The organism is Streptomyces sp. NPDC020731 (assembly GCF_044334705.1).
In the GTDB taxonomy this organism is placed as follows: domain Bacteria; phylum Actinomycetota; class Actinomycetes; order Streptomycetales; family Streptomycetaceae; genus Streptomyces.
On the sequence record NZ_JBIRTN010000013.1, the window covers coordinates 128,978 to 239,072 of the forward strand.

A 110,095-nucleotide genomic window follows, 5' to 3' on the forward strand; every position below is an offset into this window, starting at 1 on the left:
GCCCCCCCCCCCCCCGCGCCCCCCCCCGGCGCGGCGGCCGCCCCGCCTCCCCCCCCCCCCCGCCCCGCGCGCCCCCGCGCGCCCCCCCCCCCCCCCCCCCCCCCCCCCCCCCCCCGGGGGGGTGTCCTCAGGGACGCAGGGCCCGCAGCAGCAGGTCCGCCAGGTGGTCGGCGACCTCCTGCGGGCCGAGCGGGCCGTCGGGGCGGTACCAGGTCGACAGGTGGTGCACGGAGCCGAAGTGGTAGTCGACCACCAGGTCGGCCGGGGTCGCCGTGGAGAAGACGCCCTCCCGCTGGCCCTCCTCGATCAGCGCGCGGAAGCGTTCGTGGTAGCGGCGGCGCTCGGCGCGCACCTGCTTGTTCTTCTCCGGGCCGAGGTGGTGCATGGAGCGGAAGAAGATCGACGCGTCGTCGAGGTTCTCGATCGTGGTGACGACGACGTCCGCCGCCGCGCCGCGCAGCCGCTTCTCGATCGGCTCGTCGGCGTCCGCGAAGTGGTCCAGGCGTTCCTGCTGGAGGCGCAGCACCCGCGCGTACACCTCGTGCAGCAGGTCGTCCTTGGAGCCGAAGTAGTGGTAGAGCGCCCCCTTGGTGACGCCGGCCGCCTCGACGATCTCCTGCACCGAGGTGCGGTCGTAGCCCCGCTCGGCGAAGAGCCGGGTGGCGGCGGCCAGGAGCCGCTGCGGTACAGGGGCCCCGTCACCGTCCGTCGTCCTGGGCACTGCCGCCACCCGCCTTTCCGTGTCGCTGCTAGTTGTCGTGGGTCAGGGAACGCAGTTCCCGCCGGAGGATCTTCCCACTGGCCGTCTTCGGCAGGTCCGGCAGGATCTCCACCTGGCGCGGATACTTGTAGGCGGCCAGTCTCTCCCTGCAGTACGCGGCGAGCGCGGCCGGGTCCGCGCCGGCGCCGGGGCGCAGACTGATGAAGGCCTTGACGGTCTCCCCGCGGTACCCGTCGGGCACGCCCACGACGGCCGCCTCGCGCACCGCCGGGTGGGTGTAGAGCACGTCCTCGACCTCGCGCGGCCACACCTTGAAACCGGACGCGTTGATCATGTCCTTCTTGCGGTCGACGACGTACAGCCAGCCCTCGGGGTCCATGAAGCCGATGTCGCCGGTGCGCAGTTCACCGTCCGGGAAGGTCTCGGCGGTGGCGTCGGGCCGCTGCCAGTACCCGGGCACGACCTGCGGTCCGCGCACGACGATCTCGCCCTGCTCGCCGAAGGGCACCTCCTCGCCCCGTTCGTCGACGATCCGTACGAGGGTGTCGGGGCCCGGCACGCCGACGGCCAGCGTCCCGGAGGCCTCGTCGACCGGCGCCTCCAGGTGCGGCGGGACGGAGGCGCAGGGGGCGGTGCACTCGGTCAGCCCGTAGCCGTTGCGGATGTACGGCCCGAAGCCGGCCCGGAACCTCTCCACCAGGGCGGGCGGCAGCGGGGCGCCGCCGGAGGAGATCACCCGGAAGGAGGAGAAGTGGTCGCGGCTCGCGTCGGGGTGGGCGGCCAGCGCCATGAAGGCGGTGGACGGGCCGACGGTGTAGTGCGGCCGGTGCTCGGCGAAGGCGTCCAGGACCACGCCCGGCTCGAAGCGGTACGCCAGGACGAGGGTGCCCGCGCTGTCGAGGCAGGCGCCGAGCTGGCAGACCATGCCGGTGATGTGGAACAGGGGCGCCAGCGCGAAGTAGACGGGCGCCTCGGGCAGGCCGAGCCCCGTACGCTGCCGCTCGGCGTTGTACATGATGTTGCCGTGCGTGTTGGTGGCTCCCTTGGGGGTGCCGCTGGTGCCCGAGGTGTAGCTGATCAGCGCGGTGTCGCCGGGGGCGGGGTCGCGGTGCTCGGGGGCCGGCCGGTCCTGGCGGGCGACGGTGGTGAGGTCGTCGGTGTCCGGGGCCCCCGGGAGCCGCTCGAAGGTGAGCACGCGCGTGTCACCGCGGGTCTGGAAGTCCAGCTCGCAGCCGGTGAGCACGATCCGCACGGGCGAGCCGGCGGCCGTGTCGCGCAGGTACGACTCCCAGGCCCGGTCGGAGCAGATCAGCGCGGCCACGTCGGCGTCCCGCAGGACGTGGGTCACCTCGCCGGACTTGTACATCGGGTTGACGGGCACGACGACCGCGCCCGCCTTCCAGGCGCCGAGCAGGGCGAGGACGAAGAGCGGGGAGTTCTGCAGCAGGATCGCCACCCGCTCGCCGCGCTCCAGGCCGCGCGCGGCGAGGTGGCCTGCGACGGAGTCGCTGAGCTCGTCGGCCTCGCGATAGGTCAGGCGGCCGTCGAAGTAGGCGAGGAAGGTGCGGTCGGGGGTCTCGGACACCGCGCGGCGCAGGGCGTGGACCAGGGAGCCGGCGGGCTCCATGGGGGCGCGCTGGGCGTCGGTGAGGAGGGCCAGCCAGGGCTTGGCGGCGTAGCGGGAGGCGGTCACCGGGTCGCCTCCCACTGCTGCTGGAGGCGGTTCATGCCGGAGAGCCAGCGGTCCGGCTCGGCGGCGCGCGCCCGGTAGTACTCGGCGACCTCGGGGTGCGGAAGGATCAGGAAGCGGTCCTCCTCGATGCCCCGGAAGAGGGCGTCGGCCACGTCCTCCGGTTCGATCGCGGTCGGCTTGAGCACCAGGTCGCCCGCGCTGCCGCTGGCGTCGAGCATGTCGGTGCGCACGCCCTGCGGGCAGATCGCGTGGACCTTCACCCCGCGGTGGCGGTACGTCAGTGACAGCCATTCGGCGAAGGCGTAGGCGCCGTGCTTGGTGACGCTGTAGGGGGCGGTGCCGATCATGGTGAGCAGTCCGGCGGCGGAGACGGTGGAGACGAAGCGTCCGCTGCCGCGCTCCAGCCAGTCCGGGAGCAGTGCGTGCGCCGCGCGGACGTGCGCCATGACGTTGACGTCCCAGGAGAGCGCCCAGCCCTGCTCGTCGAGCGGTTCGCCGGGCTCCCCGCCGTCACGGCCGACGCCCGCGTTGGCGCAGTACACGTCGACCGTGCCGCCGAGCGCCTCACGGGCCTCGGCGACGACCGAGGAGGCGTCGCCCACAACGGCCAGGCCCCCGATCTCCTCGGCGACGGCCTTCGCGCGGTCGGCGTCCAGGTCGTTGACGACGACCCGCGCCCCCCGGTCGGCGAAGCGGCGGGCGAGCGCCGCCCCGATGCCGCCCCCGGCTCCCGTGACAACCACCTTCGCACCCTGCTCGGCTTGCACCATCGGTCTCCTTCGACGCGGCTCCCAGCGGTTCCGGCGTCAGACTAACCGGTCGGTATGCCCGGTGGAAGGGATGTTCCCCGCGGGGTCGGTCCGGTTCGTTCCCCGGGGCGGTCATGCGCGCTAGCGTGCGTGCGCATGACACCCGCCGCGATCACGGAGGTCACCGCATGAAGCTGTCCAGACGGAGCCTGCTCGCCACCACCACGGCCGCGGTCGCGGCCTCCGCCGCGCCGGCCGCCGCCGCTTCCGGTCCGGCGCACGGGGATGGCCGGAGGCTGCGCACCGGGTTCGAACGGCTCGCCGCGGACGGCTACGGACTGCTCGACGGCCGGCGCGTGGGCGTGGTCACCAACCCGACGGGCATCACCCGGGAGGCGCGGCACATCGTCGACGTCATGCACGCCGACGACCGGGTGGACCTGACCGCCGTCTTCGGACCCGAGCACGGCTTCCGGGGCACCGCCCAGGCGGGCGGCTCGGAGGGCCGTTACGACGACCCGGCGACCGGCCTGCCGGTCTACGACACGTATCTGAAGAGCGGTCAGGCACTCGCCGACGTCTTCACGGCGTCCGGTGTGGACACGGTCGTCTTCGACATCCAGGACGTCGGTGCGCGCTTCTACACGTACATCTGGACGCTGTTCGACTGCATGGAGGCGGCCGCACTCGCGGGCAGGCGGTTCGTCGTCCTCGACCGGCCGAACCCTGTCACCGGACGGGCCGCGCTGGGCCCGGTGCTGCACAAGGAGTTCGCGACGTTCGTCGGCCGGCAGCCCGTCTCGCAGGCGCACGGGATGACGGTGGCGGAGCTGGCGCTGCTGTTCAACGGGGAGTTCCTGACGGTGCCGGTGCCGCTGGAGACCGTACGGATGTCGGGCTGGAGGCGGTCGGACTTCTACGACGCCTCCGGGCTGCCGTGGGTGCCGCCGAGCCCGAACATGCCGACTCCGGAGACGGCGCTGGTGTACCCGGGGACGTGCCTGTTCGAGGGGACGAACCTGTCGGAGGGGCGCGGGACCACCCGGCCGTTCGAGCTGCTGGGGGCGGAGGGGGTCGACGGGCGCTGGGCGGACGGGGCGAACGCGCTGGGGCTGGGGGGCGTGCGCTTGCGGGAGGCGTACTTCGCGCCGGTGTTCTCCAAGTTCCAGGGGAAGACCGTCGGGGGCGTCCAGCTGCATGTGCACGACCGGGAGGCGTTCGATCCGGTGCGGACGGGGATCGGACTGCTGATCACCGCCAAGCGGTCGTGGAGCGGTTTCGCCTGGCGCCCGGACAACTGGATCGACAAGCTCACGGGCTCCGCGCGCGTGCGCACCATGATCGACGCGGGCGCGGGCACGGACGAGGTGGTGGCCGGCTGGCAGGAGGAGCTGGCGGAGTTCCGAAGGACGCGGCGGGAGTACCTGCTCTACCGCTGAGCGGGTGGTGCGGGACGGCGGCGGGCAGCGGCTCGCCGCCGTTTTGCGTCGGGCGTGCATATCGGCGGGGTCTTCAGGAACCCGTGGAAGCCGCCGGGAGTTCTCAGGCTGACGAGGAAGGGCTTCTCCCCGCGGGGAGGACACGGGGCGGGTTACCGCCGGTATCCCCGTGAACGACCACAACTGAAGCAGGGGTCGCGGGAGTTGGTCCGTGAGCCCCCGCGGCCGGCTGATGGGGCCATCGAAAAAGGATGGAGCCGATTCGCGTGTCGATACGTCTATTCGGCGACGTCCTTTCGACGACGCCGAAGTGACCGGATTACAGGTGCAGGTGTGACGGAGGTGCAGGACGATGGCCGGTTTCCGGAGTCTGGCGAGACAGGTCCGAGATCCGCGGTGCGATCTGGCACTGCGGCGCTATTCGCTGCGCAAGTGCCTGGAGCGATTCGCTCCTTACGGGCACAGGGCGACCTGGGACCATCTGTGCTCGCGGGCCGGGTTCGATCCCGAGGACCGCTCCGTCGACCCGGCGCGGCTCGTGGCCGCACTGGAGGAGCTGGAGGAGGCCCGGGCGGTCTGGCTGGCCTATGAGGTGGAGTTCGCCGAGCGCCGCAGGAAGGAGAAGCACGACGGGCTGCGCAGGCCGGGCAGTGTGGACGACTGGCACCGGCTGACCTGGGGCGGTTTCGGTGTGGCCTGGTGCGACGATCCGCGGGTGCATCCGCGCGAGCCGCTGGCCGAGGTGCTGCGGCGGCTGATAGCCGCGCTGGAGCGCGAGCCGGGTACGGCCTGCCCCGTGTGCCGGGGGGAACGGCTCATGTGGCGCTTCGACCTGGACCACGAGCCGTCGACGGGCCCGGTCTGCACGGACTGCGGAATCCTGGTACCGCGCCCCGTGCTCACCCCCGAAGCCCTGGCGGACGCCCGCAGGGTGAGGCTGCTGGTGTCGGCCTGAGAGACAGGGAGCAACGGGGGCGCGGGGGTGCGCCGGGGATGCCGCACCCCCGTCGGCTCCGTGGACGGTAGCAGGTGCTAAATCGCTCGTTCCAGGGCTTTGTTCCACGGACAGTGGGGGCGATGAAACACACCTGAGAGCCCTGGAGCTGTCCTGATGTCGACGCTGCGCGTCACCGCCGAAGTCCTGACCGTCCACGAACACCCGGGCGCCGACGCCCTCGAACTGGCCCAGGTGGGCCTGTACCGGGCCGTCGTCGCCAAGGGCGCGTACCGCACGGGTGATGCCGCGGTCTACATTCCCGAGCAGTCCGTGCTGCCGGCCGCGCTGATCGAGGAGCTGGGTCTGACCGGCCGCCTGGCGGGCGGTAACCGCGACCGGGTCAAGGCGATCCGGCTGCGCGGCGAACTGTCGCAGGGCATCGTGTGCCGGCCGGAGGCGCTCGCGGACGTCGACCTCGTACGGGCCGCCGCGGACGGCACCGACTTCACGGAGCTGCTCGGCATCACCAAGTGGGTGCCACCCGTCCCGCCGACGATGAGCGGCGAGGTGGAGTCCGCGGCCGGGCTGCTGCCCTGGGTCGACATCGAGAACATCCAGCGCTACCCGGAGATCTTCGCTCCCGGCGAGCCCGTGGTGCTCACGGAGAAGCTGCACGGCACGGCCTGTCTGCTGACGTACTCCGCCGAGGAGGACCGGGTGTACGTCTCGTCCAAGGGGTTCGGCGCGAAGTCGCTGGCGCTGAAGGAGGACCCGCGCAACCTGTACTGGCGGGCGGTGCGCGGTCACGGTGTCGCCGAGGCCGCGGCGGACCTCGCCGCACGGCTGGGGGCCCGGCGGGTCGGTGTCTTCGGCGAGGTGTACGGCGCGGGGGTGCAGGACCTGGCATACGGCGCGGACGGGCGGCGCGACACTCTCGGGTACGCCGTGTTCGACGTGTCGGCGGAGATCGACGGCCGGGTGCGCTGGCTGGACGCGGCGGAACTGCTGGGCGGACGGCTGCCGCTGGTGCCCCGGCTGTTCACGGGCCCGTACGACGGTGAGCGGGTGCTGGAGATCGCCAGTGGCCGCGAGACGGTCTCCGGGCGGGAGCTGCACCTGCGCGAGGGCGTGGTGATCCGCCCGGCCGTCGAACGCCACAGCCCGGTGACCGGTGGCCGCGCCATAGCGAAGGCCGTGAGCCCGGCGTATCTGACCCGCAAGGGCGGCACGGAGTACGAGTGAGCGGGCGGGGCGGCAGCCCCGGCGGCCGCCGCCCGCTTCGCCCCTGCCGGACCGCGCGCACCGGCCCCCGACCCTGCGCTCCCACGCCACCGCGGACACCCGTCCCGCACAGCCGTGCCTCCCCCGGCGCCCCGGGAGGTACCCCCAGGGCGGCACGGGTGGACGCTGGGGTCCCCCTCCGGGGGAGGCACCCGGCGAACGCCGGCCGGCGGACCCCGCCGCCCACCCCGGGCGCCGTGGCGTGCGAACCCGCAAGGGGTCAGCCGCCGCCCTTGGGCGCGTCGCCGCGGCGCGCGCCGCTGTTCTCCGCCAGCAGCCGGGACCCCGTCAGGCGTTCACCGAAGACGTCGTCCGGGTTGGACAGGACGCAGCTGTCCAGCGAGAGGCAGCCGCAGCCGATGCAGTCCGTGAGGTGATCGCGCAGACGGTCGAGCTGCCGAATACGTTCATCCAGCTCCGAGCGCCACGCCTCGGAAAGCCGCGCCCAGTCGTCCCGCGTCGGCGTGCGCTCCTCGGGCAGCTCGGCGAGCGCCTCGCGGATCGTGGCGAGCGGGATGCCGACGCGCTGGGCGGCGCGGACGAAGGCGACCCGGCGCAGGGTGTCACGGCTGTAGCGGCGCTGGTTGCCCGCGGTGCGGCGACTGCTGATCAGGCCCTTGGCCTCGTAGAAGTGCAGGGCCGAGACGGCGGCGCCGCTGCGGGCGGAGAGCTGGCCGACCGTGAGCTCGTGGATCTTCTCGGGTATCCGGTGCACCCCCGAACCCTACCCACCCGTCCGGCGGCCGGCTGTCGTTGACAGGGACCGCCCGGCACACCATGCTAAGCAGTTGCTTAGGCATGCGCACACCGGTGCGCTGCGACTACGTGACGCGAGAGGCCGGGACATGGCAGAGCCGAGGATCTTCACCTCCGTCGACGACCTGAAGGCGGCGGTGGGCGAGCAGCTGGGGTACACCGACTGGCTGGAGGTCGACCAGAAGCGGATCGACCTGTTCGCCGAGGCCACCGGGGACCACCAGTGGATCCACGTCGACCCGGAGAAGGCCGCGGCGGGGCCGTTCGGGACGACCATCGCGCACGGCTACCTGACGCTGTCGCTGCTGCCGCTGTTCGGCCCGCAGCTGATCTCCGTCGAGGGCGTGAGGATGGGCGTCAACTACGGCACCAACAAGGTGCGCTTCCCCGCCCCGGTCCCGGTCGGCTCGCGGGTGCGCGCCACCGCGACGATCACTGCCGTCGACGAGGTGCCGGGCGGCGTCCAGGTGGCCACGGCGTTCACCGTGGAGCGCGAGGGCGGCGACAAGCCGGTGTGCGTCGCCGAGTCGGTGGCCCGGTACTACCTCTGAGCGGGGCCGGCTTCCCCGGCCCCGACCATCCTGAGCACGAGGTCGGCGTAGAGCGCGCCGACCTCCTCGGGGGTGCGGGGGCCGTCGACGTTGAACCAGCGGGCCACGTCGATGCACAGGGAGAGCACGGCGAGCGTGGTGCCCTGTACGTCGATGACGTCGAACTCGCCGGAGCGCACACCCTCCTCGATGATCCCGCGCACCTCGGCGTCGACCTGCCGGCGCAGTCCGAGGATCTCGGCGCGGGCCTCGGGGCCGAGCGAGTCGAGCTCGTACTGCACGACCCTGGCGGTGGTGCGGCCCCCCGCGTGCCAGCGGACGAAGGAGCTGACCGCTTCGGCGAGCCGCCGGGTCGGGCTGCCCTCGGCGCGGGCCGCCGTGCGCAGGATCTCGACGGCCTTCTCGTGGCCGATCCTGCTGATGCGGTGGAGCAGCTCTTCCTTGGTCTTGTAGTGGATGTAGAGCGCGGCCGGGCTCATCCCGGCACGGCCCGCGATGTCGCGGGTCGTCGTGGCGTGGTAGCCGCGCTCCGCGAACGCCTCCACGGCGGCGAGCAGCAACCGCCGGGCCGCGTCGGGCGTGACCTCACCCCACGGTTGCGCCTCGGCGCCGGCCGTCTCCTCCGCCGTACTCATCGCTCACCTCGTTCGCTGGCAGGGGTAACACCATACCGGCAAGAGTGAGCGCTCGCTTAGCGTGCCCGTCGTCACAGCTTCTGCAGCGGGTCGTGCTCGGCGAGCAGCTTCTCCAGGCGGGCCTGGTCGACCCGGTTGACGATCTGCCCGGCCTCCTGGCGGTCGCGGATGACCTTGGCCAGGGTGAAGGCGGAGGTGACGAGGTACAGGACGGCGATGCCCAGGAAGGCGCGGACCCAGGAGTCGGTGTCGAGGTTGAAGATGCCGACCGCGGTGGCGCCCATGGCCACTCCGAAGGACGCGACGGCCTGACCGTAGAAGGCGGCCGTACTCTGCTGCTTGACCGGTGTGTCGCTCATGGGGACAAGGATCGGCGGATGCGGCCGCGGCCACATCCGCTCAGGTACTCAGAGCGTACTCAGAACGCCGAAACCCCGGTGAGCGCACGGCCGATGACCAGTTTCTGGATCTGGCTGGTGCCCTCGTAGAGGGTCATCACGCGCGCGTCGCGCAGGAGTTTGCCGGCCGGGTACTCGTCGATGTAGCCGTAGCCGCCGAAGACCTGCAGGGCGTTGTTGGCGGCGCGGACGGCCGCCTCCGAGGCGAACAGTTTGGCCTTGGAGGACTCGACGGCGAAGGGCCGGCCCCGGTCGATCAGGTCGGCGACCCGCCAGGTGAGCAGCCGGGCCGCGTCGACGTCCACGGCGATGTCGCTGATCAGCTCCTGGACGAGCTGGTGACGGGCGATACTCTTCCCGAACTGCTCGCGCTCCCCCGCGTAGCGCACGGCCGCGTCCAGAGCGGCCTGGGCTATGCCGACGCAGCCGGCCGCGACCGACATCCGGCCCTTGGCGAGGGCGGACATGGCGACGGAGAAGCCCTTGCCCTCCTCACCCAGCATCGCGGAGGCGGGCACGCGCACGTCCTCGAGGACCAGCTCGGCGGTGGCCTGGCCGCGCAGGCCCAGCTTGCCGTGGATGGCGCGGCGGGTCAGTCCGGGCGTGTCGGTGGGGACGAGGAAGGCGGAGACGCCCTTGTGGCCGGGGGCGTCGGTGGAGCGGGCGAACAGCAGGACGACGTCGGCCCAGGTGCCGTTGGTGATGAACATCTTGGTGCCGTTGACGACGTAGTGGTCGCCCTCACGGACCGCCCGCGCGGTGAGGTTGCCGGCGTCGGAGCCGGTGCCCGGCTCGGTGAGGCCGAAGCAGCCGACGCACTCCCCGGAGGTGAGGCCCGGCAGCCAGGCGCGCTTCTGCTCCTCGCTCCCCCAGGCGGCGATCGTCTTGGCGACCAGGCCGAGGGAGACGGAGACGATGCCGCGCACGGACGAGTCGCCGCGGCCCAGTTCCTCGGTGACCAGGCAGTACGCGAGATGGTCGCCGCCGCTGCCGCCGTACTCCTCGTCGATCGTCAGCCCCAGGAAGCCGACCCCGCCGAGCTTCTTCACGATGCCGCGGTCGACCTCCTCGGCGCGGTCCCAGGCGGTGGCGTGGGGCACGACCTCGCGCTCCACGAAGTCCCGGGCGAGCCGGCGGACGGCCTCCTGCTCCTCGCTGAGCTCCAGGTTCATACCGAGTCACCCCATGTGAGATCCACTTGCCGCGCACATCCCAAGAACGTGCACATTTAAATTAGCACTGCTAGTTTCCTGTCGCGGTCCTACTATGTGCGCCATGGCCCGACCGCGCAAGCCCCTCCTCAGCACCGACCGGATCGTCGGTACGGCCCGTGCGCTGGTGGACGCGGAGGGCCTCGCGGCCGTCTCCACCCGCCGACTCGCCGCGGAACTGGGGGTGAGCGGGCCCTCGCTCTACAACCACTTCCGCACCAAGGACGAGATCCTGGAGGCGGTGGCCGACTCGGTGAGCGCGCTGGTCGACCTGTCGATGTTCGAGGACGGCCGGAGCTGGCGGACCGCGCTGCACGACTGGGCGGTCTCCTACCGGGCCGCGCTGCGCGACCACCCGAACATCGTCCCGGTCCTGGCCCGCGGTCCGGGCCGCCGTCCGGCGGCGCTGCGACTGGCCGACGCGGTCTACGGCGCGATGGTCGAGGCCGGCTGGCCGCCCGCGCAGGCCACCTCCATCGGCGCGCTGATGCGCTACTTCATCATGGGCTCCGCGCTCGGCTCCTTCGCGGGCGGCTTCGTGGACGACGCCGGCGCCTACGACCCCGCCGACTACCCGCACCTCGGGCAGGCCCATCTGCTCGCCGAGCGGCAGGAGAGGATCGACGAACGGGCCTTCGGGACAGGGCTGACGGCGCTGCTGGACGGGCTGGCGCTGCAGTACGAGCAGGTGCGGGCCGGCGCCTGAACGCTCCGCTGGGGTGCGGTGATGTGCCGTCGATCGTCCGCGGCACTGTCGTGGCTGGTCGCGCAGTTCCCCGCGCCCCTTCAGGGCGCCGTAGTGGTCGGTCGCGCCCACGCGGCGGTAGCCGCACGTCGGCACGGTCCCGCACCCCTCCGGGGCGCGGACACTTCGGTGAGGGCCGAAGTGTCCGTGCCGCATGCTGGAGGCATGACCACCAAGGATCCCCGGGCGGCCGGTCTCGCGCGGTTCGCGTCGCTGGTCGCGGACGAGACGCGGGCCGCGTGTCTGCTGGCACTGCTGGACGGGCGGGCCTGGACGGCCGGCGAGCTGGCCCGGCACGCCGGTGTCGCCGCGTCCACGCTGAGCGAGCACCTGGGCAAACTGGTCGCGGGCGGGCTGCTGGCCGAGGAACGGCAGGGGCGGCACCGGTACGTACGGCTGGCCGACGCACGGGGCGCGCAGCTGGTGGAGGACCTGGCCGCGCAGGTGGCCTCGGATGCCGCCGAACGCCCGCGCACGCTGCGGCAGGCGGGCGCCGGGTCGGCCATGGCCCGTGGGCGGACCTGCTACGACCATCTCGCCGGACGGCTCGGCACAGCCGTCACGGACGCCCTCACCGCGCGGGGACTGCTGCTCCAGGACACCGGGTTCGCGCTCACGGACGCGGGCGTGCGCTGGTTCTCCGCGGCGGGCATCGGCCTGGACCGCCGGGGCCGCCGTCCGCTGGCCCGCGCCTGCCTGGACTGGACGGAGCGCCGGCCCCACCTCGCCGGAGTGGCGGGCGCGGCCCTGTGCCGGCACGCCCTGGGGACGGGGTGGTGCGTGCGCATCGGCTCCGGGCGGGCGGTGAAGGTGACGGAAGCGGGCGAACGCGCGCTGTCCGAGCTGCTGGGGATCGACGCGCGGACTCTCCGGTGACGGCCGGGCCCCGTCCGGAATCCGCGAGCGTCCCGCCCCTTGATCCTCCTAGCCTCAGGAGCATGATGCCCTCCCCCGTCTCTCACCCCGTCCGTCGCACGGAGGTGCTCGCGGCCTGCGCGGCCGGTGTCACCGTCGTGCTGTGGGCATCCGCCTTCGTGTCCATCCGCAGTGCGGGGGCCGCGTACTCGCCGGGGGCGCTCGCGCTCGGGCGGCTGCTGGCCGGCGCGCTGACACTGGGGGTGATCTGTCTGCTGCGCCGGGAGGGGCTGCCGCCCCGGCCGGCCTGGCGCGGGATCCTGATATCGGGGGTGCTCTGGTTCGGGTTCTACATGGTGGCCCTGAACTGGGGCGAGCAGCAGGTCGACGCCGGCACGGCGGCGCTGGTGGTGAACATCGGGCCGATCCTCATCGCGCTGCTCGGGGCCCGGCTGCTCGGGGACTCGATGCCGCCGAGGCTGCTGGCGGGGATGGCCGTGGCGTTCGCCGGTGCGGTGACCGTGGGACTGTCGATGTCCGGCGGGGGCGGGTCCTCGGTGCTCGGGGTGATGCTGTGCCTGCTGGCGGCCGTGGCCTACGCGGGCGGGGTGGTCGCGCAGAAGCCGGCGCTGGGCACGGCGAGCCCGCTGCAGGTGACGACGTACGGGTGCCTGGTCGGGGCGGTGGCCTGTCTGCCGTTCGCCGGGCGGCTCGTGGAGGAGGCCGCCGACGCGCCCGTCCCCGCCACGCTCAACATGGTCTACCTGGGCGTCTTCCCGACCGCCCTGGCCTTCACCACCTGGGCCTACGCACTGGCCCGTACGACCGCGAGCCGGATGGGCGCGACGACGTACGCGGTGCCCGCGCTGGTCGTGCTGATGTCCTGGCTGGCGCTCGGCGAGGTCCCGGGCCCGCTCACGCTGGTGGGCGGTGTCCTGTGTCTCGCCGGCGTGGCGGTGTCCCGGTCCCGGCCGGGGACGGCGGCGCGGGGGGCCGCGCCCCCGGTCGCCCGGGAGGAGACCGCCCGCGAGCCCGGCCGGGGGGCGGCCGTTTCCGGGCCCCGGCAAGATCCGGACAACGCCCCCTAGAACACCACCAGCGCCCGTCCGCCCTTGCCCGCCAGCATGTTGTCGAAGGCGGCCGGGATGTCGTCCAGGGCGATGCGTCCGGTGACCAGGGCGCCCAGGTCGAGACGGCCGGCCCGGATGTGCTCGGCGAGGACCGGGAGGTCCCGGGCCGGGTCGGAGTTGCCGTAGACGCAGCCGGAGAGGGTCCGGCCCCAGTGGAAGATCTCCAGGGCGTTGAAGGTGACCTGCTGGTCCTTGCCGCCGATGCCGACGACCGTGGTGCGTCCGCCGCGCCGGGTGGATTCCCAGGCCGTGCGGATGGTGGTCGCTCGGCCGACGCACTCCACGGCCACGTCCACGCCCTCCTTGCCGGTGAGGGCGCGGATCCGCCGGGCGGTGGTGTCGGAGGCGACGAGGTAGTCGGTGGCGCCCGCGGACCGGGCGAGCTCCTCCTTCTCCGGGGAGACGTCGACCGCGACGATCGTGGACGCGCCCGCGATCCGGGCCGACTGGAGCGCCGCGAGGCCCACTCCCCCGACGCCGAACACCGCGACCGTCTCCCCCGGCCGGACCCGCGCGGAGTGGTGGACGGCGCCGTAGCCGGTGAGCACCGCGCAGCCCAGGAGCGCGGCGTCGGTGAGCGGGACGCCGTCCGGGGCGGGCAGCACGCAGGACGCGGGCACCACCGTCTCCTCGGCGAACGCGGCGACGTTCAGCCCGGGGTACAGGTCGGTGCCGTCGTCGGCGCGACGGGCGTGCACCTCGGCGGCGCCGGCCAGGGCGCCCGCGCACAACCAGACCTCGCCGCGCGCGCAGGCGGGGCAGGTACCGCAGGAGGGCGCCCAGTTGAGGACCACGCCGTCACCGGGCGCGACATGGGTGACGCCCTCGCCGACGGCGACGACCGTGCCGGCGCCCTCGTGGCCGAGGACGGCCGGGACCGGCAGGCGCATGGTGCCGTCGGACAGGGACAGGTCGGAGTGGCAGACCCCGGCGGCGGCGAGCCGGACGCGGACCCGGCCGGGGCCGGGTTCGGGCAGGTCGATCCCGGTGATCTCCAGCGGGGCACCGACGGCGGGCAGAACAGCGGCACGTACGGCCATGGTGGCGACGACTCCCCTAGAACTGGAGGGACTTGGTCTGGAGGTACTCGGTCAGGCCGTGCGTGCCGAGTTCGCGGCCCACACCGGACTGCTTGTAACCGCCGAAGGGCGCGAGGGGGTTGAAGCGGCCGCCGTTGATGTCGACCTGACCGGTCTCCATGCGGCGGGCGAAGGCCACCGCCTCCGCCTCGTCTCCGGCCCAGACGGCGCCGGCCAGGCCGTAGACGGTGCCGTTGGCGATGCGCAGGGCGTCCTCCTCGTCCGTGTAGCGCAGGATCGACAGCACGGGGCCGAAGATCTCCTCCTGGGCGATGGTCATCTCCGGGGTGACGTCGGCGAAGACCGTGGGGCTGACGTGGTAGCCCTTCTCGTGCGGGGAGCCGGGGCCGCCCGCGACCAGCCGGGCACCCTCGGCGACGCCCTTCTCGATGTAACCGCGCACGCGTTCCTGCTGCTTGGCGTTGACGAGCGGGCCGATGCGGTCGCCGTACTTCGCGGCGGCGGCCGCGGCGAGTTCCACGGCCTCGTCGTACCGGTCGTGGTGGACCAGCATGCGGGTCCAGGCGCTGCAGGTCTGGCCGGAGTTGGACATGACGTTGGCGACGCCGACGTTCACCGCGCGGGCCAGGTCGGCACTCGGCAGGATGACGTTGGCGGACTTGCCGCCGAGTTCCAGGGCGACCTTCTTCACCATGCCGGTCGCGATCGCGCCGATGCGGCGGCCGACGGCGGTGGAGCCGGTGAAGGAGACCAGGTCGACGCCCGGGTGTTCGGCCAGGGCCTGCCCGGCCACCGGGCCGAGGCCGGTGACGAGGTTGAACACGCCCGCCGGGATGCCGGCCTCGTGCACGGCCTCCGCGAACAGCCGCGCGACCAGCGGGGTGTCCTCGGCGGGCTTGACGACGACGGTGCAGCCGGCCGCGAGGGCGGGGGCGGTCTTGGCGACGATCTGGTGCAGCGGGTAGTTCCAGGGGGTGATCGCGCCGACCACACCGACGGGCTCGTGGAGGATCGTCGAGTTGCCCGTCCTCTCCTCGAAGGCGTACGTCGCAGCCAGCTCGGCGTACGAGCCGGTCACGGCGATCGGCACACCCGCGTGGACGGCCCCCGAGAGCTTCAGGGGCGAGCCGAGTTCGGCGGTCACCGTCTCGGCGATCTCGTCCTGCCGGGCCACGAGCACGTCCCGCAGCGCGGCCAGCCGGGCGGCGCGCTCGGCGGGCGGGGTGGCGGCCCATCCGGGAAGGGCGGCGCGGGCGGCGCGCACGGCGGCGTCGACGTCCTCCACGGTGCCCGCGGGGACGGTGGCGATCACCTGTTCGTCGGCCGGGTTCACCACTTCGATCACGTCCGGGCCGGCGGCGGGGCGCCAGGCGCCGTCGATGTACATGCCGTCGTATGCCTTCATCGCGCTTCCTCCGGGACGGGGCGTCGGTGTCCGACCGCTCAGTTCGTGCGAGAGTCCTAAACTAGCGGTGTTAGTTTTCCCGCGCCAGAGGTCTCCACACGCCCGTGTCACTCCTCCAGGTCGGGCAGCCGTGCCGGATTCGGACAGATCCGTTCGCCGCTCTGGTCGAAGACGAAGAGGTGGGCGAGGTCGACCAGGAGCGGTACCTGCATGCCGTGCCGGAGACGGATGTCGGGGGTGGTGCGGACGATGAGGTCGCCGGGCAGGCGCGGCTCGGTGGAGGCGGCGGCCGGGTCCGGCCCTTCCGGCGTCGCCACCGGCCCCGCACGCAGCGCCCCGGCCCGTTCCCGCAACCGGTGCAGGACCGTGCCCTCGCGGCGGCGGCGCCGGGCCGGGCGCTCGGGCCGCGGGCGCGGAGCCTCGAGGTCGGGGACGACGGCGGGGCGGGAGCCGGTGTTGAAGTGGACGAGGACCTCGTGGCCCTGGAACTCCAGGTGCTCCACCAGGCCGGTGAGCGCCACCTCGCCGGTCCGCGCGGCGGACGGCTTGGCGATCCGTACGGCCTCCGAGCGCAGGCCCACGATGACCTCGCGGCCCTGCTGCACCCTCAGCAGCTGATGGTCCAGGGACAGCGGTTCGGGCAGCCGCAGGAACTGTTTGCCGAGGCTGACGGTCATCGCCCCGTCGAGCGGGGCGCGCACCAGGCCGCGCAGCAGATTGATGCGCGGGGTGCCGATGAACGCGGCGACGAAGACGTTGCTCGGCAGGGAGTACACCGTGCGCGGGGTGCCGACCTGCTGGAGGACGCCGCCGCGCAGTACGGCGACGCGATCGCCGAGGGACATGGCCTCGGACTGGTCGTGGGTGACGTAGACGGTGGTGACGCCCAGCTCCCGGGTGAGCTGGGAGATCTCGGCGCGCAGATGGTTGCGGAGCTTGGCGTCGAGGTTGGACAGCGGCTCGTCCATCAGGAAGGCGGAGGGGTGGCGGGCGATGGCCCGGCCCATGGCGACGCGCTGGCGTTCACCGCCGGAGAGCTGGGCGGGGAAGCGGTCGAGGAGCTCCTCGATGCCGAGCATGCGGGCGGTGGCGTCCACGCGCGGGGCCGGGTCGGCGCCGGGGGACTCGATGCGCAGCGGGAAGCCTATGTTGTCGCGGCTGGTCATGCTCGGGTACAGGGCGAAGTTCTGGAACACCATCGCCATGTCCCGGTCGGAGGGGGGCAGGTCGTTGCCGTACTCGCCGTCGAGGAACAGCCGGCCCCCGTCGATGTCCTCCAGTCCGGCGATCATCCGGAGCACGGTGGACTTGCCGCAGCCGGAGGGCCCGAGCAGGACGAGGAATTCGCCGGGTGCGATGTCCAGCGACAGCCGGTCCACCACGTGGACGCCTCGCGTGTATGCCTTGCTCACGTCGTGCAGGGAGATGGCGCGTGTCATGAGGGTGCCCCCGGGGGCGGATCAGGGCGCTGGTGCTCCGCGTTCGGAACGCCCCGTGCGGGCCGCACGGGGCGTGTGAGTCACGGAAGCTAACGGAAAGTAGCAGCCGGGGGAAGATGCCGGGCGGGATCAGGGCGCTCCGGTCCAGCAGGTGAGAAAGCGGACGCCCGGATTCAGTGGAGTGACCGGTGTTCCGCGTCAGTCGTCCCCGCCGTCGCCGCTTCCCGTGCGGCCGTTCGAACGGCTCGACCGGAGCAGTTCGCCCGCCGTCAGGGCCGCCTTCGCCACCCCGCGCGTCCAGCGCGTCCAGCGCGGACCGCCGCGGGCCGCCGCGGGCCGCCCGGACGACGCAGACGCATCCGCCGACGGCGAGGGCGAGGACACCGGACAGGACGAGCAGAAACATATGGTCCCCCTCTATGTGTGCACGGCCTCTATGTGTGCACGGCCTATGGACGCATGGCGTATGTGTGCACGGTCCGCCTCTCGGTGGGCGGCGTATGCGATCGCGCCATCCTGCCGGTGCGGACGCGCCCGCCGGGCACCGGCTAGCGAGCCGTACGGCGCCGGGGGCGGGCCTCGGCGCTCCTCCGGGCGGAGGGCGGGTCCTCCGTCGGTCGGGACGGGGTGCGCAGGGCGACGCCCGAAGCCAGGAACAGCAGGGCGCCGAGCATCACGAACGGGGCCGCCACGCCCGCGACTCCCGCGATCAGGCCCGCCGCCGCGGGCGCTGCGACCTGGCCCAGACGGTTTCCGGTGAGGCGCAGGGCGAGGGCGGTGGAGCGGGCCTCGGCGGGGGCGGCCTGGACGACCGTCGTCATGGACAGCGGCTGGCCGACGCCCAGGCAGAACCCGAGGACGGCCAGGACCAGGGCCAGCGCCCAGACCGGCAGCGGCAGCGCGACGCCCGCGCACAGCAGCGCCGCCAGCAGGCAGGTCACCGTCAGCAGCACCGTACGGCCGAGCAGGCGCAGCAGCGGGGTGAGCACCAGTCGGCAGGCGATGGTGGCCGCCGCGCGGAGGCTGAGCAGCAGGCCGACGACGGCCGGGTCGATGCCCCGGTGCTCGCCGACCACCGGGAGGTAGGCGGTGAGGATGTCGGTCGCGGACAGCACGGCCAGGCTGATGAGGATGCCCGCGGGGACGCCCCGGGCCCGCAGGATGTCCCGCACCGGCGCCCGTGCCCCCTGCCCCTCACGGGACTCCGGGGTCCCGGGCCGCTCTATGCGCCACAGCGAGGTGAGCGCGACGGCGCCGCCCGCCCCCGCCACCAGCAGGGCGAGCGCGCTGGTGCGGGCCATGTCCGCGCCGATCAGCGCGCCCGCCGCGACGGGGCCGACCAGCTGGCCGAGCGAGGCGCCGATGGTGAAGTGGCCGAAGTTGCGGTCCTGGTCGTGCGGCGCGGACTGGCGGGCGACGAGGGACTGCGCGCCGATGACGAAGCAGAGGTGGCCAAGACCCATCACCCCGCTCCACAGGGCCATCGTCCACAGTGAGCCGGCGAGGCCGCTCAGCGCGCAGCCGCCGGAGATGAGCACCACGCCGACCGGGAGCAGGGGCGCGCAGCGGCCGTGGTCGGTGCGCCGGCCGAGCGGTACGGCGGCGAACAGCGGCAGCAGCGCGTACACGCCCGCGATCACACCGACCGCCCGCTCGTCCGCGCCCAGTGCCAGCGCCCGGTAGGAGACGGCGGGCCGGGCCATCGACACCGCCCCCTGCGCGAAGCCGAAGGCGATGACGAGGCGGAGCAGCCAGCCGCGGTTCCCACCGGGCGCCATGATCGGGTCCTTCCTGAGACGGGCCGGAACGGTCAGATGATGCCGAACAGGATTCCGGCCGCGAGGATCACCAGGCAGATCATGGCCGCCCACTTCACCACGAACCGGGTGTGGTCGCCGAATTCGACCCTGGCCATGCCGACCAGGACGTACACCGCGGGGACGAGCGGGCTGGACATGTGCAGCGGCTGGCCGACGAGGGAGGCGCGGGCCATCTCCAGCGGGGAGACGCCGTGCGCGGCGCCGGCTTCGGCGAGGACGGGCAGGACACCGAAGTAGAAGCCGTCGTTGGACATGAAGTACGTCAGCGGCAGGCTCAGCACACCGGTGACCAGGGCCATGTGCGGGCCCATGCCGTCGGGGATGGTGTCCACCAGCCATGTGGCCATGTGGTCGACCATGCCGGTGCCCTGCAGGACGCCGGTGAAGACGGCGGCGGCGAAGACCATGCCGGAGACGTTGAGGACGTTGTCGGCGTGGGCCGCGAGACGGGCCTTCTGGTCGGGGAGGTGCGGGAAGTTGACGGAGAGCGCGAGGGCGGCGCCGAGCAGGAACAGCACCGGGATCGGCAGCAACTCCATGATCATCGCGGCGAGCAGGGCGACCGTGAGCAGCGCGTTGAACCAGTAGAGCTTGGGACGCAGCGTGGGGCGGGCCGGGTCGAGGCCCTGGAAGTCGTCGTCGTCCCCGGCGTCGGCGTCCGTGCCGGCGCCAGAACCGCCCACCGGCCGGGCGCCCGTGCCGAAGCCGCCGGCGGAACCCGCGCCGACCGGCACGGTCTCCGTCTCCTCTGCCCCCTCCTTCACCAGCGCCTCGTCCAGCGTCAGCACGCCCAACCGCCTGCGCTCGCGCAGACCGAGCACGTACGCCAGGACGACGACGCCCAGCAGACCGACCAGCAGGGCCGGGATCATCGGGACGAAGATGTCACCGGCGTCGAGCTTGAGCGCGGTCGCCGCGCGGGCCGTCGGGCCGCCCCAGGGGAGGGTGTTCATCACGCCGTTGGCCATGGCGGCGACACCGGTCATCACGACCAGGCTCATCTTCAGGCGCTTGTACAGCGGGTACATCGCCGAGACGGTGATCATGAAGGTGGTGGAGCCGTCGCCGTCCAGCGACACGATCGCGGCGAGCAGCGCGGTGCCGACGACGATCCGCATCGGGTCCGCCTTGCAGAACCGGAGGATGCCGCGGACGATCGGGTCGAAGAGTCCGACGTCGATCATCACACCGAAGTAGACGATCGCGAACATGAGCATCGCCGCGGTGGGGGCGAGGGTGGAGACGCCGTCGATGACGTAGTCACCGAGATGGGCGCCCTCGCCGACGAACACGCAGAACAGCGCGGGGATCAGCACGAGCGCCGCGATCGGCGACATCTTCTTCAGCATGATCAGGACCAGGAAGGTCGCGATCATGGTGAAGCCGAGGATGGTCAGCATGAGTGGATACCTAACGTTCGCCCTTGAACTCCCACCAGGGCCGGCGGTGCGTCGACGTTAGGTTCCGTGAAGCTGCGTTAACAAGACGTTGACCTGCGAGCAATAAGCGCAAAACCCCAGGTCACAGCTTTACTCAGGTCAGAGCGCCGAACGTTTCGGTCACGGTGGCGGTCAGCGGGGCCACTTCGACGGAGAAGCCGTTGAGGACGGCGTTGCCCGACAGCGGGTCGAGGAGGCTGCCGTCGAGGAGCTGGTTGACGTTGGCGCCGGGGTCGGCGGCGGCGTGCCGGGTGCGGGTGCCGGGCCGGTCGTGGCCCCAGCCGTGCGGCAGGCTCACGACCCCCGGGCGCACGCCGTCGGTGATTTCGGCGGGGGCGGTCACCTCTCCCCCGGCGCCCTTGATCCGCACCGGCTGTCCGTCCCGTACGCCGAGGCGTTCGGCGTCCCCGGGATGGAGGTGCAGGGTGCAGCGGTTGGAGCCGCCGGTGAGGGCGGGCACGTTGTGCATCCAGCTGTTGTTGGAGCGCAGATGGCGGCGGCCGACGAGGACGAGTCCACCGGGGCGTTCGTCGAGGGCGGCGCGCAACCGGGGGAGGTCGGCGGCGATCGGGTCCGGCAGCAGCTCCACCTTGCCGCTGCGGGTCTTCAGCGGCCGGGGCAGCCTCGGGCGCAGGGGGCCGAGGTCGATGCCGTGCGGGTGGGCGAGCAGTTTCTCCAGGGTGAGCCCGTCCGGGTCGGCACCGAAGCCGTCGCCGTACGGGCCGAGGCGCAGCATCATGTCGAGGCGCCGTTCGGGGCCGTTCCCGCCGGTGAGCAGGGCGGCGAGTTCCTTCGGGTCGCGGCCGTGGACCGGGGAGTGCGGCTCCCGGACCGCCTTGGAGAGGGTCTGGTCGACGACCATGGCGTCGACGGCGTCGGGGTCGGCGCCGTGCATGCCGGTCGCGGCCAGGACGAGCCGGGCCAGGATCTCGGTCTCGGCCATGCGGCCGGGCTCCAGGGGGACGGCGGGCCGGGTGTAGCGGACCTGGTTGCGTACGGCGAGGGTGTTGAAGGCGAAGTCGTGGTGCGGGCTCTGCGCGGGCGGGGGCGGCGGCAGGACGACGTCGGCGTGGAGTGAGGTCTCGTTGAGGTACGGGTCGACACTGACCATGAAGTCTAGTGAGCCGAGCGCCTTGTCGAGCCGGTCGCCGTCCGGGGCGGAGAGCACCGGGTTGGCGGCGACGGCGATGAGGGCGCGTACCGGCTCGCCGTCGTCGGTGGGGGTGTCGATCTCCTCGGCGAGGGCGGCCAGCGGCAGTTCCCCCTTGGCCTCGGGATGCCGGCTCACCCGGGAGTGCCAGCGTCCGAGGGCGAAGCCGCGGCCGGGTCCGGCGGGGCGCGGGGTCCTGTCGGTGGCGGCCTGCGGGAAGAGGGCGCCGCCGGGCCGGTCGAGGTTGCCGGTGAGGATGTTGAGAACGTCGACGAGCCAGCTGGCGAGGGTGCCGTGCGGGACGGTGCAGCTGCCGATGCGGCCGTAGACGGCGGCGGTGGGGGCGGCGGCGAGTTCCCGGGCGAGGGTGCGGAGGGTGGCGGCGTCGACGTCGCAGGCGGGGGCCACGGCTTCGGGGGTGAAGTCGTGCAGCGCCGCGGCCAGGTCGTCCAGGCCCTGGAGGTGCGGCGCCTGCTCCCCCGGGTCGACGAGGCCCTCGTCGAACAGGGTGTGTGCCATCGCCGCGAGCAGCAGCGCGTCGGTGCCGGGGCGGACGGCGAGGTGCCGGTCGGCGAGGCGGGCGGTGCGGGTGCGGCGCGGGTCGATGACGGTGAGGGTGCCGCCGCGTGCCCTGAGCGCCTTGAGCCGGCCGGGGAAGTCGGGGGCGGTGCACAGACTGCCGTTGGACTCCAGGGGGTTGGCACCGATGAGCAGCAGGTGGTCGGTGCGGTCGAGGTCGGGTACGGGGATGGCGTTGGCGTCACCGAAGAGCAGTCCGCTGGAGACGTGCTTGGGCATCTGGTCGACCGTGGAGGCGGTGAACAGACTGCGGGTGCCGAGCCCGGCGATCAGTACGGGCGGGTAGAGGGCGCCGGCCACGGTGTGGACGTTGGGGTTGCCCAGGACGAGGCCGACGGCGTGCGGTCCGTGCCGCTCGACGACGGGCCGTATCCCGGCGGCCACGGCGTCGAACGCCTCCGCCCAGGTGGCCTCGCGCAGTTCCCCGTCGACGCGGACGAGCGGGGTGCGCAGCCGGTCGGGGTCGGAGTCGACGGCCCCGAAGGCGGCGCCCTTGGGGCAGATGAAGCCCTTGCTGAACACGTCGTCGCGGTCGCCGCGGGCGCCGGTGACCCGGCCGTCGTCGATGGTGAGCGTCAGGCCGCAGGTGGCCTCGCACAGGGGACAGATACGAAGGGCGGTGCGGGACACGGGACCTCCCGGGTACGGCGGCTGCGGTGACGCGCGGACGGACCGAGCATACCGACCGGTATGCACGGAGGGGAGGGGGTCGGCCGGAGCGGGTCACCCAGGAGGTGCGCCCGGAGGGTGCGCTCGGAGGAGGGCGCCCGGAAGGGGCACCCGGAGGGAGCGCTCAGTCCAGCGCCCGGGCCAGATACGCCCGCAGCATCTCGCGCAGTTCGCCGATGACCTTCCCGTCCCCCTCGGGCGCCATCCGGAACGCCAGGTGGACGAGGGCGTCGGCGGTCTCGACGGCGACGAGGAAGGCGCGGCGCAGGTCGTCGTCGGCCTCGCGGCCGAGGTAGCCGGAGAGCAGGTCGGTGAGGCGGCCGGCGACGCGGTGATTGGGTTCGGCGCGGCGGGTGCCGACGGGTATCTGGTTGCCGAAGTCGACGAGGGAGAAGCCGGGGGCGGTGCGCTTCATGTCGAGGTACTCGTCGAGCACGACGTCCATGGCGTGCCGCCAGCCCCGGTCGCCGGTGGCCTCGAGGCGTTCGGTGACCCGTTCCGTGAAGCGCTCCAGGTTGCGCTGGGCCAGCGCGTCGGCCATCTGGCGCTTGTTGCCGAAGAAGCGGTAGACGGAGCCGATGGGCACGCCGGCGCGCTGGGCGACGGCACGGGTGCTGAGGTCGTCGTAGCCGACCTCGTCGAGGAGTTCGGCGCAGGCGTCGAGGATCCTGGCCAGCCGTTCGGCGCTGCGCCGCTGCACCGGCGCTCGGCGGAGCGATGTCGCGTGGGGCACGGGCCTCATCATGCCCGCTCGTCCCCGCCCGGTGAACCTCGCCCTCCCCTACGGTCCCGCCCGTCCGTTTCGCGTGCCCGTTCCGGGGGTGCCGTGGCGGTCGGCTCGGCGCTCGGGCCGGGGCTCGGTTCCTGGTCCGACACCGTGATGTCGGCCGTGCTCTCCACGGGCTCACCGCCCACGGCCCACACCGAGCCGTCGTCGGCGTACAGGCGGGCGGTGACGTGGTGCGTGCCGCGCGGGACGGAGTGGCCGGGGAGGTGGTACTCGGGGGTGCGCAGCAGGGCGACGCGGCGGCCGTTCAGTTCGAGGTGTGCCAGACCGCGGCCGGCCACCGCGCGTCCGCCGGTGCCGTCCGGCGAGAAGCGGAAGTTGCGCACGGTCAGCCGTACGTCCCAGCCGCCGTCGGTGTCGGGGGTGACCTCGACGCCGACGGCGGGCGCGTCCTCCTCGTCCACCTCGCGGTAGGGGCGGCCCTCCTCGTCCCGCTCGTCCAGGAGTTCACCGGCCGGCGAGGACGGCTTCCCGTCCTGCCCCCGGGCATCACTCGGACCGCAGCCCGCGGATCCGGCCAGGAGTGCGACACAGACCGCGAGCGCGGTGATCAGGCTCCGCGTCCACGACATGCCCGGGAGCGTAGAACACGGGTGCGACCTCGCGGATCCCCCTGAAGTCGGGTTCCGCGTCCTCCGTCGAGAGGAGGAGGGCGGAGCGGCGACGGAGATCGCGTCACCCCCTTGCGCCGCGGAAATCGCAATCCTACGGTGTTGCATAGGAATCCGATCGCAAGGGAGCACCGGTCATGAGCGGGGACGCGCGCAAGATCGCCGAAGGGCTGGAACACCTCTCCGGTTTCGGCAACGAGCACAGCTCCGAGGCGGTCCCGGGCGCCCTGCCCGAGGGCCGCAACGCGCCGCAGCGCGCGCCGCTCGGGCTGTACGCGGAGCAGCTGAGCGGTACGGCGTTCACCGAGCCCCGCGCGGAGAACCGCCGCTCCTGGCTGTACCGGATCCGCCCGTCGGCCGCCCACCCGGCGTTCACCCGCACGGGCAACGGATCACTGCGCACCGCGCCCTTCACCCAGACCGTGCCCGACCCCAACCGGCTGCGCTGGAACCCGCTGCCGGAGCCCGCCGAAGGCACCGACTTCCTGGCCGGGCTGTGGACCCTGGGCGGCAACGGCGACGTCACCCAGCGCACCGGCATGGCCGTACACCTGTACCACGCCACCGCCTCGATGGACCGGGTCTTCAGTGACGCCGACGGTGAGCTGCTGATCGTCCCCGAGCGCGGCGGATTGCTGCTGCGCACGGAGTTCGGACTGCTGCATGTGGAGCCGGGACACATCGCGTTGATTCCTCGTGGGGTGCGGTTCCGTGTGGACCTCCTTGAGGACTCTGCCCGCGGTTACGTGTGCGAGAACTATGGGGCGGCGTTCCGGCTCCCCGACCTCGGCCCGATCGGCGCCAACGGGCTGGCCAACGCCCGGGACTTCCGGGCGCCCGTCGCCGCCTACGAGGACGTCGAGGGGCCGGTGGAGGTGGTGAACAAGTTCTGCGGCAACCTGTGGTCGGCCACCTACGACCACTCCCCGCTGGATGTCGTCGCCTGGCACGGCAACCATGTGCCCTACGCCTACGATCTGCGCCGCTTCAATGTGATGGGCACCATCTCGTACGACCATCCGGACCCGTCGATCTTCACGGTGCTGACGTCTCCGAGCGACACCCCGGGTCTGGCCGGGGTGGACTTCGTGGTCTTCGCGCCGCGCTGGCTGGTGGGCGAGGACACCTTCCGGCCGCCGTACTTCCACCGGAACGTGATGAGCGAGTACATGGGCCTGGTCGAGGGCGCGTACGACGCGAAGGCGGAGGGCTTCGTGCCGGGCGGGGGCTCGCTGCACAACATGATGTCGGCACACGGCCCCGACCGGGAGACGTTCGACAGGGCGAGCGCCGCGGAGCTGCGCCCGCAGAAGATCGACGACGGCCTGGCCTTCATGTTCGAGACCCGCTGGCCGGTGTCCCTGACCCCCCAGGCCGCACGGGCGGAGCACCTGCAACAGGGCTACGACCATGTGTGGCAGGGGCTCGAGCGTCACTTCCAGCCGTTGCACTGAACGTTCTCCGACCGGTACGGATAGCCCGTGACCTCCTTCGCTCCGGATTCGATCGTCCTGAACCGCAAGTTGCCGCTCTGGTATCAGGTGTCGCAGTCGCTGCGCGCCTCGATCCTCGGCCGCTCGCCCCGGGACCCCCTGCGTCTGCCCACCGAGGAACAGCTGGCCGGGCACTACGGGGTGAGCGTGCTGACCATGCGGCAGGCACTGAAGGAGCTGGAGGACGAGGGGCTGATCACCCGCCACCGCCGGCGCGGCACGTTCATCGAACCCGGCGTCCGGCGGGGCGCCCCGGTGCGGCTGCTGGGCTCGGTGGACGCGATCGTGGCCCAGCAGTCCGGCATGACGACCGAACTGCTGGAGCACGGTCCGGCGCCGGTGCCGGCGGAGATCGCCGAGTACTTCCCGGACCTGTCCGAGGCGGCGGCGTACCACCGGCTGCGCAGCGACGAGAAGACGGGCGAGCCGACCAACCACGCCCGCAACTGGGTCCGTCCCGAACTGGCCGCCCGGATCGACCTGGACGACCTGGTGCGGTGGCCGATGACCAAGGTGCTGCGGGATGCCGTCGGGGCGGACATCAGCCGCATCACGGACACCGTGGAGGCGCGGCTCGCGGACCCGGAGACGGCACGGCTGCTCCAGGTCCCGCTGCTCAGCCCGATCCTGCACTACACGGGCATCACCTACGACACCGACGGCCGGCCCCTGGACGTGGCCGTCATCAACTACCGGGGCGACCGCTTCTCCTTCACGGTGACGCTGGACGCCACCTGATCCGGCGCGCCCGCACGCCGTACGATGCCCTGCGTGACGCACGACGACGCTCCGCTGCTGGCGGACCTCATGCCGTGGTCCGTCGCACCGCCGCGGCTCGGCCGGGGGTGGCCGGCGGCCCCCGACGCGGCGTCCCTGAAGGCCCGTTGGGACGCCCTGGTGAAGGCCGAGGGGCCGGACCGCGAGGCGCTGTTCCGGCCGACGCGCTCCCGGACGCCGCACACGGCGGTCGGACAGCTGCCGGGCCGGAGCGGCGGCACGGAGAGGCTGGCCCGCGCGTCGGGCCCGTGCCCCGAGCCGGTACGGGTCCTGTACGCCCCGTTCGACGAGCAGTGGCTGATCCCCGACCAGCGGCTGATCGACGCGGCCCGGCCGGAGCTGTGGCGGGTGGCGGACGAGCGGCAGATCTTCGTCGTGGAGGCGGGCACGGCCCAGGCCCTCACCGGTCCACCCCTGCTGGCCACTTCGCTGCCGCCGCTGCTCCGCACCGGCCGCATCCGTCCGCTGTACCGCCGGCCGGGCGCCGCGGAGCCGAACCTGGCCCCGGGTCTGACGGAACACCTCGCCGCCAGGCTCGGCCGGGACGCCTCGCCGGTGGACGTCCTCGCCTGGGCGATGGCGGCGGCGCGCGTCACGCCCGCCGGGCTCGCGGTACCGCTCACCGGGGACGCCGGTGTGTGGGCGCGGGGTGTCGCGGTGGGCCGCCGGATGCTGTGGCTGTCGCGGCGCGACGGGGAACGGCCCAGGCTTCCCGGCGGGCGCCGCCCGTACGTGCGCGCCCCGCTGCCCTCCCGGCCGGCGACCGTGGACTACGACCGGGACGAGGAGACCCTGCTGCTCGACGAGGGCCGTATCTCCCCGGTGCCGCCCGAGGCCTGGGACTTCGAGGCCGGCGGTGTGCGGGTGCTGGAGCGGTGGTTCGCGGCCCGCACGGAACCGGCCGAGCCGGGCACCCTGGCCGCGATCGGGCCGGCCGGCTGGCCCCAGAGCCGGACCTCGGAGCTCCTGGAACTGATCACGGTCCTCGCCCTGCTGGCCGAACTGCGCCCGGAGCAGGGGGCGCTGACGGACCCGGCCGTCCCCGACCCGGTCACACCGGCCGAGCTGCGCGCGGCGGGCGTGCTCCCGGTGCCGTCCTCCGCACGCCGCCCCGCCTCGGTGCTGGACTCCCGCGAGGAGGGGCCGGAGGGCCAGCTCGCGCTGGTCTGAGGGTCAGCCGCGGGGCTCGAAACCGTCCAGCATCCGGCCGAGCGCCCGCTCGAACACCGCCTCCAGATCGATCGGTCCGGCGTCCTCCGCGAAGGCCGCCGCCATCCGCGGGTACTCACCGGTCGCGATCCGGCCGCCCAGATAGGCGATCCGGACGGCGTTCTCCTGCTCCTGCGACCAGGGCAGCGAGCGGGTGCGTTCGGCGGTGGCCAGCTCGTTGGTGACGTAGGTCGTCACGACACCGTTCAGCATCGCGATCAGCTCCAGCTTGGTGCCGTAGGGCCCGGCGAGCGGGTCCAGGCAGACCAGGCAGTGTTCGAGATAGCGCAGGGAGTTGGGGCTGAAGCCGTAGACCGGTGACATCAGCCGCGGCAGCCACGGATGGCGGTGCATCAGCGCGCGGGTCTGGTGGGCCACCCGGAGCATGTCGGCACGCCAGTCGCCACCGGGCTCCCACAGCTCGTGCTCGCCGCCGACCGCGTCCACCATCAGCTCGTACAGGTCCTCCTTGCGGGGGACGTAGTTGTACAGCGACATGGTGCCGCAGCCCAGCTCGGCGGCGACGCGGCGCATGGAGACCGCGTCCAGGCCCTCGGCGTCCGCGATCCGCACCGCCGCCGCCGCGATGTCGGCGCGCGTGTACGCCGGTCGCGGTCCACGGCCGGTGCGCTCGGGGCGCGCCCAGATCACTTGGGGTTCGGCCGCTCGGCCCGCCATCGGTCATCACCTCCCCACCATCGTAGTTACGTACACCGTACGTAGTGCGCTATGGTCACCCCATGACTACTACGTACGCTGTACTTAGTGAGGGTCTGGAGAAGCGCTTCGGGGACGTCCATGCCCTGCGCGGGCTGGATCTGGCGGTGGCCGAGGGCACGGTGTGCGGGGTGCTCGGGCCCAACGGGGCGGGCAAGACGACCGCCGTCCGGCTGCTGACCACGCTGCTGCGGCCCGACGCGGGCTCCGCGCGGATCGCGGGCCACGACCTCGTACAGGAGGCCGCCGCCGTACGGCGCAGGATCGGCGTCACGGGCCAGGACACCTCGATCGACGGGGACCTCACGGGCCGCGAGAACCTGCGGCTGTTCGCCCGGCTGCACCGGGTGGGCGGGGCGGCCGCACGGGCCGCCGAGCTGCTGGACCGCTTCGGGCTGGCGGAGGCGGCCGACCGGCCGGCGTCCGGCTGGTCGGGTGGTATGCGGCGCCGGCTGGACCTGGCGGCGAGCCTGATCCGCCGTCCCGAGGTGCTGTTCCTGGACGAGCCGACGACCGGGCTCGACCCGGCCAGCCGCAATCTCATCTGGGACGCGGTCCGCGAGCTGACCGGCGAGGGCACCACCGTGCTGCTCACCACCCAGTATCTGGAGGAGGCCGACCGACTCGCCGACGACATCGCCCTGGTGGACCGGGGCCGGGTCGCGCACACCGGCTCGCCGGCCGAGCTCAAGGCGCTGGTCGGCACGCACGCCGAGGTGGTCGTGGCGGACGCGGAGGCGCTGGTGGCGGCGGCCGGGGTGCTCGACCGGCTGACGGGCGCGCGGCCGTCCCTCGACCGGGAGCGCAACGCCGTCGGCGCGGTCACCAAGGACTCGACGCTCACCCTGCCGCACCTGGTGCGCACGCTGGACGCGGCGGGTGTGCCGCTGCTCGACGCCAGCCTGAGGCCGCCGACCCTCGACGACGTGTTCCTGCGGCTGACCGACGGACAGAGCCTCCACCCCTCCGACGACAAGGAGCGTGCCGCATGAGCACGTTGGCGTACGACGGCACCGCGATGCTCGGCCGGCAGCTGCGGCGGATGCGGAACAACCCGGGGCTGCTGGTCCTCACCCAGACGATGCCCGTCAGCATGCTGCTGTTCTTCGGCTATGTCTTCGGCAGCGCGCTCGCCGTGCCGGGCGCCGAGTACCGGTCCTTCCTGGTGCCGGGGCTGCTGGTGGCGACGGCGGCGGGTGGTGTCATGACCGGCATGTTCCAGTCGGCGCAGGACGTCCACCGGGGGGTGACGGACCGGTTCCGCACGCTGCCGATGAGCCGGGCGGCCGTACCGGTGGGGCAGGCGGCGGCGGACGTGCTGGTGACGGCGGCCGGGACGGTGCCGTTCCTGCTGGTGGGGCTCGCGGTGGGCTGGCGGGTGGAGGGCGGCGTACTCGAAGCCGTGGGCGCCGTCGCCCTGTTGCTGCTGTTCCGGTTCGCCTGCGTGTGGATCGGGATGTACCTCGGTCTGCTCACCCGGAACGAGGAGGCGGCCGGTCAGCTGGGCGGGGCGACCTTCCTGCTGCCGCTGCTGTCCAGCGCGTACATCCCGACGGCGGGGCTGCCGGACGGGCTGCGCACGGCCGCGGAGTGGAACCCGATCAGCGCGGTGGCGACGGCGCTGCGGGATCTGTTCAACAACGCGCCGGTGCCCGACGGGGCGGCCTGGCCGGTGGCGCATCCCGTCGCGGGGTCACTGGGGTGGTGCGCGGTACTGCTCGTGGTGTTCGTGCCCCTGGCGGTACGGCAGTACGGGCGCGGGAGGGAGTGAGGTCCCACGGCGTGTCAGGTCCCTGCCAGGGTGGAGCCGGCCGGTGTGCCCCCGGCGCGCTGCCGGGTGGGAACGGGGGCTCCGGCACGGGGAGGTGCGGGTGCCGGATCGAGCGCCGGACGCCGTCGGCACCGCGGGGACGACGGACGGGGCGGGGGCGCTGCGCCGGGACGGTGGCGGGCCGTCCGGGCGCTGGCGCTACCGGCTGCCGAACAGGGAGCGGCGCAGCCGACGCAGCGGGGCGAAGAGCGAGACGCGGCTCGCCCGGGCCCGCGCGCTCCTGGCGCCGCGGTCGTGCGCGGTGTCACGCGCGATGAGCTCGCGCATCAGCGACGTCGCCTCGGCCGTCTCCCGCTGGGGGACCGCGGGTCCCCCGAGGATCGAGAGATGGCGGTCGAGACGCGAGCTGGTCGCGCTGCTACCGCAGGTGATCGCAGGGACCCTGGCCCTGCTGCGCACTGTTATCTGTTCCATGTCACTCCCCACCCGTACGAGTCCACCCGGCCCGGGCAGGGTAACCCTATCGCCCCGTCCGGGCACTCGTGTATCGAGGTCACAGGATTCACCTTCCCCATAAGGGGGTTGACGAACACTCGTCGATTACTCTCCGAATCCGACCGTTTTCAGGGCGAGTTGAACGACAGGCTGCGAGGTGGGCTGCGGTGACCCGCCATCGGGTTCGACGGTCACGGCGAGTGACGTCGCGGCGGTGTCGAGGCCGGAGGCGATCAAGGGCGTGTCGCCCTCGAACAGCCCCAGGGAACGCGGTCGTGCGTCCGGGCCCATGAGCCAGAGCTGGCGCACACGCCCGTTCGGAGGGTCGCCGTATCCGCCGAGGGTGACGACCGCGCCGCGGATCGATGCGGAGGCGATCACTCCGATCGTGCGGCCCCGCGCGTCCCGGCCGCTGCTCGCGCGGGCGTCCGGGGCGCCGAGAACGTGGGCGATCTCACGTGAGCGGTCACGTTCGGCGTTCAGCTGGTCCTGGGTCCGGTTCGCCTGCACGGCGAAGAGCGCGGCGACGACGAGCGCCGCGGCGGCGGTGGCCGTCGTGAACGGCACGAACAGCGGCGTACGGCGCCTCCCGCGGGCCCGCGGCGGGGGCGCGGTGCCCCAGACGTGCGGCGGGAGCTGCGGCGCACGCGCGCGTGCCGGTTCCCGGGGCGCGGGTTCCTGCGGGGTGGTCCGTACCGCGGCCAGGACCCGGTCCCGCATCGCGGCGGGCGCGGGCGCGGCCGTGGACCAGGCGAGGCGGACGGCGTCCTCGGCGAGGGCCCGCACCTCGGCGGCACAGCGTGCGCAGGACGCCAGATGCTTCTCGAAGCGGATCCGTTCGGCGGGTTCCAGGGCGTCGAGGGCGTAGGGGGCGGCGAGCGAGTGCGGGTCACCGCGGCGCGGCAGTCGGTCGAACAGACTCATGCCGCGCCTCCCAGGCAGTCGCGCAGGCGGGTCAGCCCGTCGCGCATACGGGTCTTGACCGTGCCCAGCGGCAGTGACAGCCGCTCGGCCACCTCCCGGTAGGTGTAACCGTCGTAGTAGGCGAGGGTGACCGACTGTCTCTGGAGCGCGGTGAGGCGGGCAAGACAGCGGCGCACCCACTCGCGTTCGAGTCCGGCCTCCACCTCCTCGGCGACCTGGTCGAAGGCGGGACCGTGGCCGCGCCGGGCCTCGCGCTGCTCGCGTTCACCGGCCGCGCGGGCGCTGCGTACCCGGTCGACGGCGCGGCGGTGGGCGAGGGTGAGGACCCAGGACAGCGCGCTGCCCCGGCCGGGATCGAACCGCGCGGCGGAGCGCCAGAGTTCGAGCAGCACCTCCTGGGCCACCTCCTCGGACTGGGCGGGATCGCGCACCACGCGCCGCACCAGCCCGTACACCGGCCCGGAGACCAGCCCGTACAGGTCCTCGAACGCCTTCTGGTCACCTCCGGCCACAAGCACCAGCAGCTCGTCCGCCTCCAACGCGCATCCCCCTCTCGGGCCCCTGCGGGCCGCCCGGTCACACGAGGCGTGCGAGCCTCCGGACGGTAAGTACGGATCGACGGACCGAAAACGCGGGTCGGCAGCGAGAAATGCTACGGGTGGACCGGCGTGGGGGAAGAGGGCCCGGACGAGTTTCGGAACTCGACCAATCCGGCCCGCCGCGCGTTCCGAATGCCCTTGCGTCAAGGCAAGTCGGCACTGAGGACGGACGGCATGACAACTGATTCCAGGACCGGTGCGGGGCGCGGGAGTCTCGCGACCCTGATCTGTGGTGCGCTGGCCGCCGGAGGGCTCGCAGCCGCCGGCGTGACCGTGCTGGAACCCGGGGCGGCCTCCGCCTCCAGCCATCGGGAGGCCCCGCTGATCTCGGGCACCCCGCAGTACGACAACACGGACCTGTACGCGTTCGTCAGCCCCGACAAGCCGGACACGACGACGGTCATCGCGAACTGGATCCCCTTCGAGGAGCCCGCCGGCGGACCGAACTTCTTCACGTTCGCCGAGGACGCGCAGTACGACATCCACATCGACAACAACGGGGACGCGCAGGGCGAGCTGCTGTTCCGCTACACCTTCAAAACCCACACGAAGAACGACGGGACGTTCCTCTACAACACCGGTCCGGTCACCGGCCTGGACGACCAGGATCTCAACATCACGCAGACCTACGACATAGAGCTGCTGAAACTGAAGGACCAGCACGCGGTGTCCCGTACGAAGATCGCGGACGACGTGCCGGTCGCGCCGTCGAACGTCGGCAAGGCGTCCATGCCGGACTACGACACGCTGCGCGAACAGGCGGTGCACGAACTCGCGGGCGGGGCTACGACGTTCGCCGGGCAGGCCGACGACCCGTTCTTCCTGGACCTGCGGGTCTTCGACCTGCTGTACGGCGGGAACCTCTCCGAGGTCGGCAACGACACGCTCAAGGGGTACAACGTCAACTCCCTCGCGCTCCAGGTGCCGACCGACATGATCACCGAGTCGGCGGACCAGCCGGTCGTGGGCATCTGGTCGACGACACAGCGCAAGAACGCCGAGGGGCGCTTCGTGCAGGTGTCACGGCTGGGCAGTCCGCTGGTCAACGAGGTCGTCAACCCGCTGAAGGACAAGGACACGTTCAACGCGTCCGGACCGTGGGACGACGCGCAGTTCCTGAAGAACGTCACCGAGCCGGAGCTGCCGAAGCTCATCGAGGCGATCTACAAGATCGACGCGCCGGACGAGCCGCGCAACGATCTCGTCGACGTGTTCCTGAAGGGCGTCGAGGGGCTCAACCAGCCGCCGCATGTGACGCCGTCGGAGATGTTGCGCCTGAACACGTCCATCGAGCCGGCCGCCGAGCCGAAGCGGCTGGGCGTCCTGGACGGGGACAACGCCGGCTTCCCCAACGGGCGGCGGCTGACGGACGACGTGATCGACGCGTCGCTCCAGGTCGTCGAGGGGGAACTGGTCGGGGCGAAGAACGACCTGGGTGACGCGGTCGACGCCAACGACAAGGAGTTCGGGGCGGCCTTCCCGTATCTGGCGAACCCGACGGAGGGGTCGCGCGGGCCGCTCGCCAAGGGCGTGGACGGCGGCAACGACGTGCGCAACCAGCTCGGTGACGCGCTGCGGCCGGCGGGTGCGGAAGGGGACGACAACACGGCCCTGGTCGCCGCGTCCGCCGGTGCGGGGGCCGGTGGGCTGCTGCTGATCGGCGCGGCGCTGACGTGGTGGCGCCGGATGCGCGGCCGGGCGCACTGACCCCGGCCCTCCGACCGGCGCGGTCCGTCCCCGCGGCACGGGCCGCGCCGCCGACTCCCGCACCATCCGGCGAACGACCGAGGAGCGAGGCCATGCCTCCGCGTACGAACGACAGCCCTCCGGACGGCGAGCGCGGCACCGTACCGCCCGTACCGGCGGAGCCCGGCCACGACAGGACACAGGACGAGGCGGCACGTCTCCGCGACCCGGGCGGGGAACGTGCCCGGGCCGGGAACCGGGGGCAGCCGCCCCGGGAGACGGACCGACGGCGCGCGGTGGACGGCCGCCGGACGGACGACGGGCGGGAAGCGGTGACGGAGCGCCGGGCAGGCCACGGTGAGGACCTGTCCGGCGGGGGGGGGGGCCCCCCCGGGGGGGGGCCCCCCGGGGCGGGGGGGGGGCCCCCCGCCCCCCCGCCCCCGGGGGGCGGGGGGGGGGGGGTGGGTGTTGGGGGGGGGGGGGGGGGGGGGGGGGTGCGGCGGGGGGCCGGCGGGGGGGGGCGGGGGGGGGCGGGCGGGGGCGGCCCCGGGGGGGCCCGGGGGGGGGGGGGCCCCCCCCCCGGGGGGCCCCCCCCCGCCGGTCGACGAAGCCGGCCCGCACGCCGACGACTGCGGCGGCGGCGGCGGTCAGGATGTCGGTTCAGGCGGTGCAGGCGGTGCAGGCGGTTCGGGCGGTGCAGGGCAGCGGGGTGGCGCGCCAGGGCGGTTCTCCGCTGCCGCGCGGCGGTCCCGCGGGGTGCGTCTCGCGGTGTGTGCCGGGTTGCTGGCCGTCGCGATGACCGCGGGGGCCGTCGCGGTGGGGGGTGGACAGGACGAGGGGCGGGCCGGGGCGGCCGGTGCCGCGCCGGTGGTCGTCGCCGGGGTGCTCGCCGGGAGCGATCTCGGTGTCGGGATCCGGTCGTTGCAGGCTCATCTGCGGGCCCAGCCACGGGACTTCGGTGGCTGGGCCACCCTCGGAACCGCCTATGTCGAGCAGGCGCGGACCCTGGGGGACCCCTCTCGCTATCCGCAGGCCGAGCGGGCGCTCGGGCGTTCCCTCGCCCTCGAACCCGGCAACGAGCAGGCCCTCGCCGGGCAGGCCGCCCTCGCCGCCGCGCGGCACGACTTCACCGGCGCCCTGGCGTACGCCGACCGGGCGCTGGAGCAGAACCCCTACAGCGAACGCGCCCTGTGCTCCCGTGTCGACGCGCTGGTCGAGCTCGGCCGGTACGAGGAGGCCGCCGGGGCCGCCGCCACCGCCGACCGCAGGCGGCCGGGGGTGCCCGTGTTCACGCGGTACGCGTACGTACGGGAGCTGCGCGGCGATGTGCGCACCGCGCGGGAGGTGCTGCGACGGGCCCTCGACAGCGCGGCCTCGCCCGCGGACGTGGCGTACGTCGCGACCGCGCTGGGACAGCTCGCCTGGAACCGGGGTGAGTACGGGACGGCTCTCACGCACTACGCGCGGGCGCTCGCCGCCGACGACGACCACCTCCCCGCCCTGGAGGGCCGGGCCCGCGCGCAGGCCGCGGGCGGCGACCGCGCGGGCGCCATCGAGACGCTGGAGCAGGTCGTCGACCGCTCCCCGCTGCCCGGGCCGCTGGTCGCCCTCGGCGAGCTGTACGAGGACCGCGGCGGCGACGGCGACCGCGCGAAGGCACGCGACCAGTACGCCCTCGTCGACGCCTGGACCGCGCTGGCCCGGACCGGCGGGGTCGACGCCGACCTCGACACCGCGCTCGCCGCCGCCGATCACGGGGACGCCGGTGAGGCGCTGCGCGCGGCCCGCGCGGAGTGGGACCGGCGGCACAGTGTGCACACCGCGGACGCCCTCGCCTGGGCCCTGCACGTCAACGGCCGCGACGAGGAGGCCCTTCCGTACGCCCGCCGCGCCACGGCCACCGGCTACCGCAACGCCGCCTTCCTCTACCACCGGGGCATGATCGAGAAGGCCACCGGGCACGACCGCGCCGCCCGCGGCTCCCTCACCGCCGCGCTGGAGCTGAACCCCGGCTTCTCCCCGCTCGGCACCCGTGCGGCCCGTGCCGCGCTGAAGGAACTGGAGGCGGCACGTTGAACCTCCGCCGCCGCGTCGCCGCCGGTGCCGCCGTCCTCACCGCCGCCTGCGCGCTCGCGCTGGTCCCGGCCGGCACGGCGAGCGCGCACCCGCTCGGCAACTTCACCGTCAACCGCTACGACGGGCTGGTGGCCGCGCCCGGTGAACTCCGCGTCCACCATGTCGAGGACCTCGCCGAGATCCCCGCCACCCAGGCCGGGCCGGACATCGAACGGCTGGGCAGGGACACCTGGGCCCGGCAGCGCTGTGCCACGGCCGCGCGGGACAGCGCGGTGCGCGTCGACGGGCGGGCGGTCACGCTCACCGTGCGCGACGCCCACGCGCGCGTGCGGCCCGGTCAGGCGGGGCTCGACACCCTGCGCGTGGAGTGCCGGCTGATCGCGCCCCTCCCGCGGGAGGAAACAGTCGACCTCCGCTTCCGCGGGGCGGGCGGGTCGTCCGGTCCGGGCTGGCGGGAGATCACCGCGCGGGGCGACCGTACGACGCTCACCGCCTCGGACGTGCCGACGGCCTCGCTGTCCGGTGGACTGACCCGGTATCCGGAGAAGCTGCTCTCGTCCCCGGCCGACACCAGGACCGCGGCCCTGCGCATCCGCCCGGGCGGCCCGGCGCTGGCGGAGGAGGAGACCGACGCGCCCGCCTCCGCCGTACTCCCGCGCGGCGCCGACCGCTGGACCCGCGCGCTCGACGACCTCGTCGCCCGGCGCGACCTGACCGCGGGGTTCGCCGCGCTCGCGCTGCTGATCGCCGTCGGGCTCGGCGCGCTGCACGCGCTCGCCCCCGGTCACGGCAAGACGCTCATGGCCGCGACGGCGGCGGCGCGCGGAGGCAGGGCCCGGCTCGGGGACGTCCTGCCCATGGCCGCCTCGGTCACCGTCACCCACACGCTCGGCGTGGTCGCCCTGGGCCTGCTGGTCACGGCCGGTTCGGCCGCCGCGCCCTCGGTGATCGCCTGGCTGGGCATGGCGAGCGGCGTCCTCGTCACCCTGGCCGGCGCGAGCCTCGTACGCCGGGCCCTGCGCAACCGGAACCACACGCACCACCACGAGCACGAGCACAGCCACCGGCACCCGCACGGACACACGCACACCCACGGCGGTCGCACCCACACCCACCCCACCGCCCCCACGCTGCGCGGCACGATCCTGCTCGGTTTCGCCGGCGGGCTGGTGCCCAGTCCGTCCGCCGTCGTGGTGCTGGTCGGCGCCGCGGCCCTCGGCCAGGCCTGGTTCGGTCTGCTGCTCGTCGTCGCGTACGGCGTCGGACTGGCCCTGACGCTCACCGCGGCCGGGTACGCGGTCGTGAAGGCGGGCAGCGGTGCGACCAGGCTGCTGGCCCGGCGCCCCCGCTGGACCGCGGCCCCGTGGGCGGCTCTTGTGCGCCGGAGTGCGCCCCTGGGGTCGGCGTTCGTCGTCGTGGCCCTGGGAGCGGGATTGGTGTTCAGGGGGGCGGCATCCGCACTCGGCTGAGCTACTTTCATGAGGAAAGGGAGAATTCGCCCGGATGCGAAGGGGAGCGCCGTGTCCGAAGAACCGGGCAGTGAGCGGGTGGTCGCGGGCCGGTACCGGCTGCTGTCACCGCTGGGCGAGGGCGGCATGGGCACCGTGTGGCGGGCCCGTGACGAGGTGCTGCACCGCGAGGTCGCCGTCAAGGAGGTGCGCGCCCCGGCCGGACTGCCGGCATCCGACGTGGAGCGGATGTACGCCCGGCTGGAGCGGGAGGCGTGGGCGGCGGCCCGGATCACCGACCGCAACGTGGTGACGGTGTACGACGTGGCCACCGAGGACGGCCGCCCGTGGATCGTGATGGAGCTGGTGCGCGGTCTGTCGCTGGCCGAGGTGCTGGACGCGGAGGGGCCGCTGTCGCCGCAGCGGGCCGCGCACATCGGCGCGGAGGTGCTCGCCGCGCTGCGGGCCGCGCACGGGGCGGGGGTGCTGCACCGGGACGTGAAGCCGGCCAACGTGCTGATCGCGAACGACGGGCGGATCGTGCTCACCGACTTCGGGATCGCCATGGTCGAGGGCAGTTCCGCGCTGACCATGACGGGGGAGGTCGTCGGTTCGCCCGAGTTCCTCGCGCCGGAGCGGGCGCTGGGGCGCACGCCGGGGCCCGAGTCGGACCTGTGGTCGCTCGGTGTGCTGCTGTACGCGGCGGTCGAGGGCCACTCGCCCTTCCGCCAGGACACCCCGCTCAGCACGCTGCGGGCGATCGTCGACGAGGAGCTGCCGCCATCGCGCCGGGCCGGTCCGCTCGCCCCGGTCGTCGAGGGGCTGTTGCGGAAGGATCCCGCCGAGCGGCTGTCGGTGGAGCGGGCACAGCAGGACCTGCGGATCGTCGGGGCGGGGGGCACTCCCCGCGCGGAGACGGCGCGTCCGGTGCCGTACACCCCGACGGTGGCCGCGCTGCCGCACCCGGGGACGCACTCGCCCGCTCCCCCGTCGCCGGTCACGGGAGGGCCGGCGTCGACCACCGCGGTCACCCGGCCCGGGCGCGACCGGCGCGCCGCGGTCGCCCTGGTGGCGGGTGTGGTCGTCCTGGCCCTGGCGCTGGCCGGGCTGACGTACGCGCTGCTGAACCGCGGGGACGGCGAACCCGACGCCAAGGGCGCCGGGGGCGAGGCGAGTTCGCCCGCGCGCACCGGTGACGACGAGGACGACGGCGGGACGCCGACGACGGACGGTCCGACGCCGTCCCCGACCGCGGGCGAGGAGAAGGAGGAGAAGTCCGCTCCCCCGCCGCAGACGGTGTCGGTGACGGTGGAGGGCGCGCACACGGAGTACTCCGGGAGCTGTCCGCCGGCGCACGCGCAGGCGCCCGCGTTCACGGCGACGTTCACGGTGGGGCGGTTGCCGGCCGAGGTCTCCTACCGCTGGGTGGCCGAGGACGGCTCGGTGACCGATCCGGGCTGGCGGAAGCTGTCGTTCCCCGAGGGGGGCGGGCGTACGAAGCACGACACGGTGGTCGTGACGACGTACTCGGAGACCGGGACGTTCGAGAGCGAGATCGGTGTGGAGGTCCGGGAGCCGGTGCGGACGGCCTCCGGGACGGTGCCGTTCTCGGTGACGTGCGAGCCGGAGACCCCGACGGGCGGGGCCTCCGCGTCTCCTTCCGGTTCGGACGACGGGTACTGACGGTCAGGCCGCGGCGTCGAGCGCCGGCAGATAGCCGCCGGACTGTCCGGCGGCCGTCGGGTGGTACGAGTTACCGATGTTGAACCAGTCCATGCTGTGCAGCCAGGAGCTGCCGGAGCAGATCTCGTGGCCGGTGAAGGTGGTGCGTACGTCGCCGAAGATGAAGCCGTGGGCGCCGGCGCGCCGGGCGATGGCGTCGTCGAGGTGGTCGGCGGCGTCGTTGATCGCTTTCCGCTTGGTCTCGGAGAGACCGACGCAGGAGGTGCCGAGCTTGTAGAAGCGGGGGTAGCCGACCACCACGACACGGGCGTTGGGGGCCCGGTCGCGGATCGCCGAGTAGACGCTGTCGAGCCTGCCGGGCAGTGTCGAGTCGACGTACGCCTTCGCGGTGGCGATCCGCGAGAGGCAGGTGCTGTCGGACTGGAGCACACAGGTCGTCATGACGTCGGCGAAACCGGCGTCGTTGCCGCCGACGCTGAGGGAGACCAGGCCGGTCGAGGTGGAGAGCGTGCCGAGCTGCCCGGAGAGAACATCACCCGTTCGGGCGCCGGAGCAGGCCTTGAAGTCGAAGGACGAGGGTGAGTTGGCGGCCGCCCAGAGGTAGGGATGGGCCTTCGTGCTGCGCTTGCAGTCGCCGCTGCCGGAGATGTAGCCGCCGGCTCCGACGCCGGAGGCGTAGGAGTCGCCGAGCGCCACGTAGCCGCCCGCGGCGGCCTGTTGGGACGCCTGCGCCGTCGTGGCCCCGGTAAGGGCGGTGGTGGCGGCGAGGAGGAGCGAGCCGAGGAAGATGACAAGTCGGGAACGTCTCATGGAACCTCCCTTTAGCAGGATCTCTGCCACAACCGTGGTACCAACTACGCGTGTTGACCGGAAGTGTTCATGCCAAAACTGTTGCTGTTCGACACTGGACGAAAACTGACCGCAGGGACTTTTGGGCCCTTGACGACCCCTACGGGGTGCGCCACATTGAAGCCCGGCATCCGACGCTTCGGGGGGCAAAGTCGGCCATGCGGAACCACGCATCCGGGCAGGAGACTTACGTAACGGTCAAACCAACAAAAACGTGAGTTGCCGTTCCAGGTCTTGCCATTCGGGTTCAATCGTCAATACCGTCGTACATCTCACCCGCATCGGTCCGTCAGCAAGCGGCTCCAGGGGAGGGCTCAGGACCGCGACGAACCGGCGCGGGGCGCGGTAGGGGGGTGCCGTGCTCGGTGACCGCATGGGTGACCGAGCCGTGCCGCGCGGTCGGCCGCCGTTTTCACGGCCGGCCAGTTTTGCCAGCTCACCCGGCGTGCATGTCGGCAGCATCGGCGTGCCCGTGGGGTGAGAACCCCCCTTTCGAACCGGACGAACAGCCGGGCCGCCCGAGGGGCGGGCGGTCCACCGGACGAGAGGGACCAGACTCATGAGCTCCGTTCTGCAGCCGGCGGCCGAAAACCAGGATCCGCCGGCCGCCCGCACGTACCGGCCCATCTCCTCTCACCTGGCCATCGCGCCGCCGGTGAGCGTGGTGATACCGGCCATGAACGAGGCGGAGAACCTGCCGTACGTCTTCAAGACGCTTCCCGACTGGATCCACGAAGTGGTCCTGGTCGACGGCAACTCCACCGACAACACCGTCGAGGTGGCCCGCGAACTGTGGCCCGGCGTCAGGGTCGTCGGACAGCGCGGCAAGGGCAAGGGGGACGCGCTGCGCTCCGGGTTCGAGGCCTGCACCGGCGACATCATCGTGATGGTCGACGCGGACGGCTCGGCGGACGGCAACGAGATCGTCAGCTACGTCTCCGCGCTGGTCTCCGGCGCGGACTTCGCCAAGGGGTCCCGCTTCGCCAACGGCGGCGGCACCGACGACATGACGTTCATCCGCATGCTGGGCAACCGGGTACTGTGCGCCGTCGTCAACCGCAAGTTCGGCGCGCGGTACACCGACCTCTGCTACGGCTACAACGCCTTCTGGCGGCACTGCCTGGACAAGATCGAGCTCGACTGCACCGGCTTCGAGGTCGAGACCCTGATGAACATCCGGGTCGTCAAGGCCGGCCTCAAGGTGCAGGAGATCCCCAGCCACGAGTACCTGCGCATCCACGGCACGAGCAATCTGCGCGCCGTGCGCGACGGGCTGCGCGTGCTGAGAGTCATCCTCGGGGAGCGTTCCAACCGGCGTGCGCTGCGCCGGCGCCCGCACCCCTCGCCGCTGCTCGACACGGTCCGGGAGAGGGTGTCTTGAACGATCCCGGCACCCCGGGCGTCTCGGTCGTGATCTGCGCCTACACCGAGGACCGCTGGGAGGACGTCCTCGCGGCGGTCGCCTCGGTACGGGCGCAGTCACGGCCGGCCCTGGAGACCCTGCTGGTCGTCGACCACAACCGGGCTCTCCTGGACCGTCTGGGCGAGGAGTACAAGGATTCCCCGGACGGCGCCGTCGTGCGGGTGCTCGCCAACGCGGGCCCCCGCGGCCTGTCCGCCGGCCGCAACACCGGAATCGCCGCCTCGCGCGGCGGGATCGTCGCCTTCCTCGACGACGACGCCGTGGCCGAGCGCGACTGGCTGAAGCACTTCGCCGAGGCGTACGACGATCCACGCGTGATGGCGGTCGGCGGGCGCACCGAACCGGTCTGGGCGTCGGGCCGGCGTCCCGACTGGTTCCCCGAGGAGTTCGACTGGGTGGTGGGCTGCACCTACCGGGGCCTGCCGCGCGGGCGGGTGCGGGTGCGCAACGTGCTCGGCGGCAACGCCTCCTTCCGGCGCGAGGCCTTCGACGCGGCGGGCGGCTTCGCCACCGGCATCGGCCGCGACGGCAGCAAGCGCCCGCTGGGCGGGGAGGAGACGGAGCTGTGCATCCGCCTCAGCCGCGCCCGCCCCGACGCGGTCCTGCTGATCGACGACCGCGCGGTGATCCACCACCGGGTGCCCGAAGTCAGGGAGCACTTCCGCTACTTCCGTACGCGGACCTACGCCGAGGGGCTCTCCAAGGCGCTGGTGGCCCGCAGCGTGGGGGCGGAGAAGGGGCTCGAGTCCGAACGCCGGTACACCACGCGCGTACTGCCGGCCGGGGTGGTGCGGGGGCTGCGCGACGCCCTGCTGGCCCGCCCGGGCGGCGCGGGACGCGCGGGGGCGATCGTGGCCGGGGTGCTCACGGCGGCCGGCGGCTACCTGGTGGGGAGCGTGCGGGCCCGGCGGGGCGGGGTCACGTTCTCCGTGGTGGGGATCGAGGGGGCCGGCCGTGACTGACGTACGTGTGCCGATCCTCATGTACCACGCGGTCGCGGCCGATCCGCGCGAGGCGACCCGCGCCCTGTCCGTGACCCCGGAGGCGTTCGCCGAGCAGATGGCGGTGCTCGCGGACCGGGGCCTCACCCCCGTCACCACGGCCGAACTGGCCGCGCACTGGCGCTCGGGCCGACCGCTGCCCGCGCGGCCGGTCCTCGTCACGTTCGACGACGGCTACGAGGGCGTGCACCGGCACGCGCTGCCCGTGCTCGCCGGGCACGGCTTCCCGGCCACCCTGTTCGTCTCCACCGGCTGGCTGAAGGGACCGTACGACACCGGCGGAGGCCCGGACACCATGCTCGACTGGGACCAGGTGCGCGAACTGGCCGACGCGGGCATGGAGATCGGCGGGCACAGCCACAGCCATCCGCAGCTCGACCGACTCGACGACCGGCGGCTGCGCTCCGAGCTGATCCTGTGCAAGGAGATCGTCTCGGACCAGCTGGGCTCCGTACCCGCCTCGTTCGCGTATCCCTACGGCTACTCCAGCCGCCGGGTGCGCCGGGCGGTGCGGGAGACGGGGTACGCCCAGGCGCTCGCCGTCGGCAACGGTCTCGCCCGCCGCGCCCAGGGGCCTTACGCCCTGCGGCGCGTGACGGTGCGGCGGTCGACGTCCGCCGCCGAGTTCGAACGGCTGGTGGAGGGGCGGGCCGTCACGCGCGCCTTCGCCCGGGACCGCGCGCTGACCAAGGGGTACGCGGTGGTGCGCCGGGCCCGGCAGGCACGGTGGCCGGTCGGCCGGCCACCGGACTGAAGCGTGGACGGCAACCCGCGCGCACCCCGGAAACCGGGTGCGCGCGACGTCCGTGTGACCGATCATGGCGGCATGTCCGCGCAACCGCACGACGCACTGCCGATCCGGCTCAACGTCGACGACAGCGACTCCCCGTCCGACGTCGTCGACGCGCTGTTCCTCGGCCGCTTCGCGACGGGCGAGCAGCCGTACTCGCACGCCGTCAACATCGACCGCGTGCGCTCCGGCGCGACCCTGCTGCCCGCGAGCGCGCGGGTGCTGCGGATCGCCAGGGACGACGACCGCAGCGCCACCCTGGCCGAGGGCGACGGGTGGACGCTGCTGGTCTCCCGCTGGAACCGGGGCGCCGACGTCACGGTGACCGCGATCAGCGCCGAACTCGCGGCTCTGATCCTGGACGAGGCCACCGACGGCGCGGCCGACGAACCCGAACCGCAGCCGGAGAACGTCACCATGGGCTTCTGGTACGTCTCCCCGCGGCGCGGCCCGCACCGCACCACCCGACAGATCTCGGCGGGCACCTGGGAGGAGATCCGGCCCAACTACACCGCGCCGGTGGCGGACGCGATGGACCGCCTGATGAAGACCACTCCCGAGGACGTCTCGGGCCGGCTGCTCCTGCTGCACGGCCCGCCGGGCACCGGCAAGACCTCCGCGCTGCGCACGCTGGCCCGGTCCTGGCGGGACTGGTGCCAGGTGGACTGCGTACTGGACCCCGAGCGGCTCTTCTCCGACGTCGGCTATCTGATGGACATCGCGATCGGCGAGGAGGACGCGGCGGGCAAGGGCCGCTGGCGGCTGCTGCTCCTGGAGGACTGCGACGAGCTGATCCGGGGCGAGGCCAAGCACACGGCCGGGCAGGCACTGTCCCGGCTGCTGAACCTGACGGACGGTCTGCTCGGTCAGGGCCGCAACGTCCTGGTGGGGGTCACCACCAACGAGGACCTGGAGCGCCTGCACCCGGCCGTGGTCCGCCCCGGCCGCTGCCTCGCCCGGATCGAGGTGGGCCGGCTGACCCGTGCGGAGGCGGTGAACTGGCTGGGCGACGAGGAGGGCGTCGGCCGCGAGGGCACGACCCTGGCCGAGCTGTACGCCCTGCGCCGGGGCACCTCCCCGACATCCCTCCCGGAACCGCGCGGGGACGCGGACGCGGGCCTGTACCTGTAGGCGCCTCGAAGAACTGACACAGGGCGAGCGGCGCAACCAACGCTCACCGGCACCCCTCAGGGACGCCGGGGGTGGCGAGCAACACAGCCCACGCTCACCCATACCCCCAGGGGCGCGGGGCTGTGCCGACTTGCGGCTCCGCCGCGCGGGCGCGACCAGCCACGACGCGCCCGCACCCGGCATCGAACCCCTGCCGCCACGGCGCTCACGCTCCGTAAGCCGCACGCAGTGCGTCCCGCACGGCAGCCAGTGCCTCCTCCTCCGAGCAGCCGAGCCGCCGCGCCCGCGAGGCGAATTCCTGCGCGGCGGACGCCAACTCCCGCTCCGCCGCCGCCCCCGCCGCAGCGATCAGCGTCCCGTTGCGCCCCCGCGTCTCGATCACCCCGTCCGCCTCCAGCGCCCGGTACGCCTTGGCCACCGTGTTCGCGGCGAGCCCGAGCGTCTCGGCCAGCCCCCGCACCGTCGGCAGCCGGTACCCCACGGGCAGCGCTCCCGACCGTGCCTGCTCGGAGATCTGCGCCCGCACCTGCTCGTACGGGGGCGCGCCGTCGTCGATCCGGATCCTCAAGGTCACAGCCCGATTGTCGCGCACCCCGGCGGAAAACAGGAGGCACCCCGGGCGCGTCCCCCGTAGCGTGCGCCTCCATGACAGTGACCGTCCGCGATCTCCGCCCCGACGCCCGTGCCGACCTCGGGGGCTTCGCCCGCGTCCGGCACGCCGCGCTGCCGTTCATCCTGCTCACCCCGGAGTCCCTGGCCCACGACCTGACCCGGCTGCACCCCGACGCCCGCTACCGGCCCCTGGTCGCCGTGGCCGACGGCGAGGTGATCGGCACGGCGCAGGTCCATCTGACCCACGAGAGCTCCGAGCCGGGCCAGGGCAACATCAACGTGTACGTGCACCCCGGGCACACCCGCCGGGGCGCCGGGGCACTGCTGGTGCGCACCGCCGAGGAGCACCTGGCCGCGCACGGGGCGACCAGGCTGTTCGCCTGGGTGCTGGACGAGCCGGGCAACCGCGCCTTCGCCGAGGCGCACGGCTACCGGGCGAGCCGCGCGGCCCACTTCCTCCGCCTGGATCTGGCGAACGGCGCCCTTCCCCCGCTCCAGGACCCGCCGCCGGGCGTGGAGCTGCGCCCCGGCTCGGACTTCGCCGGTGACCCGCGCCCGCTGTTCGAGCTGGACGCGGAGACCACGGCGGACGAACCGAGCGACGTGGACACCGAGTTCACGGACTACGAGGCCTGGCTGGAGGAGACCTGGCGGCACCCCCTGTTCAGTCCCGGGCTGACCACGGTGGCGGTGGTCGACGGCCGTCCCGCCGCGTTCTCCGCGGCCCGCACGGACGGCGGCACCCGGTACGGCACGGTCATGACCGGCACCGCCCGCTTCCACCGGGGCCGGGGCCTGGCCAAGCTCGCGAAGAACGACTCCCTGCATCGCGCCCGCGCGGCCGGGTACACGGAGGCGTTCACGGGCAACGACACCGGGAACGGGCCGATGATCGCGATCAACAAGTGGTTCGGGTACGAGATCTGCGGGACGGAGGTGCGGTATGTCCGCGCACTCGGCTGACGGGCCGACGCTGGTGGAGGTCGTCCTCGTCAAGGCGGGGCGGATGAAGATCCGCTATCCGGCCGAACTGCTCGCCGACGACGGCACCCGCGCCACCGTGCGCGCCCCCTGGGCGGGTGACGGCGTGCGCGACTTCGGCTTCGTCCGCTTCGAGCCCGGTGACGTCTTCACGGAGCACTACTGGCGCGACCGGTGGTACTCGGTGAAGGAGGTCCGGACCGCCGGCGGCACCCTCAAGGGCCACTACTGCGACATCACCCGGCCGGCCGAGCTCTCCGGCGGCCGGCTGGTCGTCGAGGATCTCGACCTGGACCTGTGGGTCTCCGCGGACGGCACGGACGTACGGCGGCTGGACGAGGACGAATTCGCGGCGAGCGGTCTGCTCACCACGGATCCCGAGGCGGCGGCCGCCGCGGTGGCGGCTCTCGACGAACTGGATACCCGGGCCCGCGAGGGCGGGTTCGGCGCGCTGCTCGCCTGAGGGCGCCGCAGCCGGGGCCGAGGGCACCGTCCGGCCGCCCCGGCGGCCGGACTCCGGCCGGCACCGTGCGTATGCGTCCCGTCACCGTCGTGGACGGTCATGGCCCCGGAGTGACGCCTGCCACTGACAATCGATTCGTGACAGCGGCCACAGACAGAACGGGACCGATGAGGAACTCTCCCCCGAAAGGTCTACCTCCGTGGGAACGCGGAACCCGGTGGACCCCGAAGGAGGCAGCCATGCGCCGTGTCACCGTGCAGAAGCCCCCGAGGAAGACGGACACCCGCCAGGTCCGTGAGGAGGCCGACGAGCGTCCCGCGGGACGACCCGAGGTCCGCAAGGACATCGCCCGCACCTGGTGGCCCGACGGCTGACCGTCCGGCATGTACCTGATCCCAGCCTGAGCACTTCCTTAACGCGGCCATAAGGATCTTCCTCCGCGGCCTTCGGCAGCCGATTTCGCTGGTTCGGGGGGCTAGTTTCTGAGCCACCCCCCACGGGATTCACCACCCCCCACCCCGATCCAGTGATCGCTGTCGAGGAGTTGCTGCCCCATGCCCGCACGCCGCAAGGCCGCTGTCGCCGCCGTCGGTCTCGTTCCGCTCGCCCTGACCGGGCTGTCCGCCGCGCCGGCGTCCGCGCACGGTTCCATGGGCGACCCGGTCAGCCGGGTCTCGCAGTGCTACGCCGAGGGCCCGGAGAGCCCGAAGTCGGCGGCGTGCAAGGCGGCGGTCGCGGCCGGCGGCACCCAGGCGCTGTACGACTGGAACGGCATCCGCATCGGCGACGCCGGCGGACGCCACCAGGAGCTCATCCCCGACGGCAAGCTGTGCAGTGCCGGCAACGAGACGTTCAAGGGGCTCGACCTGGCCCGCGCCGACTGGCCGGCGACGAGTGTGAGCAGCGGTTCGTACACCTTCGAGTACCGCGTGACCGCCCCGCACAAGGGGACCTTCAAGGTGTACATCACCAAGCCCGGTTACGACCCGTCGCAGCCGCTGGCCTGGGACGACCTGGACCTGGCGAACCCGGTGGCGACCTCCACCGACCCGGCCGCCTCGGGTGGCTTCTACACCTTCGGCGGCACCCTCCCCGAGCGCTCCGGCAAGCAGCTGCTGTACGCGGTCTGGCAGCGGTCGGACAGCCCGGAGGCGTTCTACTCCTGCTCGGACATCACGTTCGGCGGCGGATCCCGGACGGGCGGAGCCGGAGCCGGAGCCGGCGGCGGCGGTGAGGCCACCGGGTCCGACGCGGACGACACGCCCGAGGAGGCCGCCGCCCCGGCGCCGGCCGCCTCCGCCCCGTCCGAGGAGCAGATCGAGGACGGTGCCGACAAGTCGACCGTCGAGAACCACGGGCACGGCGACGACGACCCCGGCACCTCTGCGGAGCCGGCCGCGGCGGACGACGACACCACCCCGGAGACCGCCGACGACGGCGCCACCGCCAACCGGCCGAAGGCGGCGGGATCGTCGCAGAACCTCGCGGAGACCGGCGGCGACGGCAACACCCCGTACCTGATGGTCGGCGGCGCCGCGGCGCTGGCGCTCGGCTCGGCGGCGCTGTTCGCCTCCGCGCGGCGGCGCACGGCGACCGGGCGGCACGGCCGCTGACGGTGACCCGGGGCCCTGTCCGGCGGCTCAGGCCGGACAGGGCCCCGATGCGTGCGCCCGCATGGACACGTGTCAGTCGAACACGGAGGAGCAGGTCGTGGGTTCGGCGTGGGCCGGGTCGAGGGCGTTGGCCACCTCGTGGAAGGCGATCCGGTCGAACAGCCCGATCGCCAGGTGCTCGGACAGGTCGAGCGGACAGAGGTCCTGGAGCAGGACGTTGCGCACGTTCGGCCCGGCCAGATAGGCGCTGCGGTAGGGCGTGACGACCTCGTCGTACCGGGTGGCGATGACGGTGTAGCGGACGCCGGGCACGGTGTCGCCGCCCTCGTTGAGCCTGGTGAGGAAGTCCGAGCCGGTGACCTGGTCGGCGAGGGCGGGGGTGGTCTCGCTCAGCAGGTCCTCCGCGCCGGGGAAGTACGGCAGCAGCCGGGTGAGGCCGCCGAGGGTGGTGCCGTGGTTGCTGGGCGCGATGCCGACCAGGGCGTTCACCTCGCCGGCTCCGCCGAGGAACTTGAGGTAGTGGCGCGGCATCATGCCGCCCTGGGAGTGGCCGACGAGGTCGGTCTCGTCGGCGCCGGTCGCGGCGAGCACCTCGTCGACGAAGGCGTCGAGCTGTTCCGCGGACTCCTCGATGGGGCCGAGGCCGTGGAAGAAGGGGACGCCGGGGAGCTGTCCGTAGTCGAGGGAGAAGAGGCAGTAGCCGCGGTGCTTCAGGTAGGGCGCGAGGCCCAGCCAGTTGTCGACGGAGTTGCCGAAGGTGCCGTGGACCAGGACGACGGGGCGGGGGTGGGCGGCGGAGGGCTTGCAGGACCAGTCGTTCCAGCCCGAGCCGGGCGCGCCGGCGGCGTGGGCACCGGCGGCGGTGGGGAGGGTGACGCCCGCGGCCAGCAGCAGCGCGGCGAGGGGTCTGATCACTCGCTTCCAGGGCAGCATCGTGTGATCTCCTTGCGGTGCGGGGGGAAGGGTGGGGTCCTACGCCCTGTGATCCGGATCACGAGGATGCTGTTCACTCGTCAAGTTACGGGCGAGTAGCAAAAGTGGGAAGTTACGCGTCGGTAAAAACTTCCGGCGCCGACCGGCGGTCGCGCGCCCGCCCCTGATGGGGCGTCACCAAGCGGGACGAATCGGCCCGCCGGGTGCGATGCGCAGCAACTTCTCCGCCAGCGCGCGCAGATCCGCCTCCCCCAGCACTCCACTCCAGGCCCGCACGACCTCCGCCGCCGCCTCCTCGGCCGCCCGGGTGCAGGCCCAGCCCCGCTCGGTCATCACCACCAGCCGGGCCCGCGCGTCCTCGGGATGCGGGTGCCGTTCGGCGTACCCCTTGCGCACCAGATCGTCGACGAGCTGACTCGCGGCCTGCTTGGTCACCCCGAGATGGACGGCGAGATCGGTGACCGTCGCACCGTCCGGGGCGAGCCGGGTGAAGGCGAAACCGTGCATGGGCCGCACCCCCTCGAAACCTCGGGCGACCACCCCGTCATGGACGCGCTGGACGAGCCCGCCGGCGACGGCGAGCAGGGCGGCGGACAGGGCCATGGCCTCGGAGTTCTGCACGAGGAAATTCAAGCACCTTGACGAAATGGTCAAGCAGCTTGACCATATAGACAAGCACCTTGACCATACATGGAGGCCGTCATGCCCGTCGTCCGCCCGTCCGACGCCGTCGTCCACGAGATGCACGGCGCCCGTTTCGTCTCGTACGCCACCCCCTCGACCGGCAGCGAGGAGCTGTGCGCCTGGCGGGGCGAGATTCCCGCCGGCACGAAGGCGCCCGCGCACACCGTCAACCGGGAGGAGATCTTCCATCTGCTCGCCGGCGAGTTGCTGATCACCCTCGACGGCACCGCCCACCGCGTCACCGCCGGCGACACGGTGATCATCAACTCCGGCGCGACCCTCGCCGTCGAGAACCCGGCCGCCGAGGCCGCCGTCTCCTGGGTCACCACGTCCCGCGGCCTGGAGGCGACCCTGGCCGACGGCACGCGCGTCGTGCCGCCGTGGGCCAACTGAGACCGGCCCGCCCCTCCGCGTGGAGGGGCGGGCCGTCGTACGAGGGAGGGCTCAGCCGATCTGGGTGCCGGTCGCCGAGAGGGCCTCCGTCACCGGCTGGAAGAAGGTCTCGCCGCCCGACGTGCAGTCGCCGCTGCCACCGGAGGTGAGGCCGACCGCGCTGCCGCCCGAGAAGAGCGAGCCGCCGCTGTCGCCGGGCTCGGCGCACACGTCGGTCTGGATCAGGCCGTTGACGATGTCGCCGTTGCCGTAGTTCACGGTGGCGTCCAGACCGGTGACCGTGCCGGAGTGCACCTGGGTCGTGGAGCCGCTGCGGGTGACCTGCATGCCGACGGTGGCCTCGGCGGCACCGGAGATCGCCTGCGCGGAGCCGTCATAGAGGTTCACCTCGCTCGGGTGGGCCACGTCGGTGGTGTACTTGACCAGGCCGTAGTCGTCGCCCGGGAAGCTGGAGTCCGCGTTCTCGCCGATCACGTTGCCCGAGGAGTCCGACCAGGTGGAGATCCCCTCGGTGCAGTGCCCGGCGGTGAGGAAGTGCGGCTCGCCGCCCTTGGTCACGTTGAAGCCGAGCGAGCAGCGCCCGCCGTTGCCGGTGATGGCGTCGCCGCCGGCGACGAAGGGCTTGTACTCGCCCTTGGTGCGCCGGAGTTCGGCGGTGGCGCCGAGCCCGTCGACGACCTCGGTCAGCTTGGCCCACTCGGCCTCGGAGACCGTACGGTCCGCGGTGACGACGACCTTGTTGGTGGTCGGGTCGGTCACCCAGGCGGTGCCCGGGATGGTGGCGTCCTGCTTGAGGGTGGTGCGCGCGCTCTTCAGCTCGGTGAGGGAGTTCGCCACGACTCTCGCCTTGGCGCCGGCCGACTCGACGGTGTCGGCGGCGGTCTCGTCGAGCACGTTCACCACGAGGGCCTTGCTCTTCGCGTCGTAGTACGTTCCCGCCGCGTCGGCGCCCAGGTCCTGGGCGAGCGTCGAGGCGAGCTTTCCGGCCGCTCCGATCGAGAGGGTCCGGGGCGCGGAGTCCGCCGGGATCTCGCTGGCGTTCGCAGTCTGGAAGGTGACCGCGCCGGCGGCCAGTGCGGCGATGCCCGCACCCGCCATGACCGCACGTCGCCGGGATATGCGTCGGTGCTTCAACTCACGTCCTCCTGTGGGGGGACGGTCCGGGAGGTTGTGGGGACCTCACCGGACCGGAAGGCATACGGCCACGGGGGCAGAGAACAAAAGAAGCCACGCCCGTGCCGTCGAACGGCGCCCACTCTTCCGAACCCCACGGGGAGCACACAAGGTCGACTTCAGGACGCGCGTACGACAACGGCCGCGCGCCCCCTATGTCCTGACAGGTCATGGACACGCAGGGCGGTTCACACTGCAAACGCTACGAGGGAGTAACCGGCGGTACGGTACGCGGGGTCGGGTCCTGGCTTGAATTCGACCCTTCGTGGTCCGGATCCACGAGCGGCGCGGCGGGCGGACGTTGCTTCCGCACCGGTTCCGGGGCCGGCGGTGCGGGCTGCTGGGCCCGTTCCAGGAAGCGGAGGAGTTCGACGGGGAAGGGCAGGACGAGGGTGGAGTTCTTCTCGGCGGCGACGGCGACGATGGTCTGCAGCAGGCGGAGCTGGAGGGCGGAGGGGGTCTCCTCCATCTGCTGGGCCGCCTCGGCGAGTTTCCTGGACGCCTGGAGTTCGGCGTCGGCGTTGATGACGCGGGCCCGGCGTTCGCGGTCGGCCTCGGCCTGGCGGGCCATGGACCGCTTCATGGTGTCGGGCAGGGAGACGTCCTTGATCTCGACGCGGTCGATCTGCACGCCCCAGCCGACGGCGGGGCTGTCGATCATCAGCTCCAGGCCCTGGTTCAGCTTCTCCCGGTTGGACAGCAGGTCGTCGAGGTCGCTCTTGCCGATGATCGACCGCAGCGAGGTCTGGGCCATCTGGGAGACCGCGAACCGGTAGTCCTCCACCTGCACCAGGGCGTCGGCCGCGTCGGCGACCTTGAAGTAGACGACCGCGTCGACCCGGACGGTGACGTTGTCCCGGGTGATGCCCTCCTGGGCGGGGACCGGCATCGTGACGATCTGGAGGTTGACCTTGTGGAGGCGGTCCACGAACGGAACGACCATGGTGAACCCGGGCTCGCGCACCTGCGGGCGGAGCCGGCCGAGCCGGAACACCACGCCCCGCTCGTACTGCTTGACGACCCGCGCCGCCGCCATCACGTAGAGCACTCCGGCGGACGCCGCCGCCGCTCCCGCCGTCACCAGTTCCTCGACCATCACGGCCCCCGGGGTCCGAAGTGGCGCATCAGGTGATCACGCGTCCGGTGCCGCCCGGCGCGTCCTGGTGTGTCCCTCGACGGTAGCCCCGCACCCCTGACAAGGGCGAGCCCCCGCACGGCGATCGCGTGCGGGGGCTCGTCGTACTGCCGGCTGCAAGGTGGGACCCGTGGGACCGGTGGTGCGGGCCGGTCCCGGGGGCCGGTCCTAGTAGACGCTGACGCCGTAGGCGCTCAGGGCCTCCGTCACCGGCTGGAAGAAGGTCGTACCGCCGGAGGAGCAGTTGCCGCTGCCACCGGAGGTCAGACCGTACGCGGTGCCGTTGCTGCCGTAGAGCGCGCCACCGGAGTCGCCGGGCTCGGCACAGACCGTGGTCTGGATGAGACCGGAGACGACGTCGCCGCCGCCGTAGTTGACGGTGGCGTTCAGGGCGGTGACCCGGCCGCTGTGGGTGCCGGTGGTGGAGCCGTCACGGATGACGGTGGTGCCCACGCTCGGGGTGGCCGCGCGGGTGATGTCCACGCCGTTCGCGGTGCCGGGCCGGCTGACGGAGCCGGTGTACCGGACGATGCCGTAGTCGTTGCCCGGGAAGCTGGATCCGGCCGTCGAGCCGATGGCCGAGGTGCGCCCGGAGTTGGAGTACCAGGTACCCGCGCCGTCGGTGCAGTGACCGGCGGTCAGGAAGTACTCGGCACCGCTGCTGCTGCGGACGTTGAAGCCGAGGGAGCAGCGCCAGCTGCTCGCGTAGATGGCGTCGCCGCCCTGGATGAGCTTGCTGATCTTGCCCGGGGTGCGCTTGACGGTGATCGCGGCGGCGTCGCCCCCGGCCTGCCGCTTGATCTTGTTGATCTCGGCCTGGGAGACGGTGCTGTCGACGGTGAGCAGCACCCGGTTGGTCTTGCTGTCGACGGCCCAGGCGGTGCCCGGGACGTCGGCCTCCAGCACCGAGCCGCTCACGCTCTTGAGTTCGGCGGAGCTGAAGGTGGTGGGGGTCTCGGCCGCGTTCGCGCTGGGGACCACGATCGCGGCAGCGGCCACGAAGCCGGTTGCTACGGCGATCAGCCGAGTCCGTCTCGAGATGCCGCTACGGGGGGTGGTGCGCTTGATCCTCACTTCTCGTTCCTCCACAAAGGAAGTAGGGGGCCCTCGTGGGGTTGTGGGCCCGGTGAGGCGCAGCCAGGGTGCCGGGTGCCCGGATTCCGAACACGCCGTGCTCCTGACAAGCGCTGTGGGCGAGTATTCGGCCGACCGACCGTTCGGCGCAAGGGTGCCTTTTGGCCGTCAACCTTTGAACCTTCTATGAGATTTGGTCCGTGCGCGGGATCGCGTTACCCGTGGTCACACCCACATCGCACACACATCACGACCGGTCGAACAGCCGCACGCTGTCCGGAAGTCGCTCCTCCGGATAGCCGGTCCGTCAGCAGTCGCAGCCGCAGTCGCAGCCGCTGCAGCAACCGTCCTCACCACAGCAGTTGCAGCACTCACAGCAGTTGCAGCAGTCGCCGCACCCGCTGCAGTCGCAGTTGGTACAGGGCCCCTGCTTCTGCTCCCGGCTCCAGGGGTCGTCGTAGGTGCCGCAGCACAGTTGGCAGGTGCAGGCGAGCCCCAGCCACACGGCGCAGCCGGCCAGCAGTCCGCGCCGGTCGCGGCGCGGCGGCTCGGGGGGCGGCGGGCCACCGGGGGTGCCGGGAGGCGCGTAAGGGCCGGTTCCGTGGGCACAGGAGACCGTACCGAAGGCGCGATGGACGGAGTTGGGCAATTCATGGACGAGCAGCCGGTGCGCGAGACCGCCGTCGGTGAACTCCACTTCCTTCAGGGCGAGCCGGATGCCGTGCACCGCGTCGTCGGCGAGCCGGCGGGCCTCCTCCAGCGGGGTTCCGGTGGCGGCGAGCGGGTTCCAGGCGCCCGAGGCCGCGTCGGCCTCCCGGTCCTCCACGGCGTCCAGGAGGTGCGCGAGGCGCCCGAAGAGGCGGCCGGCCTCCGCGAGCGGTACGGCGTTGTGCGGCCGGCCGGCCAGCACCGCGGTGTGCGCGAAGGCCGCGGCCGTCGCGGTCTCGGTCGGCTCGGTGACGGTGAGGACCGGGGTACCGGGCCCGGCGAGGGTCTCGATGCCGGTCTGCCGGTCCACGGCGTCGACGAGGACGGCGGTGTCGAACCCGACGTCCGAACCGGTCCGCGCTCCCGCCCGGTCCCAGCTCGCCGCGACCCGGCGCGCGGCGAGCGCGACCGGCCCTCGCGCCAGCATCCCGTCGCCGTCGGCGACGTGGTCGCGCACCTTGGCGGAGGCGAGGACGAGGGAGACGGCCGCCGCGAGCCGCGCGCCCTCACCGTGCGCGACGGACGCGGTGCGCATACCGCGCAGCGGGCACGGCCCCGCGGTGCGCCGTCCCGTGTCCGGGCGGGCCGCCTGAGCTTCCGTCAGGACGGATATGAGGAGCCCGTCGTAGTTGGTGACGATCCTCGCGAGCTGCCCGTGGTCCCCGCGCAACGCGAGGCACAACCCGCACAAATGGGCCACCCACTGTGCGGTGAGCTTCTCCCCGAGCCGGTGCCGACACGGCCTGACCATTCCGAACACGATGTCCCCCCGTGCAGTTGTACGACGTCGAGCGGCGGCATCGTACCGGCCCCGGCGTTCACCCGTACGCACCCTTCCTCACCCGTACGCCGGGAAGAATCATATTTCACTCACAGTCAGCAGCCGTTTACACCAGGACCCTTGGGAAACCCGGACTCTCGACGGATCAGCTGTGCACCAGTACCGTCACAAACCCCCCGCGCGACGTCTATCCGCTTGGCGCGACGTCCGCATCATGGACGACCATAGGGATGCGGAAAGACAAGAAAGACCGCTGTGAGAGGAGGCGTCCATGGGATCGGTACGCAAGGCGAGTGCCTGGCTTGGCCTCGTCGACGACAACGAAGACGAGCGTTACTACGACGACGACTACTCCGACGGGAGCGAGTCCGGCGAGGCCTGGGTCACCGATCCGCGGGTCAAGGTGGCCACGGACGTCGCCGAGGAGAGGGGCCGCCGGATCGGCACGGTCACCCCGGACAGCTTCCGGGACGCCCGCGCCATCGGCGAACTGTTCCGCGAGGGCGTTCCCGTCATCATGAACCTCACGGCCATGGACGCCGGTGACGCCAAGCGCGTCGTCGACTTCGCCGCGGGCCTGATCTTCGGCCTGCGCGGTTCCATCGAGCGGGTGTCGAACCGGGTGTTCCTGCTCAGCCCGGCCGACACCGAGGTCGTCAGCGGTGAGCCGGCCGCGCACCGGTCGGACGGCTTCTTCAACCAGAGCTGAGGCGGGACCGCGTACCGGTCCCGCCCCTGCCGGAGGCTCACCGGAAGGCGTCGAGCCCGGTGAGCGCCTTGCCCAGCACGAGCTGGTGCATTTCGACGGTGCCCTCGTAGGTGAGCACCGATTCCAGGTTGGTCGCGTGCCGCATCACCGGGTACTCGAGCGAGATCCCGTTGGCACCGAGGATCGTCCGCGCCGTACGGCAGATGTCGATGGCCTCGCGGACGTTGTTGAGCTTGCCGAAGCTGACCTGCTCGGGACGCAGGCGGCCGGCGTCCATGCGCCGCCCCAGATGGTGGGCGAGCAGAATCCCCTTGTGCAGTTCGACCGCCATGTCGGCGAGCTTGGCCTGGGTCAGCTGGAACCCGCCGATGGGCCGCCCGAACTGCTCCCGCGACTTCGCGTAGTCGACCGCCGCCCCGAAGCAGCTCCGCGCGGCGCCCATCGCGCCCCAGACGATCCCGTACCGGGCGTGCGAGAGGCAGCCGAGCGGGCCCTTGAGTCCGGTCGCCCCGGGCAGGACGGCGTCGGCGGGCAGCCGTACGTCGTCGAGGACCAGCTCGCTGGTGACGGAGGCGCGCAGCGACCACTTGTGCTTGATCTCGGGCGCCGAGAACCCGGCGCTGTCGGTGGGCACCACGAAGCCGCGGATCCCCTCGTCGGTCCGCGCCCACACCACGGCGACACCGGCCACGGACCCGTTGGTGATCCACATCTTGCGCCCGTTGAGCACCCAGTCCCCTCCGTCGCGCCTGGCGTACGTGCGCATCGAGGCCGGGTCGGAGCCGTGGTCGGGTTCGGTGAGCCCGAAGCAGCCGATGACCTCGCCGGAGGCCATCCGGGGCAGCCATTGCCGCTTCTGCTCCTCACTGCCGAAGCGGTGGACGGCGTACATGGCGAGCGAGCCCTGCACGGAGACCAGGGAGCGGATCCCGGAGTCGGCCGCCTCCAGCTCCAGGCAGGCCAGTCCGTACTGGACGGCGCTGGCGCCCGCGCAGCCGTAGCCGTCGAGGGACATGCCGAGCGCGCCGATCCCGCCGAGTTCCCGGGCCAGCTCCCGGATGCCGGGCAGCTCGCCCTTCTCGTACCAGTCGGCCACGTACGGGAGCACCCGGTCGGCGGCCCAGGTGCGCACGGTGTCCCGGACGGCCAGGTCCTCCGGCTCCAGCAGGTCGTCGAGGCCGAGGGGGTCGGCGGGGTCGAAGGGGGGCAACTTCGCGGACGCGGACATGGGGCACCCTCCGGGGCTGGTCCGGGACATTAACTAGCGCTGCTAGTCACGGCTCGGGGCGACGTTACGACGCGGTCCTCCGCACGTCCACCCGGCTGGTGCGGGAGACGGCTCACACCTTCAGCTCGGAGACCCGGCGCTCCGCGGCCTCCCGCGGCGCGGGCACCTGCACGGCCGGCGGCTCGCACTGCATCACCCGGGGCAGCCTGAGCGCCATCACCGCCCCGAGCAGCAGCAGACCCGCGCTCACCAGCAGGGTCACGTGCAGTCCGTGCACGAAGGAGTGGCGCGCCGCATCGCGCAGGGCGGTCCCCGCGGGTCCGCCGAGCCGGTCGGCCACCTCGTAGGCCTCCCCCAGCGAGTGCGAGGCCGCCGAGGACGCCGCCGAGGACACCCCGGGTATGCCGGTGAGACCGGGTGCGTAGGCCCCGTTCATCACACTGCCGAGGAGTGCGATCCCCATGCCGGCGCCCAGCTGGTAGGAGGTCTCGCCGATCGCGGCCGCCCCGCCGGCCCGGTCCGGCGGCGCCTCGCTGAGCATCGACTCGTACGCCCCGAACAGCGTGGTCTCCAGGCCGAAGCCGAGCAGGACGAAACCGGTCAGCAGCAGCGGCCAGTCGTCCTGACCACCCATCGCGGTCAGGACCACCACCGCGGCGGCCGTCAGACAGAAGCCGGAGCAGACCGTACGGCGCGGGCCGAACCGGCGCAGCATCCGCGCGCCCGCCAGGCCCGCCGCCATCGCCGCGATCGTCAGCGGCAGCAGGCGCAGCCCGGTCTCCAGCGGGGAGAGCCCGAGCACGAGCTGGAGGTACTGGGCCGCGATCAGTTCCAGGCCCACCAGGGCGAGCATCGCCAGCACGATGCAGCCCACCGCCGTACTGAACGCCGGCCGGGCGAACATCCGCAGGTCGACCAGCGGATGCGTGCGGCGCCGCTGCCGGCGCACGAAGGCGGTCAGCAGTCCGGCGCCCACGAGCAGCGGCAGCACGGTCCACACGCCGGCGGCGGAGGCACCGCCGCCGAGCCGCTTCACGCCGAGGACCACCGCGAACAGTCCGACGGCGGCCATCAGCGCGCCGACCACGTCCCAGGGGCCGTCGTCCTCACCCTTCGACTCGGGCAGCAGGATCCACCCGACCGGGAGGCTGACCAGCATCAGCGGGATGTTGACCAGGAACACCGAACCCCACCAGAAGTGCTCCAGCAGGAAGCCGCCGAGCAGGGGGCCGACCGCCGCGCCCACGGCGGCGACCGCGCTCCAGACACCGATGGCGAGCGCCCGCTCGCGCCGGTCCGGGAAGACCTGACGCAGGATCGACAGCGTCGCCGGCATGATCATCGCGCCACCGACACCGAGCAGCGCCCGCGCCACGATCAGCAGCTGGGCGTTGTCCGCGAGGGCCGCCATGCCGGAGGCGACGCCGAACAGGGTGTAACCGAGCAGCAGGACGCGTCTGCGGCCGATCCGGTCGCCGAGGGTGCCGAAGAGGATCAGCAGCGAGGCGCAGACCAAGGGGTAGGCGTCGACGATCCAGAGCAGCTCCATCGCGCCGGGCCGCAGGTCCTCGGTGACGGCGGGGACCGCGACGTGCAGCACGGTGGCGTCGACGGCGACCAGCAGCAGGCTGACGCAGAGGACGACGAGCACCACCCAGCGGTTGGCACCGGCCCCGGCCGCCCGACGGCGCAGCGCGGCGGCCGTGGTCGTCCCGGACATGTACGTACCTCCCAGATGTTCCCTCACGATCGGCGGGCTCACGGGGTCGGGGACTCCCCCGTGACTCGGCCGGAGAGGAGCGGTGGTCTCCGGCCCGCGCAGCGATCGGCGAGTGACACGTCAGAGTACGCGAGTGAGGGCCGGGGGCCAGTGGCGGGCCTCTCACTGCTCCGGCAGACCGGTGTGGCGTACACCACTCCCCTCGTCGAGGTCACACGCCCCGCCGGGCGGTCCGGTTCCACGCCGGGTCGATAATCGGGCCCGTGAACGATCTCGACGCGCGCGTCGCCCCGGCCCGCCCCGGAGCACTGCGCCGGGCCGCACCGGCGCTCCTCGGGTACGCCGCCGTGCGTGCCCTGGGCCTGGTCGTGCTGGCCCTGTGGAGCGGGGCGCGCGGCAAGGACGCGTACACCCTGCTGACCGCCCGCTGGGACGCGCTCTGGTACACGGGGGTCGCCGAGCTCGGGTACGGCCACGAGGTGCGGCTGTCCAACGGGGACGTCCATTCCGACCTGGCGTTCTTCCCGTTGCTCCCGTGGCTGGAGCGGCTGGTGGCGACGGTGTCCCCGCTGTCGTACGCGGACGGGGGCTTCGTGGTGAGCGTGCTCGCCTCGCTCGCGGCGGCCTGGGGGGTCTTCGCGGTGGCCGACCACGTGTACGGGCGCCGGGCCGGGGTGTGCGCGGTGCTGCTGTGGGCGGTGCTGCCGGTCGGGATCGTGCAGTCGATGGCGTACAGCGAGTCCCTGTTCACCGCGCTCGCCGCATGGTCGCTGTACGCCGTGCTGACGGGGCACTGGGTGACGGCGGGTGCCCTGGCGGGCCTGGCGGGGCTGACCCGCCCGGTGGGGCTGGCGGTGGTCGCGGCGGTGTGGGCGGCGGGCACCGCCGCGTTCCTGCAGGAACGCGCCTTCGCGCGGGGACAGGCCTCCGCGCGGGACCGCTCCTCCCCCGCGCGGGACCGCACTTCTTTCGCGTGGGACCGCAGCGCGGTGCCGGAGGGCGGCGCGCGGGCCGGGGAACGCGCCGGCGCTCCCGCGACCACCCGGCGCGTCCGGGCACCGGAGGGCGCCCCGCGCGCCACGGACACCTCCGGAACGCGCCTGCGCCGGGTGCTCGGCATGTTCCTCGCGCCCCTCGGAGTCGCCGGTTACGTTCTGTGGGTGGGGCACAGGACCGGACACGGGCCGCTGGGCTATCTCGACGTGCAGGCCGGATGGCGGAACGGCTTCGACGGGGGTTACGCCTTCGCCCGCTTCGTCGCCGACAAGTTCATGTCGTTCCCGTCCGTCCCGGCGGGCCTCGGACTGGTGGTCGGCGTCGGCCTCGTGGTGTGGCTGTACGTCGTCTGCGTACGGCAGCGCCAGCCGCTCTCCCTGCTGGTGTACGCCGGGGTCGTCACCGCGCTCGCCCTGTGCGCGTCGAGCTACTTCGGCTCGAAACCGCGGCTGCTGCTGCCCGCCTTCCCCCTGCTGCTGCCCCTCGCCCTGGCCCTGGCCCGGCTGCGTACGCCCAGGTCCGCGCTGGTCGTGGGGGCGGTCGCGGCGGCCTCGGCGGTGTACGGGGCCTTCTGGCTGAACGGCTCCGGTCCGCCCTGAACCGTCCGGAGCGGCCGATGAGCGCCGAGGAAAATCCGCACCAGCCCCCGGTGAACGAATTCAAAAGCGCGATAAAACCCTCCACCGGAATGATCAGAAGAATTGAAGTCCGCAGCATCCGGGGTTTGCGCATTCATCGGCGATAAAGGCCCTGCTGAGAGGAATGCCACATCACATCGTCATCACAAAGAGGCTGATTCGACGGGCTTCCGCACTCACTCGCTGTAACGTCGATTGGGTGCGTACCGAACGGAAGCCCACCCGTCTGGACCGGGTGTTCGCGAGGCTGGATCGTGAGCCGGAACGACCGGCTCACATCGGCGTGCCGCGAATGAGCCGGCACCGGGTGGTGCTGTTCGGCTCCACCCTGGCCTTCTATCTGGCGATCGTGTGGGCCGTGCTGATCACCTCCTGGCTGGTCCGGCTGGACTGGCAGGTGATGTTCTTCCGCCCCTACCAGCAGTGGTCCGAGATCCACGCCTTCGTCGACTATTACGTGGTCCTCGGCCAGCGCGGCCCGACGGCGGTGATGGTGACGGCCTGGCTGGGCTGGCGCTCCTGGCGGCAGCACACCCTGCGTCCGCTGCTCGCCCTCGGCGTCTCCCTGCTGCTGCTCAACGTCACCGTGGGTGCCGCGAAGTACGGCATGGGGCGCCTCGGACCGCACTACGCGACCGAGATCGGCTCGAACGAGATGTGGCTCGGCGGCGATATATTTCCCAGCGGCCACACCGCCAACGCCGTGGTGACCTGGGGAATCCTGGCCTATCTGGCCTCCACCCCGAGAGCGCGCCGCTGGCTGTCCGCGCTGTCGGCCGTGACCTCGCTCGGTGTGGGGCTGTCCACCGTCTACATCGGGACCCACTGGCTGAGCGATGTGGTCCTGGGCTGGGTCGCGGGCCTGCTGATCCTGCTGGCGCTGCCCTGGTTCGAGCCGATGATCGCCCGCGCGGAGGCACGGATCTTCGGCCTGCGCGCCCGCTGGCGGACGCGTCGGGAAGGCGCGGCGGAGGCCGGCCCGCTCGGGCAGCCCGTCATGCTCAAGCCGCTCACCGACCGCGCGGACACGGCTCCCGAGCCGGTTCCCGCGGGCCGCCCGGCCTCCCGGTCGCCCGCCTATCTGGCGCCCGGGCCGCACACGACCCGCGCGGAGCGCTCCCCGGTCACCCCGGCGGGCAGCCGCCGCCCGCCGCAGGCGGAGCGCCACCCGCGCGGTACGACGTCGGCGACCCGTCCCTGACGGACGGCGCGGCGTCCGCCGCGCACGCCACGGCCCCGGTTCCGGCGAGGGAACCGGGGCCGTCGCCGTGTGTCAGCCCTTCCAGGCGCGCGCCACCAGCCCGTCCCGCACCTCGAAGTTCAGCCGGCCCATGCGGTACTCCATGGTGATGATCGCTCCTGGGGGCAGCGCCCGCACCGTCGACCAGCCGCGCTCGCGCGCGCGGTGCTCGGCCCGGTCCGCCGCGAGGCCGACGTAGGCGTCCGGGCTGTCGTGGGGTTCCGCGGAGGGTGTCGGAATGGGTGCCATGCGGCCACGCTATGCCCTGGCCCGGGAACGGGGAAGCCGGAAGCCGGAACACCGGGCCGGATCCCCCGGCGGTCACACTTCTGTCACAGGATCACGACAGGCGTTCGTGACGGTGACCGTCACCCGGACGGGCGGTTCGGTACGCCTTCCGCAGGCATTCGAACGTAATTCCCGCGTGTCACACCACGGGCGCGATTAACTCCGACGGAAAGTGCCGGGGGAAGTACTCCCGGGCTCCATTCCTTTTCTGCTGCCGCGCATGACCACACAGGCCGTTGCGCACAGAAAATGCGCGTTTCCGCCACACGATCCGTCACGTCCTCTGTCGGAGACCGGCAGGGGTGAGCATCATGGCGTGGGCCCGGGGTACATGTGGCGCGGGCTCCCGGCGGGCCCGGCGCGCGAGGAGCGAAGGGGCGAGCGATGGGGACGCAGACCGTCCAGCCGACGGCGCGACCGGCGCGCCGGCAGCGACGCGGGCAGCTGGTGATCGACTGGCTGACCACCACCGACCACAAGAAGATCGGCCACCTCTACCTGATCACGTCGTTCGTGTTCTTCCTGATCGCCGGTGTGATGGCGCTGCTGATGCGCGCCGAACTGGCCCGGCCCGGACTGCAGATCGTCGACAACCAGCAGTTCAACCAGATGTTCACGATGCACGGCACGATCATGCTGCTGCTGTTCGCGACGCCCAGCTTCGCGGGGTTCGCCAACGAGCTGATGCCGCTGCAGATCGGGGCGCCCGACGTGGCCTTCCCGCGGCTGAACATGTTCTCGTACTGGCTGTTCCTCTTCGGCGGGCTGATCGTGCTCGGTTCGCTGGTGGTCACCGGGGGCCCGGCCGCCTACGGCTGGTTCGCCTACGCGCCGCTGAACAGCGTGCGGTACTCGCCCGGCCTCGGACCGGACCTGTGGATCATGGGCCTCGCGCTGTCCGGCTTCGGCACCATCCTCGGCGCGGTCAACTTCATCACCACCATCGTCGGGATGCGCGCCCCCGGGATGACGATGTTCCGGATGCCGCTGTTCACCTGGAACACGCTGTTCACGTCGATCCTGATCCTGCTGGCGTTCCCGGTGCTCGCGGCGGCGCTGCTGGTGCTGGAGGCGGACCGGCGGTTCGGCTCGCAGGTCTTCGAGGCCGCCAACGGCGGGGCGCTCCTGTGGCAGCACCTGTTCTGGTTCTTCGGCCACCCCGAGGTCTACATCATCGCGCTGCCGTTCTTCGGCATCGTCACGGAGATCATCCCGGTCTTCAGCCGCAAGCCGCTGTTCGGCTACCTGACGCTGGTGGGCGCCACCATGGCCATCACGGGCCTGTCGGTGGTGGTGTGGGCGCACCACATGTTCGCCACCGGCGCGGTGCTGCTGCCGTTCTTCTCCTTCATGAGCTTCCTGATCGCGGTGCCGACCGGCGTGAAGTTCTTCAACTGGACCGGCACCATGGTCAAGGGCTCGCTGTCCTTCGAGACGCCCATGCTGTGGGCGACCGGGTTCCTGGTGTCGTTCCTGTTCGGCGGGCTGACGGGGGTGCTGCTGGCGTCGCCGCCGCTGGACTTCCATGTGACGGACTCGTACTTCGTCGTCGCGCACTTCCACTACGTGGTCTTCGGCACCGTCGTCTTCGCGACCTTCGCCGGGTTCTACTTCTGGTGGCCCAAGTTCACCGGGAAGATGCTCGACGAGCGGCTCGGCAAGATCCAGTTCTGGACGCTGTTCGTCGGCTTCCACGCCACGTTCCTGGTGCAGCACTGGCTGGGCGCCGAGGGCATGCCGCGCCGCTACGCCGACTATCTGGCGGCGGACGGCTTCACCGCGCTGAACACCGTCTCCACCATCGGCGCCTTCCTGCTCGGCATGTCCACGCTCCCGTTCCTCTACAACGTCTGGAAGACGGCCAAGTACGGTGAGAAGGTCGAGGTCGACGATCCCTGGGGCTTCGGGCGCTCCCTGGAGTGGGCCACCTCGTGTCCGCCGCCCCGGCACAACTTCACGACGCTGCCCCGGGTCCGTTCGGAGTCGCCGGCGTTCGACATGAACCATCCGGAGTACGCGGCCGTGACGTCCCAGCCCGAGCCAAAGAGCGAGCAAGCCGGTCATGAGCCACTCTGACGGCGTCCATCAGCCCGGCCGGTTCCAGCACCTCGAACTCGAAGCCGAGCATCATCACATGGATCACCATGACGTCGAGGCTCGCGGCGCCGGTCCGCAGCAGGCAGCTGTCCGGCCCCTCCGCCTCCAGTGTTCCCGCGGTGGGTGAGATCCGCTCGGCGGCCTCCTCGACGGGCACCAGCAGCCGGACCACGGCGTGCGAGGCGTACGCGCGCGTGGAGACGCCGCGGGAGACATAGGCGGCGAGGTCCTCGGCGGGCGGCTCACGCGGGACGAAGCGCGGCCCGTGCGGCGGTCTGGGGTCGATGCGGTCCGCGCGGAAGGTGCGCCAGTCGGCGCGGTCGAGGTCCCAGGCGACCAGGTACCAGCGGCGTTCGGAGCACACCAGGCGGTGCGGCTCGACGGTGCGGCGGCTCGGCGTGCCGTCGTGACCCCGGTACTCGAAGCGCAGCCGCTCCGCGTCCCGGCAGAGGTGGGCCAGTTCGGTCAGCACGGCCGGGTCGACCGCGTCCGCGCGGGGACCGCGCAGCATGGGCACGGTGAAGGCGTTCAGGGCGCCCACGCGGCGGCGCAGCCGGTCCGGCAGTACCTGCTCCAGCTTGGCGAGGGCCCGTACGGAGGTCTCGCCGATGCCCTCGACACCCTGTCCGGCGGCGGTGCGCAGCCCGACGGCGACGGCCACCGCCTCCTCGTCGTCCAGCAGCAGCGGCGGCAGTTCGGCGCCCGCGCCCAGCTGGTAGCCGCCGCCGGTGCCCGGGCTGGCGTTGACGGGGTAGCCGAGCTCGCGCAACCGGTCCACGTCCCGGCGCACGGTACGGGCACTGACCCCGAGCCGGTCGGCGAGATCGGTGCCGGACCACTCGCGGTGGGCCTGGAGCAGGGACAGCAGACGCAGCAGGCGTGCCGAGGTCTCCAACATGCGGGCGAGTCTGCCAGCCGTCGCGGACAGCCACTGTCCTGAAGGGGGCGGGATCAGGGTTCGTAGGCCAGTCGCGGCACCGTGAAGCAGGTGCGGTTCATGTCGCCCTGCGACACCCAGCCCTCGCCGTCCCGCCAGCGGGCCACGGACAGACAGGTCCGGCCGGTGGCCGGCGGCTCGGGCGACCACCGGAACGAGACGGGGAGCAGCAGTCCGCCCGCGGTGTAGTCCCGGGCGCCCCCGACGTGGGCGTCGACGCACGCGCGCGTGATGCCCGTACGGGCGCAGGACTTCGCCGCGTCGGTGAACCAGCGGGCGGCGGCCCACCCCTCCAGCTGCCACTGGGAGTGCGTCTCCAGGCCCTCGGTGGCGTCCCGGAACTCGCGTACGGCCGGATGGCCGGTGTCCTCGAAGTTGCGGCTGGAGCCGGTGACCCACAGGGCGTTGCGGCAGTGCGGTGCGTCCTTGTGGTCCTCGGCGACGGTGGACGTCCAGTTCTGCACGTTGGTGACCTTGGCGGTGACCCGGGCGCCGACGTCGTCCATGGCCTGGCACAGGCGGGCGTTGCCGTGGCCGTCGATGGCGTCGAAGACCAGGTCGGCGCCCTGCTGCTTCAGGTCGGCGGCCACCGCGCGGAAGTTGGGCAGCGCGAAGTCGACCTGCTCGGTGACCACCTTGTAGCCCTCGGCCTTCAGGCCGCGTTCGACGAGACGGGCGTAGGCGGCGGACGCGGACTGGTTGTAGGAGACGACGGCGGCCGTGCGGGCGCCGTGCTCGCGCTTGAAGTAGCGGTACACCTCGGTGCCGCCGTACAGCTTGCCGTCCCAGCCCGGTGTGCCGTTCCTGGGCGCCTCGCTGCCGTGGACGCCGTAGAGGTGCGGGTAGGTGTCGTACGCGGCGCCGATGGGCTGGCCGCCGATGTCGGGTACCCCCGCGCGGGAGACGCGGGGGGCGCCCGCGTAGTCCAGGGCGGTGGTGGCGACCAGGGCGACGACCTTCTCCTCGTCGATCAGCCTGTGCACGCACTCGTTGTTGCCGACGCCGCTGCCGCCGTCGTCGCACAGCCGCACCTCGACGCGCCGGCCGTCGATGCCGCCGCGCGCGTTGAGCCGGTCGAACCAGGCCTTCGCGCCGTCGCGCGGACCGGTGAAGGCGCTGCCGCCGACCGGGCTGGTGGCGCTGGTGACGATGCCGACGCGGACCGGCTCGGCGGCGCCCCGGGCGGTCGCGGGCGGACGGTCGTCGTGCTCGAAGTCGCTCTGCGGCAGCCGGCTGCCGCAGGCCGCGGTCAGGGCGAGGAGCGCCGCCGCGGCCAGGGCCTCAGCAGCCCGGAATGTCCGGGGGTGATTCATCGCCGCTCAGTCGCACCAGCGCGCACAGGGACTTGACGGACACCTTCCAGGTGCCGTCGTCGTCGACGGCGACGCCGGAGGCGTCCGGGAGGGCGGTGGCTCCCCTGAGGGTGAGGGTGAACGTCACGTCCGCCTCGGTCGGTGAGGTGAACGCGATCTCGGTGACCTCTGCCTTCACCTGTCCGACGCGGTTGTCACCACTGAACGCCTCGAGCACCGGGCCCAGCAGCTCACCGTTCTGCAGGAGCTTCTTCTTCTCGTCCACGGGGGTCCGGGGGTCGAAGAACTTCTCCCAGTTCTGCCGGATCTCCTGTTCGGCCGCCTCCTGGTTCGCGGGCGCGCTGCCCGGTGCGCTCGTCGTCCGGTCCGCCGACGGCGTGGAAGTCCCGCTGCCGCCGCCACCGCTGTCGCATGCCGCGAGGCCCGGCGCCAGGACCAGGAACAGGGCGGCGGCCAGCGCCGTGCCCCGCCCCGCCGTCCGTGGGCCGCGCCCCGTCCTCGTGTTCCCCCGCCCGATGTCACTGCCGAGAACCATCTGGCTCACCAATCGGGTGTCGGTCCGGACCGTGTGCGCCCGGTGCTTTCAGGGTCGGGTTCCAGGGGGCATAGTGCAAGCCATGCGGACAGTCCGACTGCGGATCGCGCACCCCGTCCTCCGGGCGGGCTGGGCCGCGCTCGCCGTCGGCGCGGTGCTGTGTGTCATCGGCTGGTACGGCGTCTCGGGTGAGCGTTACGCCGAACGGCAGCTGCCCTATCTGGCGTCCTGCAGCATTCCCGGAGCCGCGCTGATCGTCGCCGGGGCGGTGCTGCTCGCCCACGGCCGGGGCGCGGTCGCCGCCACGCGCGTGGAGGAGCTGTACGGCCTGCTGGTCGCCGCCGAGCCGGCCGGCACCGACGAGCCGGGGCGGTCGGCCGGCGGGCCGGTGGCCGTCAGCGGGGAGATGCTGATGGTGCCGGGCGGGACGCTGTGGCACCGCGCGGACTGCCCGCTGGTCGCGGGGAGGACGGAGGCGGTTCCGGTGGACGGGAGGTCGGCCGCGGGCGGTGGGCTGGGACCCTGCCCGATCTGTGAGCCCACCGACGGGACCGGCTGAAGCCTCGCCGATGTCCTCGCTGACGTACGACCTCACGCTGGCCGGACTGTCGGTGGGCGCCGCGGCGGCGCTCACCGGGATCGGTCTGATCGTGACGTACCGGGCGACCGGGGTGCTGAACTTCGCGCACGGCGCGATCGCGATGGTGTGCGCCTATGCGCTGCGCGGCCTGGTGGTCGACCGGGGCTGGCCGCTGTGGTGGGCCGCCGCGCTGACGCTGCTGGTGGTGGCGCCGGGGATCGGGGTGGTGCTGGAGCGGTTCGTGTTCCGGCCGTTGTCCGTGCGGGGCGGTGACCCGGCGCGGACGCTGGTGGCGTCCCTCGGGGTGTTCGTGCTGCTGGTGGGCGGGGCGGCGCTGGTGTGGGGGCAGGGGGCGCGGGACGACGCGCCGGTGCTGGTGGCGGTGGAGCCGTGGGGGCAGCTGGCGGTGGTGGCGGTGCTGGCCGCGGGGGTCGGGGCGGTGATCCGCCGGACGCGGTTCGGGCGGCAGTTGCGGGCCGTCGTGGACGACCGCCGGCTGGCCGTGCTCGCCGGTGTCGACGCGGACCGGGTGGCGGCGGCCGGCTGGGCGTTCGGCTCGTTCACGGCCGGTCTGACCGGCGTGCTGCTGGCGCCGTACGTGCGGCTCGACCCGTACGGGCTGCCGCTGCTCGTGATGGAGGTGGTGGCGGTCGCGGTCGCCGCGCGGATGCGCGGTCCGACGGTGGCGGTGGTCGTCGCGCTCGGCATCGGGGTGGCGCAGAGTCAGCTGACGCGGCTGCACCCGTCCGGGTGGGGCGAGCCGTTGCTGCAGGCGGTCGGCGCCAACCTCTTCGTCGTGGCACTGCTGGTCGCCGCCCTGGTGCTGCCCGGGGTCGGCGCGCGCGACGTGCTCCCGCGCCCCGCCACCGCGCGGGTACCGGCTCCACCGGGCGTGTGGATCGTGGCCGGTGTGCTGTTCCTGCTGCCACTGGGCTTCGCCGGGGGCGATCTGCACACGGCGGTGCAGGTGCCGGCGCTCGGGGTGGTGCTGTTGTCGCTGGTGGTCGTCACCGGCCGGGGCGGGCAGATCTCACTCGGGCAGGCCGCGTACGCGGGTCTGGGCGCCCTCTTCACGGCGCTGCTGACGGCCGGCCGCTTCCCCGGCCTGCCCCGGCTGCCGGAGCTGGCCGCGCTCGCGGTGGCGGTCGTCCTGGTCGCTCCGCTGGGCGTGCTGACGGGGTGGCCGGCGATCGGCCGCCGGGGACCGGCGTTGGCACTGGCGACGTTCGCGGTGGGTGTCGGGGTGAGCCGTTTCGTCTTCGACCAGCCGTACGCCACGTCCGGGCTGTCCCTGGGCCGTCCGGCGGGCTTCGACGGCGACCGCGCGTACTACGTCCTGGAACTGGTCCTCCTGGCGTGCGCGCTGCTCGCGGCCCGGGTGCTGCGCCGGGGCCGCACGGGCCGTGCTCTGGCGGCGATGCGGGACCACGAGGCGGGGGCGCTGGCGGCGGGCGTGCGCGTGCCGTCGCTGAAACTCCTCGCGTTCGTCTCCGGTGCCGCGCTGGCCGCGCTCGGCGGGGGCATGCTCGGCATGGGGCTGCGCGCCTTCGACCCGGCCGCGTACGACCCCGTGCGGAGCCTGTTGTGGTTCGCCGCGGTGGTGGTCCTGGGTGCCGACAGCACCCTGGGCGCCCTTCTCGCCGCGGCGCTCCTGGTCGGCTTGGACGCGGGCACGCACGGGGGCGTCGCGGCGGCCGCGATCGGTGTCCTGGCGGTCCTGTCCGGCCGTTTCCCGGACGGCCCCCACGAGGCTCTGCGCGACACGGCGAACCGACTCCGCCTCCGGCCCCGCCCGACACCGACCCCCTTGGCCACCCGCCTCCGTGCCCGCCTGCGCCCTCCGGGACCGCCACCGAAGCCGCCCGGGGTCCCGGCGGGCGCGACGGCGACGAGCGCCGGGCCGCGGCCGGGCGCACACGGCACCGGCTCCCGCACCGAGCTGCCGGAACGGGCCGCCCCGGACACCCGAGCCGGCAGGTCGGGCACGGAGGCCGTCGGCGGACCACGAACGGCGTCGGCGTCGCGCCGGCCCGCCGCCGGCCCCGCACGGCAGCGGGACGACACGGGCCGAGAAGCCACCGAGGAAGCACGCTCCGCCGGGCAGTCGCCCGAGCTCCCGCGCGAGGGAGGGCCTGCCGCCGAAGGACCGTCGGGCGACGGGCCGCCCGGTCGTGGGGCACGAGACAGGGCGGCCGGCCCCGCGGTGCCGGGAGCACCGGCCACCGAGCGGGCTCGGCAGCTGCCCGGCCGGGGGACGTCGCCCGCCCCGGCCGGGCGCTCGGCGGATCCGTACGTGCCTCACCGGCCCCCGGCGCCCGGCGCCCCCGCGCCGGTGCGTGCGAGCGGGGGTGAGGTCCCGGTGGGGCGTCGGCACGCGGGGGCCTCCGCACCGGCCCCCGGCCCTCCTGTGCTCGCCGCCCGCGGTCTGCGTGTGCGGTACGGCGGGTTCACCGCGTTGGACGGGGTGGATCTGGACGTCCCGGCCGGGCGGGTGACCGCTGTCGTCGGACCCAACGGGGCCGGGAAGAGCACGCTGTTCCACTGTCTGGCGGGGACCTCGCGCCCCGCGCGGGGGTCGGTTTCGCTCGGCGGGCGGGACATCACGCGGCTGCCCGCGCACGCCCGCACCCGGCTCGGTGTCGCGCGGACGTTCCAGCAGCTGGCGGTCTTCCCGACGCTGACCGTCGCCGAGAACGTGCGCGTCGGTGCCGAGCAGGGACGACTGCGCGACCCCGGCGCGGTGGAGCGGGCACTGCGGCTCTTCGGGCTCGACGGGCCGATGAGGGCACGGCCCGCCGCCGGGCTCCCCACCGGGACGCTGCGCCGGGTGGAACTCGCGCGGGCCCTCGCCGCCGCCCCGCGCGTGCTGCTGCTCGACGAACCCGCCGCCGGTCTCGACACCGCCGAGGTCACCGCACTGGCCCGGATCCTGAAGGCGCTGGCCGCCGACGGCACGGCCCTCCTGGTCGTGGAGCACGACCTCGACCTGGTCGCCGGCCTCGCCGACGTCGTGCACGTGATGGCGGCGGGCCGGATCGTCGCCTCCGGGCCGCCCGGGAACGTCCTGGAGGCCCTCGGGGAGGCGACCGGCCCGTGACCACCATCTCCCTGCGCCACGCGCGCGTGCGTCACGGCCCCCTGGAGGCCCTGCACGGCGTCACACTCGCCGCACCCGGCCCCGGTCTCACCCTGCTGCTGGGCCGCAACGGCTCCGGCCGTACGACCGCCCTGCGGGCGCTGGCCGGTGACGTGCCGCTGTCCGGCGGGGCCGTGGTGTGGGACGGACGGGACGTGACCGGCCTGCCGGCGTACGAGCGGGCCCGGCGCGGGTTGTGCCTGGTGCCGGAACGGCGGGCGGTGTTCGGTTCCCTCACCGTGCGGGAGAACCTCGCCCTCACCGTCCCCGACCCCGCTCGCGCCCTCGACGCCTACCCGCGGCTGCGGGCGCTGCTGGAGCGCCGGGCCGGCACGCTCTCCGGGGGTGAGCAGCGGATGCTGGCCCTGTGCCGGGCGGTGTCGGCACGCGCGCGCGTGGTGCTCGTCGACGAGCCCGCCCAGGGCATGTCGCCGGCGGTCGCGGCCCGTACGTACGCGCTGCTGGCCGCACTCGACGCGTGCGTGGTCGTCGCCGAGCAGCGGCTGCCGCCCGCCCTGTACGGCCGGCCCGCCTTCGTGTACGTACTGCGCCGGGGCGCGGTGGTGTTCGCCGGGGAGGCCGGCGAACTCGGCCGGTCCGCCTCCGCGCGGCAGCCGTAGGGCTCCGGGCGGAGCACCGTCCACCGCGTCACGGGACGCGTGGGCCGCGCTCGCCCCGTCCGCCTTCGGGTCGTGCGGTGGTGCGGTGCGGTCGGCGGACGTACCCGAGCGGCGCTCGTTGCACACGGCGGAGGAATCCAGGGAGCCCCCGGTACCGGGACCGACCAACACCCCGTCGTGCCGGGACAGTTGCCGTTTACCTCGGGTAGCGGCGATTTCCGGCCACCCACTTCATTCCCTGATTTCGGGATTTGTCGACCAGTGGGCAGCGCATCCTGTGAGCCACCTCATCTCCGCAACGGCAGTACGGCAACGGGCAGTTGACGATGAATGACCGATTCCGCGCCCAGCGTGACCGTGTGCGCTGGATGGTTCGATTCCGTTCGCCCTGGGGCGTGACTACCGCCGCAGATCGCCCGTTGTCTTCTTCATGAGCCGGGGACCCGCCCGGACCACGGGCCGGGAGCCACCCGGCCTCGCCACGCACCGCATCCCGAGGGAGCCACCCGTGCCGCGCATGCTCGACCTCAGCGACGAGGTACGCGCCGAGATCGGCGACGAAGAAGCAGCCCGCCTGCTCGCCGGAGAGTCCGCCCCGGGCAGTTACGACTGCACCTCCTGCCGCACCCCGGGCGACCCGGAGCAGGAGCGCACCAGCACCGTCCTGTTCATCGGGGACGAGACCGCCGTCCTCGCCTTCGCCCATGCCGGCTGCCTGCCCTCGCAGGTCGTCCAGGTCACCGAGGAACAGCTCCGGGGAGCCGTGCGGGCCATCGGCGGCGACACCGGGGAACCGGCGTCCGCGAAGGCCGCCCCCGAGCAGGCCGTGCTCGGGGTGACCAGCGGACTGGTCCTGCTCTCCGGGGAGTTGCACCCGGCGCTGGTCGTGGAGCCGACCGCGCCGGTCGCGCGGCCCGGTTCACTCGGGGCCGGCGACGACTTCCTGCCGCTCCTCATCGAGCAGGGCTTCATGCCCCTGCCCGAGCTGTCGGCCGTACCGCCGGCGCTGCACGGCTGGTCGGTCCTGCTCGCCGCGGGACAACTGCACGCCGTGCTCCAGCCGAACCCGGGCGGTGGCCGTCCGGTGGCCTGGTGGCAGGCGCACCAGCCGCTCCAGGTCACCGATGGCTGGCGGTCGGCCGCCAACAAGCACCAGCAGGTGCTGATGTTCGCGGCCCCGGTCGGCTCGATCGGCCGCCAGCCGCGCGAGGACCTGCTGCGCGACGCGCTGGACAAGGCGGCGGCGAACGGGAAGCTCGTCGCCGCGGCGCTGCCCCTCGCCGGCCTCTGAGCGCTCCCGCCGGCACCCGGCCGGAGCGCTCCCGGCGAAAGCCGCAAAAGGGCCGCATCCCTTACGGCATGGGGTCGTTTGGACATACGTGCACGCATACGACGTTCCCCGCCGCCAGTCCCTCACCTCGGTCCCCGCACCCGTGCGCCCGGCGCAGGGCTCCCGGAGCGGCCTCTCGGCCACGCCGATCTACGACGCCCTCTACACCGAGTACGTCAAGTCCTTCCGCTCGCTGCCGGGTGACCGCAGCGGCGAGGAGGAGCTGGGCTTCACCGCCTTCGGGAACATCCCGCGCAGTACGGGCCCCTACGGCGGCCACAGCCCGAGCACGTTCGGCGCCTCCCTCATGAACGGCGCCCACGGCGCCGGGGCGAGCGGCGGCCGCCAGGGCGCCGGGCCGCAGTGGCAGCGGGTCGGCACGGTCGGCCGGTCCGCCTCCGGGATGCACCACGTGCCGGCCGGACTGCCACCGGCCCCGCGCAGAGGCGCCTGACCCGGGGTACGGCGAAGGGGCGGTCCCGGTGGGGCCGCCCCTTCGCCGTGCCCGCCGTCGGCTACTTCTTCTTGCCGCGCTTCTCCCGCACCCGCACGGAGATGTGGATCGGCGTCCCCTCGAAGCCGAACTCCTCCCGCAGCCGGCGCTCGATGAACCGCCGGTAGCCCGCCTCGATGAAGCCCGAGGCGAACAGCACGAACCGCGGCGGCTTGGTGCCGGCCTGGGTGCCGAACAGGATGCGCGGCTGCTTGCCGCCCCGCACGGGGTGCGGGTGGGCGGCGACCAGCTCGCCGAGGAAGGCGTTCAGCCTGCCCGTCGGGACCCGGGTCTCCCAGCCCTCCAGGGCCGTCTCGATGGCCGGGACCAGCTTCTCCATGTGCCGGCCGGTGCGCGCCGAGACGTTCACCCGCGGCGCCCACGCCACCTGGCCGAGCTCGGTCTCGATCTCCCGCTCCAGGTAGTAGCGGCGCTCCTCGTCGAGGGTGTCCCACTTGTTGTATGCGAGGACGAGGGCGCGGCCCGCCTCCACGGCCATGGTGACGATCCGCTGGTCCTGCACCGAGATGGAGTCGGTGGCGTCGATGAGGACGACGGCCACCTCCGCCTTCTCGACGGCGGCGGCGGTGCGCAGCGAGGCGTAGTAGTCGGCGCCCTGCTGGAGGTGGACGCGCTTGCGGATGCCCGCCGTGTCGACGAACTTCCAGGTCACCCCGCCCAGTTCGATCAGCTCGTCGACCGGGTCACGGGTGGTGCCGGCGAGTTCGTTGACGACGACCCGGTCCTCGCCCGCGACCTTGTTCAGCAGCGAGGACTTGCCGACGTTGGGCCGGCCGATCAGGGCGATGCGGCGCGGGCCGCCGACGGCGGTGCCGAAGGTCTGGGCCGGAGCCTCGGGCAGGGCCTCCAGGACCTGGTCCAGCATGTCGCCGGTGCCGCGGCCGTGCAGCGCGGAGACCGGGTAGGGCTCCCCCAGCCCCAGCGACCACAGGTAGGACGCGTCCGCCTCGCCGCTCGGGCCGTCCACCTTGTTGGCGCACAGCACGACCGGCTTGCCGGCCTTGCGCAGCAGCCGGACGACGGCCTCGTCGGTGTCGGTCGCGCCGACCTTGGCGTCCACGACGAAGACGACCGCGTCGGCGGCCTCGATGGCGTACTCGGCCTGGGCGGCCACGGAGGCGTCGATGCCGAGGACGTCCTGCTCCCAGCCGCCGGTGTCGACGACCTTGAAGCGGCGGCCCGCCCACTCGGCCTCGTAGGTGACGCGGTCGCGGGTGACGCCCGGCTTGTCCTCGACGACCGCCTCGCGGCGGCCGATGATGCGGTTCACCAGGGTCGACTTGCCGACGTTGGGGCGGCCGACGACGGCGAGCACGGGCAGCGGACCGTGGCCCGCCGCCTCGATGGCACCCTCGACGTCCTCGACGTCGAAGCCCTCCTCCGCGGCGAGCTCCATGAACTCCGCGAACTCGGCATCGCCCAGCGCTCCGTGGTCGTGCTCGTACGCGTCCGAGCCGTCGGGCTGGATGTGGTCGTTCATGAAGTCCGTACCTCTGCGTTCATCGTGGTGATCGGTGGAACGCCCCCTGTGCGAAGGTGATCCACTACTCAGTGTCGCCTAGCGCCCGGTGAGGCGCCTGGCGTTTTCCAGGTGCGCGGTGAGCTGCTTCTGGATGCGTTCGGTCGCCTCGTCCAGCGCCTTGCGCGTACGTCTGCCGCTGCCGTCGCCCGCCTCGAAGGGGTCGCCGAAGACGACGTCGACGCGGGAGCGCAGCGGGGGCAGCGCCTTTATCAACCGTCCGGGCCGCTCGGAACTTCCCAGGACGGCCACGGGAACGACCGGCGCGCCACCGCGGACGGCGAAGTACGCGAGCCCCGCGCGGAGCGCGGCGAAGTCGCCCTCGCCCCGGGTGCCCTCGGGGAAGATGCCGAGGACGCCGCCCTGCTCCAGCACGCCCAGCGCCCGGGAGATCGCCGTACGGTCGGTGCTGTGCCGGTCCACCTTCAGCTGGCCGATGCCGGTCAGGAACGGGTCGAGCGGGCCGACGAACGCCTCCTTCTTGATCAGGAAGTGCGTCGGCCGGGGCGCCACGCCCATGACCATGGGGCCGTCGACGTTGTGGGAGTGGTTCACGGCGAAGATCAGCGGTCCGGCCGCGGGTACCCGCCAGGCGCCCAGCACACGCGGCTTGAACAGCCCGTACATCAGGCCGACGCCGATGCGCCGGCCGACCTCGGCGCTCCGCACCGATGGGACGTCGGTCACTTCCCGGCCCGCTTCTCCTCGACGAGGGTGACGACACACTCGATGACCTGCTGCAGGGTCAGGTCGGTGGTGTCCACCTCGACGGCGTCGTCGGCCTTGGCCAGCGGGGAGGTCTTGCGGCCGGCGTCGGCCGCGTCCCGCTTGATCAGGGCCTCGCGGGTGGTGTTCAGGTCCGCGCCCTTGAGCTCACCGCTGCGACGGGCGGCCCGGGCCTCCGCGCTGGCGGTGAGGAAGATCTTCAGGTCGGCGTCGGGCAGCACGGTGGTGCCGATGTCGCGGCCCTCGACGACGATGCCGGTGACGGCGGAGGCGGCGATGGACCGCTGCAGCTCGGTGATCCGGGTCCGCACCTCGGGGACCGCGGAGACCGCGCTGACCTTGGAGGTGACGTCCTGTCCGCGGATCGGGCCGGCCACGTCGACGCCGTCGACGGTGATCGTCGGATCCTGCGGGGCCGTACCGGAGACGATCTCAGGCTTCCCGGCGACGGCGGCGATCGCGGACGGGTCGTCTATGTCGATGCCGTTGGTCACCATCCACCAGGTGATCGCCCGGTACTGGGCGCCGGTGTCCAGGTAGCTCAGGCCGAGCTGCGCCGCCACGGCCTTCGACGTGCTCGACTTGCCCGTGCCGGAGGGGCCGTCGATGGCGACAATCACGGGCTGGGCGGCGCCGTTTTCCACGGGGGGACACCTTCCTGGTGCGGTGGAGTGGTGTGTGCGGGGCGCGGACACACCCCGCACCAGGTTACCGGCCCCCCGGAACCCTTCCGACAAGCGGACGATCCGGCCCTTCGGGGGGGGCGGGCCGCCCCTGGCCCTTCCCCCGCCCCGGGCCGTCACTGGCGTATCGCCCAGCCCCGCTCCCGCAGCCCCGCGGTGAGGACCGGGGCCGCCTTGGGCTCCACCATGAGCTGGACCAGACCGGCCTGCTGTCCGGTGGCGTGCTCGATGCGGACGTCCTCGATGTTGACCCCGGCGCGCTCGGCGTCCGCGAAGATGCGGGCCAGCTGGCCGGGCTGGTCGTCGATGAGCACCGTCACGACCTCGTAGACGCGCGGCGCGGAGCCGTGCTTGCCGGGGACGCGGACCTGGCCGGCGTTGCCGCGGCGCAGCACGTCCTCGATGCCGGTGCCGCCCTCGCGGCGCTTGTCCTCGTCGGAGGACTGCAGCGCGCGCAGGGCGCGCACCGTCTCCTCCAGGTCGGCGGCGACGTCCGTGAGCAGGTCGGCGACCGGCCCGGGGTTGGCGGAGAGGATGTCGATCCACATCCGGGGGTCGGAGGCGGCGATCCGGGTCACGTCCCGGATGCCCTGCCCGCACAGTCGTACGGCGGCCTCCTCGGCGTGCTCCAGGCGCGCGGCGACCATGCTGGACACCAGGTGGGGCATGTGGGAGACGAGGGCCACGGCCCGGTCGTGGGCGTCGGCGTCCATGACGACGGGCACGGCCCTGCAGTGCGAGACCAGTTCCAGGGCGAGGTTCAGCACCTCGGTGTCGGTGTCCCGGGTCGGGGTGAGCACCCAGGGACGCCCCTCGAAGAGGTCCCCGGTGGCGGCCAGCGGGCCGGACCGCTCGCGGCCGGACATCGGGTGGGTGCCGATGTACGGGGTCAGGTCGAGTCCTCGCTCCTGGAGCTCGCGGCGCGGTCCTCCCTTGACGCTGGCGACGTCGATGTAGCCGCGCGCCGCGCCGCGCCGCATCGCGTCGGCGAGCACGTCGGCCACATGGGCGGGCGGGGCGGCGACGATCGCCAGGTCGACCGGCCCGTCGGGCGTCCCGTCCGTGCCGGCGCCGAGCGCGGCGGCCGTACGGGCCTGCTCCGGGTCGTGGTCGGTGAGGTGGACGACGACGCCCCGCCGGGTCAGGGCGAGCGCGGCGGACGTGCCGATCAGTCCGGTGCCGATGACGAGTGCGGTTCTCACTGGGCGATGTCCTTGCGCAGGGCGGCCGCCGCGCCGAGGTAGACGTGCGCGATGTCGGCGCGGGGCTTGTCGTACTCGACGTGCGCGAGGACCCGGACGACGCGGGGCATGGCGCCCTCGACGTCCAGTTCCTGGGCGCAGATCAGGGGGACGTCGACGATGCCGAGCCCGCGGGCGGCGGCGGCCGGGAAGTCGCTGCGCAGGTCGGGCGTGGCCGTGAACCAGAGGCTGATCAGGTCGTCGGTGTGCAGGCCGTTGCGCTCCAGGATCGCGGTGAGCAGCGTGCCGACCCGCTCCTCCATGTGACCGGCCTCGTCCCGCTCCAGCTGGACGGCCCCCCGGACCGCGCGTACCGCCACGACGATGCTCCTTGCTGACGTGCGTGTGTGCTGTTCGGTCATCCAGCGTAGTCAGCCCGCGCGGGGGCGGCTCCGGACGCTCGCCCGCTGAGACGGTCGATGTGCACGTTTCATGAGGCTTCGTATGATTTGCTTCCCGTTCGGCGCATCCGGTGTCAGGATGCGGGAACCGCGACCTCCGGGAGTGACGGCATGGCCCCTCGTGCGACGCGCCGCACGGTCCTTCTCGCGACGGGTGCGGCGGCACTGGCCGCGGGCTGCGGATCGGACGGCGGCGGGGGCGCCGCCTCGTCGGACACCGCCGGGCAGGAGCTGACCTCGACCGCCGACGTCCCGGTGGGCGGGGGCACGGTCCTGCCGGACGAGAAGATCGTGGTCACCCAGCCCGAGGAGGGCGACTTCAAGGCCTTCTCGGCGATCTGCACCCACCGGAACTGTGTCGTGGCCGACGTCGCGGACGGCACCGTCAACTGCGCCTGCCACGGCAGCCGGTTCAAGATCACCGACGGCTCGGTGGAGCACGGCCCGGCGACCCGGCCACTGCCGGAGGAACGGATCACGGTGGAGGGAAATTCGATCCGCCGGGCGTGATCCACCGCGTACGCTCCCGGGCATGCGCCCCGAGACCCTGATCGGCGACCACACGATCTACGCCTGCGTCATGGGCTCGCGTGCCTTCGGCCTGGCCACGGAGGACAGCGACACCGACCGCCGGGGCGTCTTCCTCGCGCCCACTCCTCTGTTCTGGCGTTTCGAGAAGCCGCCGACGCATGTCGAGGGTCCGGCCGAGGAGCAGTTCAGCTGGGAGCTGGAACGCTTCTGCGAGCTGGCCCTGCGCGCCAACCCCAACATCCTGGAGTGCCTGCACTCCCCGCTGGTGGAGCACGCCGACGCCACCGGCCGCGAGCTGCTGTCCCTGCGCGACGCCTTCCTCTCCCGCAAGGTCCACGAGACCTTCACCCGGTACGCCCACGGCCAGCGCCGCAAACTGGAGGCCGACGTCCGCGCCCACGGCACCCCGCGCTGGAAACACGCGATGCACCTGCTCCGCCTGCTGATCAGCGCCCGCGACCTGCTCCGTACGGGCACCCTCACGATCGACGTGGGCGAGGACCGCGAACCGCTGCTCGCGGTGAAGCGCGGCGAGGTCCCCTGGCCCGAGGCGGAGTCCTGGATGGCCCGGCTGGCGGAGGAGGGCGCGGAGGCCGCCCGGCGCAGTCCGCTGCCCGAGGAGCCGGACCGGCGCCGAATCGAGGACTTCCTCGTCCGCACCCGCCGCGCCTCAGCCCTCCAGGCGGATCCGTACGGCGAGGTCGTGCAGGGCGTCGTACGCGGTGGGGGCGTCGGGCAGGACTGACGCCGCCTGCGCCTCGTCCAGCACGCCGTGCAGCCGCTCCACGTCGGCCCGCACGCGTGCGCGGTCGACGTGGGCCTCCCCGTGCTCGCGCTCCGCCTTGGCGGCGACCAGCTCCGGCAGGTGGTCCGGGGCGGCGTCGACTTCCTCGCTGAGCGTGGGCAGATGGGGCTGCACCTCGCCGGAGCGCATCAGGTGGATGCCGGTGAGGAGCACCCGGAAGGTGTAGAGCAGCGGTTTGAGTTCGCCGGTCCTCTCGAACAGCCGCCACTGGGTCCGCGCGAACCCCCGGTAGTGGTGGGCGTGGTGGCTGGTGAGGACGCCAGGGGCGAGCGCGGCCAGCTCCCGGTGCGCGTCGGTGGTGTGCACGACCAGCGGGGACAGCAGCTGCTCCAGCACATAGCCGTTGCGCCGCAGCATCAGGCGTACGAACTTGCGCAGGTCGTGCGTGACCAGGTCCATCTCGACGCCGTCCCGGACCCACATCCGGGAGCGGGTCTCGTCCGGCTCGCGCAGCCCGACGAGATCGGCGGCCGGCAGCAGGTGCACGCCCCGCAGGTCCACGTCGGAGTCGCGGGACGGGAAGCCGTACAGGTGCGCGCCGGAGACGGTGGCGAACAGCACCGGGTCGGGCTGTTCGGCGATCACCGGGCGCAGGTCGGGGTCCAGGGCGTCCATCACCGGTCAAGCGTCCCAGAGCGTTCCCAGCGCCAGCAGGTCGCCCCGGTACTCGATGCGGTCCGCCCACTCGGCGGGCCAGGCGTCCGCGCCCAGACAAGCGCCCGCGAAGGCGCCCGTGAGGCAGGCGATGGAGTCGGAGTCGCCCGCGGTGCAGGCGGCGCGGCGCAGGGCGGTGAGGGGTTCGTCGACGAAGAGGAGGAAGCAGAGCAGGCCGGTCGCCAGGGCCTCCTCCGCGATCCAGCCCTCGCCCGTGGCCAGGCAGGGGTCGGTCTCGGGCGAGACGGTGCGTACGGCGTCCCGGAGGCGTTCCAGGATGTCCAGGCACTCGTCCCAGCCGCGGGCGATGAAGTGCTCGGGGGTGGGGTCCTGGGCGCGGGTCCACAGGTCGCCGAGCCAGAACTCGTGGTAACGGGTGCGGTTCTCGTAGGCGTAGGAGCGCAGGAGACCGATCAGGCCGGTCGGTTCGGCGCCCTCGGCGAGCAGTCGTACGGCGTGGGCGGTGAGGTCGGAGGCGGCGAGCGCGGTGGGGTGCCCGTGGGTGAGGGCCGACTGCAACTGGGCGGCGCCCGCGCGCTGTTCGTCGGTCAGTCCGGGGGCCAGGCCTATGGGCGCGACGCGCATGTTGGCGCCGCAGCCCTTGGAGCCGATCTGGCCGGCGTCCTGCCAGCGCCGGTCCTCACGGGCCAGCAGATGGCATGCCTTGAGGCAGGTGTTGCCCGGCGCGCGGTTGTTCTCGGGCGAGCGCCACCACTCCACGAACTCCTCGCGCACCGGCCGCTCCAGCCGCTTCGGGGTGAGCGGTCCCCGGTCCATGGCCGTGCGCAGCCCCCGCCCCAGCGCGAGGGTCATCTGGGTGTCGTCGGTGACGATCGCCGGCCGGGGCAGGTCCATCCCCCGCCAGGGGCCGAACCTGGCGAGGATCGACGGGACGTCGTTGAACTCCGTCGGGAAGCCCAGCGCGTCCCCCAGGGCGAGTCCGGTGAGCGCGCCTGTCGCGGCGCGCTTGGTGACGGTGGTCGTGGTCATGCGGGGCGTCCTTCCGGAGTCGGCCGGAGCAGAGGCGGGTGGAGGGCGGTGGCGGTGCCCGCGCGGTGGAGCGCGGCGGGTTTGCCCCGGCCGCCGGTGAGGCGCGCGGCGCCGGGGACGGCCTCGACGAAACCCGGGGTGGCGAGCACCTTGCGCCGGAAGTTGGGCCGGTCCAGGGCGGTGCCCCACACGGCCTCGTAGACCTGTTGCAGCTCCCCGAGGGTGAACTCGGGCGGGCAGAAGGCGGTGGCGAGGCAGGTGTACTCGAGCTTGGCGCCGACGCGTTCCCGCGCGTCGGCCAGGATCCGGCCGTGGTCGAAGGCGAGCTCCCGCGCGGAGTCGTACGGCGTCCAGCGGGCCTGCGCCGCGTCGCTGCCACCGTGTGCCTCGGGGGCGTCGGGCAGGAGGGCGGCGAAGGCGACGGACACGACCCGCATCCGGGGGTCGCGGTCGGGTTCGCTGTAGGTCCGCAGCTGCTCCAGATGCAGCCCGGACACGTCCGTCAGTCCGGTCTCCTCGCCCAGTTCGCGCCGCGCGGCGCGCTCCGCGGACTCGTCCGGCCGGACGAAGCCGCCGGGCAGCGCCCACTGCCCGGCGTACGGCTCCTGGCCGCGCTCGACGAGCAGGACGTGCAGGACGCCCGCGCGGAGGGTGAACACGGCGAGGTCGACGGTGACGGCGAAGGGTTCGAAGGCGTGTCTGTCGTAGCCGTCCATGATCGACACCCCCTTTAATAGTCACTTAGACTATAAAGGGGGTGCGGTGGGCACACAAGCCCTCAGAGGTCGACCTCCTGCATCAGCATCCCGACCTCGGTGTTGGACAACCGCCGCAGCCAGCCCGACTTCTGGTCGCCCAGGGTGATCGGCCCGAAGGCGGTGCGCACCAGCTTCTCGACCGGGAAGCCGGCCTCCGCGAGCATGCGGCGCACGATGTGCTTGCGTCCCTCGTGCAGGGTCACCTCGACGAGGTAGTTCTTGCCGGTCTGCTCCACGACCCGGAAGTGGTCCGCGCGCGCGTAGCCGTCCTCCAGCTGGATGCCGTCCTTGAGCTGCTTGCCCAGGTCGCGCGGGATCGGGCCCACGATGGCCGCCAGGTACGTCTTCTTCACGCCGTACTTGGGGTGGGTCAGCCGGTGCGCCAGCTCGCCGTGGTTGGTGAGCAGGATGACGCCCTCGGTCTCGGTGTCGAGCCGGCCGACGTGGAAGAGGCGGGTCTCGCGGTTGGTGACGTAGTCACCGAGGCACTGCCGGCCCTCCGGGTCCTCCATGGTCGACACGACACCGGCGGGCTTGTTCAGCGAGAAGAACTGGTACGACTGGGTGGCGACGGTCAGGCCGTCGACCTTGACCTCGTCCTTCTCCGGGTCGACCCGCTTGCCCTGCTCGAGGACGATCTCGCCGTTGACCTCGACGCGCGCCTGCTCGATCAGCTCCTCGCAGGCACGCCGGGAGCCGTAGCCCGCGCGGGCGAGCACCTTCTGCAGCCGCTCGCCCTCCTGCTCGGCGCCGGGGAAGGTCTTGGGCGGCTTGACGTCCTTCTTGCCCGCGTACCGCTCCCGGTTGCGCTCCTCGGCCCGCGTCTCGTACTCACGGGACGTGGCCGGGGCGCTGCGTCCTCGCTGCTGGGGCCTCTTCGGACCGCCCTTGGCACCGCCACGGGCCGAGGGACCGCGGCCCGACTTCGGACCGTCCTGGGTGGCGCCAGGTCCCACGTCGTAGCGCCGCTCCTCCGGGCGCGGCTTCTTCGGACGGCCGCCCTGTTGGTTGTCGCGGTTGTTACCGGCGCCACGGTGGTTGTCGCGGCCACCGCCGCTCCCGCCGCGGCCGCCGCTGTTGCCACCACGGCTCCCGCCGTTGTTTCCGCTGCTGTTCCTGCCGCTGCTGCTTCGCATCAAAGTTCCGTCTTGTCGTCTGCGTCCTCGGAATCCGGGGCGTCCGGATCGAACGACGGGACCGCTTCCAGCGTCTCGGCCTCGATCGCCTCCGCCTCCGGGAGGAAGGGCGCGAGCTCCGGGAGTTCGTCCAGACCGCGCAGGCCCATCCGCTCCAGGAAGTAGTTCGTCGTCGTGTACAGGATCGCACCTGTTTCGGGTTCCGTGCCCGCCTCCTCGATCAGACCGCGCTGCAGGAGGGTGCGCATCACGCCGTCGCAGTTGACTCCGCGCACGGCGGAGACGCGGCTGCGGCTGACCGGCCGGCGGTAGGCGACCACCGCGAGGGTCTCCAGGGCGGCCCGGGTGAGCCGGGCCTGCTGGCCGTCCAGGACGAAGCCCTCGACGGCGGCGGCGTACTCGGGGCGGGTGTAGAAGCGCCAGCCGCCCGCGACGAGGCGCAGTTCGAAGCCGCGGCCCTGGGCGGTGTACTCGTCGGCCAGCTCGCGCAGCGCGTCCGCGACCTGGCGCTTCGGGCGCTCCAGGATCTTCGCCAGGTGCTCCTCGGTCGCGGGCTCGTCCACGACCATGAGGACCGCCTCGAGGGCGGGCCTGAGGTCGAGCTCCGCGACGGTGCGCGGCCCGGCGGGGGTCCCGGTCGTCTCCTCGCTCACGGCTTCCTCTCCTCCTCGGGCTGCTCCGGCGGCCGGTCGAACTCGTCGGTGACCGTCGGCGCGGTGTCTGCGTCCCCGCCGGTCCAGCGCACGGTCAGCTCACCGAGCGCGGTCTCCTGGTCGAGGGCGACGGCCTTCTCGCGGTACAGCTCCAGCAGGGCGAGGAACCGGGCCACGACGGTCAGGGTGTCGTCCGTGTCCTCGACGAGGTCCCGGAAGCTCGCCTCGCCGAGTTCCCTGAGGCGTGTGACGACGATCCCGGCCTGTTCCTGCACGCTGACCAGCGGGGCGTGGATGTGGTCGACGTACACCTGTGGCTCGGGTCTGGGCTGCATCGCCCTGACGGCGAGCCTGGCGAAGCCCTCGGGGCCGATGCTGATGACGACCTCGGGCAGCAGCTCGGCGTACCGCGGCTCCAGCCCGACGGTACGGGGGTAGCGACGGGCCTCGTCGTCGAGGCGCCGGCTGAAGATGTCGGCGATCTGCTTGTACGCGCGGTACTGCAGCAGCCTCGCGAACAGCAGGTCCCGGGCCTCGAGGAGGGCGAGGTCGGCCTCGTCCTCCACCTCGGCGGCGGGCAGCAGCCGGGCCGCCTTGAGATCGAGCAGCGTGGCCGCCACGACCAGGAACTCGGTCGTCTCGTCCAGGTCCCAGTCGGGCCCCATGGCCCGGATGTACGCCATGAACTCGTCGGTCACCCTGGACAGCGCGACCTCGGTGACGTCCAGCTTGTGCCTCGAGATCAACTGCAGCAGCAGATCGAACGGCCCCTCGAAGTTCGCCAGCCGAACCGTGAACCGCCCGTCGTCGTCCTCACCGGCACCGGCCCCCGAAGCACCGCCTCCGGGCTCCGCCCCGGCCCCGGACGCCTCCGCGAGTTCCGGTTCGCCGGGCACGCCCGCGCTCCCGCCGACGGCCGGGGCGTCCGCTCCCGCCGCCGGGGCCGGCGCACGCGTGACGGTCTCCGCGACCGGCTCCCGCGGCGTCGGCCCGGCCGGTCCCGTGCCGGGCCCGGCGGATGCCTCCTGCGCCGGTGAAGGTTCCGCGGGACCCTCCGCGCCCGCGCCCTCCTCGGGCGCCCCGCGCCCGGCAGCCGGGTCGTCCGGCGTCGCTCCCGGGCCCCGGCCCAGGGTGCGGCGGCGGGACGGCCGGGCGCCGGAGGCGGGTGCGTCGTTCGAGGTCATGGCCTCCGCAGGCTACCGCTACCGTCCCCGGAGACGTCGTACGAGGATGCTGGCGTCCCCACGGCTCTCCAGGTCGGCGAGGACCACGGCGACCGCCTCACGGACGATCCGGCCGCGGTCCACCGCCAGCCCGTGTTCGCCGCGCAGCACCAGACGCGCGTGTTCGAGGTCCATCAGCTCCTCGGCGGACACATACACGGTGATCTTCTCGTCGTGCCGCTCCCGGCCGCTGGGCCGCCGCGACGCCGCTCGTCCCCGCTTGCGCTGGGCCGCATCGTCCTGGGCCGCCTGGCGCCGCCCGGCGCCCGCCGCGTCGCGGCTGCGGGACTCCCCGGCCTCGGCCGGCTCCGCGTCCGCCGCGGCATGCTCCGCGCCCCCGCCGTCGCCACCCTGCGCGGGCACCGACTGCGGCGCGTCCTCCCCGGCGGCCGCCGCCGCGTCGCCCTCCCCCGCGGGTGCGGGGACACGGGCGTCGCCATTGGCCTGGCGCCTGGGGGTCGACGCCTGGAGCGCCGTCCCCCCTGTCGTACGGAAGAGTTCGTCGGCCCCCGGCAGACTCACTCGGCGTGACACCGGGCGAGCACCTCCCTGGCGAGCTGGCGATAGGCGGCGGCACCGACGGAGTTGGACGCGTACGTGGTGATCGGCTCACCGGCGACCGTGGTCTCCGGGAAGCGGACCGTGCGCCCGATGACCGTGTGGTAGACGTGGTCGTCGAACGCCTCGACCACGCGCGCGAGCACCTCGCGGCTGTGGACCGTGCGCGAGTCGTACATCGTGGCGAGGATCCCGTCGAGCTCCAGGTCGGGGTTGAGCCGCTCCTGGACCTTCTCGATGGTCTCGGTCAGCAGCGCCACACCGCGCAGCGCGAAGAACTCGCACTCCAGCGGCACGATCACCTTGTGCGCGGCGGTCAGCGCGTTGACCGTGAGCAGGCCGAGCGAGGGCTGGCAGTCGATCACGATGTAGTCGTAGTCGTCCATCAGCGGCTTCAGCGCCCGCTGCAGCGTCGACTCGCGCGCGACCTCGCTCACCAGCTGCACCTCGGCCGCCGACAGGTCGATGTTGCTGGGCAGCAGGTCCATGTTGGGGACCGCGGTCTTCAGCAGCACCTCGTCGGCCGCCATGCCCCGCTCCATGAGCAGGTTGTAGACGGTGAGGTCGAGTTCCATCGGGTTGACGCCGAGACCGACCGACAGCGCGCCCTGCGGGTCGAAGTCGACGAGCAGCACCCGGCGTCCGTACTCCGCGAGCGCGGCACCCAGGTTGATGGTCGACGTGGTCTTGCCGACGCCGCCCTTCTGGTTGCACATCGCGATGATCTTCGCGGGACCGTGGTCGGTCAGCGGACCCGGGATCGGGAAGTACGGCAGCGGGCGCCCGGTCGGACCGACGCGCTCACGGCGCTGGCGCGCCGCGTCGGGCGCGAGCGTGGCCGCGTACTCGGGATCGGGCTCGTACTCGGCGTCGGGGTCGTAGAAGTGCCCCTCGGGCAGTTCGTCGTAGTCGGCGAAATGGTTGTGGGGCGCGCCACTTCCGTCGCCGGCCATGGCGTTCACGTGATGGCCATCCATGCTCTGGGCTGCTGGTTGAGTCACCACCGAAGTCCGGTGACTCCGGTGGGCTGCGAAGGTGCGCACAGCTACGGAGCCGACAGCAGCGAATCCCGCGGGCTCCTGGTCCGGCGCAGACATTCCTGGGTGACCACCCCCGGGAGTAAATGTCGACTCATTCACAAGTCGTCTTACCTCCTTGGCGACCAGGAAACTTCTAGACAGGTCAGCGTGGCACCATGCCGACGACTGGCGACTCTATGGCGTGTCGACCGTCCGCAGCAACACAATCTGCCGGACCCGGCCCGATGTGTCGGCAATGAAACATCCCTCTGTCAAGGGCGTACGGCCGTCTCACGGCAGGTTTCACGGGTGTGCGAATCGGTAGAAGGGTTACGTTCGAGACGAGTTGTCCCGGAATCAGGAAGTGACCATACACACATCAGGCCGGACCTTGTGGGACAAGGTCCGGCCTGACACATGACGTTGACGACGCATGTTGACGTATCGCCTTTGACGGTCGGCGACTTGGTCGACTTACCGTCCCGGCGGCTCAGCCGAGCAGCGAGGCGAGCTCCACGTGCTCCAGACCGTGTGCCTCGGCGACCTCCTTGTAAACCACCTTGCCGTCATGCGTGTTGAGCCCCTTGGCGAGCGCGGGGTCGCGGCGCAGCGCCTCCACCCAGCCACGGTCGGCGAGTTCGACGATGTAGGGCAGCGTGGCGTTGGTGAGCGCGTAGGTGGAGGTGTTGGGCACCGCGCCGGGCATGTTGGCGACGCAGTAGAACACCGACTCGTGGACCTTGAAGGTCGGCTCGGCGTGCGTGGTCGGGTGGGAGTCCTCGAAGCAGCCGCCCTGGTCGATCGCGATGTCGACAAGAACACTTCCTGCCTTCATCCGCGAGACCAGCTCGTTGGTGACCAGCTTCGGGGCCTTGGCGCCGGGGATGAGGACCGCGCCGATCACGAGGTCGGCCTCCAGGCAGGCCTTCTCCAGCTCGAAGGCGTTGGAGACGACGGTCTGGATCTTCGTGCCGAAGATCTTGTCCGCCTCGCGGAGCTTGTTGATGTCCTTGTCGAGCAGGGTCACGTGGAAGCCCATGCCGATGGCGATCTGCGCGGCGTTCCAGCCGGAGACGCCACCGCCGATGACGACGGCCCTGCCGGCCAGCACGCCGGGGACACCGCCGGGCAGCACACCGCGGCCGCCGTTGGCGCGCATCAGGTGATAGGCGCCGACCTGCGGGGCCAGCCGGCCCGCGACCTCGGACATCGGGGCGAGCAGCGGCAGCGCGCGACCGGGCAGCTCGACGGTCTCGTAGGCGATCGCGGTGGCACCGGACTCCAGGAGGGCGTCCGTGCACTCCTTGGACGCGGCCAGGTGCAGGTAGGTGAAGAGGGTCTGGTCCTTGCGCAGGCGGTGGTACTCCTCCGCGACGGGCTCCTTGACCTTCAGCAGCAGGTCGGCGGCGGCCCAGACCTCGTCGGCGGTGTCCAGGATCCGCCCGCCGGCGGCGATGTACTCGCCGTCCGGGATCGAGGAGCCGACGCCGGCGCCGCGCTCGATGACGACCTGGTGGCCGTGGCGCACCAGCTCGTGCACGCCGGCGGGGGTGATGGCCACCCGGAACTCGTTGTTCTTGACTTCGCGGGGGATGCCGACCTTCACGTCGATCACGGTCCTTGGCTCAGAGGGTATGGGGGTATCACTGCACATACCCGGGCACGTATGGGCACACCGGGAGAGACCGCAGGAGATGGTGCGGCAGAGCCAGTTTAATGAAGGTGTTCCCGCTGTCTAGCCTTTCATTGCTTCAATCTTCAGCGGACGGGCTACGGATTTCGTAGGCGTTAGCCCCGTGTTCCGGCTCGGAGTCCTCATCCAGGGCCTCCTCTGCCAGCATGCGCTCGGCCGTGCCCCGGTGCAGCGCGGCCGACGCGGGGTCGCCGAGGCGCTCGAAGGAGTCGGCGAGCCGCAGGTGCAGCGCGGCCTGCAGGCGGGTGTCCTCGGCCCGGCACGCCCATTCCACGGCCTCCCGGCAGGTGCGCAGCGACTCGTCGAGCCGGCCCGCGTACTCCTGCACCCGGGCCAGTTCGCTCAGCGCCCGCGCCTGTGCGGCCACGTCCCCGTTCTTGCGGTGTCCGGCGACGGCCGCGCGCCAGTCGCGCAGTGCCTCGCCGTAGCGACCGGCGTAGGTGTGGGCGGCGCCGATACGGCCGTAGAGCCGGGCCGCGTCCTCGCGCTCGCCGCGGGCCAGCCGCTCGGTCAGGGCGCGGCCGAACCAGTCGGCGGCCCGGTCGTAGTCCCCGAGTTCCAGATGGGCGCCGCCCACGGATTCCATCGCGCGGCCGGTCGCGTACGGGTCGTTCGCCTCGCGTCCGGCGTCCAGCGCGGCCCGGTAGCGCCCCAGGGCGTCGGTGGTGCGGCCGGTGCGGGCGTCGAGGTCGCCGAGGTTCAGCAGGGCCGCCGCCCGCTCCCGGGGCAGGTCACGGCGCTCGGCGACATCGAGGACCAGGCCGTGGATGTCGTACAGGTCGCTCGCGGCGGCCCGGGTGCCGAAGTGCGCCACCATGGCCCGCACCAGCTGGGACATCAGGCGCCGGGCAAGGGTGTCCAGCTCCCCGTCGGCGACCGCGAGCCGCGCGGAGGCCAGCAGGGCGGGCCGGCGCACGCGCAGCCAGTCGGCGGCGGCCCGCGGGCCGGAGAAGCGCAGGGAGCGCGGCATGCCGAGGAGCTTCTCGCGTGCCCGGGGGCTGTCGGTCTCGGTGATGGCCCTGCACGACTGGAGCAGCCGTACCGTCCGCTCCAGCATCCGGGCGCGGGCCAGCTGCAGCTCGGCGGGCCGCTCATGGTGCTCGGCGAGGGCGCTCAGCAGGGGCTGCAGACAGCAGGGCACCTCGTACTGCGGCAGCGACGAGCCCACCGTGTGCAGCAGCCCGTGGGCGACGAAGTCGTCCAGGGTGGCGTGGGCGGACTCCACCGAGCAGCCGACGAGGGCGGCGGCGGTGTGCGGGTCGATCAGACCGGCCGGGGCGAGGCTGAGCAGCCGCAGTGTGCGGGCGGCGGACGCGGGCAGCGAGGCGTGCACGAGCCTCAGGAGGCGGCTGACGACGGCGTCCTGGCCGGGGTCCGCGTGCAGTTGCCTGGCGAGGTCGGCGACGGCGGCCTTGGGCCGGGCGGCGAGCCAGCCCCCGGCCAGCACCAGGGCGGCCGGCTGGCCCTGGCACTGCTCGGCGAGCCGTTCGGCGGCCCGGGGGTCGACGGTGACGCGCACCGATCCGGTGAACCGGGACAGCACCTCCACCGCGGACTTGGTGTCGAGGCCGCCGAGGGTGCAGGGGCGGACGTCCGCGATGCCGGTCAGCGGTCCCGAGGAGACGGTGACGGCCAGGCAGTCCGGGTTGTCCGGCAGCAGCGCGTCGACCTGCCCGGCGTCGGCCGCGTCGTCCAGCAGGAGCAGCACCCGGCGGTCGGCCAGCGCGGTGCGCAGCGCCTCGCTGAGCTCGTCCTCGGTGGCCCCGGCCGGGGCGGACGCCTCCAGCGCGTCGAGCAGCTCCCGCGCGGCGCGCTCGACGGGCACGCGCGTGCCGTCGGGTTCGCTCAGCCGGGCGCGCAGCACGCCGTCGGGGTAGCGGTCGGCGACCTGGCGGACGAGTTCCCCGGCGAGGGCGGTCCGGCCGGAGCCGGGCCGGCCGGCGATGAGCAGGACGCGCGCGCGGGGCGCCTTGCGGCCGGAGAGGGTGTCCAGTCCCGCGCGCTCGATGTCGGCGCGCAACTCCTTCAGCTCCCTCGTACGGCCCAGGAATCGACCCTCGTCGACGGCGTCCCGAAGGAGCCGCACACCGTCTGGGTCCACCGCCTGATCCGTCACGGGCCTCACTCCCGTCCCACCGCACGCGCGAGCCCGCCGGGACTCCGGACCGGGCGTTTTCCAGAGCCTAGTTCACGCTCTGCGACGTTCCCGGTGGAGCGCGGCGGGCACATCCCCCGATCGGATCAGCCGATGGTCATATCACCGTGTGCGCGGGGCGGGATCAGGCCTCGAACGGACGCGCCGGCCACGGCGCCTGAGCCGGACGCAACGCGTCCAGACCGTCGCCGGCCCGCGCGGCGACCAGCGAGAGGACGCCCACCACCAGGCAGTTGTTGTGCAGCTCGCCGGCCAGCGCGCCACGCACCAGCTCCTCGGCCGGGACGCGAGCCAGCTCCATGTCGGCCTCCTCGTCCTCGACCTCGAAGCGGTCGCCCTCGGCCTCGGAGAGCCCCCGGGCCAGGAAGATCCGTACGGCCTCGTCGCAGCCGCCGGGCGTGGTGTAGACGTCGGTCAGCACCCGCCAGTCCTCCGCCTTGACGTGCGCCTCCTCGTACAGCTCACGCTGGGCGGCGTGCAGCGGGTTCTCGCCGGGGACGTCGAGCAGTCCGGCCGGGATCTCCCACAGCTTGTGGCGCACGGGGTGCCGGTACTGGCGCAGCACCAGGACCCGGTCGGCGTCATCGAGGGCGAGGACGGCCACGGACCCGGGGTGGACCTGGTAGTCGCGGTGGACCACGGTTCCGTCGGGCATGACCACGTCGTCGGTACGCACGGAGGTCTTGTTGCCCACGAACGGGGTCCCGGTCCCGCGGATCTCCCACTCTTCCGGGGTGTCCTTGATCGTCATGGCTGTCCTTCCCGACGTACGGCGGTCGTGCGCGTGCCGTGCGTGAACATGTGCGAAAAAGTGGCCGGGGCGCGCACCTTTGAAGGTTCGCGCCCCGGCAACCGTACAACCGGGTGTGTTACTTCGAGATCTTCCGCTCGACCGAGGCCTTCACCAGGCCCGCGAAGAGCGGGTGCGGACGGGTCGGGCGCGAGCGCAGCTCCGGGTGCGCCTGGGTCGCGACCAGGTACGGGTGGACCTCGCGCGGGTACTCGACGTACTCGACGAGCTTGCCGTCCGGGGAGGTGCCGGAGAACACGATGCCGGCCTTCTTCTCCAGCTCCGCGCGGTAGGCGTTGTTCACCTCGTAGCGGTGCCGGTGGCGCTCCTCGACGTACTCCTTGCCGTCGTACACCTCGCGCACGATCGAGCCCTCGGCCAGCTTGGCCGGGTACATGCCGAGCCGCATGGTGCCGCCCATGTCACCCTCGCCGGCGACGATGTCGAGCTGCTCGGCCATGGTGGAGATGACCGGGTGGGAGGTGGCCGGGTCGAACTCGGTGGAGTTGGCGTCGGAGATGTCCGCGAGGCTGCGCGCGGCCTCGATCACGATGCACTGCAGACCGAGGCAGAGGCCCAGCAGCGGGATCCGGTTCTCGCGGGCGTACTTGATCGCGCCGACCTTGCCGAGCACACCGCGGTCGCCGAAGCCGCCCGGGATGCAGATGCCGTCGACGTCACCGAGCTGCGCCTGGGCGTCCGCCGGGGTCTTGCAGTCGTCCGAGGTGACCCACTTGATCTTCACCCGGGCCTTGTTGGCGAAGCCGCCGGCGCGCAGCGCCTCGGTGACCGAGAGATAGGCGTCGGGCAGGTCGATGTACTTGCCGACCAGGGCGAGGGTGATCTCGTGGTCGGGGTTGTGGACGCGGTCGAGCAGGTCGTCCCAGGTCGTCCAGTCCACGTCCCGGAACGGCAGGTCCAGCTTGCGCACGACATAGGCGTCCAGGCCCTCGCCGTGCACGGTCTTCGGGATGTCGTAGATCGAGCGGGCGTCGGGGCAGGCGACCACGGCGGCCTCGTCGACGTCGCACATCAGCGAGATCTTCCGCTTGATCGCCGTCGGTACCTCGCGGTCGCAGCGCAGCACGATCGCGTCCGGCTGGATACCGATGTTGCGCAGCGCCGCAACCGAGTGCTGGGTCGGCTTCGTCTTCAGCTCACCCGAGGGGCCGATGTACGGCAGGAGCGAGATATGCACCACGAACACGTTGTCGCGGCCGACCTCGTGCCGGACCTGGCGGACGGTCTCCAGGAACGGCAGCGACTCGATGTCGCCGACCGTGCCGCCGACCTCCGTGATCACCACGTCGACCTCGTCGGTCGCCATGCGGCGGATGCGGTGCTTGATCTCGTTGGTGATGTGCGGGATGACCTGCACGGTGTCGCCCAGGTACTCGCCGCGCCGCTCCTTGGCGATCACCGTCGAGTACACCTGACCGGTGGTGACGTTGGCGGAACCGTCCAGGTCGCGGTCGAGGAAGCGCTCGTAGTGGCCGATGTCCAGGTCGGTCTCGGCGCCGTCGTTGGTGACGAACACCTCACCGTGCTGGAAGGGGTTCATCGTCCCCGGGTCGACGTTGAGGTACGGGTCGAGCTTCTGCATCACGACGCGCAGGCCCCGGGCCTTCAGCAGCATACCGAGGCTGGAGGCGGTCAGACCCTTGCCGAGGGAGGAGGCGACACCCCCGGTGACGAAGATGTGCTTGGTCGTCGACGCTGTGCTGTTTCGGAAAGCAGCGGGCTGCATGGCCAAGAGGGGGCTCCCGTGGTCGCGGTCTGTGGGTGCGGTTCCGGGGTTTCTCGCCCACCGGTCCACGGGCTACCAGCGTATCAGCGCCGCGCGGTACCGGCTCACGGCCACGCTCCGCGCACGCGCCGACACAGGATATGCACCGCACACCGGACCCTCACCCCTTGGTCACTCGTTCGGCGGAGCCGGGTTGTCCGGAGCGGCACACAGATCATCTACGTGCGTCGTATCCTGCTCGGACACTCGCTGCCGAGCCCGGCCGGCCGAACGGCACCACCCCCGCCCGTGACTTCCGGAACAACGTGAGCTCGTCAGTTCGTTGAGCAGAGATTGGCGCTTTGCATTCACGGCTGAGCGACTGCTTTGCTTCACAGCTCAACGACGCATTTCAAAACCCCTTGACCGCACTAGCGACAACCCCCTTGAGGGGTGACGTGGCCGTTCGACTGGAGTTGCACGTGGCCGGGCGCATCGAAGATTACGCACTCATCGGAGACATGCAGACCGCCGCGCTGGTCTGCCGGGACGGCACGGTGGACTGGCTGTGCCTGCCCCGTTTCGACTCCCATGCCATCTTCGCCGGCCTGCTGGGCACCGAGGAGCACGGCTTCTGGCGGCTGGGTCCCGCGCACGCCGACGACGCCGAGCCGCCCACGGCGACCCGGCGCGGCTACCGCGGCGACTCACTGATCCTGGAGTCGGAGTGGGACACCCCGCGCGGCACGGTCCGGGTGACGGACTTCATGCCCCCGCGCGACGGCGCCCCGCAGCTGATCCGGATCGTGGAGGGCGTCTCCGGCCGGGTGCCCATGCGTTCCGCGCTGCGGATGCGGTTCTCCTACGGCAGGATCGTCCCGTGGGTGCACCGGCACGAGGGGCGCACGGTCGCCGTCGCGGGCCCGGACTCCGTGTGGTTCGACACCTCCGTGCAGACCTACGGCGAGTCGCTGACCACGTACTCGGACTTCACCGTCGCGCCGGGCGAGCGGATCGCGTTCACCATCTCGTGGGAGCCCTCGCACAAGCAGCCGCCGCCGCTGCCGGAGCCGGAGCAGTCGCTGGAGGCGACCGAGGAGTTCTGGCGCGAGTGGGTGGAGCACTGTACGTACCACGGCCCCTACCGCGAGGCCGTGATCCGCTCCCTGATCACGCTCAAGGCGCTGACGTACGCCCCGACCGGCGGCATCGTGGCCGCGCCCACCACCTCCCTGCCGGAGGACATCAGCGGCGTCCGCAACTGGGACTACCGCTACACCTGGCTGCGGGACGCGGCGATCACCCTGTCCTCGCTGCTGCGCACCGGCTACCGCGAGGAGGCCCGCGCCTGGCGCGAGTGGCTGCTCCGCGCGGTGGCGGGCGACCCGGAGAACCTGCAGATCATGTACGGCATCGCCGGTGAGCGCGAGCTCGGCGAGGCGGAGCTGGACTGGCTGCCCGGTTACGAGAACTCCGCCCCGGTCCGGGTGGGCAACGGCGCGGCGCACCAGCTCCAGCTGGACGTGTACGGCGAGGTCACCGAGGCCCTGCACCTGGCCCACATGACCGGCCTGGCCCGCAACGACTACGCCTCACTGCTCCAGCTGAAGCTGATCCGCTACCTGGAGAAGCACTGGCAGGAGCCGGACGAGGGCATCTGGGAGGTGCGCGGCCCGCGCCGCCACTTCGTGCACTCCAAGGTGATGGCCTGGGTCGCGGTCGACCGCACCATCAAGCTGATCGAGTCCGGCGACGCCGACGGCCCGCTGGAGGAGTGGAAGCAGCTGCGCGACGACATCCACCGGAACGTGTGCGAGAAGGGCTACGACAAGGAGCGCAACACCTTCACGCAGTCCTACGGCTCCAAGGAGCTGGACGCCTCCCTGCTGCTGATCCCGCAGGTGGGTTTCCTGCCGCCGGACGACAAGCGCGTGATCGGCACCGTCGAGGCGATCCAGCGCGAGCTGTCCACGTCCGACGGCTTCATCCTGCGCTACCCGACGGAAGGCAAGGACGAAGGCGTCGACGGCCTGCCGGGCGACGAGGGCGCGTTCCTCGCCTGCTCGTTCTGGATGGCGGACGACCTGGCGATGATCGGCCGGGTGGACGAGGCGCGGAAGCTCTTCGAGAAGCTGCTCTCCCTGCGCAACGACCTCGGCCTGCTGGCGGAGGAGTGGGACCCGCGCCTGCAGCGCCAGGTCGGCAACTTCCCGCAGGCCTTCAGCCACGTCCCCCTCATCGACACCGCCCTGCGGCTGACGGCCTCGGGGGCGTACGGGGGCTGAGGTCCGCGCGTCCCGGGCCCACCCGCCGCCTCCCGCTCGCCGGTGCGGCCGGCCCGGCGGGCGTCGGCGTCCGCTAGCCCGGTGCGAGCGCCGTCAGGGTGCGTTCGCCACCGGGGTCGCCCGCCGTGGCCGGGACCAGGGCGATCTCGTCCAGTCCTGCCGCCGCGTAGGCGTCCATGCGGGCCCTTACCGTGTCGGGGGCGCCGATCAGGCCGACCGTGGCCGCGGCCTCGACCGGCAGGGCCCGTAGCAGCGTGTCGGCGTCGGCCCCCGTACGGGCCAGGTCGACCGCCTTGCCGAAGCCCGCCGCCGTGAACATCTCGCGGTAGCCGGGCACGGTGAGGTAGCCGACGACGCTGCGCAGGATCTGGGTGAGCGAGGCGGGACCGGGGTCGACGGCGGCGGGCACCCAGGCGGCCAGTCTCGGCGGGGTGCGGCCGGCCCGCTCGGCCGCGTCGAGCAGCTTGGCGCGCAGGACGCGGACCTGTTCCGGGGAGACGACGTCGAGGAGCATCCGGTCGGCGTGCGCGGCGGCCGTGCCGATCGCCCGGTCACCGAACGCGGCCACCGTGAGCGGACCGCCGGGCGGCCGCTGCCGGCGCCGGAATCCGCTGCCGGGCACGACCGGCTCGCCGGGCTCCCCGTGCAACAGCACCCGCAGGGCGGCGGCCGTCTCCTCCAGCACGGCGGCGGGACGGACCCGGGGCCGGCCGTGCACGCCCTCGACGACCCGCTTGCTGGACGTGCCCAGCGCCACGCCCACCGGGCGTCCGGTGACCGCGGCCGTCGAGGCGGCGCCCCGGGCGAGGCTGTGGGGGTCGCGCACCGACACCGCCACCGGACCGGCGGTCAGGGCCACCTTGCCGGTGGCCCGGCCGACCGCCGTGGCCAGCACGAACGCGTCCCAGGTCGGCCCCTCACCGAGCCACACCTCGCCGTATCCGAGCCGGTCGGCGGCCGTTGCGACCCGCAACGGTTCGTCGACGGGGCTGTCGTCCTCACGTGCTGCGGCGACCACGCTGATGTCCATGGCCGCGCCCCTACCCGTCCGCCACCGCGCCAACCCCGGCCCCGCGGATGTACCACCGACATCCGCGCAGGTAGCGTCCCCGTATGGACAGCGGATACGACACCCGGGGCGCCGGGACCACCGTGCGGCGGGCGCTGGAGCTGCCCGGACTGCGCAGTGGGCTGCCGGAGGTCGTGGCGGGCGCCGACCGGCTGGAGCGCACGGTGCGCTGGGTGCACGCGGGCGAGGTGCCCAACATCGCCTCGCTGCTCAAGGGCGGCGAGCTGCTGCTGACCACCGGGTACGGACTCGGCACCCGCCCGGCCGACCAGCGGGCGTTCGTGCGCACGCTGGCCGAGCGGGGCATCGCGGCCCTCGTCGTCGAGCTGGGCCCGCGCTTCGCCCGGCTGCCCGCCGCCCTCGTCGACTCGGCCCGTACGGCAGGGCTGCCGCTGGTCCAGCTGCACCGCGAGGTGCCGTTCGTGGCGGTCACCGAGGAGATCCACACCGAGATCGTCAACGGACACTACGCGCTGCTGCAGCGCGCGGAGGAGGTGCACCGCCGGTGCACCGAGGCGCTGCTGGGCGGCGGCGGGGTCCCCCGGGTGCTGGAAATCCTCGCCGGGTTCACCGGCAACCCGGTGTTCCTGGAGACGACCGACGGCCGGCTGCTGTACGCGGCCGGTGAGGGACCCGAGGGCGCGGACCCGCTCCAGGTGTGGGAGGGGCTGCGCGACCGGCACCAGGACGACCCGCCGGCCGGTTCGGCGCTCGTGGACGTGCCCGGCGGCGGCCCCGGCAGCGGTGGCGTGCGGGCGCGTCTGGTGCTGCTTCCGGTGCGCAGCGCGCCGGAGCCGGTGCACCGTACGGCGGCCGAGCGGGCGGCGGGGCTGCTCGCCGTGGTGCTGATGCAGGCGCGTCAGGAGGAGGAGCTGGCGGCGCGGGGACGCGGGGACTTCCTCACCGACCTCGCCGAGGGCCGTATCGACGCGGCGGACGCGCCCGCGCAGGCGCGCGTGCTGGGGTTCAAGCCGGGTTCCGGCCGGCTGCTGCCGGTGGTGATGCGGCTCGGCGACGCGCTGTCCCCGCAGGGCGGCGACTGGGCGGTGCTGGCCCGCGCGGTGGGTGAGGAACTGGCCTCGCTCGGGGTGCCCGTCCTGCTGGGGGTGCGGCCGGTGGAGGGGCGGGTGCCGCTGCTGCTGGGACTGCGCGTGGCGGCCGAACGGCCGGCGGTCGCGGACCGGGTGGCGGCGGCGCTGCGGGCGGGCGTGGAACGTGCGGGGATGCTGCGGCCCGGGGGCCGGCCGCCCGTCGTGGTGGTCGGGCCGGCCGGGGACTGGGCGGCGGCGTCCACGGGTCTGCGGCACGCGGCGAAGACGGCCACGGCGGCGCAGGGGCTGCCGGACCGCCCCTGGTACGACGCCCGCCGGCTGGACATCGACCTGCTGCTGTGGCGGCTGCGCGACCACCCGGACCTGGCGGACTTCGTGGACCGGGCGATCGGTCCGGTGCTGGACCACGACCGCCGTTCCAAGCCGCCTCTGCTGCCCACCCTGGAAACCTATCTGGCGCACGCCGGCCGCAAGGCGGAGACGGCCCGCGAACTCCATCTGAACCGGCAGACGCTCTACAACAGGCTGGCCCGCATCGGTGAGTTGCTGGCCACCGACCTCGACGACCCGCACACGGTCCTGGCACTGGGCCTGGCCCTGCGCGCCCGACGGCACGTGTCCTGACCGCGACGACCGGTGTCAGATCAGGGGCCGGGGCCGGGTCAGCTCGTCGTACACGCTGAGCACTTGGGCGACCGTCTCGTCCTCGGTCGGCCAGGTGGCCGCCTGCCGTACTCCGCGCTCCTTGAGCAGCTCCCGGCGCTCGGGATCGTCCAGCAGCCGTACGACGGCTTCGGCGAACGCCCGCGCGTTGCCGTACGGGACGAGTTCGGCGGCGTCGCCGACGAGTTCGGGGATGCCGCCGACGTCGGTCGCGACGAGCGGCACCCGCGCCTGGAGGGCCTCCTGGGCGAGCGGGGAACGCGCCTCCCACCGGCTCGGCAGCAGCGCGACATCGGCGGCGGCCAGCAGATCGGTGATGTCGTCGCGCCGGCCGATGAGCCGGACCGGCAGCTCCTCGTCCTCGATCCTGCGCTGGAGTTCGCCGCGCAGCGGCCCTTCCCCGGCAAGCACCACCAGCGGGACGGGGTCCAGGCGCCGCCACGCGTGCGTGGCGTCCAGCAGGACGTCGTAGCCCCGGTGCCGTTCGAGGGAGCCGACGGCGACGAGCAGCGGGCGGCCGACGGCGCCGAGTTCGGCCCGGATCTTGGGTCGCAGCCGGTCGGGGTCGTCCGGCACCGGTGGGGTGCGGGGTCCGGGGAGGGACACGGCGGCCAGCCGGGCATCCCGCGCGCCCGTGCGGCGCGCCCGGTCGACGAGGGCGGAGGTGGTCCCGAGCACCACGGTGGCCGCCTTGACGACCCGCCGCTCCAGCACGCGCAGGAAGTGGGCGCGCGGCCCGTCGGCGTGCGCCCGGTCGTGCCAGGTGACGACGAGCGGGGTGTGCCGTCCGCTCAAAGCCAGCACGGTGCGGAAGGAGGCGTGCAGCCCGTGCGCGTGGACCAGGTCGGCACCCGTGCAGGCGGCCCGCAACGCGGCCACCGACCCCGGGTCGCTGCTGCGCGGCACGTGCACGTGGCCGGCGCCGACGCCGGTGAAGTCATAGGTGTGATCCGCCTCGACGGGGGCGCACACCGTGACCCGCACGCCCCTCGCGACGAGCCCCGCGGCCAGCGAGCGCACATGGGCGCTGCTGGCGGCGTTGCCACCGCCCAGCACCTGCACGGTGCGCAGCGGTGAGTGGCTGCTCACGGGGATCACGTGGCCGGGCTCCTGGTTCGGTTCGTGCGGTCCCGAAGAACGTACAGAAGGATCGGACGGATTCCTCGCCGTACTCCGTCAAGGATGCCAGGCCGTACGGCTGTTCCGACAACGCCGATGTCCCGAGCACGAGCCGCCCAGGACGGCATGTCACCCACACGAGTGACGGAACCTCTCCCTCCGCCGACTACGCGTCCGCCCGTGCCGTCGCCAGCAGCTCCTCCGCGTGGGCGCGGGCCGTTTCGGAGTCCTCCTGGCCGGCGAGCATGCGGGAGAGCTCCCGGATGCGGTCCTCACCTTCGAGCACCTTCACGCCGGAGCGGGTGACGGAGCCGTCGTCGGTCTTCTCCACCAGCAGTTGCCGGTCGGCGAACGCGGCCACCTGGGGCAGGTGCGTGACGACCACGACCTGTGCCGTCTTCGCCAGCTTCGCGAGCCGCCGGCCGATCTCGACCGCGGCCTTGCCGCCGACACCGGCGTCGACCTCGTCGAAGAGGTACGTCGGCACGGGGTCCGTGCCCGCGAACACCACCTCCACGGCCAGCATCACGCGCGACAGCTCACCGCCCGAGGCGCCCTTGGCGATGGGCCGGGGCGGCGCCCCGGGGTGCGGGGCGAGCAGCAGCTCCACCTCGTCCACGCCCGACGGCCCGTAGGCCACCGTGCGCCCGTCCACCTCGACGCCCTCCGGGTCCTCGGTCTGCCGGATGTCGAAGGACACGCGCGCGTGCGGCATGGCCAGCGAGGCCAGCTCGGCGGTGACCGCCGACGCGAACCGCTCCGCCGCCTCCGTCCGCGCGTCCGTCAGCTCCTGCGCCAGGACGCCCAGTTCCGCGCGGAGCGCGTCACGCTCGGCGGTGAGCTCCCCGATCCGCTCGTCGTCGCCGTCCAGTTCCGTCAGCCGCGCGGCACCCTGCTCGGCCCACTCCAGCACCGCCGCGATGTCCTCGCCGTACTTCCGGGTCAGTCCGGTGAGCGCGGCCCGCCGCTCCTCCACCGCCGCCAGCCGCAGCGGATCGGCGTCCAGGTCGTCGGCGTACCCCGCCAGCTCCCCGGCCACGTCGCGCAGCAGGATGCCGACCTCCCCGATCCGGTCGGAGAGCGCGGCCAGCGCCGGATCGTGCGCCCGTACGGCCTCCAGGGCCCGCTGCGCGCCCACGACGAGCGTTCCGGCGTCCACGCCCTCGGGGTCCTCCGGATTGCCCGCGAGCGCGGCGTGCGCGACCGCCGCGGCGGACGCCAGCGCCTCGGCGTGCCCGAGCCGCTCGGCCTCCTCCGCCAGCTCCACGTCCTCGCCCGCGCGGGGCTCCACGGCGGCGATCTCCTCGAGCCCGAAGCGCAGCATGTCGGCCTCCTGGGCCCGCTCACGCGCACGCGTGGTGATCTGTTCCAGCTCCGTGGCCACGGCCCGCAGCCGCTTGTACGCCTCGCCGTACTTGCCGAGCGGCACGGCGACCGCGTACCCGGCGTACCGGTCCAGCGCCTGCCGCTGCCGGGACAGCTTCAGCAGCCCCTGCTGGTCGGTCTGCCCGTGCACGGCCACCAGGTCGTCGGCGAGCTCGGCGAGCAGCCCCACGGGCACGCTCCGCCCGCCCAGGTGCGCCCGTGACCGCCCCTCGGCGGAAACGGTCCGGCTGACCAGCAGCGTCCCGTCGTCGAGCTCGGCACCGGCCTCCTCGGCACGTACGACGGCCGCGGATCCCTCGGGCACGGCGATCCGTCCCTCGACCACCGCGTTCCGCGCGCCGATCCGCACCAGAGCCGCATCCGCCCGTCCACCCAGCAGCAGGCCCAGGCTGGTGACCACCATGGTCTTGCCCGCACCCGTCTCACCGGTGACGGCGGTGAAGCCGGGCGACAACTCGACAACAGCGTCGTCGATGACCCCGAGCGACCGTATCCGCATCTCCTCCAACACGAACTAGACCTTACGAGGTCCGAGCCGAAGAGTGCGACCGGCCCGCCCTTGTCACCCACGGGAGTGGACCTCCCTGAGGGGCGCGGGGCCCCGCCGATGTGCGGCTCCGCCGCGTGGGCGCGGGCAACCACAGACCACCCGCACCCGCCGACGCTGCGAAACCGTCCCACCGGGACGGCTAATGCGGCGCACCGCGCCACCCGGACACGGGCAACGCGAATTTCGCGACCAGCCGGTCGGTGAACGAGGCGTGGTGCAAACGGGCCAACCGCACCGGCACGGCTCCGCGCCGCACCTCCACCCGCGCCCCGGCCGGCAACTCCACCGTCCGCCGCCCGTCACACCACAACACCCCCGGAGGGACATGCGGCAGTATTTCCACCGCCAGCACCGAGTCCGGCGAGGTCACCAGCGGCTTGGCGAACAGCGCGTGCGCCGAGATCGGCACCATCAGCAGCGCCTCGACCTCCGGCCACACCACGGGCCCGCCCGCGGAGAACGCGTACGCCGTCGAACCCGTCGGCGTGGCGCACACGATCCCGTCGCAGCCGAACCCGGTGACCGGCCGCCCGTCGATCTCCAGGACGACCTCCAGCATCCGCTCGGCGGACACCTTCTGCACGGCCGCCTCATTCAGCGCCCAGTCCGTGTGCACGATGTCGCCGTTGCGGTGCACGACGACGTCGACGGTCATCCGCTCCTCGACCTCGTACGCCCTGCTCACCACCCGGTCGACGACCTTGTCCAGGTCGTCCCGCTCGGCCTCGGCGAGGAATCCGACCCGTCCGAGGTTGACGCCCAGCATGGGCACCCCGGAGGCGCGGGCGAACTCAGCGCCGCGCAGCAGCGTGCCGTCACCGCCCAGCACGATCAGCAGCTCACAGTCGTCCAGGCACTGCGGGGTGGCCTCCTTGACGGTCTCCACGTCGTCCGGGAGCGGCAGGTCGCGGGCCTCGTCCTCCAGGACCCGCACCCCGAGACCGGAGCGCAGCAGCCCCTTGACCACGAGTTCGGCGCTGCGGATGGCCGCGGGCCGCCCGGTGTGGGCCAGCAGGAAAACAGTACGAGCTCGGTTCTGTGTCAACGCGGCCCCTCCGCCACAGCACGGTCAACATCGGCCGGGTCCAGTTCCGGAGCCCCGGCCCGCAGCCACAGAAAGTATTCGACATTCCCGGAGGGTCCGGGCAGCGGACTCGCCGTCACGCCCTTCGCTCCGAGCCCCAGCTCCCAGGCCCTGGCGGCCACCCCGCGCACGGCCTCGGCGCGCAGTTGCGGGCTGCGGACGACTCCGCCGCTGCCCAGCCGCTCCTTGCCCACCTCGAACTGCGGTTTCACCATCATCACCAGGTCGGCGTCCGGCTTCACGCACCGCTTCAGGGCGGGCAGCACCAGCCCGAGCGGGATGAAGGACAGATCCCCCACGACAAGATCCACAGGCTCTCCATCAATGACCTCGAGCGTCAACTCCCGTACGTTCGTACGGTCCTTGACGGTGACGCGTTCATCGTTGCGGAGAGCCCAGGCGAGTTGTCCGTATCCGACGTCCACGGCGACCACGTGCGCGGCGCCCGCCCGCAGCAGGACGTCGGTGAAGCCACCGGTGGAGGCGCCGGCGTCGAGCGCCCGCCGCCCCTCGACGGCCAGCCCCTGCGGCACGAAGGCGTCCAGGGCGCCGGCCAGCTTGTGGCCGCCGCGCGAGACGTAGTCCGGGTCTCCCGCGTCCTCGACGACGACGATCGCGGCGGCGGTCTCCACCTGCGTGGCGGGCTTGGCCGCGACCGTCTTGCCGACGCTGACCCGCCCGGCGGCGATCAGCTGGCTGGCGTGCTCACGCGAGCGCGCGAGCTTACGGCGGACCAGCTCCGCGTCGAGACGGCGGCGTGCGACTCCTGCCACGTTCGGTTCAGCTCCTGTGTCCGTGTACCGGGTTGGACCGGTGGCCCGAAGGGCCTCGTTGAGGGGTGGTGGTCGGGTGACGGTCGGGACCCTGAGGTCCCGGGCGGGCGTCGAGCGCGGTGAGCGCGTCGCGCAGCCCCCGGTGTACATCCTCGTACACCTCGACGTGGCCGTCCGTGGCGAGGTGGTCGGCGTCGGCCAGCCGCTCCACGTGGGCGTCGACCTCGGGATGCCCGGTGGGGGTGCGCGGCACGTCCAGGGGTTCGGGGGCGGCGGGGTCGTCGTCGGGCGGCGGCTGCACGGTTCCCGGCTCCGCGTCCGCGACCCCCGGCACTGCGTCGTTCATGCCCCGACGCTACCGCGAACGGCTGCGGTACCGTCGTCCGCGATGGCCACGATCGAGGAGTGCCGTGTCGCACTCGACAAGCTTTCGGACAGCATGCGGGGCGCCGAGGGGGAGGTCCGTGCGGCCACGGCGATGGACCGCTCGGTCAGCTGTCACATCACCGACCTGGACGTGACCTTCGCCGGCCGGCTCACCGGCGGCCGGATCGAGGTGCGCGACACGTTTCCCGGCCCGCCGCGCGAGAGGGCGCAGATACGGCTCGCGATGACGGGCGACGACCTGGTGGCCCTGGTCGACGGCGAACTGCACTTCGCCAGGGCCTGGGGTTCGGGCCGGGTGCGCCTGGAGGCGGGCCTGCGGGACCTGTTCCGCCTCAGGAAGCTTTTGTAGCGCCCACCTTCTCGGCCGCGCCCCTCGCCCGCGCCTTGCGGACCGCCGGCACCACCAGCGGGGTGCCCGTCTCGGGATCGTCGATGACCTGGCAGCGCAGTCCGAAGACCTCCTCGACCAGCCCGGCGGTGACGATGTCCTTCGGGGCGCCCCGGGCGATGACCTTTCCCTCGCGCAGGGCGATGAGGTGGGTGGCGTACCGGGCCGCGTGGTTGAGGTCGTGCAGCACGGCGACGAGGGTGCGTCCCTGCTCCTCGTGCAGGTCCGCGCACAGGTCGAGCACGTCGATCTGGTGCTGGATGTCGAGGAAGGTGGTCGGCTCGTCGAGAAGCAGCAGCGGGGTCTGCTGGGCCAGCGCCATGGCGATCCACACGCGCTGCCGCTGACCGCCGGAGAGCTCGTCGACGTAACGTTCCGCCAGCTCGGCGATGCCGGTGCGGGCCATCGACTCCTGGACGACGCGCTCGTCCTCGGCGGACCACTGGCGCAGCAGGCCCTGGTGCGGGTAGCGGCCGCGGCCCACCAGGTCGCCGACGGTGATGCCGTCGGGCGCGATGGAGGACTGGGGCAGCAGGCCGAGGGTGCGGGCGACCTTCTTGGCCGGCATCGACTGGATGACCTGCCCGTCGAGCAGGACGCGCCCCTCGCTCGGCTTGAGCATCCGCGACAGCGCCCGCAGCAGCGTCGACTTGCCGCACGCGTTGGGGCCGACGATCACGGTGAAGGAGTTGTCCGGTATCTCCACCGACAGCTGTTCGGCGATGACCCGCTGGTCGTAGGCCAGGGTGACGTTCTCGGCGGACAGTCGGTTCATGGTGCTCCTTCGGTGGTTCGGCCGCTGCCGGCGGTGCTGCCGGCGCTCATATCCGGCCTGCCTTGCGCTCGGTGACCAGCAGCCACAGCAGATAGACGCCGCCGAGTACGCCGGTGACCACGCCCACGGGCAGCTGCTCGGCGCCGAACGCCCGCTGCGACACCCAGTCGGCGGTGACCAGGAGGGCGGCGCCCATGCACAGCGACGCGGCCAGGTTGGGGCCCGGCGAACGGGTCAGCCGCCGGGCGAGCTGGGGCGCGGTGAGCGCGACGAAGCCGACCGGTCCGGCGGCGGCGGTCGCGGACGCGGTGAGCAGGACGGCCGACAGCATCAGCAGCAGCCGTACGCGCTCCACGCGCACGCCGAGGGCGTACGACACGTCGTCGCCCATCTCCATCATCCGCAGGCCGCGGGAGTTGGCCAGAACCAGCGGTACGAGGACGGCGCACAGGGCGAGCAGCGGCCAGACCTGGTCCCAGTCCCGGCCGTCGAGGGACCCGGTCATCCACACGACCGCGCGGGTCGCGTCGACGATGTCGGACTTGGTGAGCAGATAGCCGTTGACCGCCGTGACGATCGCCGAGACACCGATGCCGACCAGGACCAGACGGTATCCGTGCACGCCCCGCTTCCAGGCGAGCGCGTAGATGGCGAACCCGGTCACCAGTCCGCCGGCGAGCGCGCCGAGGGCGACCTGGTTGGCGCTCCCGGAGAACAGCACGATCATCGTGAGGGCGCCGGCCGTCGCCCCCTGTCCGAGGCCGAGCACGTCCGGGCTGCCCAGCGGGTTGCGGGAGATGGACTGGAACAGGGCGCCGCCGAGCCCGAGGGAGGCGCCGACGAGCAGCCCGACCAGGACCCGGGGCAGCCTCAGCTCGGTGACGATGAACTCCTGGCCGGGGTCGCCCTCGCCGACGAGGGTCCGCAGGACGTCGCCGGCGGGGATCGGGAAGTCGCCGGTGCCGATCAGCACCACGCTCGCGGTGAGCGCCGCGAGCAGCAGCAGGACGACGACGGTGAGGGCGCGCGCGTCCAGCCGGACCGAGAGGCCACCGGGACTCCGCACCGCGCGGTTGGTCTTCACAGCTGGGCCGTCCTCCGCCGTCGTACGAGAAAGATGAAGACCGGGCCGCCGAGGATCGCGGTGACGATACCGACCTGGAGTTCGGCGGGCCGGGCCACGATCCGGCCGATCACATCGGCTCCGAGCAGCAGCACGGGTGACAGGATCGCGGCGTACGGCAGGATCCAGCGCAGGTCGGGTCCGGTGAAGGAGCGCACGATGTGCGGCACCATCAGGCCGACGAAGACGATCGGCCCGCAGGCGGCGGTCGCGGCCCCGCACAGCACGGTCGCGGCGAGCATGGACAGCGCGCGGGTGCGGTTGAGGTTGGCGCCGAGCGCCTTGGCGGTGTCGTCGCCCATGGCCACGGCGTTGAGCGGCCGGGCGAGCGCCAGCGCCAGCAGGGAGCCGGCGAGCAGGAACGGCAGCACCTGGGTGACGGTCGAGTCGGTCCCCGAGGCCAGCGAACCCACCGTCCAGAAACGCATCCTGCCGAGCGCCGCGTCGTCGAGGATCATGATGGCCTGGAGATAGCCGTACAGCGCCGCGCTGATGGCCGTACCGGCGAGCACCAGCCGCACCGGCGTCGCGCCCCGGCTGCCGCCGAGGAACCACACCAGCGCGCCGACGGCCGCCGCACCGAAGAAGGCGAACCACACGTATCCGGACAGTGAGGTGACGCCGAAGAAGGTGATGGCGGTGACGACGGCGGCGGACGCGCCCGCGTTGATGCCGAGCAGCCCGGGATCGGCCAGCGGGTTGCGGGTGAGCGCCTGCAGGACCGATCCCGCCAGGCCGAGCGCGGCTCCTGCGAGCACTCCGAGGACGGTTCGTGACAGCCTGTCGGCCACCACGACGTCGCCGTAGGTGCCCGAGTCCTCGAACAGGCCGTGCCAGACCTGCTCCAAGGACAGCTCCTTCGCCCCGATCGCGATGCTCACCAGCGCGACGAGCACCAGGATCACGACGGAGACGAGCAGCCCGAGGACGCGTATCGCCCGGCGGTTCGGGGGCGCGGGGGCGGTCTCCGCGCGCTGTTCGGGGGGACTTTCGACCAACACGCAGTTAGGTTAGCCTACCCTCCCAATCGATCGCGATTCCCAGGTCCGGCTGTCCGGGCGGCACGGAAGGTCCGGGAAGCCGGGGGTCCGGGAAGCCGGGGGTCCGGGAAGCCGGGGGTCCGGGAAGCCGGGGGTCCGGGAAGCCGGGGGGGGTCCTCACAGTCCCAGCCGTGCCAGCGCCTTCCCGCCGTCCAGCTCGCCCACATCGTCCCCGGCCGCCGTCCACGCCGCCGCGCACAGCGCACGCAGCCCGTCCAGCGCGCCACCGTCACCCTCCAGTTCCAGTTCTCCGGCCCCGGCCGTCGCCGTCCAGCCACCGCACCGGAACCCTTCGCCCGCCCCGACGACCTCCGGCTGCCCGGTGAGCATCCCGCGCAGATCGGCGTCGACATACGTCGGCCGGTGCTGCGGCGGCGCGGCGAGCAGCCGCGCGCCGTCCGTCACACCGGTCAGCACCAGCAGCGAGTCGACCCCGCCGTTGAACGCGCCCTCGATGTCCGTGTCCAGCCGGTCCCCCACCACCAACGGTCGCTCGGCACCCGTCCGCAGGATCGTCTCCCGGTGCATCGGCGGCAACGGCTTGCCCGCGACCTGCGGCTCGGCGCCCGTGGCGATCCGTACGACCTCCACCGCCGCGCCGTTGCCCGGGGCGATGCCCCGGCCACTGGGGATCGTCAGGTCGGTGTTGGACGCGAACCACGGCAGCCCGCGCGCCACGGCGTACGACGCCTCCGCGAACCTCCCCCACGGCAGCTCGGGTCCGCCGTACCCCTGGACGACCGCCACCGGGTCGTCGTCCGCCGACTCCACCGGCACGAGCCCGCGCTCACGCAACGCCACCCGCAGCCCCTCACCGCCGATCACCAGCACCCGGGCGCCCTGCGGCACCTGCTCACCGACCAGTCGCGCGACCGCCTGCGCGGAGGTGATGACGTCGCCGGCCTCCGCCGGTATCCCCAGCTCGGTCAGATGAGCGGCCACGACGTCCGGGGTGCGCAGGGCGTTGTTGGTCACGTAGGCGAGACGCATACCGCCCTCGCGGGCCGTGGCCAGCGACTCGACCGCGTGGACGATCGCGCTCCCGCCCGCGTACACCACGCCGTCGAGGTCGAGCAGCGCCGTGTCGTACGCCTCGCTCAGGGCCTGCCCACTGCCCTCGGGCCTCGTCCTGACGCTCCGGCTCATTCCGCATCGCTCCTCGTTCGACGGCTTTCCCCCGATCATCCCCCATGCCACCGACAGCCGTACGATGCCGGGATGAACACTGCAGGTCACTCGACGGCAAAGGCGCCCCGAGGCCTGGAACTCACCCCGTTCCGAGGCCTTCGTTACGACCCCGACCGGGTCGGCAGCCTGGCCGCCGTGACATCCCCGCCGTACGACGTCGTCGTCCGCCCCGACGGCCTGCACCATCTCCAGTCCGCCGACCCGTACAACATCGTCCGGCTGATCCTGCCCGAGGCCGGCACGCCCGAGGCGCGCAACGCCCAGGCCGCCGACACGCTGCGCCGCTGGCGCGCGGAGGGGGTCCTGACCGCCGACCCGGTGCCCTGCCTGTACATCTACGAGCAGCGCGACGACGAGGGCATGGTGCAGCGCGGCATCATCGGCGCGCTGCGCGTCTCCGACCCCGAGGAGCGGCTGGTCCTGCCGCACGAGGACGTCATGCCGCACATCGTCGCCGACCGCGCGGACCTGATGCGGGCCACCTCCGCCAACCTCGAACCGCTGCTGCTCACCTACCGGGGCGACGTGGGCGACGGCTCGGCGACCACCACGGCCGGTCTGATCGAACGCACGGCCGGACAGTCGCCCCTGCTGGCGACAACCACGGAGGACGGTTTCCACCACCGTCTGTGGTCCGTCACGGACCCCTCCGACCTGGCCGCGATCCAGCGGGAACTCGCCGTCCATCAGGCCCTCATCGCCGACGGCCACCACCGCTGGGCGACCTACCGGCGCCTCCGCGCGGAGCACCCCTCCCCCGGCCCCTGGGACCACGGCCTGGTCCTCCTCGTCGACACGGCCCGCTACCCCCTGCGCGTCCGCGCCATCCACCGCCTGCTGCACGGTCTGCCGGTCGCGGACGCCGTGGCCGCGCTCGACGGCCGGTTCCGCGTGCGCCGCCTGGACGCACCGCTCGCCGAGGCGATGAACGCCCTCGCCGAGGCCGCCTCGGCGGGCAACGCCTTCCTTCTCGCCGGCGACGGCGCCTTCCATCTCGTCGACCGCCCGGACCCGGAGCTGCCGGCCCGCACGATCCCGGTGGACCGCCCGGTGGCCTGGCGCACCCTCGACGCGACGGTCCTGCACGCCACGCTCCTGGACCACGTCTGGCGCGTCCCCGACTCCCCCGCCCACATCGCGTACATCCACGACACGGCGGCCACGGTCGAGAAGGCGGAACGTGACGGCGGAACAGCCGTGCTGATGCACCCGGTGCACGAGGACGTCGTCCGCGACCTGGCCCGCCAGGGCGTCACGATGCCGCGCAAGTCGACGTCGTTCGGCCCGAAACCGGCGTCGGGCCTGGTCCTGCGCGCGCTCGATCTCTGACGAAGGGGCGGGCCTCCGCAGAGACCCGCCCCTTCATGTCCGTTCCGCGTCCCGGACGTCAGTCCTTGTCGTCCTCGTTCGCGGTGTCGTCGACCTCGTCCTCGTCCTCGTCGAGGGCGTCCATGAACTCCACGCCGTCCATCTCGGCCAGTCGGTCGGAGGCATCCGTGCTGCCGTCCCGGTCGGCCTCCAGGGCCTTGGCGAACCACTCCCGTGCCTCGCCGCTCCGGCCGGCGGCGTGCAGCGCGTCGGCGTAGGCGTAGCGCAGTCGCGCGGTCCACGGCTGGACCGAGTTGGACGCCAGCTCGGAACTCTGCAGCGTCACGATCGCCGCGTCCAGCTGGCCCATGTCACGCCGGGCGCCGGCCGCGACGAGCCGCATCTCCACCTGCCCGGCCTTGTCCAGCTTCTGCACCTCGGCCGCCCCGGCCATGTCCAGTGCCTTCTCCGGACGGCCGAGCCCACGCTCGCAGTCGGCCATGAGCGGCCACAGCTCCACGGTCCCGGTCATCCGCCGCGCGGCCCGGAACTCGGCGAGCGCCTCGGCGTACTTCTGGTTCGCGTACGCGGCGAACCCGGCGGCCTCCCGTACGGCGGCGACACGCGACGCCAGCCGCAGGGCCACCCTGGAGTAGCCGTACGCGCCTTCGGGGTCCTCGTCGATCAGCCGGGCGACCATCACCAGGTTCTTGGCGACGTCCTCCGCGAGCGTCTTGGGCAGGCTCTGCAGTTCCTGCCGTACGTCCTTGTCGATCTCCTCGCCGGTGACATCCTCGGGGATCGGCAGCCGCTTGATCGGCTCCCGGTCGCGGTCGCGGTCCCGGTCCTCACGGAACCGCCCGCCACCCTGCCGGTCGTCCCGCCCACGGAACCCACCAGTCCGTCCACCACGGTCGTCACGGCCATGGAATCCGCCCCGGTCACCGCCACGGCTGTCGTCCCGACGGAAACCACCTCGCTCGCCACCACGGCTGTCGGTGCGCTCACCACCACGGTCATCGCGTCCGCGGTAACCGCCCCGGTCACCGCCACGGCTGTCGTCCCGACGGAAACCACCTCGCTCGCCACCACGGCTGTCGGTGCGCTCACCACCACGGTCATCGCGCCCGCGGTAACCGCCCCGGTCACCGCCACGGCTGTCGTCACGTCGAAAACCGCCCCGGTCACCGCCGCGGCTGTCGGTGCGCTCACCACCACGACTGTCGTCCCGACGGAAACCGCCCCGGTCACCACTGCGCGTGTCCTCGCGCCGGAAGCCACCGCGCTCGCCACCACGGCTGTCGTCCCGACGGAAACCGCCACGCTCGCCACCACGACTGTCGTCCCGACGGTAACCGCCACGCTCGCCACCACGGCTGTCGTCCCGACGGAAACCGCCACGCTCGCCACCACGGCTGTCGGTGCGCTCACCACCACGGTCATCGCGTCCGCGGTAACCGCCACGCTCGCCACCACGGCTGTCGTCCCGACGGAAACCACCCCGCTCGCCACCACGGCTGTCGGTGCGCTCACCACCACGGTCATCGCGCCCGCGGTAACCGCCCCGCTCACCACCACGGCTGTCGTCCCGACGGAAACCACCCCGCTCACCGCGGTCGTCGCCTCGGTCATCGCGCCGACCGTAGCCCCGGTCATCGTCGCGACGGAAACCGGAGCGCTCACGATCACCGTCACGACGGTCATCCCGGCGTTCGTCCCGGCCGCGGTTGTCGTCCCGTCCGCGGAAGCCACCACGCTCCGGCCGGCCACTGGCGCGGTCGTCGCGCCGGAACCCGCGGTCGCGGTCATTGTCTCGACGCGGGCCACCACGCTGGCCACCACGGTCGGAACGGTCACCACTGTCCCGTCGCCGCTGGTCGCGCTCCGGTCGGTCGTCGGGAGAGTTGGTGGACATCGGTGACTCCTGTCTTCGGTACTGCAAGCATAAATAAAAAAGGACCCCTGGTCCCAGCTGAACGCTGGGACCAGGGGTCCTTCCAAAGATTGTTCGGCGGCGTCCTACTCTCCCACAGGGTCCCCCCTGCAGTACCATCGGCGCTGTAAGGCTTAGCTTCCGGGTTCGGAATGTAACCGGGCGTTT

At 72.8% G+C, this 110,095-nt stretch carries 101 protein-coding genes, 1 rRNA gene and 1 pseudogene; 40 read left to right on the forward strand and 63 right to left on the reverse strand.

Annotated elements, in window-relative coordinates:
- Positions 1-127: 127 nt before the first annotated feature.
- The 3 genes from ACH4VX_RS21290 to ACH4VX_RS21300 are packed head-to-tail and all read right to left on the reverse strand — an operon-like array spanning position 128 to position 3,184.
- A complete protein-coding gene (locus tag ACH4VX_RS21290) occupies positions 128-721 on the reverse strand; it encodes a TetR/AcrR family transcriptional regulator (protein ID WP_398369095.1) in 594 nt (197 codons plus the stop codon).
- 28 nt (positions 722-749) lie between these two features.
- Positions 750-2,414, reverse strand: a complete 1,665-nt coding sequence (locus tag ACH4VX_RS21295) for a class I adenylate-forming enzyme family protein (RefSeq protein WP_398369097.1) — start codon at positions 2,412-2,414, stop codon at positions 750-752.
- Positions 2,411-3,184, reverse strand: a complete 774-nt coding sequence (locus ACH4VX_RS21300) for an SDR family oxidoreductase (protein ID WP_398369098.1) — start codon at positions 3,182-3,184, stop codon at positions 2,411-2,413. Before ACH4VX_RS21300 ends, ACH4VX_RS21295 begins: the two co-directional genes overlap by 4 nt.
- A 167-nt stretch (positions 3,185-3,351) precedes the next feature.
- On the opposite strand from ACH4VX_RS21300, the gene ACH4VX_RS21305 reads away from it, so the two are divergent.
- From ACH4VX_RS21305 to ACH4VX_RS21315, 3 genes are all read left to right on the forward strand, one after another.
- Positions 3,352-4,602 (forward strand): exo-beta-N-acetylmuramidase NamZ domain-containing protein, encoded by a 1,251-nt coding sequence (locus tag ACH4VX_RS21305; protein WP_398369100.1) that lies wholly within the window; start codon positions 3,352-3,354, stop codon positions 4,600-4,602.
- Between the two features lie 352 nt (positions 4,603-4,954).
- Positions 4,955-5,557, forward strand: coding sequence for a hypothetical protein (locus ACH4VX_RS21310; RefSeq protein WP_398369102.1), 603 nt, complete (start codon positions 4,955-4,957; stop codon positions 5,555-5,557).
- Positions 5,558-5,713: 156 nt separating this feature from the next.
- Positions 5,714-6,781: an RNA ligase (ATP) gene (locus ACH4VX_RS21315; RefSeq protein ID WP_398369103.1), complete on the forward strand. Its 1,068-nt coding sequence runs from the start codon at positions 5,714-5,716 to the stop codon at positions 6,779-6,781.
- Between the two features lie 259 nt (positions 6,782-7,040).
- Here ACH4VX_RS21315 and soxR read toward each other — a convergent pair whose 3' ends face one another.
- Positions 7,041-7,535, reverse strand: a complete 495-nt coding sequence (soxR, locus tag ACH4VX_RS21320; RefSeq protein ID WP_398369105.1) for a redox-sensitive transcriptional activator SoxR — start codon at positions 7,533-7,535, stop codon at positions 7,041-7,043.
- A 130-nt stretch (positions 7,536-7,665) separates the two neighbouring features.
- On the opposite strand from soxR, the gene ACH4VX_RS21325 reads away from it, so the two are divergent.
- Positions 7,666-8,127, forward strand: coding sequence for a MaoC family dehydratase (locus tag ACH4VX_RS21325; protein ID WP_398369107.1), 462 nt, complete (start codon positions 7,666-7,668; stop codon positions 8,125-8,127).
- Here the strand turns inward: ACH4VX_RS21325 and ACH4VX_RS21330 are convergent.
- The 3 genes from ACH4VX_RS21330 to ACH4VX_RS21340 form a co-directional block, all read right to left on the reverse strand.
- Complete coding sequence (locus tag ACH4VX_RS21330) at positions 8,118-8,762, reverse strand: TetR/AcrR family transcriptional regulator (RefSeq protein WP_398369108.1); 645 nt, start codon at positions 8,760-8,762, stop codon at positions 8,118-8,120. The two genes, ACH4VX_RS21325 and ACH4VX_RS21330, sit on opposite strands and share 10 nt — an antisense overlap.
- A gap of 71 nt (positions 8,763-8,833) precedes the next feature.
- On the reverse strand, positions 8,834-9,121 hold the full coding sequence (locus ACH4VX_RS21335) for a YiaA/YiaB family inner membrane protein (protein WP_384717094.1): 288 nt from the start codon (positions 9,119-9,121) through the stop codon (positions 8,834-8,836).
- Between the two features lie 59 nt (positions 9,122-9,180).
- The gene (locus ACH4VX_RS21340; protein WP_398369110.1) at positions 9,181-10,332 is read right to left on the reverse strand and encodes an acyl-CoA dehydrogenase family protein; all 1,152 of its coding nucleotides are present in this window, start codon (positions 10,330-10,332) and stop codon (positions 9,181-9,183) included.
- Positions 10,333-10,435: 103 nt separating this feature from the next.
- Here ACH4VX_RS21340 and ACH4VX_RS21345 point away from each other — a divergent pair, with 103 nt between their 5' ends.
- The 3 genes from ACH4VX_RS21345 to ACH4VX_RS21355 all read left to right on the forward strand — a co-directional run bounded on the left by ACH4VX_RS21345 (position 10,436) and on the right by ACH4VX_RS21355 (position 13,059).
- Positions 10,436-11,077, forward strand: coding sequence for a TetR/AcrR family transcriptional regulator (locus ACH4VX_RS21345; protein WP_398369111.1), 642 nt, complete (start codon positions 10,436-10,438; stop codon positions 11,075-11,077).
- Between the two features lie 204 nt (positions 11,078-11,281).
- Positions 11,282-11,992 carry an ArsR/SmtB family transcription factor gene (locus ACH4VX_RS21350; protein ID WP_398369113.1) on the forward strand — a complete coding sequence of 237 codons (711 nt, stop codon included), beginning with the start codon at positions 11,282-11,284 and terminating at the stop codon, positions 11,990-11,992.
- 62 nt (positions 11,993-12,054) lie between these two features.
- A complete protein-coding gene (locus ACH4VX_RS21355; RefSeq protein ID WP_398369115.1) occupies positions 12,055-13,059 on the forward strand; it encodes a DMT family transporter in 1,005 nt (334 codons plus the stop codon).
- Here ACH4VX_RS21355 and ACH4VX_RS21360 read toward each other — a convergent pair.
- The 8 genes from ACH4VX_RS21360 to ACH4VX_RS21395 form a co-directional block, all read right to left on the reverse strand.
- Positions 13,056-14,141, reverse strand: a complete 1,086-nt coding sequence (locus ACH4VX_RS21360) for a Zn-dependent alcohol dehydrogenase (RefSeq protein WP_398369117.1) — start codon at positions 14,139-14,141, stop codon at positions 13,056-13,058. The two genes, ACH4VX_RS21355 and ACH4VX_RS21360, sit on opposite strands and share 4 nt — an antisense overlap.
- Before the next feature lie 16 nt (positions 14,142-14,157).
- Positions 14,158-15,546, reverse strand: a complete 1,389-nt coding sequence (locus ACH4VX_RS21365) for an aldehyde dehydrogenase family protein (RefSeq protein ID WP_398369119.1) — start codon at positions 15,544-15,546, stop codon at positions 14,158-14,160.
- Between the two features lie 107 nt (positions 15,547-15,653).
- Positions 15,654-16,985 (reverse strand): ABC transporter ATP-binding protein, encoded by a 1,332-nt coding sequence (locus ACH4VX_RS21370; protein WP_398369120.1) that lies wholly within the window; start codon positions 16,983-16,985, stop codon positions 15,654-15,656.
- 548 nt (positions 16,986-17,533) lie between these two features.
- Positions 17,534-18,763 carry an MFS transporter gene (locus ACH4VX_RS21375; protein WP_398369122.1) on the reverse strand — a complete coding sequence of 410 codons (1,230 nt, stop codon included), beginning with the start codon at positions 18,761-18,763 and terminating at the stop codon, positions 17,534-17,536.
- A 32-nt stretch (positions 18,764-18,795) separates the two neighbouring features.
- Positions 18,796-20,205 (reverse strand): CitMHS family transporter, encoded by a 1,410-nt coding sequence (locus ACH4VX_RS21380; protein WP_398369124.1) that lies wholly within the window; start codon positions 20,203-20,205, stop codon positions 18,796-18,798.
- 133 nt (positions 20,206-20,338) lie between these two features.
- Positions 20,339-22,603: a molybdopterin-dependent oxidoreductase gene (locus ACH4VX_RS21385; RefSeq protein WP_398369126.1), complete on the reverse strand. Its 2,265-nt coding sequence runs from the start codon at positions 22,601-22,603 to the stop codon at positions 20,339-20,341.
- A gap of 163 nt (positions 22,604-22,766) precedes the next feature.
- Entirely contained in the window at positions 22,767-23,384 is a 618-nt protein-coding gene (locus tag ACH4VX_RS21390) for a TetR family transcriptional regulator (protein ID WP_398369259.1), read from the reverse strand.
- Positions 23,384-24,001, reverse strand: a complete 618-nt coding sequence (locus ACH4VX_RS21395) for a hypothetical protein (protein ID WP_398369127.1) — start codon at positions 23,999-24,001, stop codon at positions 23,384-23,386. Before ACH4VX_RS21395 ends, ACH4VX_RS21390 begins: the two co-directional genes overlap by 1 nt.
- A 176-nt stretch (positions 24,002-24,177) precedes the next feature.
- Here ACH4VX_RS21395 and hmgA point away from each other — a divergent pair, with 176 nt between their 5' ends.
- Genes hmgA through ACH4VX_RS21410 form a run of 3 tightly spaced genes read left to right on the forward strand, consistent with a single transcriptional unit; the run spans position 24,178 to position 27,480 of the window.
- The gene (gene hmgA, locus ACH4VX_RS21400) at positions 24,178-25,494 is read left to right on the forward strand and encodes a homogentisate 1,2-dioxygenase (protein ID WP_398369129.1); all 1,317 of its coding nucleotides are present in this window, start codon (positions 24,178-24,180) and stop codon (positions 25,492-25,494) included.
- Between the two features lie 27 nt (positions 25,495-25,521).
- Complete coding sequence (locus tag ACH4VX_RS21405) at positions 25,522-26,271, forward strand: GntR family transcriptional regulator (protein WP_398369131.1); 750 nt, start codon at positions 25,522-25,524, stop codon at positions 26,269-26,271.
- A gap of 24 nt (positions 26,272-26,295) precedes the next feature.
- On the forward strand, positions 26,296-27,480 hold the full coding sequence (locus ACH4VX_RS21410) for a type ISP restriction/modification enzyme (RefSeq protein ID WP_398369133.1): 1,185 nt from the start codon (positions 26,296-26,298) through the stop codon (positions 27,478-27,480).
- Positions 27,481-27,483: 3 nt separating this feature from the next.
- On the opposite strand, the gene ACH4VX_RS21415 is transcribed toward ACH4VX_RS21410, so the two are convergent.
- The gene (locus ACH4VX_RS21415) at positions 27,484-28,197 is read right to left on the reverse strand and encodes a TetR/AcrR family transcriptional regulator (RefSeq protein ID WP_398369135.1); all 714 of its coding nucleotides are present in this window, start codon (positions 28,195-28,197) and stop codon (positions 27,484-27,486) included.
- 62 nt (positions 28,198-28,259) lie between these two features.
- Here ACH4VX_RS21415 and ACH4VX_RS21420 point away from each other — a divergent pair, with 62 nt between their 5' ends.
- A complete protein-coding gene (locus tag ACH4VX_RS21420; RefSeq protein WP_398369136.1) occupies positions 28,260-29,228 on the forward strand; it encodes an ATP-binding cassette domain-containing protein in 969 nt (322 codons plus the stop codon).
- Positions 29,225-30,007, forward strand: a complete 783-nt coding sequence (locus ACH4VX_RS21425) for an ABC transporter permease (RefSeq protein ID WP_398369138.1) — start codon at positions 29,225-29,227, stop codon at positions 30,005-30,007. Before ACH4VX_RS21420 ends, ACH4VX_RS21425 begins: the two co-directional genes overlap by 4 nt.
- 198 nt (positions 30,008-30,205) lie before the next feature.
- Here the strand turns inward: ACH4VX_RS21425 and ACH4VX_RS21430 are convergent, their stop codons facing one another.
- The 3 genes from ACH4VX_RS21430 to ACH4VX_RS21440 all read right to left on the reverse strand — a co-directional run bounded on the left by ACH4VX_RS21430 (position 30,206) and on the right by ACH4VX_RS21440 (position 31,965).
- The gene (locus tag ACH4VX_RS21430; RefSeq protein WP_398369140.1) at positions 30,206-30,481 is read right to left on the reverse strand and encodes a hypothetical protein; all 276 of its coding nucleotides are present in this window, start codon (positions 30,479-30,481) and stop codon (positions 30,206-30,208) included.
- Positions 30,482-30,607: 126 nt separating this feature from the next.
- The gene (locus ACH4VX_RS21435) at positions 30,608-31,426 is read right to left on the reverse strand and encodes an anti-sigma factor domain-containing protein (protein ID WP_398369142.1); all 819 of its coding nucleotides are present in this window, start codon (positions 31,424-31,426) and stop codon (positions 30,608-30,610) included.
- Positions 31,423-31,965 (reverse strand): sigma-70 family RNA polymerase sigma factor, encoded by a 543-nt coding sequence (locus ACH4VX_RS21440; protein WP_398369143.1) that lies wholly within the window; start codon positions 31,963-31,965, stop codon positions 31,423-31,425. Before ACH4VX_RS21440 ends, ACH4VX_RS21435 begins: the two co-directional genes overlap by 4 nt.
- A gap of 234 nt (positions 31,966-32,199) precedes the next feature.
- Here ACH4VX_RS21440 and ACH4VX_RS21445 point away from each other — a divergent pair, with 234 nt between their 5' ends.
- The 4 genes from ACH4VX_RS21445 (at position 32,200) to ACH4VX_RS21460 (ending at position 38,918) form a co-directional block, all read left to right on the forward strand.
- Entirely contained in the window at positions 32,200-33,732 is a 1,533-nt protein-coding gene (locus tag ACH4VX_RS21445; RefSeq protein WP_398369144.1) for a DUF4331 domain-containing protein, read from the forward strand.
- Between the two features lie 336 nt (positions 33,733-34,068).
- Positions 34,069-35,787 (forward strand): tetratricopeptide repeat protein, encoded by a 1,719-nt coding sequence (locus ACH4VX_RS21450; protein ID WP_398369146.1) that lies wholly within the window; start codon positions 34,069-34,071, stop codon positions 35,785-35,787.
- A complete protein-coding gene (locus tag ACH4VX_RS21455; protein WP_398369147.1) occupies positions 35,784-37,256 on the forward strand; it encodes a sulfite exporter TauE/SafE family protein in 1,473 nt (490 codons plus the stop codon). The genes ACH4VX_RS21450 and ACH4VX_RS21455 overlap by 4 nt, the downstream gene beginning before the upstream one ends.
- A 9-nt stretch (positions 37,257-37,265) precedes the next feature.
- Positions 37,266-38,918: a protein kinase gene (locus ACH4VX_RS21460; RefSeq protein ID WP_398369148.1), complete on the forward strand. Its 1,653-nt coding sequence runs from the start codon at positions 37,266-37,268 to the stop codon at positions 38,916-38,918.
- Positions 38,919-38,921: 3 nt separating this feature from the next.
- Here ACH4VX_RS21460 and ACH4VX_RS21465 read toward each other — a convergent pair whose 3' ends face one another.
- Complete coding sequence (locus ACH4VX_RS21465) at positions 38,922-39,728, reverse strand: SGNH/GDSL hydrolase family protein (protein WP_398369150.1); 807 nt, start codon at positions 39,726-39,728, stop codon at positions 38,922-38,924.
- A 598-nt stretch (positions 39,729-40,326) separates the two neighbouring features.
- Here ACH4VX_RS21465 and ACH4VX_RS21470 point away from each other — a divergent pair.
- The 4 genes from ACH4VX_RS21470 (at position 40,327) to ACH4VX_RS21485 (ending at position 44,112) form a co-directional block, all read left to right on the forward strand.
- On the forward strand, positions 40,327-41,148 hold the full coding sequence (locus tag ACH4VX_RS21470) for a glycosyltransferase family 2 protein (RefSeq protein WP_398369152.1): 822 nt from the start codon (positions 40,327-40,329) through the stop codon (positions 41,146-41,148).
- A complete protein-coding gene (locus ACH4VX_RS21475) occupies positions 41,145-42,152 on the forward strand; it encodes a glycosyltransferase (RefSeq protein WP_398369154.1) in 1,008 nt (335 codons plus the stop codon). Before ACH4VX_RS21470 ends, ACH4VX_RS21475 begins: the two co-directional genes overlap by 4 nt.
- Positions 42,145-42,945 carry a polysaccharide deacetylase family protein gene (locus ACH4VX_RS21480; RefSeq protein WP_398369155.1) on the forward strand — a complete coding sequence of 267 codons (801 nt, stop codon included), beginning with the start codon at positions 42,145-42,147 and terminating at the stop codon, positions 42,943-42,945. The genes ACH4VX_RS21475 and ACH4VX_RS21480 overlap by 8 nt, the downstream gene beginning before the upstream one ends.
- A 72-nt stretch (positions 42,946-43,017) precedes the next feature.
- Complete coding sequence (locus tag ACH4VX_RS21485) at positions 43,018-44,112, forward strand: DUF5925 domain-containing protein (RefSeq protein ID WP_398369156.1); 1,095 nt, start codon at positions 43,018-43,020, stop codon at positions 44,110-44,112.
- 205 nt (positions 44,113-44,317) lie between these two features.
- Here the strand turns inward: ACH4VX_RS21485 and ACH4VX_RS21490 are convergent, their stop codons facing one another.
- Entirely contained in the window at positions 44,318-44,686 is a 369-nt protein-coding gene (locus ACH4VX_RS21490) for a GntR family transcriptional regulator (RefSeq protein WP_398369158.1), read from the reverse strand.
- Between the two features lie 71 nt (positions 44,687-44,757).
- Here ACH4VX_RS21490 and ACH4VX_RS21495 point away from each other — a divergent pair, with 71 nt between their 5' ends.
- The 4 genes from ACH4VX_RS21495 to ACH4VX_RS21510 all read left to right on the forward strand — a co-directional run bounded on the left by ACH4VX_RS21495 (position 44,758) and on the right by ACH4VX_RS21510 (position 47,781).
- Positions 44,758-45,687, forward strand: a complete 930-nt coding sequence (locus ACH4VX_RS21495) for a GNAT family N-acetyltransferase (RefSeq protein WP_398369160.1) — start codon at positions 44,758-44,760, stop codon at positions 45,685-45,687.
- Positions 45,668-46,168, forward strand: coding sequence for a DUF402 domain-containing protein (locus ACH4VX_RS21500; RefSeq protein ID WP_398369162.1), 501 nt, complete (start codon positions 45,668-45,670; stop codon positions 46,166-46,168). Before ACH4VX_RS21495 ends, ACH4VX_RS21500 begins: the two co-directional genes overlap by 20 nt.
- Positions 46,169-46,407: 239 nt before the next feature.
- Entirely contained in the window at positions 46,408-46,542 is a 135-nt protein-coding gene (locus ACH4VX_RS21505; protein WP_398369164.1) for a hypothetical protein, read from the forward strand.
- Between the two features lie 180 nt (positions 46,543-46,722).
- On the forward strand, positions 46,723-47,781 hold the full coding sequence (locus ACH4VX_RS21510; protein WP_398369166.1) for a lytic polysaccharide monooxygenase: 1,059 nt from the start codon (positions 46,723-46,725) through the stop codon (positions 47,779-47,781).
- A 72-nt stretch (positions 47,782-47,853) separates the two neighbouring features.
- On the opposite strand, the gene ACH4VX_RS21515 is transcribed toward ACH4VX_RS21510, so the two are convergent.
- Complete coding sequence (locus ACH4VX_RS21515; RefSeq protein ID WP_398369168.1) at positions 47,854-48,714, reverse strand: esterase/lipase family protein; 861 nt, start codon at positions 48,712-48,714, stop codon at positions 47,854-47,856.
- Positions 48,715-48,888: 174 nt separating this feature from the next.
- A complete protein-coding gene (locus ACH4VX_RS21520) occupies positions 48,889-49,335 on the reverse strand; it encodes a MarR family winged helix-turn-helix transcriptional regulator (protein WP_398369170.1) in 447 nt (148 codons plus the stop codon).
- Between the two features lie 81 nt (positions 49,336-49,416).
- Here ACH4VX_RS21520 and ACH4VX_RS21525 point away from each other — a divergent pair, with 81 nt between their 5' ends.
- Positions 49,417-49,791 (forward strand): cupin domain-containing protein, encoded by a 375-nt coding sequence (locus tag ACH4VX_RS21525; RefSeq protein WP_398369172.1) that lies wholly within the window; start codon positions 49,417-49,419, stop codon positions 49,789-49,791.
- A 51-nt stretch (positions 49,792-49,842) separates the two neighbouring features.
- Here the strand turns inward: ACH4VX_RS21525 and ACH4VX_RS21530 are convergent, their stop codons facing one another.
- The 4 genes from ACH4VX_RS21530 to ACH4VX_RS21545 all read right to left on the reverse strand — a co-directional run bounded on the left by ACH4VX_RS21530 (position 49,843) and on the right by ACH4VX_RS21545 (position 54,632).
- A complete protein-coding gene (locus ACH4VX_RS21530) occupies positions 49,843-50,889 on the reverse strand; it encodes a S1 family peptidase (RefSeq protein WP_398369261.1) in 1,047 nt (348 codons plus the stop codon).
- A 277-nt stretch (positions 50,890-51,166) separates the two neighbouring features.
- On the reverse strand, positions 51,167-52,060 hold the full coding sequence (locus ACH4VX_RS21535; protein WP_398369173.1) for a slipin family protein: 894 nt from the start codon (positions 52,058-52,060) through the stop codon (positions 51,167-51,169).
- A gap of 207 nt (positions 52,061-52,267) precedes the next feature.
- Positions 52,268-53,173 carry a S1 family peptidase gene (locus ACH4VX_RS21540; RefSeq protein WP_398369175.1) on the reverse strand — a complete coding sequence of 302 codons (906 nt, stop codon included), beginning with the start codon at positions 53,171-53,173 and terminating at the stop codon, positions 52,268-52,270.
- A 307-nt stretch (positions 53,174-53,480) separates the two neighbouring features.
- Positions 53,481-54,632, reverse strand: coding sequence for a DUF5685 family protein (locus tag ACH4VX_RS21545; RefSeq protein ID WP_398369177.1), 1,152 nt, complete (start codon positions 54,630-54,632; stop codon positions 53,481-53,483).
- A gap of 301 nt (positions 54,633-54,933) precedes the next feature.
- On the opposite strand from ACH4VX_RS21545, the gene ACH4VX_RS21550 reads away from it, so the two are divergent.
- The gene (locus tag ACH4VX_RS21550; protein ID WP_398369179.1) at positions 54,934-55,371 is read left to right on the forward strand and encodes a cell division protein SepF; all 438 of its coding nucleotides are present in this window, start codon (positions 54,934-54,936) and stop codon (positions 55,369-55,371) included.
- 37 nt (positions 55,372-55,408) lie between these two features.
- On the opposite strand, the gene ACH4VX_RS21555 is transcribed toward ACH4VX_RS21550, so the two are convergent.
- Positions 55,409-56,599, reverse strand: coding sequence for an acyl-CoA dehydrogenase family protein (locus ACH4VX_RS21555; RefSeq protein ID WP_398369180.1), 1,191 nt, complete (start codon positions 56,597-56,599; stop codon positions 55,409-55,411).
- A 112-nt stretch (positions 56,600-56,711) separates the two neighbouring features.
- Positions 56,712-58,319, reverse strand: coding sequence for an MFS transporter (locus tag ACH4VX_RS21560; protein ID WP_398369182.1), 1,608 nt, complete (start codon positions 58,317-58,319; stop codon positions 56,712-56,714).
- 263 nt (positions 58,320-58,582) lie between these two features.
- Between ACH4VX_RS21560 and ACH4VX_RS21565 the strand changes: the two genes are divergently transcribed.
- Positions 58,583-59,914: a glycosyltransferase family 39 protein gene (locus tag ACH4VX_RS21565; protein ID WP_398369183.1), complete on the forward strand. Its 1,332-nt coding sequence runs from the start codon at positions 58,583-58,585 to the stop codon at positions 59,912-59,914.
- A gap of 238 nt (positions 59,915-60,152) precedes the next feature.
- The gene (locus ACH4VX_RS21570) at positions 60,153-61,154 is read left to right on the forward strand and encodes a phosphatase PAP2 family protein (RefSeq protein ID WP_398369184.1); all 1,002 of its coding nucleotides are present in this window, start codon (positions 60,153-60,155) and stop codon (positions 61,152-61,154) included.
- Positions 61,155-61,226: 72 nt separating this feature from the next.
- Here ACH4VX_RS21570 and ACH4VX_RS21575 read toward each other — a convergent pair whose 3' ends face one another.
- On the reverse strand, positions 61,227-61,442 hold the full coding sequence (locus tag ACH4VX_RS21575; RefSeq protein ID WP_398369186.1) for an I78 family peptidase inhibitor: 216 nt from the start codon (positions 61,440-61,442) through the stop codon (positions 61,227-61,229).
- A gap of 423 nt (positions 61,443-61,865) precedes the next feature.
- Here ACH4VX_RS21575 and ctaD point away from each other — a divergent pair.
- Positions 61,866-63,551 (forward strand): annotated as a pseudogene (gene ctaD, locus ACH4VX_RS21580) (cytochrome c oxidase subunit I); the annotation flags it as partial.
- Here the strand turns inward: ctaD and ACH4VX_RS21585 are convergent.
- From ACH4VX_RS21585 to ACH4VX_RS21595, 3 genes are read right to left on the reverse strand one after another with little or no spacing between them, the layout of a single operon-like run.
- Complete coding sequence (locus ACH4VX_RS21585; protein ID WP_398369188.1) at positions 63,436-64,476, reverse strand: helix-turn-helix transcriptional regulator; 1,041 nt, start codon at positions 64,474-64,476, stop codon at positions 63,436-63,438. The pseudogene ctaD and the gene ACH4VX_RS21585 overlap by 116 nt on opposite strands.
- A 53-nt stretch (positions 64,477-64,529) precedes the next feature.
- Positions 64,530-65,828, reverse strand: coding sequence for an ABC transporter substrate-binding protein (locus ACH4VX_RS21590; RefSeq protein WP_398369190.1), 1,299 nt, complete (start codon positions 65,826-65,828; stop codon positions 64,530-64,532).
- The gene (locus tag ACH4VX_RS21595) at positions 65,797-66,363 is read right to left on the reverse strand and encodes a hypothetical protein (protein WP_398369263.1); all 567 of its coding nucleotides are present in this window, start codon (positions 66,361-66,363) and stop codon (positions 65,797-65,799) included. The genes ACH4VX_RS21590 and ACH4VX_RS21595 overlap by 32 nt, the downstream gene beginning before the upstream one ends.
- 82 nt (positions 66,364-66,445) lie before the next feature.
- On the opposite strand from ACH4VX_RS21595, the gene ACH4VX_RS21600 reads away from it, so the two are divergent.
- The 5 genes from ACH4VX_RS21600 to ACH4VX_RS21620 all read left to right on the forward strand — a co-directional run bounded on the left by ACH4VX_RS21600 (position 66,446) and on the right by ACH4VX_RS21620 (position 72,483).
- A complete protein-coding gene (locus tag ACH4VX_RS21600) occupies positions 66,446-66,922 on the forward strand; it encodes a hypothetical protein (RefSeq protein WP_398369192.1) in 477 nt (158 codons plus the stop codon).
- Positions 66,923-66,932: 10 nt separating this feature from the next.
- Entirely contained in the window at positions 66,933-70,040 is a 3,108-nt protein-coding gene (locus ACH4VX_RS21605; protein WP_398369193.1) for an ATP-binding cassette domain-containing protein, read from the forward strand.
- Positions 70,037-70,699 (forward strand): ABC transporter ATP-binding protein, encoded by a 663-nt coding sequence (locus ACH4VX_RS21610; RefSeq protein WP_398369195.1) that lies wholly within the window; start codon positions 70,037-70,039, stop codon positions 70,697-70,699. The genes ACH4VX_RS21605 and ACH4VX_RS21610 overlap by 4 nt, the downstream gene beginning before the upstream one ends.
- Before the next feature lie 508 nt (positions 70,700-71,207).
- Complete coding sequence (locus ACH4VX_RS21615) at positions 71,208-71,990, forward strand: hypothetical protein (protein ID WP_398369197.1); 783 nt, start codon at positions 71,208-71,210, stop codon at positions 71,988-71,990.
- 88 nt (positions 71,991-72,078) lie between these two features.
- The gene (locus ACH4VX_RS21620; protein ID WP_398369199.1) at positions 72,079-72,483 is read left to right on the forward strand and encodes a hypothetical protein; all 405 of its coding nucleotides are present in this window, start codon (positions 72,079-72,081) and stop codon (positions 72,481-72,483) included.
- Positions 72,484-72,544: 61 nt separating this feature from the next.
- Here the strand turns inward: ACH4VX_RS21620 and der are convergent, their stop codons facing one another.
- From der to aroH, 5 genes are all read right to left on the reverse strand, one after another.
- Entirely contained in the window at positions 72,545-74,023 is a 1,479-nt protein-coding gene (gene der, locus ACH4VX_RS21625; protein WP_398369200.1) for a ribosome biogenesis GTPase Der, read from the reverse strand.
- Positions 74,024-74,101: 78 nt separating this feature from the next.
- On the reverse strand, positions 74,102-74,749 hold the full coding sequence (locus tag ACH4VX_RS21630) for a lysophospholipid acyltransferase family protein (protein WP_398369202.1): 648 nt from the start codon (positions 74,747-74,749) through the stop codon (positions 74,102-74,104).
- The gene (gene cmk, locus ACH4VX_RS21635; RefSeq protein WP_398369203.1) at positions 74,746-75,432 is read right to left on the reverse strand and encodes a (d)CMP kinase; all 687 of its coding nucleotides are present in this window, start codon (positions 75,430-75,432) and stop codon (positions 74,746-74,748) included. The genes ACH4VX_RS21630 and cmk overlap by 4 nt, the downstream gene beginning before the upstream one ends.
- Before the next feature lie 155 nt (positions 75,433-75,587).
- The gene (locus tag ACH4VX_RS21640) at positions 75,588-76,673 is read right to left on the reverse strand and encodes a prephenate dehydrogenase (RefSeq protein WP_398369205.1); all 1,086 of its coding nucleotides are present in this window, start codon (positions 76,671-76,673) and stop codon (positions 75,588-75,590) included.
- Positions 76,670-77,032: a chorismate mutase gene (gene aroH / locus ACH4VX_RS21645; protein ID WP_398369206.1), complete on the reverse strand. Its 363-nt coding sequence runs from the start codon at positions 77,030-77,032 to the stop codon at positions 76,670-76,672. The genes ACH4VX_RS21640 and aroH overlap by 4 nt, the downstream gene beginning before the upstream one ends.
- Before the next feature lie 192 nt (positions 77,033-77,224).
- Between aroH and ACH4VX_RS21650 the strand changes: the two genes are divergently transcribed.
- Positions 77,225-77,623, forward strand: a complete 399-nt coding sequence (locus ACH4VX_RS21650; RefSeq protein ID WP_398369208.1) for a Rieske (2Fe-2S) protein — start codon at positions 77,225-77,227, stop codon at positions 77,621-77,623.
- Between the two features lie 22 nt (positions 77,624-77,645).
- The gene (locus ACH4VX_RS21655; RefSeq protein ID WP_398369209.1) at positions 77,646-78,389 is read left to right on the forward strand and encodes a DNA polymerase beta superfamily protein; all 744 of its coding nucleotides are present in this window, start codon (positions 77,646-77,648) and stop codon (positions 78,387-78,389) included.
- Here the strand turns inward: ACH4VX_RS21655 and ACH4VX_RS21660 are convergent.
- From ACH4VX_RS21660 to ACH4VX_RS21715, 12 genes are all read right to left on the reverse strand, one after another.
- Positions 78,315-79,067, reverse strand: coding sequence for a DNA polymerase beta superfamily protein (locus ACH4VX_RS21660; RefSeq protein ID WP_398369211.1), 753 nt, complete (start codon positions 79,065-79,067; stop codon positions 78,315-78,317). The two genes, ACH4VX_RS21655 and ACH4VX_RS21660, sit on opposite strands and share 75 nt — an antisense overlap.
- Before the next feature lie 3 nt (positions 79,068-79,070).
- Positions 79,071-80,093, reverse strand: coding sequence for an ADP-ribosylglycohydrolase family protein (locus tag ACH4VX_RS21665; protein ID WP_398369213.1), 1,023 nt, complete (start codon positions 80,091-80,093; stop codon positions 79,071-79,073).
- Positions 80,090-80,809, reverse strand: a complete 720-nt coding sequence (locus ACH4VX_RS21670) for an NUDIX hydrolase (protein WP_398369215.1) — start codon at positions 80,807-80,809, stop codon at positions 80,090-80,092. The genes ACH4VX_RS21665 and ACH4VX_RS21670 overlap by 4 nt, the downstream gene beginning before the upstream one ends.
- Before the next feature lie 62 nt (positions 80,810-80,871).
- A complete protein-coding gene (locus ACH4VX_RS21675; protein ID WP_398369216.1) occupies positions 80,872-81,987 on the reverse strand; it encodes a pseudouridine synthase in 1,116 nt (371 codons plus the stop codon).
- Positions 81,987-82,640, reverse strand: a complete 654-nt coding sequence (gene scpB / locus ACH4VX_RS21680; RefSeq protein ID WP_398369218.1) for an SMC-Scp complex subunit ScpB — start codon at positions 82,638-82,640, stop codon at positions 81,987-81,989. The genes ACH4VX_RS21675 and scpB overlap by 1 nt, the downstream gene beginning before the upstream one ends.
- Positions 82,637-83,824: a segregation and condensation protein A gene (locus ACH4VX_RS21685; RefSeq protein WP_398369220.1), complete on the reverse strand. Its 1,188-nt coding sequence runs from the start codon at positions 83,822-83,824 to the stop codon at positions 82,637-82,639. Before ACH4VX_RS21685 ends, scpB begins: the two co-directional genes overlap by 4 nt.
- Before the next feature lie 18 nt (positions 83,825-83,842).
- Entirely contained in the window at positions 83,843-84,397 is a 555-nt protein-coding gene (locus ACH4VX_RS21690; protein WP_398369222.1) for a hypothetical protein, read from the reverse strand.
- Entirely contained in the window at positions 84,382-85,383 is a 1,002-nt protein-coding gene (locus ACH4VX_RS21695) for a ParA family protein (protein ID WP_030866948.1), read from the reverse strand. The genes ACH4VX_RS21690 and ACH4VX_RS21695 overlap by 16 nt, the downstream gene beginning before the upstream one ends.
- A gap of 547 nt (positions 85,384-85,930) precedes the next feature.
- Positions 85,931-87,055 carry an alanine dehydrogenase gene (gene ald / locus ACH4VX_RS21700; RefSeq protein WP_398369224.1) on the reverse strand — a complete coding sequence of 375 codons (1,125 nt, stop codon included), beginning with the start codon at positions 87,053-87,055 and terminating at the stop codon, positions 85,931-85,933.
- A gap of 136 nt (positions 87,056-87,191) precedes the next feature.
- On the reverse strand, positions 87,192-89,249 hold the full coding sequence (locus ACH4VX_RS21705) for a tetratricopeptide repeat protein (protein WP_398369225.1): 2,058 nt from the start codon (positions 89,247-89,249) through the stop codon (positions 87,192-87,194).
- Between the two features lie 163 nt (positions 89,250-89,412).
- On the reverse strand, positions 89,413-90,039 hold the full coding sequence (locus ACH4VX_RS21710) for an NUDIX domain-containing protein (RefSeq protein WP_398369227.1): 627 nt from the start codon (positions 90,037-90,039) through the stop codon (positions 89,413-89,415).
- Positions 90,040-90,157: 118 nt separating this feature from the next.
- Positions 90,158-91,825 carry a CTP synthase gene (locus ACH4VX_RS21715; RefSeq protein WP_398369229.1) on the reverse strand — a complete coding sequence of 556 codons (1,668 nt, stop codon included), beginning with the start codon at positions 91,823-91,825 and terminating at the stop codon, positions 90,158-90,160.
- Between the two features lie 461 nt (positions 91,826-92,286).
- On the opposite strand from ACH4VX_RS21715, the gene ACH4VX_RS21720 reads away from it, so the two are divergent.
- On the forward strand, positions 92,287-94,089 hold the full coding sequence (locus ACH4VX_RS21720) for a glycoside hydrolase family 15 protein (protein WP_398369264.1): 1,803 nt from the start codon (positions 92,287-92,289) through the stop codon (positions 94,087-94,089).
- A gap of 73 nt (positions 94,090-94,162) precedes the next feature.
- Here the strand turns inward: ACH4VX_RS21720 and ACH4VX_RS21725 are convergent, their stop codons facing one another.
- Positions 94,163-95,119 (reverse strand): LLM class F420-dependent oxidoreductase, encoded by a 957-nt coding sequence (locus ACH4VX_RS21725; protein WP_398369231.1) that lies wholly within the window; start codon positions 95,117-95,119, stop codon positions 94,163-94,165.
- An 83-nt stretch (positions 95,120-95,202) separates the two neighbouring features.
- On the opposite strand from ACH4VX_RS21725, the gene ACH4VX_RS21730 reads away from it, so the two are divergent.
- A complete protein-coding gene (locus ACH4VX_RS21730) occupies positions 95,203-96,834 on the forward strand; it encodes a PucR family transcriptional regulator (protein WP_398369232.1) in 1,632 nt (543 codons plus the stop codon).
- Positions 96,835-96,849: 15 nt separating this feature from the next.
- Here the strand turns inward: ACH4VX_RS21730 and ACH4VX_RS21735 are convergent, their stop codons facing one another.
- The 5 genes from ACH4VX_RS21735 to ACH4VX_RS21755 all read right to left on the reverse strand — a co-directional run bounded on the left by ACH4VX_RS21735 (position 96,850) and on the right by ACH4VX_RS21755 (position 102,131).
- Positions 96,850-97,971, reverse strand: coding sequence for a glycosyltransferase family 4 protein (locus tag ACH4VX_RS21735; protein ID WP_398369234.1), 1,122 nt, complete (start codon positions 97,969-97,971; stop codon positions 96,850-96,852).
- 187 nt (positions 97,972-98,158) lie between these two features.
- Positions 98,159-99,877, reverse strand: a complete 1,719-nt coding sequence (recN, locus tag ACH4VX_RS21740; RefSeq protein ID WP_398369266.1) for a DNA repair protein RecN — start codon at positions 99,875-99,877, stop codon at positions 98,159-98,161.
- Positions 99,878-100,067: 190 nt separating this feature from the next.
- Positions 100,068-100,973 (reverse strand): NAD kinase, encoded by a 906-nt coding sequence (locus tag ACH4VX_RS21745; protein WP_398369236.1) that lies wholly within the window; start codon positions 100,971-100,973, stop codon positions 100,068-100,070.
- Positions 100,970-101,785 (reverse strand): TlyA family RNA methyltransferase, encoded by an 816-nt coding sequence (locus tag ACH4VX_RS21750; RefSeq protein ID WP_398369237.1) that lies wholly within the window; start codon positions 101,783-101,785, stop codon positions 100,970-100,972. The genes ACH4VX_RS21745 and ACH4VX_RS21750 overlap by 4 nt, the downstream gene beginning before the upstream one ends.
- A gap of 7 nt (positions 101,786-101,792) precedes the next feature.
- Positions 101,793-102,131, reverse strand: coding sequence for a hypothetical protein (locus ACH4VX_RS21755; RefSeq protein WP_398369239.1), 339 nt, complete (start codon positions 102,129-102,131; stop codon positions 101,793-101,795).
- Positions 102,132-102,173: 42 nt separating this feature from the next.
- On the opposite strand from ACH4VX_RS21755, the gene ACH4VX_RS21760 reads away from it, so the two are divergent.
- Positions 102,174-102,521: a sterol-binding protein gene (locus ACH4VX_RS21760; protein WP_398369240.1), complete on the forward strand. Its 348-nt coding sequence runs from the start codon at positions 102,174-102,176 to the stop codon at positions 102,519-102,521.
- On the opposite strand, the gene ACH4VX_RS21765 is transcribed toward ACH4VX_RS21760, so the two are convergent.
- The 4 genes from ACH4VX_RS21765 to ACH4VX_RS21780 form a co-directional block, all read right to left on the reverse strand.
- Positions 102,505-103,335, reverse strand: coding sequence for an ABC transporter ATP-binding protein (locus ACH4VX_RS21765; protein ID WP_398369242.1), 831 nt, complete (start codon positions 103,333-103,335; stop codon positions 102,505-102,507). The two genes, ACH4VX_RS21760 and ACH4VX_RS21765, sit on opposite strands and share 17 nt — an antisense overlap.
- A gap of 46 nt (positions 103,336-103,381) precedes the next feature.
- The gene (locus tag ACH4VX_RS21770; RefSeq protein WP_398369244.1) at positions 103,382-104,419 is read right to left on the reverse strand and encodes a FecCD family ABC transporter permease; all 1,038 of its coding nucleotides are present in this window, start codon (positions 104,417-104,419) and stop codon (positions 103,382-103,384) included.
- The gene (locus ACH4VX_RS21775; RefSeq protein WP_398369246.1) at positions 104,416-105,459 is read right to left on the reverse strand and encodes a FecCD family ABC transporter permease; all 1,044 of its coding nucleotides are present in this window, start codon (positions 105,457-105,459) and stop codon (positions 104,416-104,418) included. The genes ACH4VX_RS21770 and ACH4VX_RS21775 overlap by 4 nt, the downstream gene beginning before the upstream one ends.
- 156 nt (positions 105,460-105,615) lie before the next feature.
- Positions 105,616-106,644 carry an HAD hydrolase-like protein gene (locus ACH4VX_RS21780; RefSeq protein WP_398369248.1) on the reverse strand — a complete coding sequence of 343 codons (1,029 nt, stop codon included), beginning with the start codon at positions 106,642-106,644 and terminating at the stop codon, positions 105,616-105,618.
- Between the two features lie 72 nt (positions 106,645-106,716).
- Here ACH4VX_RS21780 and ACH4VX_RS21785 point away from each other — a divergent pair, with 72 nt between their 5' ends.
- Positions 106,717-108,015, forward strand: coding sequence for a DUF1015 domain-containing protein (locus ACH4VX_RS21785; protein ID WP_398369250.1), 1,299 nt, complete (start codon positions 106,717-106,719; stop codon positions 108,013-108,015).
- Positions 108,016-108,073: 58 nt separating this feature from the next.
- On the opposite strand, the gene ACH4VX_RS21790 is transcribed toward ACH4VX_RS21785, so the two are convergent.
- The 3 genes from ACH4VX_RS21790 to rrf all read right to left on the reverse strand — a co-directional run.
- Positions 108,074-108,802 carry a hypothetical protein gene (locus ACH4VX_RS21790; protein WP_398369267.1) on the reverse strand — a complete coding sequence of 243 codons (729 nt, stop codon included), beginning with the start codon at positions 108,800-108,802 and terminating at the stop codon, positions 108,074-108,076.
- Positions 108,694-109,836, reverse strand: a complete 1,143-nt coding sequence (locus tag ACH4VX_RS21795; RefSeq protein ID WP_398369268.1) for a hypothetical protein — start codon at positions 109,834-109,836, stop codon at positions 108,694-108,696. Before ACH4VX_RS21795 ends, ACH4VX_RS21790 begins: the two co-directional genes overlap by 109 nt.
- Positions 109,837-110,000: 164 nt before the next feature.
- Positions 110,001-110,095 (reverse strand): 5S ribosomal RNA (gene rrf / locus ACH4VX_RS21800); the annotation flags it as partial.

Excerpts from the sequence above, each read along its gene's own strand:
- ACH4VX_RS21300 (WP_398369098.1), bottom strand. The coding sequence starts at position 3,184 with ATGGTGCAAGCCGAGCAGGGTGCGAAGGTGGTTGTCACGGGAGCCGGG.
- ACH4VX_RS21305 (WP_398369100.1), top strand. The coding sequence starts at position 3,352 with ATGAAGCTGTCCAGACGGAGCCTGCTCGCCACCACCACGGCCGCGGTC.
- ACH4VX_RS21310 (WP_398369102.1), top strand. The coding sequence starts at position 4,955 with ATGGCCGGTTTCCGGAGTCTGGCGAGACAGGTCCGAGATCCGCGGTGC.
- ACH4VX_RS21315 (WP_398369103.1), top strand. The coding sequence starts at position 5,714 with ATGTCGACGCTGCGCGTCACCGCCGAAGTCCTGACCGTCCACGAACAC.
- ACH4VX_RS21325 (WP_398369107.1), top strand. The coding sequence starts at position 7,666 with ATGGCAGAGCCGAGGATCTTCACCTCCGTCGACGACCTGAAGGCGGCG.
- ACH4VX_RS21330 (WP_398369108.1), bottom strand. The coding sequence starts at position 8,762 with ATGAGTACGGCGGAGGAGACGGCCGGCGCCGAGGCGCAACCGTGGGGT.
- ACH4VX_RS21335 (WP_384717094.1), bottom strand. The coding sequence starts at position 9,121 with ATGAGCGACACACCGGTCAAGCAGCAGAGTACGGCCGCCTTCTACGGT.
- ACH4VX_RS21340 (WP_398369110.1), bottom strand. The coding sequence starts at position 10,332 with ATGAACCTGGAGCTCAGCGAGGAGCAGGAGGCCGTCCGCCGGCTCGCC.
- ACH4VX_RS21345 (WP_398369111.1), top strand. The coding sequence starts at position 10,436 with ATGGCCCGACCGCGCAAGCCCCTCCTCAGCACCGACCGGATCGTCGGT.
- ACH4VX_RS21350 (WP_398369113.1), top strand. The coding sequence starts at position 11,282 with ATGACCACCAAGGATCCCCGGGCGGCCGGTCTCGCGCGGTTCGCGTCG.
- ACH4VX_RS21355 (WP_398369115.1), top strand. The coding sequence starts at position 12,055 with ATGATGCCCTCCCCCGTCTCTCACCCCGTCCGTCGCACGGAGGTGCTC.
- ACH4VX_RS21360 (WP_398369117.1), bottom strand. The coding sequence starts at position 14,141 with ATGGCCGTACGTGCCGCTGTTCTGCCCGCCGTCGGTGCCCCGCTGGAG.
- ACH4VX_RS21365 (WP_398369119.1), bottom strand. The coding sequence starts at position 15,546 with ATGAAGGCATACGACGGCATGTACATCGACGGCGCCTGGCGCCCCGCC.
- ACH4VX_RS21370 (WP_398369120.1), bottom strand. The coding sequence starts at position 16,985 with ATGACACGCGCCATCTCCCTGCACGACGTGAGCAAGGCATACACGCGA.
- ACH4VX_RS21375 (WP_398369122.1), bottom strand. The coding sequence starts at position 18,763 with ATGGCGCCCGGTGGGAACCGCGGCTGGCTGCTCCGCCTCGTCATCGCC.
- ACH4VX_RS21380 (WP_398369124.1), bottom strand. The coding sequence starts at position 20,205 with ATGCTGACCATCCTCGGCTTCACCATGATCGCGACCTTCCTGGTCCTG.
- ACH4VX_RS21390 (WP_398369259.1), bottom strand. The coding sequence starts at position 23,384 with ATGAGGCCCGTGCCCCACGCGACATCGCTCCGCCGAGCGCCGGTGCAG.
- ACH4VX_RS21395 (WP_398369127.1), bottom strand. The coding sequence starts at position 24,001 with ATGTCGTGGACGCGGAGCCTGATCACCGCGCTCGCGGTCTGTGTCGCA.
- hmgA (WP_398369129.1), top strand. The coding sequence starts at position 24,178 with ATGAGCGGGGACGCGCGCAAGATCGCCGAAGGGCTGGAACACCTCTCC.
- ACH4VX_RS21410 (WP_398369133.1), top strand. The coding sequence starts at position 26,296 with ATGCCCTGCGTGACGCACGACGACGCTCCGCTGCTGGCGGACCTCATG.
- ACH4VX_RS21415 (WP_398369135.1), bottom strand. The coding sequence starts at position 28,197 with ATGGCGGGCCGAGCGGCCGAACCCCAAGTGATCTGGGCGCGCCCCGAG.
- ACH4VX_RS21420 (WP_398369136.1), top strand. The coding sequence starts at position 28,260 with ATGACTACTACGTACGCTGTACTTAGTGAGGGTCTGGAGAAGCGCTTC.
- ACH4VX_RS21425 (WP_398369138.1), top strand. The coding sequence starts at position 29,225 with ATGAGCACGTTGGCGTACGACGGCACCGCGATGCTCGGCCGGCAGCTG.
- ACH4VX_RS21430 (WP_398369140.1), bottom strand. The coding sequence starts at position 30,481 with ATGGAACAGATAACAGTGCGCAGCAGGGCCAGGGTCCCTGCGATCACC.
- ACH4VX_RS21435 (WP_398369142.1), bottom strand. The coding sequence starts at position 31,426 with ATGAGTCTGTTCGACCGACTGCCGCGCCGCGGTGACCCGCACTCGCTC.
- ACH4VX_RS21445 (WP_398369144.1), top strand. The coding sequence starts at position 32,200 with ATGACAACTGATTCCAGGACCGGTGCGGGGCGCGGGAGTCTCGCGACC.
- ACH4VX_RS21460 (WP_398369148.1), top strand. The coding sequence starts at position 37,266 with ATGAGGAAAGGGAGAATTCGCCCGGATGCGAAGGGGAGCGCCGTGTCC.
- ACH4VX_RS21465 (WP_398369150.1), bottom strand. The coding sequence starts at position 39,728 with ATGAGACGTTCCCGACTTGTCATCTTCCTCGGCTCGCTCCTCCTCGCC.
- ACH4VX_RS21470 (WP_398369152.1), top strand. The coding sequence starts at position 40,327 with ATGAGCTCCGTTCTGCAGCCGGCGGCCGAAAACCAGGATCCGCCGGCC.
- ACH4VX_RS21485 (WP_398369156.1), top strand. The coding sequence starts at position 43,018 with ATGTCCGCGCAACCGCACGACGCACTGCCGATCCGGCTCAACGTCGAC.
- ACH4VX_RS21495 (WP_398369160.1), top strand. The coding sequence starts at position 44,758 with ATGACAGTGACCGTCCGCGATCTCCGCCCCGACGCCCGTGCCGACCTC.
- ACH4VX_RS21500 (WP_398369162.1), top strand. The coding sequence starts at position 45,668 with ATGTCCGCGCACTCGGCTGACGGGCCGACGCTGGTGGAGGTCGTCCTC.
- ACH4VX_RS21505 (WP_398369164.1), top strand. The coding sequence starts at position 46,408 with ATGCGCCGTGTCACCGTGCAGAAGCCCCCGAGGAAGACGGACACCCGC.
- ACH4VX_RS21510 (WP_398369166.1), top strand. The coding sequence starts at position 46,723 with ATGCCCGCACGCCGCAAGGCCGCTGTCGCCGCCGTCGGTCTCGTTCCG.
- ACH4VX_RS21515 (WP_398369168.1), bottom strand. The coding sequence starts at position 48,714 with ATGCTGCCCTGGAAGCGAGTGATCAGACCCCTCGCCGCGCTGCTGCTG.
- ACH4VX_RS21525 (WP_398369172.1), top strand. The coding sequence starts at position 49,417 with ATGCCCGTCGTCCGCCCGTCCGACGCCGTCGTCCACGAGATGCACGGC.
- ACH4VX_RS21530 (WP_398369261.1), bottom strand. The coding sequence starts at position 50,889 with ATGGCGGGTGCGGGCATCGCCGCACTGGCCGCCGGCGCGGTCACCTTC.
- ACH4VX_RS21535 (WP_398369173.1), bottom strand. The coding sequence starts at position 52,060 with ATGGTCGAGGAACTGGTGACGGCGGGAGCGGCGGCGGCGTCCGCCGGA.
- ACH4VX_RS21545 (WP_398369177.1), bottom strand. The coding sequence starts at position 54,632 with ATGGTCAGGCCGTGTCGGCACCGGCTCGGGGAGAAGCTCACCGCACAG.
- ACH4VX_RS21550 (WP_398369179.1), top strand. The coding sequence starts at position 54,934 with ATGGGATCGGTACGCAAGGCGAGTGCCTGGCTTGGCCTCGTCGACGAC.
- ACH4VX_RS21555 (WP_398369180.1), bottom strand. The coding sequence starts at position 56,599 with ATGTCCGCGTCCGCGAAGTTGCCCCCCTTCGACCCCGCCGACCCCCTC.
- ACH4VX_RS21560 (WP_398369182.1), bottom strand. The coding sequence starts at position 58,319 with ATGTCCGGGACGACCACGGCCGCCGCGCTGCGCCGTCGGGCGGCCGGG.
- ACH4VX_RS21575 (WP_398369186.1), bottom strand. The coding sequence starts at position 61,442 with ATGGCACCCATTCCGACACCCTCCGCGGAACCCCACGACAGCCCGGAC.
- ACH4VX_RS21585 (WP_398369188.1), bottom strand. The coding sequence starts at position 64,476 with ATGTTGGAGACCTCGGCACGCCTGCTGCGTCTGCTGTCCCTGCTCCAG.
- ACH4VX_RS21590 (WP_398369190.1), bottom strand. The coding sequence starts at position 65,828 with ATGAATCACCCCCGGACATTCCGGGCTGCTGAGGCCCTGGCCGCGGCG.
- ACH4VX_RS21595 (WP_398369263.1), bottom strand. The coding sequence starts at position 66,363 with ATGGTTCTCGGCAGTGACATCGGGCGGGGGAACACGAGGACGGGGCGC.
- ACH4VX_RS21600 (WP_398369192.1), top strand. The coding sequence starts at position 66,446 with ATGCGGACAGTCCGACTGCGGATCGCGCACCCCGTCCTCCGGGCGGGC.
- ACH4VX_RS21605 (WP_398369193.1), top strand. The coding sequence starts at position 66,933 with ATGTCCTCGCTGACGTACGACCTCACGCTGGCCGGACTGTCGGTGGGC.
- der (WP_398369200.1), bottom strand. The coding sequence starts at position 74,023 with ATGAACGACCACATCCAGCCCGACGGCTCGGACGCGTACGAGCACGAC.
- ACH4VX_RS21650 (WP_398369208.1), top strand. The coding sequence starts at position 77,225 with ATGGCCCCTCGTGCGACGCGCCGCACGGTCCTTCTCGCGACGGGTGCG.
- ACH4VX_RS21655 (WP_398369209.1), top strand. The coding sequence starts at position 77,646 with ATGCGCCCCGAGACCCTGATCGGCGACCACACGATCTACGCCTGCGTC.
- ACH4VX_RS21665 (WP_398369213.1), bottom strand. The coding sequence starts at position 80,093 with ATGACCACGACCACCGTCACCAAGCGCGCCGCGACAGGCGCGCTCACC.
- ACH4VX_RS21670 (WP_398369215.1), bottom strand. The coding sequence starts at position 80,809 with ATGGACGGCTACGACAGACACGCCTTCGAACCCTTCGCCGTCACCGTC.
- ACH4VX_RS21675 (WP_398369216.1), bottom strand. The coding sequence starts at position 81,987 with ATGCGAAGCAGCAGCGGCAGGAACAGCAGCGGAAACAACGGCGGGAGC.
- ACH4VX_RS21685 (WP_398369220.1), bottom strand. The coding sequence starts at position 83,824 with ATGACCTCGAACGACGCACCCGCCTCCGGCGCCCGGCCGTCCCGCCGC.
- ACH4VX_RS21710 (WP_398369227.1), bottom strand. The coding sequence starts at position 90,039 with ATGACGATCAAGGACACCCCGGAAGAGTGGGAGATCCGCGGGACCGGG.
- ACH4VX_RS21715 (WP_398369229.1), bottom strand. The coding sequence starts at position 91,825 with ATGCAGCCCGCTGCTTTCCGAAACAGCACAGCGTCGACGACCAAGCAC.
- ACH4VX_RS21725 (WP_398369231.1), bottom strand. The coding sequence starts at position 95,119 with ATGGACATCAGCGTGGTCGCCGCAGCACGTGAGGACGACAGCCCCGTC.
- ACH4VX_RS21730 (WP_398369232.1), top strand. The coding sequence starts at position 95,203 with ATGGACAGCGGATACGACACCCGGGGCGCCGGGACCACCGTGCGGCGG.
- recN (WP_398369266.1), bottom strand. The coding sequence starts at position 99,877 with ATGCGGATACGGTCGCTCGGGGTCATCGACGACGCTGTTGTCGAGTTG.
- ACH4VX_RS21755 (WP_398369239.1), bottom strand. The coding sequence starts at position 102,131 with ATGAACGACGCAGTGCCGGGGGTCGCGGACGCGGAGCCGGGAACCGTG.
- ACH4VX_RS21760 (WP_398369240.1), top strand. The coding sequence starts at position 102,174 with ATGGCCACGATCGAGGAGTGCCGTGTCGCACTCGACAAGCTTTCGGAC.
- ACH4VX_RS21765 (WP_398369242.1), bottom strand. The coding sequence starts at position 103,335 with ATGAACCGACTGTCCGCCGAGAACGTCACCCTGGCCTACGACCAGCGG.
- ACH4VX_RS21780 (WP_398369248.1), bottom strand. The coding sequence starts at position 106,644 with ATGAGCCGGAGCGTCAGGACGAGGCCCGAGGGCAGTGGGCAGGCCCTG.
- ACH4VX_RS21785 (WP_398369250.1), top strand. The coding sequence starts at position 106,717 with ATGAACACTGCAGGTCACTCGACGGCAAAGGCGCCCCGAGGCCTGGAA.